Source organism: Methylomonas sp. Uni0011, assembly GCF_056850255.1.
On sequence record NZ_JBVVNO010000008.1, the window covers coordinates 57,672 to 147,625 of the forward strand.

Genomic DNA, 89,954 nt, shown 5'->3' on the forward strand with positions numbered 1-89,954 from the left:
TGTGGTTCGGCCGGAAAAACAATAATTTTTTGCAGTCGAGACTTGAAAAGGGAGCGTAAAGCTCCCTTTTTTGTAACCGCGATTTGACGCACGCCTGACTAGCGGCCCCGATTCCTGCGCAATCGGTAAAACGGAGGCTTGGAAGCACGAGCGATTTTGCAAATCGCCGGCCTGAAGGTAAAGTACAGCAGCTTTTGCGGCAGTTTCTGGAAATTGATACCGGTTGCCGTTGTGGTCAGCGTCAATATAAACTCCGCTTCCTTCGCCTCGAAACTTTCGGACAGATTTACCATGGAAAAACCATTCGCTTCTCGGGATTGGACGCTTAACGGCTTGGTTTGCTTGGCGCTCGTTTTGATCGTATTGACGATGTACCAGATAGACCGGCAATGGCTGAAGCTTAGCGAAATGCAGGCCGCATTGGCCGAACAAGCCCAGGCCATGCGCGAGTTGCGCACTCTAGCAGCTAGCGGTACCTTGACAGGGCAGACGCAAACCGCACAATCCGGCGGCATTGCCCCGGCCTTTCAACGAGCGTATGCCGCAACCAAACTGCCCGATTATGCCGCAGGCGACTGGAGCGTCGAAGCCTTCGGCACTAACCTGAAAACCATTACGCCGCTGGTATCGACCGATGCCTACGCCTCGAATGTACAAAGCTACGTCCAGGAAAGCCTGATTACCCGCAACCCGGATACGCTGGCCTGGGAAGGTTTGATCGCCAAAAGCTGGACGGTCAGCGAAGATGGTCTGACCATCGCTTTCGAGTTGCGCGACGACGTCACTTTCTCCGACGGCCAGCCGCTGACAGCCGACGATGTGGTATTCAGCTTCAATTTCATCATGACCGAGGCGATCCAGGCGCCGCGCGAGCGTGCCTATTTGCAGAAGATTCAGTCGGTCAAGGCCGAAGGCAAATACCGGGTGGTGTTCACCTATAAGGAACCGTATTTCGAAGCCCTGTCCCTGGCCGGCGGCATGAATATTCTGCCCAAGCATTTTTACGAACCCTACCTGAAAGAGCCGCAAAAATTCAACGAGTCCAAAGGCCTGCTGCTCGGTAGCGGCCCCTATAAACTGGCCGATCCGAAAAGCTGGACCCCGGACCAAGGCAATGTCGAGCTGGTCCGTAACGAGCGCTACTGGGGTGACGTGCAGCCGGCCTACAACCGCATCTTGTGGAAAATCATCCAAAACGACAGCGCCCGCCTGACCACCTACCGCAACGGCGATATCGACTCCTACTCGGCGCGAGCCTCGGAGTACAAGCAACTGCAAAACGACTCCCAGATTCAAGCCAAGAGCCAAAGCTTCGAATACATGCCGCCGGTAGTCGGATATAGCTACATCGGCTGGAACCAGATGCGCGGCGGCAAACCGACCCGCTTTGCCGACAAGCGCGTGCGCCAGGCCATGAGCTATCTGACCGACACCGGCCGCATCATCAAGGATGTGTTTCTGGGCTATGCCGAGCCGGCGGTCAGCCCGTTCGGCAACGCCAGCAAGCAGCACGACAGCGCCTTGCAGCCGTATCAAGCCAATCTCGATAAAGCCAAGGCCTTGCTGAAAGAAGCCGGCTACGAGGACCGCAACCAGGACGGCGTGTTGGAAGACAAAACAGGTCAGCCCTTCGAGTTCAAACTGACTTACTTTCAGGCCAACGAAGACACCAGCCGCATGGTGTTGCTATTGAAAGATCTGTATGCCAAAGCCGGCGTCAAACTGGTGCCGTTCCCGCAGGAATGGCCGGTGATGCTGGAGAACCTGGATAAAAAAGACTTCGACGCCATCACCCTGGGCTGGACCAGCAGCATCGAAACCGATCTGTACCAAGCCTTCCATAGCTCCCAGGCGATCAGCAAGGGCGACAATTTCATCGGCTACCAAAATCCGGAACTGGACAAATTGATCGACGCCGCCCGCCGTACCGTCGACGAAGGCAAACGCATGCCGCTGTGGCAGCAGGCCGAACGCATCCTCTACGAAGACCAGCCCTATACCTTCCTGATGCGCCGCAAAAGTCTGTTGTTCGTCGACAAGCGTATTCACAATCTACAAATGACCAAACTGGGCTTGAACCTGGGTTCGCTGCCGCTGGAAAACTACGTGCCGCTGGCCCAGCAAAAATACACCCAATAAGCCGGAGGACGCCGGATGCTGACTTATCTTATACGGCGCCTGTTGCTGATGGTGCCGACCTTACTCGGCATCACCGTCGTCGTGTTCACCGTGATGGCCGCGTCGCCGGGCGGCATCAGCGCCCAGACCCTGGTCGGCGGCATGGACATGAAACCGCAGGAAAAGCAGGCCCTGCTGGACTATTACAACAAGCGCTACGGCCTGGACCAGCCGGCGCCGCTGCAATACCTGCGCTGGCTGAACAATGTTTCGCCGATCGGTTTCGTCAGCGACGAACAAGGCCACCAGTCGTTCTCGCTGAGCAAAGGCATGGATCTTGGCACCAGCTTTCAATACGGCCGGCCGGTCGCCGACATTCTCGCCGAGCGCATCCCGATTACCTTGCTGCTCAATCTGGTGACGATACCGTTCACCTACGCGCTGGCGATCTGGATCGGCATGAAATCGGCGACCGAACGCGGCGGCGCCTTCGATGTCGGTTCCAGCTTGGCGATGCTGGGTTTGTGGTCGATCCCGACCATGCTGGCCGGCGTCCTGCTGCTGGGTTTCTTTGCCAACGTCCAATATTTTCAATGGTTTCCCACCGCCGGTCTTAGCGACCGTGAAGCCTTGGATATGCCGTTTCTGCCGCATTGGGACGACAGCGGCTTCGTGCGCGGCTTTTTGCTGGACCGCATCTGGCATCTGATATTGCCGGTGATTTGTCTGTCCTACGGCGGCTTTGCCGCGCTGGCCAAGCTGACCCGCACCTCGATCCTGGAAAACCTGCACGCCGACTACGCCCGCACCGCCCGCGCCAAGGGCCTGGCCGAAAACGACGTGCTGTGGAAGCACGTGTTCCGCAACAGCTTGCTGCCGTTGATTACCGTCTCGGCCGGCTTGCTGCCGAGTTTGCTGGCCGGCTCGTTGATCGTCGAGAATATTTTCAGCATCAACGGCATGGGCCAACTGGCGGTCGAAGCGGTGAAGGGCAGAGACCGCGAGCTGGTGTTGTCGATCACCTGGATCAGCGGCTTTTTGACCCTGATCGGCTATCTGATCGCCGACTTCTGCTACACGCTGGCCGACCCGCGGGTGAGTTATGACTAAGCCCATTATCAGCCGGCAATCCTTCGCCGCCCGCATCTGGCGGCGCACGCTGGACGGCGTCGGCGTCAAATTCGGCTTGGCCTGGGTTGGCGTGTTGGTGTTCTTTGCGGTGTTCGCGCCATTTTTGGCCAACTCGATGCCGTTATTGATGAGCAAAAACGGCGAGATTTCGGCGCCGGTGTTGCGCTATCTATCGATCGAGGACGCCTGGATTCTGGCGGGGTTTTTCATCGCGTTGGCGGTGTCGCGGTTGCCGTTGGCAGGCGGCACCAAGTTTTTCCTGTTTCTGGCCGGCACCGGGCTGGCTGCCTTGATTGCCAACCTGACCGTGCAACCGCCAGCCTTGGTGATTTACGACGATTTTCGCGGCCCGGAATACAGCCAGGTCGATTGGAAAATCATGCCGCCGATTCCCTATGCACCCGGCGATTACCTGCGCGACCTCGGTAGCAAGGGTCTGGAAGCGCCGTTCGCCAGCGCGGGCCACGTCCATTGGCTGGGCACCGAAGAAAACGGCGCCGACGTGTTGAGCCGGATGATCCACGCCAGCCGCATCGCTCTCAGCATCGGTTTCATCGCCACCGGCATCGCCTTGGCGATCGGCATCGTCGTCGGCGGGTTGATGGGCTATTTTTCCGGTGTGGTCGATATGCTCGGCATGCGCCTGGTGGAAATCTTCGAGGATATCCCCACGCTATTTCTACTGCTGACCTTCGTCGCCTTCTTCGGCCGCAGCCTGTACATGATGATGGTGATCATCGGCGTCACCGGCTGGTCTGGCTACGCCCGTTACGTGCGTACCGAATTTCTGAAACTGCGCAAGCAGGACTACGTGCAGGCGGCCATCGCCAGCGGCCTGCCGCTGCCGTCGATCCTGTTCCGCCACATGTTACCCAACGGTGTCGCGCCACTGCTGGTCGCGGTCAGCTTCGGCGTCGCCGGGGCGATTTTGTCGGAAGCCACCTTGAGTTTTCTCGGTCTCGGCGTGGTCGATGCGCCGTCGTGGGGAGCGATGTTGGACCAGGCGGTCAAGTCCTCGACCTTCAACTGGTGGATGGCGGTGTTTCCGGGCGGGGCGATTTTCATGACGGTGTTCGCCTACAACCTGATCGGTGAGGCGTTCAGGGACGCGATCGATCCGAAATTGTCGCGCCGCAACGGAGGCGAGTCGTGAGCGCGCCGTTATTGCAAGTCAAAAACCTGCGCACTTATCTGCACACCGGCGCCGAGCCGGTCAAAGCGGTCGAGGACGTCAGTTTTGAAATCCCGCAAGGCGAAACCTTTTGTCTGGTCGGCGAATCCGGCAGTGGCAAGTCGATCAGCGCCTTGTCGGTGATCCGCTTGTTGCCGGACGGTATCGCCAATCATCCCAGCGGCCAGATTCTGTTCGAGGGCCGCGACCTGCTGACCTTGCCCGATGCCGATGTCCGCCAAGTGCGCGGCGCGCAGATCGCGATGATCTTCCAGGAACCGATGACTTCACTGAACCCGGTGTTGACAGTCGGCGAGCAAATCATCGAAGCGCTGCAACTGCATTACCCGGACATGAATCCGGACGAGGCCGAGCAACGCGCGGTCGCAGCCCTGACTCAGGTACAGATACCCAATCCCGGCTCGCGCTTTCGCGATTACCCGCACCAACTGTCCGGCGGCCAGCGCCAGCGAGTGATGATCGCGATGGCCTTGGCTTGCCAACCCAAGCTACTGATCGCCGACGAACCCACCACCGCGCTGGACGTCACCGTGCAGGCCGAGATTCTAAGGCTGATGCGGCAGCTGCAAGACGACACCGGCATGAGCATGCTGTTCATCACTCACGACTTCGGCGTGGTCGCGCAAATGGCGCACTGGGTCGGCGTGATGCAATACGGCCGCTTGGTCGAAGCCGGCCGCTGCCGCGACGTGCTCGGGAATCCGCAGCATCCCTACACGCAAAAACTGTTGGCTTCGGTGCCGGAGAATCTGGTCAAGCCCGATGTCTCCGCATCCCCAAAAACCGTTCGCGCTGAGCCCGTCGAAGCGCCACCGCAGCTCGCAGAAGAAACACAACCACCTCTCTCCGCTCTCGCTGAGAAAGATCGAAAATCGCTTTCCGTTCTGGAACGGGCCGGTCTGAAGCTGCAAGCGGCATCGGCTACCGGAGTTGATGTTATTCCGGTCGAGGCACAGGCAGCCGCTACGCGCGTTGAACCCACTGCGAATCTGCAACCAGCCGAGCCTGCAATTGGAACAAAACCGCAAGCCGCTACCGAAAGCGACGCGCTAATCCAGATCCGCAACCTGAAAGTCTGGTTCCCGGTGCGCAAAGGCTTGTTGCGCCGCGTGGTCGATCACATCAAAGCCGTCGATGACGTGTCGCTGGACATTCCGCGCGGCGAAATCGTCGCCCTGGTCGGCGAATCCGGTTGCGGCAAAACCACGTTGGGCCGTGCCGTGCTGCAACTGGAGCCGCCGACCGAGGGCAGCATCAAGATAGCCGGCCGGGAGCTGGTCGGCTTGTCCGCCAAAGAACTGCGGCCGTTGCGTCGGCAGATGCAGATCGCCTTCCAAGACCCGCAATCGTCGTTGAATCCGCGATTATTGATCGAAACCACCTTGACCGAACCGATGCAGGTGCACGGCATTGGCGCCAGCCGCGACGAGCGCATCGCCTTGGCCGAACAACTGCTGGACGATATGCAACTCGGTCGCGAGGCGCTTTGGCGCTATCCGCACGAATTCTCCGGCGGCCAGCGCCAACGTATCGGCCTGGCCCGCGCCTTGGCGCTGAATCCGGAATTCATCGTCTGCGACGAAATCACCAGCGCGCTGGACGTGTCGGTGCAGGCGGAAATCCTGCAATTGTTGCTGGACATCCGCCGCCGGCGCAATCTGACTTTGCTGTTTATCACCCATAACATTGGCGTGGTCGAGTATTTGAGCGACAGGACGGTGGTGATGTATCGGGGGAAGGTGGTGGAGCAGGGGGCGACGGCGAAGGTTTGCGGGGCGCCGGAGCATCCGTATACTCAAAAGTTGTTGGGGGCGGTGCCGAAGTTGGTGGTTTAGGGAATTGTTGGGATGATATACCGAAACTTTTTTAATTCTTTGTTAGAACTCATGAGTTCATCTGATGCAGAACCGCTCAACATCCGAGCCTTTAACTGGCTCACGTTAACGATACTCTCTGATCTTTACGGAAGTTTTCCCGAGCCAAAGAATATCGAAAGCTTGCATTTCGTAGTCGAAACATTGGTTGATATTGGAGTCAAAGCCAAAGAGGCGGAATATTTAAGTTATTTCTCTGCAACAATGCGCTGGTTGAAAGAAGAGGGGTTTCTCCGCTATGAGTCAGATGACTCTGGAGATTTTCGGGAAGTAATTTTGACCCTTAGGGGGTTAACCGTACTGGGTTACTTGCCGACGTCGTTAAGCCTTACCGACAAAAAAGAACCCCTTATTGTAAAAGTACGTCGCATACTTGCAAAGGGAAGTGAAAGCGCTGCCTCAAAGGGTATAGGAACTCTGCTAGTCAAAGCGTTCGGGATGATGGTGTCGTAAATGTGCAAGCCTGGTTTAACACTTTTATCAACCGGACGCCGGACTCGGCATAAGTAGCCCGCGTAGGTACGATTAGCGGTAGCGTAATCGTACGCATGATGTGAATTTGCCACGACCTGTTTTTATGTCGGGTCTCGGCCCGACAGCCGAGATACTTTTCTTTGCTTGTCCAAAGAAAAGTATCCAAAAGAAACGACACCCCATGCCGCTTGTTTCCTGCGCTCCTCGGGTTTGAGCGGGGTTTTTCGAAGGGGCATCCCAGCCCCTGCGAAAAACGCGCGGCATCCCTGCCGCGCCCCTTCGGGCTGTTCCTCTCAAACCCTCCGGTGCTCGGCGCGGCATAAGGGGAGGAAAACCATCCCGGTTTTTTAGGGTGGGCGCGGCTTTTTGTGCCCACGCGGGAAATCGGGTTTCGTGTCTTGTGTTGCTGACGCGAGACTTGGTTATAGTGTCGGTTTGCGGGGAAGAAAGCCCTCGATTTTGCGGTAGGCCGGAATAAGCGTATGCGTTTCCGGCTTCGGCTTACAGTTCCAGCCTGACGCCGACAGCCCGCGTAGGTACGATTAGCGGTAGCGTAATCGTACGCATGGTGTGAATTTGCCACGACTTGTTTTAATGTCGGGTCTCGGCCCGACGGCCGAAATACTTTTCTTTGCTTGTCCAAAGAAAAGCATTCAAAAGAAACGACACCCCATGCCGCTTTAACCCTGCGCGTCTGCGGGTTTGAGCGGGGTTTTTGGAAGGGCTATCCATAGCCCTCCAAAAACGCGCGGCATTCCTGCCGCGCCCCTGTCGGGCAAATCCGCCCAAGCCCTCCGGTGCTCGGCGCGGCATAAGGGGAGGAAAACCATCCCGGTTTCGTAGGGTGGGCACGGCTTTTTGTGCCCACGCGGGAAATCGGGTTTCGTGTCTTGTGTTGCTGACGCGAGACTTGGTTATAGTGTCGGTTTGCGGGGAGGAAAGCCCTCGATTTTGCGGTAGGCCGGAATAAGCGTATGCGTTTCCGGCTTCAGCTTACAGTTCCAGCCTGACGCCGACAGTACCGACCAAATGATCGAAAAAGCGATTTCCCAGTAAGGTGTCGAAATTGACGAAGGGTTGGATGCCGTTGGGCAAGGTAAGGCCGATTCCTGCGCCCAGATGGTAGAAGTCGCGGTCGGGCCGGTCGTTGTTGAAGGTAAAAACCGTCGGGTTGGCGCGGCCGTCTTGGACGAAGCTGGCGCGGAGATCGCGCTGTTTGTTTTGAAACTCGTGGGTCCAATCGAAACTGATTTGCGGAGCGACCACGCCCACTGGAGTGCTCAGCGCCGTCGATAGCATCAGGCCCACCGAGCTTTGCAGCGAGCGAATCCGGTCGCGCAGGAAATTCAATTCCAAACCGGTCGTTCCGGTCTCGCGGTAGGCGTCGAGGCTCATTTCGCTGTAACGGAAACCCAGGCGCGGGCCGATGACAATGCCTCCGAACCAAAAATCGTAACCCGCCAGCGCATTGGCGGCGTAATGGTCCGCGCCGAAATCGGACGACACCACGCCGGACACCGGCCGCTTATTGGCGCCGAGCGACGGAAAACTGGTCAAGCGATCGCGTTCGCGCCATTGACGAGCATATTCGACCACGATATCGACAAAGACGTTATCGTTTGGTGTCAGCGTGGCGTAAAGCGCCGGGCCGAACGCGTCGACCCGAAATCCGCCAAGATTGGCGAACCGGCTGTCGGTGTTGCTGTAATTCAGCGCCGCGCCGGCCAGCAGCCAGTCGTTGGCGCGCCAATCGGCGCCGATTGCGCCGCCCTGGACATTACCGTTGTAGCCGGTTTCGAAGCGGGTGCTGCGCCGGTCGATGGCTTCGAATTGGCCGGAGAAGAACAGGTGCAAACCGTCAGTCAAAGCAAGCTCGGCTTCGTCGCCAGCGCCGCCGCCGTCCTTGCTTTGTTGCCGGCGGAGTTTTGCCAAGCGCTTGCCGGCGGCGACGAATTGGCTCTGAACCGAGCCGGCTCCGCCGCCAACGCTGCCGGCACCGCCTGCGCCGCCGCCCGGCGGGCCGCCGGGTGTCGGGAGGCAGAGTCTGTAAAGATTCGGACCGGCCTTTTCCAGGAACTCCACCCGGTCGCCCGCCAGTCGCTCGCAATCGTTGCGTAGCAACGCGAACTGCGCTTCGTCCAGCGAGCTGGCTTCGGCCCAAACTTTAGCCGTCGGGCAAAGCAGCGTGGCAACCGTAACAATCGCAACGATCGGCTTGGGCGGCTGTTGCGAGAGGAGACGGCCGGGGGCGTTCATGAAGTCTTTGCGGTCGAATAATCGCAAGTCAGACCGGCCCACGAAGCATCAGCTCTCGGTGCTTATTTTTTGGTCATGAAAAAATAGATCGACTGGCATTTCAAGACCATTTTACTGCCGTCTTTTGTGGTGGCGGCGCAGGTTTCCATTTTCGAGCGGCCTGGAGCAGCCTGTTTTTTCAATTTGCCGTCTTCGACGCTGTAGTTCAATACCGCTTTGAGTTGCTCAATGCGGGCGTGGGAGTCGTTTTCTTGGGAAATGCCTTCCATGGTGCCGTCGTTTCTGAAGGTCCATGTCGTGTTCAGGCCGCGGGCGCCGCTACCGTCGGCGTTGACCGATTCTTTTTCGATTTGCCAGGTGCCCAGCAGGTCGGCTTGGGTCAGCGGAATTTCCGCGGCGCCGGCGGCGAAAGAGGCGGAGAACAACAGCAAGCCGATGAGTTTGATGGAGGGCATAGAATTCCTGTGAGTTGATGTGGATAAGGTGCGGATTGTATCACGTACGAATACCAGGGTTTTTGCTGCATCTGTTGTCGCCGTCGGTAGCAGATGAAGTTTACTGGCCGAGACTGTCGGTGTTTTGCGCCGGTGCCGCTTCCGAAGGTGCTTTTTAACCCGGGCGGTGAGGAGGGAGTCGACTGGCTAGTTGTCGAGCGAAGCGGCCGGATCAACTCTGTTCGTATCCGGCCGCCCCGCGTCGAGGCATCAAGCCAGGCTGCCGGCGAATATTCGCGTCGAATATTCCTGTTCGCGGAGCAGGATGGTCTCGTTTTTGACGTCTTTGAGTTTTTTTACCAGAACTTTGCCGGATTCCGGAAAGAAATAGATCTTGCGCGGATAGATATCCAGCGTGTCGGCGGCAACGATCGGGATGTCGCGTTCGGCCAGGTAATTACGCAAGAATTGCGCACTACGGGCACCGACGTTGTCGCGGTGCAGGCCGTTCAGAATATTGCCGCCGCCGAAGACTTTAGCTTCCAGCTGGTGCGCCTCCGCACCGATGTCGAGCAGATGGTCGATGAACTTATCCATTGCCGCGACCGCCTGGTGTTCCAGGCGCGCATTCAGCGGTTGGCCTTCGTTGGTGTTGGCCACCATGATGTGGTTCATGCCGCCTATGCCTTTGTTGCGGTCGCGGATACAGGCCGTGACGCAAGAGCCCAGCACGGTGACGATCACCGAACCGGCCGTGGCGAGGCAGTATTCGCCGGGGATGATTTTCTGGGCGCGGGTGCGCCAGTAAGGGTCGAAATAGGTTTCGGAGCGCTTTTTCAGGTACATGGCTCGGTGAATTCGGTAGTCGAGAGTATGAAAAATAACAAACAAAAATCGGGCCAGTCTTGAATAATGCCCTAAGCTCAAAATCTTGGCACTGAGCGATGTTGGTCGGCGGCGAACTTTGTAAAGCGGATTGACAATCTGTCGTTTTGGTCTACGCGCTCCGCACTGTTTGAGAGCGGATCGGTACGGTATCGATTGCTGCCAAACCCAGACTGCTATTTGCGGGGTAAAGTTTCGTCCGCTGCGATTCGGCATTGCTCCGGTTTGCCGTCGGCAAATGCCGGCGAAATACTGACCGGGTCGGTCAAACTTTTCATCAACAGTAGATAGGCTTGGCCGTCGATGCAGACCTTGTTTAGGTTCCAAGTCTTGATCTGGCCTTGGAGGTCGATGCGTTCGATGCTGATTCGATCCAGCGGTAGCGAACGGTTGGCCGGCGGGATGGCGTTGGCATTGGTGCCAGTAGCGGCCAGAACGGCGGTAAATATCAGTTTTCTCATGGCTCGGGCCTCATCGATAGATTGTTGACCGACCCGCCAAGATGCCTGTCGGAGCGGATTCGGGCGCGGCGGATCAGTAGGGATTGACGGGCGACAGTTTCTCCTCGGTTTCGTCGAGATCTAAAATGTCGCTGTCAGTGACGTTGCCGTCGTTGACCAGGTAATCGCGCTGCGAAAAATAGGCGCCGCGAAAAAATCCGTAGCGGTCCACCGCCGCTTCGCTGGCGATTTTTTCGGTTTCGAGGTTGTCGGCACGCAAATCGGCAGCATTGACGCCGCCCAAGCCGCCGGATATCGCCGTCGACAATGCCGACGACTGGGTGAACAGGCCAGTGTAGCTGATCGGGTTGGCGGCGGTGTCGCCGATCAAGCCAATCACGCCGCGCGGTGAACTCGACCCCAATAGCGGCAGCACGATATAAGGGCCGGTCGGTATGCCCCAATAGCCCAGGGTCTGGTCGAAATCTTCATGGTGTTTGGGCAAGTCGATGGCGCTGGCCGGATCGAACCAGCCGGCGATGCCGACCGTGGTATTGACCAGGAAACGCGCCGTATCCATGCCGGCTTGCCGAAATTTTCCTTGCAGAACATCGTTGATCGAGACCCGGATGTCGGCGATATTACTGAAAAAATTGCTGATGCCGGCATCGACGAAATCCGGCGTAATCCAGCGGTAGCCGCGGGCCACCGGTTTCATCAGGTAATCGTCGACCCGGTCGTTGAAGGTTTGCATCGGCCGGTTCCAGCTTTCCCAAGGATCGCGCGGATCGGAAGCCGGAACGCTGGCGCAACCGGACAGCGTGGTTGCCGCGCTTAGCAACAGAGTCAGGGCAGGGATGGTTCCGTTTCGCATAAGGTGTGCTCCAGTAACTGACGACTGATGCGTAAAGGTTAGCGTATTGCCGGGGTGTTTGTCTTGCCAGCCGGCGCGGATTTTATCGCACGGCGGACGCGTCGGTTAGGCCGCTTGTGCGGGACAATAAACCGGTTTCCAACCGCTAACAATCTGGATTATGACTCTTGCCGATGCGTTACGTTTACTGCTCCTGGCTGCGATTTGGGGCGGATCTTTTCTGTTGATGCGGATATCCGCGCCGATTTTGGGGCTGGCCTATGTCGCGGAAGGCCGGGTGTTCTCGGCAGCGTTGTTTTTATGGGTACTGGCCGTGTTTGGCAAACGGCTGGGCGGCCTGTGGCGGAACTGGCGCTATTTACTGGTGATGGGTTTTTTCAATGTCGCGCTGCCGTTTAGTTTGTTCGCCTATGCGGCGGCGACATTGTCGACCTCGCAATTGTCGGTGTTGAACGCAACGGCGCCGATTTGGGCTTATGCGATCGGATTGACGCTGGGTATCGAGAAACTGGCGTGGAAACGGATTTGCGGCATGTTCATGGCGCTTTCCGGGGTGGCTTTGTTGTTCTGGGGCTTGCTGGCTGTCAGCCCCGGCCAATTTTTGCTGCCGGTCATCAGTTCGCTGGCCGCCGCATTCTCGTACGGGATTGCCACCAATTACGCCAAGGCCAGAGCCAGGCTGGCGCCGTTCGACACTGCTCATGGCAGCCTGTGGGCGGCGGCGTTGCTGCTGCTGCCGATGGTGTTTCTGTGGCCGTTAAAGCAACTGCCGACCGTGGAATCCATCACGGCTGTCGCCGGTTTGGGCATTGTCTGCACCGGCGTCGCCTTTCCGCTCTATTACCGGTTGATTCGGGATATCGGTGCTTCGTCCGCGTTGACCGTCACCTTTCTGAATCCGATGTTCGCGACCCTGTGGGGCGCGCTGTACTTGGCCGAAACGGTCACGCCGCGGCATATCCTCGGTATGGCGGTGATTCTGGTCGGAACCGCACTCTCTACCGGGTTTCAGGCCCGCAGTCTTCTCAAACGGCGGGTACCCGTCTAGCGTCGGCTGCCTGCGCGGCTAGATCAGGCGGCGCTTTGGCGGCTAGACTGAGCCCGACGCTGCCGCGGGCGGTACCATTCCTTGAAATCCACCGGCGGCTCGAGCAACGGGGCGCTGACGCAGAAGCGCAAACTGCCGTCGGTGGTCAGATACGGCGCGGTGCGGATGCGGGTAATTCCTTTCTGCGAGTCTTTCATATCGGCTCCTGGATGATTCGGCCACTAGTCTGGCAAGCGGCCGCTTAAGGCCGACTTAATCCGCGGTTAGCGGCGCGGGAGTTTGCCGGAACGCTGGCCGCAGCGTCCGGCTTATGATTTGTCGCACGGACGGCCGCCGAATTGGGTGGCGGTGGCGGATAATTCCGTCGTGCAATCAAGCTGGTATACTGAACCGTTAGGTTCAAGAGCAGGTGCCGGGTTCCTTGGGTGGGGCCCCGGGTCTTCATTATAAAAATTATATTTAGCCGGGATTTTCTATGGACGCATATTTACCGATGATTCAAAGCATATTGTTGGATTGGTACCAATTAACCCTTGCCAACCCAGAATATGCCGGAGCCGTGGCCGTTGCGGTTTGGTTGCTGACTTCGATTTTTTACAGTATCCGCATTTACTTTCTGAAAAAAGCCAACGCCACCCTGGTCAAACTGCGTCTCGGCTTACAGTCCGATCTGGAAACGGCGCAACAGCAATTGCAAAGCAGCCAGGCCGAATTGGCCGCCAGCGTTCAGCAATTGGCCGAGGTACAAACCGCCGCCGAAGAATCTGCCCAACGCGCTGCCGGCTTGGAGGAGAAAGTGGTCGCCGGTAACCGGCAATTGATCGACAGCATCAAGGCTTTGGCCAACAAATTCGAATTGACCGAGCCGAGTTTGCCCGCGGCGAACAACGCCGACAGCGGCGATCTGTGGAGCCGATACGCGGCGATCAGCGAGCAGGCGGTCGAACGTTTCCAAACCGAGCAAAAAGGCAAGACCGATCTGCAATTGTCGTTGTGGGCCGAAACTGCGAAGTTGGCGGAGAAAGACGCATTGCTGGAGCCGTTGCAGCGTAAGGTGGAAGAGCAAACCGCGCAGGTCGCCAAATTGGAGTTGGCGTTGGAAGAACAGAAAATTCGGTTCGAACGCCAACAGGCCAACGCCGAAAAAGCCCTGGCCGAAACCGTCAGCCGCTATCAAACCGAGGTGGGCCAACGGGATAATCCGGTGAATCAGTCTGCGCCTGCCGCGGTTGCGCCGCAGCCGATTGTCGCCCCGATTCCGGAATCGACCCCCGCTGTTATCCAGCCGCCGATTGCTGCCGTTTCGGCGCCTGAAGTGGCCGCCCCGGTCGAACCGATGCCTATGCCAGAGCCAACTTCGGCTCCGGTGGTTACGGCTGCGCCGGCACCGGTAAACCCGGCTGAAACTGCCGCAACCGTCGCCCCGAGCAAACAAGCGTCGGTCGATAAGGCGGTCGAGAAAAGCGGCGGCTTCGGTAAATTCAAGCAATTATTGAACAACACCATGCAGCAAATGGCCAAGCTGGATCAGAAGCTGGGTACTCAAACCACGGTGGAAGTGGTCGAACCCGTCGAGGAAGCCGCCGCTCAAGCTGCAGAGCCGGTCGCCGAGCCTGTGTCGGAGCAGCCGGTTGTCGTTGCCGAGCCGGTAGTCGAGGCGGCTGCGCCGGCACCGGCCAAAGCCAGCAAATTGAAAAGTCTGTTCGGTAAAAGCAAACCTGCCGAAGAACCGCAACCGGCGCCAGTAGCCGCTCCGGAGCCGCCTCCGGCACCTGCGCCTGCGCCAATCCCGGCCGCAGCCAAGCAAGACAAGCTGAAAGATTTGTTTTCGAAATGGAAATAAGCGTTTAAGCCATTCCTTCCCGCCGGGTCGTTACGGCCCGGCCCGCTCCGGTAGGATCAGACCTCCGGTACGAAAAAGAACGGGCTGCCTTCATGCCCGGCATGTTGCAACGGCGCATATTGCGGTTTTTGTTCGAAGCCGCCGCGCGCCGCCGACGCCTGTACCTGATTCGCCACATCCCGGAAAATATCGTAGTCCTCGATAATCCGTTTGTTGCCGCGCAACACCTTCAAAAATGCATTGGCAAACACCGAGTGCTCGCCACCACCCTGGTCCATAACCGGCTTGACGCCACCGGATGTCAGCACGGTACGAGCTTTGCGGCTGTTCATCGCCTTCAACCAGCGCTCGCGCTTGGCATCGTCCATACCCTCCGGCAGTTTGGCCACGGCGGAACCGGTCAAGGCGCCGGAATAACAGGAGTCGGCCACTACCATGATGTGTTTGGCCGGCATGATGCTCAGGAATTCGGTGATGCTTTGGCTGGAGATCCAGTTGGCGCTGTTGCCGGTCTCGGAATCGACCGGCAGCCAGTAGGCGGTCTGGCTGCGCTTGTCGATTTCGCCGTGGCCCGCGTAATAAATCAGCAGATTGTCCTGTTCGGTCAGTTTTTGGTTCAACTCGTTCAGCGCCGACATGATCGCGTGGCGGTTGGCGTTCAGCAGCAGTTTGGTTTTAAAGCCGTAGCGCTCGCGCAGCAGCAGTTCCAGACTTTTGGCGTCGGCCATTGGCGTCTTCAAAGACGGATAGGCGCCGTAGTCGTTGTTGCCGATGATGATGGCGTAAAACTTGCCGAACTGGATGTCGCCGCTGCGTTTCAAGTCGTTGCCGCTGCCGTTGCTGCTCGGAAACGGTTCGGCGCTAATCCCGCTGCTGGCGGCCAGCAGGCGCAAGCTCAAGTCGCTGCGTTGGTTGCGTTTGTCGGTCGCGCTGATCCGCACCACGGTTTCGTCACCTTGTAGACTGACGTCGGTTTCGAAGCGGCCGTTAGCGTCGACCTTGACCGGTTTGTCGTTCAGTAATAAGCGGTTGAGGCCGGTACTGGCGTCGATTTTGCCGATAATGCGTTTGCTGCTTTCGCCGACGGCGAATTGGATGCTGGGAATACCGCGGGTCACGGTCACGGCCGGTTCGATCAGCTCGATATTCGGGCCGGAGCCGGATGCCAACAAGGTACTGCGCGATTGTTCCAGTTTTTCTTTCAGCGCGGCGATTTCCTTGGCTTGCTGTTGCAGCGCCAGTTTGCGGCTGTCGATCTGGTTGCGGTCGAGCTTGTCCGGCGATGTCAGCCAGCCGGTCAGTTCGGCCGATTGTTTCTGGAAAGTTTCGATCTTCTCGTTCAGCCGGTTTTCCAATTCGTTGGCCTTGCTGTCAGCGGCTTTGGCCGCGGGATTTTCCTGCCGGGCCGCGTCCAGTTCGCGCTTCATGCGTTGCCGTTCCTGGCTTAGGGTTTGGGTCAACGAACCGAGTTTGGCCTGTTGGTCTTTGAGTTGCGACTCTTTCTCGCGCAGTTGTTTTTCCAGCAGTTCGATGTCGCTGGAATTGCCCGGCGCAGTCGATTTTTGTTGTTGCAGTTTGTTGCGTAGCGTTTCCAGCTCGCTTTGCGCCTTACGCAAACTTTCCTGCTGGTCCAGGGTTTGCTGGCGGGTGTCTTGCAATTGCTCGCGCAGTTGCTCGGCTTCGCGGCGCGACTCGGCGACTTCGCTGCGCAGCGTCTCCAGCTCCTGAGAGTTTACCGCCGGGGCGAATTGGATGCCGGCATCTTCCAGGCCGGCCGATTTGCGATACCAGCGTAACGCCGCCTCCTTGTCCGGCGCGACGCCGAGGCCTTTTTCGTAGAGATGGCCCAGGTTCAATTGCGCTTGCGAGTTGCCTTGCTGGGCGGCTTTTTCGTACCACTGCGCGGCCGCTTTATAGTCGGCTTGGCTGCCCAAGCCCTTTTCGAAAATTTCGCCGACCGCCAATTGCGCGGCGGCGTCGCCTTCCTGGGCTTTCGGCAGCCAGATGTTCAATGCGCTGGCGTAATTGGCGCGGTCGTAGGCCACGTATTCGCCGCCGCGGACTTCGCAATCCGCCGCGGTGGTGCGAATCGGCCGGCGCGCGCTGAGGTAGGTCATTTGCGAACCGAGTTTGCGGACTTGGCCGGGCAGCAGGCAATCCACCACAAACAGTTTATTGGTATCGGCCACGATGTAGCCTTCGGTGGCCCTGGCCATTTCTTCCTGGCTGACGTCGCGGGCGCAAGCCGCCATGAGTATGCTGCCGATCGCCAACGCGAGCGTACGATTTTGATACATCTTCTGAGCCATAACGAGCCGCCTTTTGCTGTGAAGGGTTAGGCCGGCAACGATAGCAGAAAACCGCCGGGCCGCAATAGCGCTTATCTCGCGCTGGGCAAGCGTCGCAACATTTCCGGCCAGATCGCTTGCCAGCCGCGGCTATGGTCGGCATCGACCCGGATTACATGGGCATGCGGGCGGGCAAGCAGGTCCGATTCGAATAGTGCCGGCGGGATGGTCGTATCGCGCTCGCCGAGCAGGTGCCACTCGCGAACGCGGCCCGCCGGCCGTGTGGCCGGATTCAGCGAGTTTTGTAAGCGCTGGTAGCCGTGGTAATCGGTCCAGCGGTCGATGTCGTAATTGCCGGCCAAAGTGATGACGGCCAAGGTTTGCGGCAAACGTTCCGCCAGTAGCAACGCCAGCGTGCCGCCGCCGCTGTGGCCGATCAATACCAGTTCGCGGTATCCGTTTTGCTCGGCGAAGTGCAGCAAGGCCTGCGCCATGCTGGCAACGACGGATTCGCCGTAACGGCCGCCGGTCCACAACTCCGAACCGCAGCCGGGGTCTTCGGTGTGGCCGTTATAGCAAGGCCGGCCCAGATACAGGCTGGGCGCCGGGTCGCCGGCCATCAGCGGCAGGACTACCGAATCGCGCGTGGTCGGTTCGGCGGCCGGAATCAGGCCGCGCTCCCACGGCCGGCCGTCGCCTTCCAGGTAAACGTGTAAACGTTCTGTGGCCTGTGCCGGCCGATTCCGGAATCCGCGCAGCGTAAATTTGCCGCCGTCGAGATCCAACGCGACCAGATCCAGGTCGCGTGCTTGTTGATGCAGTTTGGCGACCGGCGAGACGCAGCCCGCCAGCGATATCGCCAGCGTAAGGCTTGCCGCCAACAGATAATGTCCGGCGCGTAGTTTCAGCATATTTCAGCCGTAGCTGTGGCGGAATCGGGCGGTTGCCGATAGCGGCAGCGACACAAAACGAGGTCTTCGGCTAAAATCCTTGGACAATTTGGTTTTGGGTTGGTCATGGCAGCATTTGATAGCGCATTAAACGCGTTCCGGCAATCGCAAATTTCATTCGACGAGTTATTGGCGGCGGCCCGCGTTGCGGCAGGACAATCGGCCGCGGAAGTGGCGGCCGCGTTGCAACATGTGGAAGCGGCATACCGTGGTGGCGGCCTGGCGGCCGAGCGTTATTTCGCGTTGCAGTCGGCTTTGCAGGACGAGACCCGTTTGGCGGTTGCGCCGGTTGCGCCGCCGCCAGTCGCCGGCGACGACGAAACCTTACTGGCGCCGCGGCCCGCGCCGGCCGACGATGCAACATCGGTCGAGTCCGCGCCGTTGGCGGCGCCGATTGCTGCCGAGCCGACCCTGGTGCAAACTCAGGCGCCGACCTTGACCACCGAATCCCTGTTACAAGGCTTGGACCCGAACCAACCGCAAGCGGAGTTGACGGTGGGCTGCACCCTGAAAAACCGCTTCGTACTGGAAGAGTTGCTCGGCGTCGGTGGCATGGGTATGGTGTTTAAAGCTACCGACTTGCGTAAAGTCGAGGCGGCGGACAAAGACCCGTTCGTGGCGTTGAAAGTGTTGAACCAGGATTTTCAATTCAATCCGATGGCTTTGGTCGGGCTGCAGCGCGAAACCAAGCGGGCGCAAACCCTTTCCCATCCCAACATCATTAAAGTGTACGACTTCGACCGGGACGGCGCTTACGTCTTCATGTCGATGGAGTATCTGCAAGGTCGGCCTTTGAGCCATTTGATCCGCGACCACGTCGAAACCGGCCTGCCGTTCAAAAAAGCCTGGCCTATTATCAGCGCCATGGCCGAAGCCTTGGGCCATGCGCACAAAAAAAACATCGTCCATTCCGATTTCAAACCCGGCAACGTCTTCGTCAGCGACGAAGGCGAGATCCGGGTGTTGGATTTCGGTATCGCCTGCGCCATCGGTCGTAGCGAGAAAGACGGCCACGACGCGACCGTGTTCAACGCTCGCGATTTGGGTGCGATGACGCCGGCTTATGCCAGTCTGGAGCAATTGCAGCATAGCGCGCCGGATCCGCGCGACGATATCTATGCATTGGCCTGCATTACTTACGAGCTGTTGGCGGGCAAACACCCGTTCGGCCGCTTGTCCGCCGAAAAGGCCAGGGAACTGAATTTACAGCCCAAGCCGATTCCGCAGTTGTCGCGGCGGCAGTGGAAAGCCTTACAAAAAGGTCTGGCGTTCAAGCAGGAAAACCGTAGCGCCAGCATCGACGAGTTCATTTCCTCTATCGGCCCGCGTTCCTCGGTTTACTACGGCCTGTGGGCCAGCGCCTTGATTATCGTGTGTTCGATCGGCGTCAACGTCTATTGGACTTTGACCGAGAAGACGCCAGTGGCCGAGCCGCCGAAAGTAGTGCCGAGTCTGACTGCGGAGCAACTGCAAAAGATCAAGGATTTATTGGAGCTGGCCGAGATTCATTTCGACGTCGGCTACTTGACCGCTCCGACCGGCAGTAACGCCTTCTGGGCCTATCAGGAAGTGTTGAAGATCGATCCGTACAATAAGGCCGCGATCGCCGGCTTGAACAAGATCGCCGATACGCTGGAGCAACAGGCCTGGGAGTTTTACGAGAAAAGCGACCGTTCCGAAGCCCTGAAGAAAGTTCAGGAAGGTTTGGAAGTCAATCCGGGACACAAAGGTTTGCTGAGTCTGCAGGAAAAACTTCGATTCAATTAACAGGCAACGACCGGATTATGTTGACAATCCGGTTTTATAGGTTGGGCTATTTATATGATTTTGCAGAATAATTAAGCTTTTTCGATTTTGCGGAATGTGAGCCGGCGTGTAAGATATTAAAAACACATCTTTGAGGAGAGAATCATGTATTACCCCAATTTAAAGCCGGTGCGCTCGGTCGACGCCGAGACTTCGGTCCGGCCACCGGTCCACTTGCAGCTTTGTAGGGCGATAAGTTTGGCCGTGATGACATTATCGTCGGCATCCACCAGTGCCGTGCCGAGTTTTTCGCAGAATCTGAATCCGAATCAACAGTCGGTCGATACGGCCTTGTCCAATTGTTCGTCTTTTTATTCGGATTCGAACGATCCCACCCCAACCGTGTGTCAGGCGGGATTTTCCGACATCCAAAGCCTGACTCCGGACCAAGTCCTGGGTATGGGCAACTCGATTACCCGACTGGACGGCGGCCGTAATCCGGTGCCTTACGACTATTACAGTAACAATCAAACCTCGAGATTGGGCGGAGGCAGCGGCGACGCCGATTTTCCGCCGTTGAATTTTTGGACCAAGGTCGATAGCGGCTTCGGTGCCCACGACAATACCGCGCTGAACAATGGTGGTTTCAAGTACGACAACCATAATTTCATGGCTGGCGTCGATTACCGGATCAGCGACAGTTGGGTCAGCGGCGCCGTCTTCAACTACCGCCATAGTAATGCCGCATTCAACGCCGGCCGCGGCGAAACCCTGGGCGATAGTTACACCGGTATGCTCTATACCTCTTACTTCGTGACCGAGGCCTTGCATTTGGATGCCACGGCTTCTTACGGCGGCCATGAATTCGAAACCACCCGTAATATCACGTTGAATGGTGTGTCTTCGGTGGCCAAGGCCAAGCCCAACGCCGACCAATATTCGTTCAGTTGGGGCGGCGGATACGACTGGCACCACCAGGCTTTGAGCGTTTCGCCTTATGCGCGCGGCGAATACACGGCTCTGAACATCGACGGCTACGCCGAATCCGGCAGTGTGGCCGCGGTTCGATTCGGTAAGCAGAATATCGAATCGTTGATTTCTACCGTCGGTGTGCAAACTGCTTATACCTTCAGCTTTCCATGGGGTGTTTTGATTCCGCAATTGCGCGGCGAGTGGCATCACCAGTTTCTTGACGGCCGGCGTAGTGTGTCCGGCAGCTTCATTGCGGACGGCTCCGGCTCCACTTTTAGTTTGGTCAATGACGCACCTACCCGGGACTATTACACCTTCGGCGCCGAAGTGTCGACGGTGCTGCCCGGCGGTGTGTCTGCGTTCCTGGCTTACGAGACATTGCAAAGTTACCGCCATGTCGAAAGCAACCGCTTGATGCTGGGCGGTCGTTTAGAGTTTTAAGCTCTTGGCCAGTGGGACGGTCGGGCGTCTCTGGACGGCGCCCCGGTTGTCCGTTGGCGGTGGTTAGGCCGTGTTATAGAGTGTCGGCGGCCGGATAAACCCCAGATATCTCGCGGTTTGCGCGGCGATTTTTCGGCCGGCTCGGTTTCGGCCCGTGTTAAAATCCGACGGACTATGACTTCATGTTCGCCGAATCCTGTGGCCTCTCCATTATTCCCCGCTTCGATTGAATCCGCTCCCGCTCGAGTGCGGGAAATTCCCTACAACTACACCTCGTTTTCCGACCGCGAAATTGTGATTCGCCTGCTGGGGGAAGAGATGTGGTCGATTTTGGATTCCTTGCGCGAGGAGCGGATCACCGGCCGTTCCGCCCGGATGCTTTACGAAGTCTTGGGCGATATCTGGGCGGTGCGGCGCAACCCCTATTTGGAAGACGATCTGCTCGACAATGCCAAACGTCGGCGGGCTTTGTTGCAAGCCCTGCGTCATCGTTTACAGCAAATGCAAGCCAGACACGCCGAAGCCGAGAACCAAAATCCCGACCGGGCCGAGCGCGTCGCCAAATTAATCCGCGCCGCGCATCAGGCGGTAGACCAATTCGATGCCCACTTCGAACGCACCGCCCAACTGCGGCGCAGCGTGATGACTCTGTTGTCGCGATACACCCGTAAAGACAATATCAGTTTCGACGGCTTCGCCCGGGTCAGCCATGTCACCGACGCCACCGACTGGCGGGTGGAGTATCCGTTCGTTGTGTTGTATCCCTGTTCCGAAGACGAGGTCGGCCATCTGGTACGCGGCTGTATCGAGCTGGGTTTGACCATCATTCCGCGCGGCGGCGGTACCGGTTATACCGGCGGTGCGGTGCCGCTGAACGCCTATTCCGCGGTAATCAACACCGAAAAACTGCTGGCGATGGGCCAGGTGGAGCGCCAGACTTTATTGCCCGGCGTCGATAAATCCTACGCCACGATCCATACCGGCGCCGGCGTCGTCACCCGGCGGGTGATGGATGCTGCCGAGCAGGCCGGTTTGGTGTTCGCCTGCGATCCGACCTCGGCCGATGCTTCCTGCATCGGCGGCAATATCGCGATGAACGCCGGTGGCAAGAAAGCCGTGCTGTGGGGTACCGCGCTGGACAATCTGGCTTCCTGGCGCATGGTGACGCCGGACGGCAATTGGCTGGAAATCGAGCGGTTGAACCACAATCTGGGCAAGATTCACGAGCAGGAAACCGCTGCATTTCTGTTGAAGCGGTTCGACGCCAGCGGCAAGCAATTGCTAGGCGAAGAGAGCCTGGAAATCTCCGGCAGTTTTTTCCGCAAAACCGGGTTGGGCAAAGACGTTACCGACAAGTTTCTGGGCGGTTTGCCCGGCGTGCAGAAAGAAGGCTGCGACGGCATCATCACCTCGGCCCGCTGGATTCTGCATGAAATGCCACCGGTGACCCGAACCTTTTGCCTGGAGTTTTTCGGTCAGGTGCGGGAAGCGGTGCCGGCGATCGTCGAGATTCGCGACTATCTGGAAAGCCTGCCGAAAGACGGCGCGCAACGGGTCATGCTGGCCGGTCTGGAGCATCTGGACGAGCGTTACGTCAAAGCGGTGGGCTACGCCACTAAAGCCAAACGCCACGGCCGGCCGAAGATGGTATTGATCGGCGATATCGTCGGCGACGACGAGAACCAGGTGGCTCTGGCCGCTTCGGAAGTGGTGCGTCTGTGCAATGTCCGCGGCGCGGAGGGCTTTATCGCCGTGTCGGCCGAGACCCGCAAAAAATTCTGGCTGGACCGGGCCCGGACCGCGGCGATCGCCAAACATACCAACGCCTTTAAAATCAACGAAGACGTGGTGATTCCGTTGCCGCGGATGGGCGATTATTGCGATGGCATCGAGCGGATCAACATCGAATTGTCGCTGCACAATAAGCTGCGCTTGTGCGCGGCATTGAACGAATTTTTGGCCGGCGATTTGCCGATGCGCGCTTACGAAGAGGGCGTAGACTGGCGGGAATTGCTCGGCGAACGCCGGGCTCAGGCGCTGGAAGCGCTAGCCTTGGTGCGTCAGCGCTGGACTTGGCTATACGACAATTTGGATTTGCCGTTGCTCCAGGCGGAAGCCGAGTTCGGCAAATACGGGATTCAGGCTGGCGAGTTAAGCAATCGCGCCGCAGAGCCGACTTTGTTCCACCGCTTGCAGGATTACTCCATCAGGGTGTCATGGAAGCAGGAACTGCTGCCGCGCTTGCGCGAGATTTTCGAGGGCGACAATTTTCGGCCTATCGTCGAGCGCATCGAAGCCCTGCATAAGGAAATCCTGCGCGGCCGCGTGTTCGTGGCCTTGCATATGCATGCCGGCGACGGCAACGTGCACACCAATTTGCCGGTCAATTCCGACCATTACGAAATGTTGCAGGAAGCCAATGCGGCGGTGGCGCGGATTATGGAGCTGGCGCGGGCGTTGGGCGGGGCGATTTCCGGCGAGCACGGCATCGGCATCACCAAATACGAGTTCCTGACCGAGGCCGAACTGGCCGATTTTCATGCTTATAAAAACCGGATCGATCCGGAAGGGCGCTTCAATCGCGGTAAATTGATGCCGGGTGCCGATTTGCGCTCGGCTTATACCACCTCGTTCAGCCTGATGGGCTATGAGTCGCTGATCATGCAGCAGAGCGATATCGGTGCGATTTCGGAGTCGGTCAAGGACTGCCTGCGCTGCGGCAAATGCAAACCGGTCTGCGCGACTCATGTGCCGCCGGCGAATTTGCTGTATTCGCCGCGGAACAAGATTCTGGCCACTTCGTTGTTGATCGAGGCCTTCTTGTACGAGGAGCAGACCCGGCGCGGCATTTCGATCACCCACTGGAAGGAATTCGAAGACGTGGCCGATCATTGTACCGTCTGCCATAAGTGTTTCAATCCGTGTCCGGTTGACATCGACTTCGGCGACGTATCGATGAATATGCGCAATCTGCTGCGCAAAATGGGCAAGCAAAGTTTCAATCCGGCCAAGACCATGGCGCTGGCCTTTTTGACCGCGTCCAAGCCGGGCAACGTCAAAGCCATGCGCAAGGCGATGATCGATTGGACCTACAAAGCGCAGCGTATCGGCAATAGCTTTTTGCAGCATTGGGGCAGGGCGCAGATCGCGCAGCCGCCGGCCACGGTCGGCAAGCCGCCGGTGCGGGAGCAGGTGATTCATTTCATGAACCGGAAAATGCCGGGCGAATTGCCGAACAAAACGGCGCGGGCTTTGTTGGATATCGAGGACAACCAAATTGTGCCGATCATCCGCAACCACGAGAAAACCAAAGCCGACTCCGAGGCCGTGTTTTATTTCCCAGGTTGCGGTTCCGAGCGTTTGTTTTCCCAAGTCGGGCTGGCGACGCAGGCGATGCTGTACGAAATAGGGGTGCAAACGGTATTGCCGCCGGGTTATTTGTGTTGCGGTTATCCGCAACGGGCGGGCGGCCAATTCGACAAGGCGCAGAAGATAACCACCGATAACCGGGTGTTGTTTCACCGAGTGGCGAACACCCTGAATTATCTGGATATCAAGACTGTCGTGGTCAGTTGCGGTACCTGCCAGGATCAATTGCAGGATTACGAATTCGACAAGATTTTCCCCGGTTGCCGATTGATCGATATTCACGAATATCTGTTGGAAAAAGGCGTGAAATTGGATGGCGTGAATGGCGCGCGCTATCTGTACCACGATCCTTGCCACAGTCCGTTCAAGCAGCAAGACGGAGTCAAAGTGGTAAACCAGTTGTTGGGCGCGCCGGTCAGCAAGTCCGAGCGCTGCTGCGGCGAGTCCGGCACGCTGGCGGTGGCGCGGCCGGACATCTCGACGCAGATTCGGTTCCGCAAGGCCGAAGAACTGCAAAAGGATGCCAGCAAATTACGCGGCGACGGTTATGCCGGGCCGGTAAAAATGTTGACCTCGTGCCCATCCTGCATGCAGGGCTTGCAGCGTTTTCAAGATGAGGTGGAAACCTTGGAAGTCGATTACATCGTTGTCGAAATCGCCAAGCACGTGCTGGGCGACAACTGGATGCCGGAATATGTCGAACGGGTGACTCAGGGCGGCGTCGAGCGGGTGTTGGTCTGATGGCGATGCCTGTCGCCCGCTGAGCAAGTAGCACTCTCGGGGGTGGACCGGAGGAGGTTGGTTTACTTGAGCCACTTTCTCCCGGTCGGCTCCCAAGATGGAGCGTGAGCGGGCTTCTGACGGGCACAAAAAAAGCCGCGATATTCGCGGCTTTTTATGAATTTGGAGCGGGAAACGAGACTCGAACTCGCGACCCCGACCTTGGCAAGGTCGTGCTCTACCAACTGAGCTATTCCCGCATGTTTATATGGAGGCTGCGACCGGAATCGAACCGGTGTATACGGCTTTGCAGGCCGCTGCATAACCACTTTGCTACGCAGCCTTAATCGGTCAAACAAAAAAGCCGCGTTTTGCCGCGGCTTATCGAATTTGGAGCGGGAAACGAGACTCGAACTCGCGACCCCGACCTTGGCAAGGTCGTGCTCTACCAACTGAGCTATTCCCGCTTGGCTAACTATCCTGCCTATTATAAAAGCTAAATTTTTTGTGTCAACACTTATTGCAGGTTGATTGAAGACGTCCAAGCGCGCCGGCCTTGGCATTCTCCGCTGGCGGATATTTCGACTTCGGCCCACACCAGGTTTTTGTCGGACGGATCGTTTTGGATTTGGGTCAATTTGACCGGTGTGTTCATTGGCATATGTTTGCAGGCGCCATCGCGATCGTTTTCCTCGGTATCGTCGTAGGCAGCCAACGAACCCGGAACCGAAACCAATCTGACAGTTGCGTTTGGATCGTAGGTGTTGGGGCTTTTCAGCACATAATTTTGGCCTGAGACCAGCGGTTTTTGTTGATGGACCGGCAGTTTCGGGTCGGAGCCGCCGCTAAATACTAGGGCAAGCAGAACCACTGCGGCGCCGCCGATCGCGCCGTAAAATACTTTAGGATTGGATTCCTTCAAAGCTAAAAAACCGGCCAAGGCATTTCCGGCAGCGGCGGCAGGAGCAGCAGCAGGCGCGGCGGCGGCCTGATTCGGCTCCTCGGCTTGATTTGCGGTTTCGTTGGTGTTTTCGTCAAGGCTCATGCGCTGTATCCTCTCAAGCTAATTATTATTATGGAAGGTTATTGGGTGAGTGCCTAAAGTTACCATGATGACCAAACATTTCAAGCATTCATTTCTAAGGCTTAGAGACTATCTTAACTGGAATAGCGGCAATATCGGATTTGCACGAATAAAAAAGCCAGCAGAGAAAAGATTTGGCCTATAATATTAGGAAATACTTAATTACTAACATTTGGCAGTGCTATGCGAATGATTGTGAAACATGCCGTTTTACCGCTTGCGGTCACGCTAAGTCTAATCGGACCGGTTGCCTGGGCTGCCGGTACTTACACGCTGGAGCAAGCCGTGGAGCAGGCGTTGGCCAACAATCCGGAACTGCACATCATGCAGGAGCGGATCGAGCAAGCCGACGCCCAGTTGGGGCAGGCGCTTGCCAATTTTTATCCGCAAATCAAAACCAGCCTGTCCTACCAGCACAGCGATAATCCAGCGATGGCATTCTCGATGATTATTGCCCAGCGGCGTTTGAATCTGAACGGCGGCGATTTTAATCATCCGGGCGGTGTCGACAATTACCGGCCGCAAGTCACGGCGACTTATTCGCTGTTCCGCGGCGGCCAGGATTACTATTTGAGCCAGGCCGCACAACTTGGCGTGGAAAGTTCCGAACTGGAAAGGGCCGCCACCCGCAACCGGTTGGTGAACAACGTCACCGCGGCGTATTACGGCGGTTTGGCGGCGATCGAAGCGCACCAAGTCAATAACCGCGCAATTGAAGCGGTGCAGAGCGAATTGAATCAATCCAAGATTCAATACGACGCCGGCGTGGTGCTGAAATCCGATGTGCTGTCGTTGGAAACGCAACTTGCCGAGGCTAGAGACGCCGAAATCCAGTCGGCGCATGCCATCGAACTGGCGCAGAGTCTGTTAAAGACCCTGTTGGGCTTGAACGCCAACGAGGCATTCGATTTCGCCGGCAATGTGAAACCCGACCTGCCGGGCAGCCCTGCCGGTTTCGACGAGTTGCTGAACCAAGCGCTGGCGCAACACCCCGAGTTGAAAAACGCCGAGAAACGCGCCGCTATCGCCGAACAGCAATTGGCGGCCGCCAAAGCGGCGCATTTGCCGCGCGCCGATGCCTATGTCAGTTACGGTTCGGACAGCAAGGACTTGGCGTTCAGCAGCAACCGCGACAACGTCAGCGCCGGTGTCATGGTCGAAGTGGACGTGTTTTCCGGATTCGCTACCCAGGAAAAAGTCCGCAAGGCCGAGCACGAGCTGACCGCAGCGCAAGAAACCGTCAGGCAGACCCGGTTGCGTATCGAAAACCAGCTCAAGTCGGCCCAGCTCGGCTTGCAGCAGGCTTTGAACCGGGCTGTGGTCAGCGATGTCGCGGTGCGCGCCGCCGAGGAAGCGTTGCGTTTGGTCAACGAGCAACGCCGGGCCGGCGTTGTCACCGTCACCCGCTACCTGGAAGCTGAAGTCGCCCGAGATCGCGCGCGCAACCGGCAAATCGGCGCCCGCTACGATGCCTTGCGCGCCGAAGCGGACCTGAAACAAGCCCTCGGCTTTTGGCAATAAACCCTCGCAGGCATACCCACATGGCCCAACATCTTTCTCTTTCCGACAAACCGAAGTGGCTGATGCCGGTGGCGGCGATCGGCGGCTTGTTATTGGTCATTCTGCTGGCGCTTGGTGTTTTGGGTGGCGCAAGCAAGATTGAGCCCGGTGCTACCGCGGTAGCGGCCCGCAGCGTTCCCGCCGATGCGCCGACTGTGCGCGTGACCAGACAGGCGGCCGCCGGCACTTCGGTGTGGCAGGGTACCGTGCGTTCCCGGCTGGCGATAAAAATTGCGCCGAAGCTGAATGCCAGAATCCTGGAAATGCCGGCCCATCCCGGCGACCGCTTGAAAAAGGGCCAATTGCTCGCCAAGTTGGACGACCGCGACTTGCAGGCCGCCTACAATGCCGCCAATGCCGCCTACGTCGCGGCCCAAGCCCAGGCGGCGCAGGCCGGCGCCGACGAGAAGCGTATCGTCGATCTGTACCAAAAACAGGCTGCCACCCGGCAGAACTACGATGCGGTAATAGCCCAGGCCAAGACCGCGCGGGCCATGGCAAATCAGGCTGCAAGCGCCGCCCAGCAGAGCAAGGTCATGCTCGGCGAGAATATTTTGTATGCGCCTTTCGACGGTGTGGTCGGTGAACGCTTCCAGGAGCCCGGCGACATGGCCGCGCCGAACCAGCCTTTGCTCAGTTTTCACCAACCCGACGATTTGCGGCTGGAAGCGGCGATAGCCAGTCAATGCGCTGCCCAGCTTGAACTGGGCGCGACGGTGTCGGTCAGAATCGACGCCTTGCGGCAGACGCTGTCGGGCAAGTTAGACGAAATCGGCCCGGAGATCGATCCGCAAACCCTGACCCAACCAGTCAAAGTCAATTTGCCGAAAACGCCCGGCCTGCAACATGGCCAGTTCGCCTGGCTGGAAACCAATTGCCAGGGGCAGCAAACCGTGATGCTGGTGCCGGCCAGCGCCATCGTCCGATACGGCCAGTTGCAGGCGGTGCGCGTGGTCGAAGGCGGACAATGGCAGATGCGGCATATCCGTAGCGGCAAACGTTACGGCGATCAATTGGAAGTGCTGTCCGGTCTGCGGGACGGCGAAACCATTCTGTTGCAAGGCGAGCTCGGGCAATGAATTCCAACGAAACCAAAAAAGACAGCCTGACGGTTGCCATCGTCCGGTTGTTCACCACTTCGCACCTGTCGTTGCTGTTTTTGCTGATCTCGTTGTTGGCCGGCGCCGCGGCGCTGATGTTGACGCCGCGCGAGGAAGACCCGCAAATCGTGGTGCCGGTGATGGACGTGTTCGTGCAGGCGCCCGGCGCTTCGGCCGACGAAGTCGAAAAGCAGATCACGACGCCGCTGGAAGTGTTGCTGCGCCAGATCCAGGGTGTGGAATACGTCTATTCGGTATCGCGGCCCGGTCAGGCGGTGGTCACGGTACGCTATTACGTCGGCGAGAATCTGGAAAACAGTCTGATCAAGACCCGGGATAAATTGCTGGCCAATCAGGACATCATTCCGCCCGGCGTCAGCGACTGGCTGGTCAAGCCGGTGGAAATCGACGACGTACCCATTTTATTACTGAGCCTGTCGCCGCAAAATGCCAACCTCGATGAAATGGGCTTGCGCCGTATCGCCGACGAATTGATTGAGCGGTTGCGGGCAGTAGATAACGTCGGCAAAAGCTGGGTGGTTGGCGCTGCGCCGCGGCGGATTTCGGTTTATCCCGATCCGACCAAATTGCAGGCCGGCGGTATCGGCCTGGCCGATGTGCAACGCGCGTTGCAGCAGAACAACCTGAATCTGCAGGTTGGCCAAACCACCGCCAACGACCGCGAAATCGTCTTGGAAGCCGGACCCTACTACCAAAGCGCGGAGCAGGTCGGCAATACCGTGGTGGCCGGCGGCAACGGCCGCTTGCTGCATTTGCGCGACGTGGCTGAAGTGATCGACGGACCGGCCGACACTGATTTCTACACCCGCATCGGCTTCGGCCCGGCCGTGGCGCAGATGCACACGCTCGGCGAGCCCGGTCGCTTGCCGCAGGCCGGCGAGGAACGGCCGTTGGCGACCATCGCCATCGCCAAACGCCGCGGCGCCAACGCCGTCAGCGTGGCCGAACAGGTGCTGGCGCAGACCGAAGAACTGAAAGGCTCCTTGATTCCGGACGACGTGTTACTGACCGTGACCCGCAACTACGGCGAAACCGCCGACCATAAGGTTAACGAACTGGTCATGCACCTAGGCATCGCCATTTTGACCATCATCGTGTTGCTGGCCTTGTCGCTCGGTTTTAAGGAATCGCTGATCGTATCGCTGGCGGTGCCGATGACCTTTGCGATTACGCTGCTGTGCGATCTGATCTTCGGATACACGATCAACCGGGTCACCTTGTTTGCCTTGATCTTATCGTTGGGTTTGTTGGTGGATGATCCTATCGTCGACGTCGAAAACATTCACCGTCATTACAAGCTGCGCAAAGAACCGCCGTTGCAAGCCTTGCTCAGCGCGGTCGACGAGATCAGGCCGCCGACCATATTGGCGACGTTTGCGGTGATCATGTCCTTCGTGCCGATGTTTTTCATCACTGGCATGATGGGACCGTACATGGCGCCGATGGCGTTTAACGTGCCGATCGCGATGCTGCTGTCGCTGGTGATTGCCTTCAGCGTTACGCCCTGGGCCAGTTATCGGTTATTGAAGGGCGATTACGGCAAAGACCACGGCCCGGCATTCGATTTGAAGCAGAGCCGGGGATTCAGGATTTACCAAGCGATCCTGGCACCGCTGCTGGCGGACAAAGCCAAAGCTTGGTGGTTTTTGGCGGCGGTGATCGTGGCCTTCGTGTTGTCGGCCTTGATGGCGGTGACCCGGGTGGTGCCGCTCAAGCTGTTGCCGTTCGACAACAAAAACGAGTTGCAACTGGTCATCGACATGCCCAAGGGTTCGTCGCTGGAGGCCACCGACCGTGTCGCCGCGGAGCTGGGCCGCTATCTGGCGACGGTCAACGAAATCAGCAGCTACCAAAGCTATGTCGGTTTGTCGTCGCCGATGGATTTCAACGGCATGGTCCGCCATTATTATTTGCGGCAGGGCGCCAATGTCGGCGACATCCGCATCGTCCTGGCCGATAAAACCCGCCGCGAGCAAGGCTCGCATGAAATCGCGCTGCGGATGCGGCCCGAGGTCGACCGCATCGAAAAGCAATTCGGCGCCAACATCAAGATCGTGGAAATGCCGCCGGGGCCGCCGGTGCTGTCCACCGTCGTCGCCGAAGTCTACGGTCCGCCGCAAGCCGATTATGCCGATATCATCAATGTCGCCAACCGGGTGCGGGCGGACATGCAGCAAACCGGGGGTGTGGTCGACGTCGACGATTTCGTCGAAGCCGATTACGACAAATGGCAGTTTCTGGTCGAACACGACAAGGCGGCCGCGTTGGGCGTGACCACCGCGCAAATCGCCCAAACCTTGCAGTTGGCGCTGGCCGGCGCCGATGTCGGGTTACTACACATTGAGAACGAGCGGCAGCCGCTGGCAATCCGGCTGCAATTGCCACGCGCCGCGCGTTCGGCCGAAGCCGATCTACTGGCCTTGTCGGTCAAAACTGCTAACGGGGTATTGGTGCATCTGAGCGAGTTGGGCCGGTTCGACCGCCAGGCCGGGCAAAAGGCGATTTACCATAAGAATCTGCAACGCGTGGCTTACGTCACCGCGGAGATGGCCGGCCGCAGTCCGGTCGAGGCGATTCTGGATTTGTTCGACGTGTTCGAGGCCAAACCGCTGCCCGCCGGTTATAAAGCCGAAATGGCCGGCGAGGGCGAATGGAAAATTACCGTCGATGTGTTCCGCGACCTCGGTCTGGCCTTTGCCGCGGCGATGGTGATGATCTACATCCTGCTGGTCGGCCAGACCGGTTCGCTCGGAGTGCCGCTGATCATGATGATCGCGATTCCGCTGACCGTAATCGGCATCATGCCCGGCTTCTGGCTGATCAATCTGTTCGCCGGCGACGTCGGCGAATACGCCAGCCCGATCTATTTCACGGCCACGGCGATGATCGGCATGATCGCGCTGGCCGGCATCGTCGTGCGCAACTCGATCATCCTGATCGACTTCATCGAAAACATCTATCGTGGCAACCCGGAGATTTCGCTAGCCGACGCCATCGTCGAAGCCGGCGCCACCCGTTTGAACCCGATCTTTCTGACCGCCGCCTCGGCAGTACTGGGTTCGATGATGATCGTATTGGACCCGATCTTCTCCGGCCTGGCTTGGAGTTTTATCTTCGGCATCATCGCTTCCACCTTGTTTTCTTTGGTGGTGATTCCGCTGGTGTATTTCTTGATTAATCGGGATATGCCGAAACAAGTGCAGGTGGACGAGTAGTGGTTGGTAAAGGTAAAGGTTGTACAATCCCAGGCAAATATAAAATCGGGTTGGGCGATTGAAGCTGTCTCCAGTCGGCCTGTTAAATCGGATGAGGAGTTTTTATGTCGGTCCCGCTTGCAAAACCGCTGCGCATGACAGCCCAAGAGTATCTGGCAATGGAAATGTCCAGCCCGGCCAGGCACGAATACGTGGCCGGTGAAATCTTTGCGATGACGGGCGGCAGCGACAGCCATAACCTGATCGCCGGCAATCTGTACATTTTGTTTCGAGAGCACTTGCGCGGCACGTCTTGCCGGGTGTTCATGTCAGATCTGAAGCTAAAGGTCGAGGCCGCCGATGCATATCTTTATCCCGATTTGATGGTGACTTGCGAAACCGCTAAGGACAGCCATTTTCGGGAGCAGCCCAAATTGGTCGTCGAAGTGCTGTCCGATTCGACCGCCAAATACGACCGGGAGCACAAGCGCCGAATGTACCAAACCCTGGCAAGCCTGCAGGAATACGTGCTGGTGGCGCAAAGCTGCATGGACGTACGCATTTACCGGCGCAACGCCGAAGGCTGGGACATGACGATTTACACCGACGGCGCCCAAATCCCGCTGCAATCCATCGAACTGGACATCCCGATAGATCGGATTTACGAATCGGTTTGGAATTGAAGTCGGCCGATGGTGCAAGTCAAGGCAGAGCGGGGAGTCTCGGTTGGTGGTTGGTTTGGAATCATAGGTTAAATGCGAGCATCAATACCGCTAGTCGTTCGGGCTACCGATTCCACATATCTCCCCAATTCGGGATGGCATACATCCAGTTTTTCATTAGTCGAATTACTGGAGGTGTATGGAGTCCTTCCTGTATGGGCATGTCAACAGCTTGGGACCGGAAGGTTTCAACGGCTGAACCATCAATCAATTTGAAAGCGATAACCGTATTATTCCGTCAAAGTCTCACCGAAACACACTGGAACCCCTTCGTATCGCCATCGTCGCTCAACAATTCGACCCGATCCGTTTGTCCCGGAAAAAAGAACGCCGCTTCGACATTCAATTCGCCAAGGTCGGCGTCCAAACGCTTGGGCTTATGGGTTGGTTTGTTGCTATGCCACAGATACAGCCGATGCTTCTCGCTCCGGTCTTCGTTGGTATGGTAAGGCCCGGCGACGATCAGGTATTCGTCGTCTCGGCGCCAGGCGATGTCGCGAATGCCGTAGCCGCCTAGGTCCAGTTCGATCGGGTCGCCGAATTTTGCGGCTTGGTCTTGCAGAAGGTTTAGCGGATTCAGCAGCGGCACGATCAGGGCCTTGCCGTCTTGTAGTCGGCCGTTTTTCTCGGTGCCGCCGGCTAGCGGGTTGCGGAAACCGATCAGCAAACTTTGCTCCGGCGTCGCCGCCAAACCTTCGATACTGAGGCCGCCCAAGGCTTTCGGCGCGATGCCGACTGCCTTATCCAACCGATAGGGTTTAAACCGGCGGTCCAGGATCAGGTCGTCGATCAAGGTCCGGTAAATTTGCCCATAACGCTGTCCGCTGAATTCGCCGACGGCGTTGCGCTGGATTTGCAGTGCGAACAGCCGGTGGCGGCTGGGGCGGCGTTCGCCGTCTTTGTTGGTGCTGTGCGAGCCGATCCAGAAATAAACGTCGCCGATCGCGGCGGCGCCTTCCAAATCGATTTCGCAGCCTTTGCCGTCTTCGATTTCGCCGGCAAACAATTCAGACAACGCGATGCGGGGCGGCAAGACTTGTTCATGGCTGCTGTCGAACACGCCGAGCAGGTTGTCTTCATCGTCGGCGACGACGAAATGGTTGGCGTCGATTGCAACAGCGCCGGAAACGTTGGTACAGCCACGATAACGTTTTGGGTCCATAGCAAGTCTCCGAATGGGTGATGGTTAGGAAGCGGCTGCGGCAGGGCCGGGCGCGGTTACAGTTGTTTTATGACGTAGTCCGCCGCCAGCCGGCCGGTTTGGGCGCCGCCTTCCATGAAGCCGTAATAAGCATCGCTCAGATGTTCGCCGACGAACAGCAGCCGGTCGAACACCACTTGTTGCGCCGCAGCAGGATTGGCCTCGACCCAGAAATAGTCGGCAAATTCGCTGAGCTGACCAGGAGCGAAGTTGGCGTAGCCGCCGCCGGTGTAACGGCTGTTACCCCAGGCGCTGCGAATATTGGCGCCGTTGGCGGAAACGGTGGCGCCCGGTACGAATTGATCCAAGTCGGCGATGAAGCGGTCGGCTACGGCGTTGAAATTGGATGTGCGGTTGAATTGGCGGGCTTGGTCGCCGCCCAAAAAGAAATTCAAGGCGCCGTCCGCGCGCTGGGGTTGGCGCTGCGATTCGTCCCAAACTTCGGCGAAGCCGAGGTCGGTCCAGGCCGCCAGGCTAAAGCCGTTCGGCTGGTGCCAGAAGCGCCGGTCGAATCCGGCGATCAGCTTCTCGTTAACGCCCAGGCCGGTTTCGGCGATGAAGCGGCGGAACCGCGCCGGCAACGAAACGCGCAAATCGACGCGGCGCAAGGCCGGGAACGGCAGCGTGATAATGACGATGTCGGCTTCGGCTTGGCTTCGATCGGCAAACTGCAGCGCGTAGCGGCCGTTGTGCCGCTCGATACCGTGCAGGGCTGTGCCGAACCGGATTTGGCCGGCCAAGGTGGCTGCAAGGGCGTCCGTAATCGACGCCGAGCCGCCCTGCACGGCAAAGGCTTCGTCGCTGTAACTGAGCAGTTCGATCGCTTCACCGTTTACGACCGGTAACAGAAACAACAGCTGTAATGCCGAGGACTCGGCCGCTTCGACGCCGTATTCGGTCCGCATCGCGTTTTCCAGCAGGGCGCGGACATAGGGTTGGGGTATTTTATCGGCGTGGCGGTCGAGATAGTCGGCGACCGACAGCCGGTCGAATCCCGGGGCGTAAGTATCCCAATCGCTGTCCAACAGGCCGGCGTCGTCGCCGATCTGCCCGGCCAGGTCGGCCAGGTCCAACGCGAGCTGCGTTTCGCTGTAAGCCTCGCCGTCGAAGAAGTAGGTTTCTTTCGGATAGGGCAGGCGATTGGCGTCTTTCAGTTTGTTGAACAGCGGAATATTGAAGGCTTTGGCCAGGGCGCGCATGTCGTGGTGATCGGTATTGATCAATTCCGCGCCTAAATCGACGGTCAAACCGCTATTGATGCTGGTCGAAAGCATACGGCCGCCGGGGCGGTTGCGGGCTTCGTGAACCGTTGCGGTGATGCCGGCCCGTTGCAAGCGATAGGCGGCGTTTAAACCGGCGATGCCGGCGCCAATAATTGCGATGCTTTGTCGCGGGCGGTTATTGCCGGCGCTGGCCGGTAAAGGCAGCCATTGGCCGAGCAGGCCGGCGATACCGGCCGCGACCGAGGTTTTGACGAAGCGGCGTCGATTCCAGCCAAGTTCGCTGCCCGCAGCCGGTGCCGGGCGCTGCTGAGTCTGGAGGTGTTGGCGGCGGGCCGCTTGTAAGGCCAATATCAGCCGGCGAAATGACAAAGAATGCGCCATGGTCGAACTCCCGATTGCTGTGCAACGATGGGGCATTGTGCTACCGGGTTGGCCAATTCGCAAACCGGGGTTGGTTGCCGGCGTGGCGATTGAGGTGTGATCCATGCCGGTATGGCAAGCGCCGGGGATCGATGTCAGAATGCCGGTACCGCGAACCAACGCACCATTGTAAGACATGCCCGATATCAGCCGTTACGGCCACAGCACCAATTTAATCGGCGTAGCGACCGCCTGCATTGCCAGCCAATTGTTCAACGACCATCCCAAGTCTTTGCATATTGCCGGTACCCGGGAGTCGGCGCCGGGGTTATTCGACCAATTGGCGCAACAAGCGACTTTGGCTGCTTGCGGCAGGGTGTTTCAGGATTATATGTGTGTGGTGTTCGGCTTCGAAACCGAACAGCGCTTGCGCGACGATGCTCAGGGCCGGCGCCGTTACCGTAACAGTTACCTGCGTTTGATCCAGGATTGGGGGATGGATTCCAACAATGCCCAGGGTGCGGTAATGAAGGGCTGGGTGGAAAGCCGCTTCGGTTTGTTTCCCAACTTTCATAAAACCCGGATTCGCAATTTCATCAGCAACGACTGGCTGACTTACATCGAAGAAAAGATGAACAGCCGTTACCACAACAACTGTATCTATATGCAGTTGGATCTGGTTTACGAGTTTTGCCAGTGGGTGGTCGAGCGGTTTCAGGTGCCGGCCGCGACTCACAAAACCCTTTACCGGGGCGTGGACGCGTTGGAAGATTACGTCGTCAAGGAAGAGGGCCGGCACGATAAAATCGTCCGCTTCAACAGTATCGTCTCGTTTACCGACCGGCCCGGCATCGCCAGCGAATTCGGCGCCAATATCCTCGAAGTGCGGGTGCCGATGGTGAAGTTGGTGTTTTTTAACGAACTGCTGCCGCATCATGCCTTGCGTGGAGAAGCGGAATATCTGGCGATCGGCGGCGATTACCGGGTTAAGGTGTTGAGTTGATGAACGAACAGATTCTAGGGCGGGCGCTGGGGGCTTACCTGGGCTTTGCCTGCGGCGATGCCTTGGGAGCGACGGTGGAATTCATGTCGCCCAAACGGATTCAAAAACATTTCGGCGTGCACCGTGACATCGTCGGCGGCGGTTGGTTGGGTTTGGCGCCGGGCCAGGTGACCGATGACACCCAGATGTGTTTGGCCTTGGGCCAGGCGATCATCGACAACCAAGGCTGGAATTTGCGGGCCGTGGCGGAGAATTTTCTGGCCTGGCTGGAAAGCCGGCCGGTCGACGTCGGCAATACCTGCCGGCGCGGTATTCTCCGGTTTCGTGACCGGGGCGAACTGTCGGGCGAACCGCGCGACGACGAAGCCGGGAACGGCGCCTGCATGCGCAATCTGCCGGTGGTGTTGGCGACCTTGCAGCGGCCGGAACTGTTCGAGCAGTGGAGTTTGCAACAAAGCCGGATCACCCACCACCATGCCTTATCCGATGCGGCGACGTTGGCCTTGGGGAGGATGGCCGGGTTATTGATCGGCGGCCGTGACGAGGCCGCCTGCCGAGAGGTCGCCGCAGGCTTGATAGAACGTTACGCTGAATTCGGCTACAACCCTTATCCGGGACGAGCGTCGGGCTATATCGTCGATACCGCGCAGACCGTACTACACCATTTTTTCAACAGCGACAGTTTCGAATCCTGTCTGGTCGCCACCGTCAACCAAGGCGGCGACGCCGATACTACCGGGGCTTTGGCGGGGATGCTGGCCGGCGCCAAATACGGTGTCGATAATATTCCGCAGCGTTGGCTGTCGGCGCTGGATCCCGCCGTAACCGAACAGGTACGGCGACAGACCTTGGATTTACTGATGCTGGCTGACATCGTTTGACGGAAGCGTCGGTGGTCGCCAGAGCCTGTGCCGACCGTTTCCGCGGCAGTCTTCATTGCAGTTCGTTTGCCCGTTTTTCCTGTTCTTCCGCGTGGTTGCGGCCCCAGACTTCCATATACTCGGAACCGTGGATTTTCGATTCTTCCTCTAGCGCCCGATATTCTTCCGCGCGACGGCGGTGGAAATCCAACGCTTCTTGCCTCTGGCGCTGGTTTTCCAGGATTTGCATCTGGGTATTGATTTCCTGGGCGTTCCTGCGGTCCACGCCTTTCGCCATGTTGTCCAATTCCTGACGGCGGCGAGCGGCTTCTTGCGACTCCATTTGGCGATTGAGCTTTTTCTCTTCTGTATCGTTATCGATTTTGACCGCTTTGCCTTCTCCGGCACACGGCGATTGTTGGTAGACGACTTTGCCCGCCACGGTGCATTTGTAAGCGGCGGCATTTGCAGCGGGTGGAATTGCCATAACGCAGGCAGCGGCGACGATGTATAACAAAGGCTTCATAAGTTTTTCCCGGAAAGAGATGCGATGAAATGCTACGGCGAAGACGTTAGCGCGGTTTGATTAAGCGGTCATTAACGGTTTGGATCGGAGTGGCCGGACTTGTTCGGTGCGGCGGAGCCTTTCTGATCCGTCGCAATCGGCCTAGAATAACGGCCTGTCCCCAAACATCCAGCAGCTTGCAATGAAAGCACAGTCGTTTACTTTCGAACAAATCCACATCGAAGTCGCCCGCAACGCTTCGGACGATTTCAATCTGTTTCACGACAAGCATAAATGGTTGCAGATCACCCATAACCCGTTCAAGGGGCCGATCGTGTTGGGGTTTCAATTGAACACGCTAATCGAGCACCAAATGCGCCTGTATCGCGAGGTGCAGCACGAAGATCAGATCATCGCCGAGAAGCAGTTGCGGTTTAGTAACTACCAAATTACCTTCGTCAACGCGTTGCGTCCGCGCCAGGAAATGACGCTGGACATCAAGAAAACGCTGATCAACACCATACCGGAATTGACCTTGACCAACCGAGTGGCGATCAAATCGCTGGGTAAGACCATTCTGCTGGGCTACAAAAAGGAAACCAAATCGCCGCTATTTCTGGCGGATGTGGATTTGAGCGGTTTGCCCGATTTGAACGGCATCGCCGATAAAACCGTGGTGCCGGGCACGGATTTGTTCTTGAAACGGAAATGGATGAATAACGGCAACGTCAAAAACTTTTTGTCGGGATCGTTGGCCGAGCAATCGGATTATTTCGATGAATTGACCCATGTCGCGCATTATCCGGAAGTCTATCCGTGCAGTCTGACTTCCGGCGCTTTGCTGGAAAAAGCGCAGTTGGAGAACCATGATTTCAAACGCAATCCGATGGTGTACACCTCGCACGACATTTCGGTGGACCGTGTACACTTGGCCAGAGTCAAAAACAACGACAAACTGCATATTCTGGTCAAGCAATTGCCGGAATCGAAAGACAATACGCTGAACCAAACCAACATCATGCTGCGTACTTACGAGTGCTTTGGGGTGTTGGAAGACGGCGCGATTTTGTACCGGATCAAGCTGAATTTGGTGCCTTTGGAAGAAATTTTGAAAAATTTGCGCGGTAAGGCGGCATAGTGGCGCGGGCCGGCCTAATGTTGTGAAATTTTTGGAACATCAAGTATAATCCGCGAAGTCGTTAGGCTAGGCCAGTGACGAGATAGCAAATTCAATTAATACAACACTAAAGATAAGGTAAGTGCTTGCAGTCGGGCATTTGCATTGTTCGAGGAAAAACATATGAGTAATATCGAAGAACGAGTAAAAAAGATTGTCGCGGAACAATTAGGCGTGAAGGAAGAAATCGCAAACGATGCGTCTTTTGTCGACGATCTTGGTGCTGATTCTTTAGACACAGTTGAACTCGTCATGGCTCTGGAAGAAGAATTCGAATGCGAAATTCCGGACGAAGAAGCCGAAAAAATCACCACCGTCCAATTGGCTATCGATTACATCAACGCCAATCTGCAATAACAGCAAGTTGTTTCCAAACGCTAGTGGATGACGCCATCCACTAGCCGATACATCTCCCTTCTCTGGTTGTCTTCTTTATTTACCGGTAGTTTACTGTGAGCACACGTCGAGTTGTAATTACGGGCTTAGGCGCCGTTACGCCGTTAGCCAACAATGTTGCGGATACCTGGGACGGTATTGTCAATGGCAGAAGCGGCATTGGGCCGATCGATTCTTTTGATATTTCACCGTTTGCAACGACTTTCGGCGGCGTGATTCGAAATTTCAATATCGGCGACTACATTCCGGAGAAGGATGCCAAGCGGATGGACGGTTTCGTCCATTACGGTATTGCCGCCGGCTGCCAGGCGATTGAGGACTCCGGCATCGTCGTTACCGAAGAAAACGCCGAGCGCATCGGCATTGCGATCGGCGCCGGCATCGGCGGCATCACCGGAATCGAGGAATGCTATGCCACCTACGTGGCGGGCGGACCGCGCCGGATTTCGCCGTTTTTCGTCCCCGGCAATATCATCAACATGATCTCCGGCAACCTGTCGATCAAATACGGCATGAAAGGGCCGAATTTCGCGATCGTTACGGCTTGCTCAACCGGTACCCATAACATCGGCGATGCGGCGCGTCTGATCAAATACGGCGATGCCGACGTGATGGTCGCCGGCGGCGCCGAGCGTTGCACTACCTCGCCGACCGCGATGGGCGGCTTCGCTTCGGCGAAAGCCTTGTCCCGGCGCAACGACGATCCGCAACGCGCCAGCCGGCCCTGGGACCGCGACCGCGACGGTTTCGTCCTCAGCGACGGTGCCGGTGTGATCGTCCTGGAAGAGCTGGAACACGCCAAGGCTCGCGGCGCCAAGATTTATGCGGAACTGGTCGGTTACGGTATGAGCGGCGACGCTTACCATATCACCTCGCCGTCCGAGGGTGGCGAAGGCGCAGCGCGCTGTATGCGCAACGCGATGCGCGACGCCAAAATCAACCCGGAACAGGTCGATTACATCAACGCCCACGGCACTTCGACGCCGGCCGGCGACGTTGGCGAAACCCACGCCATGAAAAAGGCGCTGGGCGATCAAGCCTACAAACTGGCTGTCAGCTCGACCAAATCGATGATCGGCCATCTGTTGGGCGCTGCCGGCGGTATCGAAGCGGTACTGACGGCACTGGCGATCAAGCACCAAATCGCGCCGCCGACCATTAATCTGGAAAACCAGGATCCCGATTGCGATCTGGATTACGTGCCCAACACGGCCAGAAACATGAAAATCGATCTGGCCATTTCCAATTCGTTCGGCTTCGGCGGCACCAACGGTTCGTTGGTTTTCAAGCGTTTCGAATAAGCGGTCCCGAACTAACAGTGTCCGGCTATGTATCTGTTGAATGGCGAACCCGGACACTACGTCGACGTTGCCGATCGCGGCTTTCAGTACGGTGACGGCCTGTTCGAAACCATCGAGGTTGTTGAGGGCAGGCCGCTGTTTCTCGATCGGCATCTGCGTCGATTGGCTCTCGGTTGCCAGCGCCTGCTGATTCCGGCTCCGGCAGTCGATATGCTCGCGGCGGAGGCCGCCAAGCTGGCAAAGCCGGCCGAACGCGCGGTACTCAAAATCATCGTCACCCGCGGTTCCGGCGGGCGGGGTTATCGCCAACCTGAACCGATTCAGCCCACCCGATTACTTAGCCTGCATCCTTATCCCGATTACCCGGACACATTCCAAACCGACGGCATTCGCGTCCGTTTCTGTTGGCACCGCTTGTCGATCAATACTGCGCTCGCCGGCATCAAACACTTGAATCGATTGGAGCAAGTTCTGGCTCGAGCAGAATGGCGCGACGACGAGATTCAGGAAGGCTTGATGCTGGATAGCGAAGATCGCGTGGTTGAGGGTGTGATGAGCAATCTATTTGCCGTCAAGGCCAGCCAGTTGTATACGCCGAGCTTGGCCGGTTGCGGCGTGGCCGGGATCATCCGGGAGTTGGTGATCGGTTTTGCTCGCGATATCGGTGTCCAGCTGCATGAAATTCCGCTTGACCCAGTCGACGTATTGGCAGCGGACGAATTGTTCGTGACCAATTCGGTGATCGGCATTTGGCCGATCAAACGCTTGGAGCAACGCGTACTGGCGGCCGGACCGTTGACCCGGCGAATGCAGGACTTATTGAATCAGGCCAGAGCGGCGGAGGTGCAAGGGTGTTCCGTAGCATAGTCGCCTTCACCTTACTGATGGTTCTGGGCTTGGTATCGATCTGGGCCGGCATGCACTATCACATCATCGAGAAAAAGCCGATTGTGATCGGCGAGACGGTCATCGAAATCAAGAAGGGCGATACCCTGGAAACGGTGATCAAAACCTTGCGCAATCAGCGGGTGATGGTGAACCGGTTTTGGTTCAAACTGTTTGCCTACCGCAAGCAGCTGGACCGCACCTTGAAAGTCGGCGAATACGTGCTGGCCAAGGGCGCCACTGCTGCCGACGTATTGCAACAACTTACCGAAGGCCGCACCCGGCAATATTCGATTACGTTTCCGGAGGGCTGGACGTTCAAACAGATGTTCCAGGCCATCAAGGATAATCCGAATTTACAGCATACCTTGAGCGACAAGGAGCTGAAGGACTTGATGGCGAAAATCGGTTCCGACAAGAATCACCCGGAAGGCCTGTTTTTCCCCGACACCTATTTTTTCGAAAAAAATACCTCGGACGTGGATTTGCTGAAACGAGCGCATGACCGGATGCAGGCCGTGCTGCGCGAGGAATGGCGCAAGCGCGATCGAAACGTGCCGCTGGACGATCCTTACCAAGCGCTGATTCTGGCGTCGATTGTCGAGAAAGAAACCGGTGCCGGCGAAGAACGGCGCCAAATCGCCGGCGTATTCGCCCGCCGCTTGAAGAAGGGCATGTTGTTGCAAACCGACCCGACCGTGATTTACGGCATGGGCGACGATTACCACGGCGATATTCGCCATAAGGACTTGCGCGAGCCGACGCCTTACAACACTTACGTGATCGAAGGACTGCCGCCGACGCCGATCGCAATGCCCGGCAAACAGTCGATTGCCGCCGCTTTGCACCCGGACGACGGCGATGCTTTGTTTTTCGTCGCCCGTGGCAATGGCCGCCACGCCTTTTCGGCAACCCTGGCCGAGCACGAAAAATACGTGGACCGTTACCAGCGATGACGCCGGGCCGATTCATCACCTTGGAAGGCGGCGAAGGCGTCGGCAAATCCACCAATTTGCAATTCATCCGCCAATGTCTGGCCGAGCGCAATATTCCGCTGCTGGTTACCCGTGAGCCGGGCGGCACGCCGATTGCCGAGAAGATTCGTGCCATTCTGTTGGACCATAGCGAGGAAGCGTTGAGCGAACAGGCGGAACTGCTGTTGGTATTCGCGGCAAGGTCCCAGCACATCCGCCACGTGATCCAGCCGGCCTTGCAACGCGGAGAATGGGTGGTTTGCGATCGCTTTACCGATGCGACATACGCCTACCAAGGCGCCGGGCGCAATATGGACCCGGCTGCAATTGCCTGGTTGGAGCGAATGGTTCAGGGCGGACTGCGCCCGGACTTGACCTTCGTACTCGACGCGCCGGTCGAGACCGGTTTGCAGCGGGCCAAACGCCGCGGCGAACTGGACCGTTTCGAAACCGAGCAACTGGATTTTTTCGAACGTATTCGCCAAAGCTATTTGCAGCGTGCCGCCGGCGATCCAGCGCGATACAGAGTCGTCGATGCTGCGTTGCCGTTGCCGCAAGTTCAGGCCCGTCTGCTGGCCGAGCTGGAAATGTTATGGGTAAGCTGACGCTTTACCCGTGGCAGGAGCAACACTGGCATCGGCTGCGAAGTTATATTCAGCAGAATAGAATTCCGCAAGCCCTGCTGTTTTCCGGCCCGGCCGGACAGGGCCGTCGCCATCTGGCCGAATATTACGCCCGCGCCTTGCTATGTCATGCGACGCAAGACGAAGGTAACGCTTGTGGCGCTTGCGCCGCCTGCAAGTTATTCGACGGTGGTACTCATCCGGACTTCATCGCAGTCGAGCCCGACGAACCCGGCAAGGCCATCGGTATCGATAAAGTCAGGCAGTTAATCGGCAAACTGGCGTTGAAGCCGCAGTACCATGCATACCGGGTCGCGATGTTTCAGCCGGCCGATGCGCTGAACACGGCTTCGGCGAACGCGTTTCTGAAATGTCTGGAAGAGCCCGGCGAACGCACCTGTTTGTTGTTGATCAGCGAGCAGCCGGCCCGTCTGCCGGCGACGATACGCAGTCGCTGTCAGAAGATCGTCTGCGAAATACCGGAGCGCGATGCGGCCTTACGCTGGCTGCACGGTGCGGGAGTGCGGGAGCAGGCCGAGTTGCTGCTGGATTTGGCCGGCGGGGCGCCGCTACTGGCCAAGCAATATGCCAAAACCGGCATTGCGGCGCTACGGCAAGAATATTTTCAGGCTTGGCTGCAAATTGGCGAGGGCAAGGCCGATTGGCTGGCCGTCGCCGAGCGCTGGCACAAGCAGGAACAAATCGAGTTGAATGTGGTTTTGGCCTGGCTGGCCGGCTGGCTGGCCGATATCGTCAAATGCGCCTATCGGGCCGATTCGGCGCATTTGACCAATCCCGATCTGAAAAACAGCTTGCAAGGCGTTGCCGAGCGGCTAGAATTACAGCGAGTTTACCGATTCTACGACCGTGTGCTGACGGCGAAAGCGCAGTTGGCGACGCAATTGAATCAACAACTGATGCTAGAACAATTGTTAATCGACTGGTCTCAACTCAACCCACACTGACATTATGGCGGAAGCAGCTCCCCGGCAAGGTATCCTGTCGCTATCGATCAAGGATAAAAACGCGCTTTATGCAGCCTATATGCCGTTCGTCAAAAACGGCGGTCTGTTCATCCCGACCAAGCGTGAATACGAAATGGGCGAGGAAGTGTTTATGTTGTTGAATTTAATGGAAGAGACCGAGCGCTTGCCGATCGCCGGCAAAATTATCTGGAAGACGCCCAACGGTGCCGAAGGTTACCGCGCCGCGGGTATTGGCGTCCAATTCAGCGACCAGGACGGCGGCGCGGCGCGCAATAAAATCGAAACCTATCTGGCCGGTGCGCTGGAGTCGGACCGCTCCACCCATACCATGTAATCCTGACCGGGCGGTTACCGCTCGGCATTAACGTTTCCCAAGCTTCATGTTCATCGATTCCCACTGCCATCTCGATCGTATCGACTTGGCACCTTATGCTAACGATTTCGACGTTTTTGTCCGCGCGGCCCGGACGGCCGGCATCCAGCATATGCTGTGCATTGCCATCGATCTGGAATCCTATCCGGCGATGTTGGCGCAAACCGCGCCATATCCCGATATCTCACTGTCGGTGGGCGTGCATCCGAATGTCACCGATGGCCGCGAGCCTGACATCGACGAATTACTGGGATTGGCGGCAAATGACAAGGTGATTGCGATCGGCGAAACCGGCCTGGATTATTTTCATAGTAAGGGCGATCTGGAGTGGCAATTTCGGCGTTTTCGCAACCATATCGCGGTGGCCAAGCAGTTGCACAAGCCCTTGATCATTCATACTCGGGAGGCCGGGCAGGATGCTTTGGACGTGTTGCAGGCGGAAGGCGCCGATACGGTGGGGGGCGTGATTCATTGTTTTACCGAGGACTGGGCCTACGCCCAACGCGCTGTCGATTTGAACTTTTACGTGTCGTTCTCCGGCATCGTTACGTTCAAAAATGCCGCAGCGATCCAAGACGTGGCGCGTAGAATTCCGGCCGACCGCTTCCTGATCGAAACCGATTCGCCTTATCTGGCGCCGGTGCCTTATCGCGGCAAACCCAACTATCCAACCTACGTGCGCCACGTAGCCGAATATATTGCCGAATTGCGCGGCACCTCGGTCGAAGCGGTGGCGAAGCAATCCAGCGAAAATTTTTACCGGTTGTTCGGGCTTGAAGCCGGACGCTGCAATTTGGCCGCGTAAAAAAAATGCGGTAGCACCGGATACGGCGCTACCGCACAAAGAGGTGGGGTATAACTCTCATTTTCCCGAAGGACGCATACAAGAGTTGCTATCAGTGTACTGGAGCATTCTAACGTTGAAAATGTGGCAATTTGCCGCGTGACAATTTGTCGCTGACTTCGATCCAGGCTCTACGTCTCCCATTTTCCGGACTTGATCACCGATGGAACAGCAATTCAGCGTCCCGCAGGGCTGTTTTCGGCTAACGCGCCAACCCCACCGAAAAAACGAATTGTTGCAGGCCTGGGATGCGGCCGACGACTATTTGCTGCATCATCTGGCCGAAACCGAAGCGCTTGCCGGTCAGAGTGTTGTCATCCTGAACGATAACTTCGGGGCGCTGGCCGTGGCGTTGAGCGAATTTCGGCCGATGGCCATTTCCGACTCCTGGTTATCGCAGCAGGCGACGCGCGAAAATTTGGCCGCGAACGCGATAGCGGCCGACCGGGTGTTGCTGTTGGATAGTCTGTCCTTGCCGTCGCCACCGATCGATCTGTTGCTCATCAAGATTCCGAAGACTTTGGCTTTGCTGGAATACCAGTTGCATAGACTCAGGCCGTTGTTGCAGCCGGATAGCCGCATCGTTGCGGCGGGCATGGTCAAGGCTTTACCGGCCAATGCCTGGAAGCTGTTGGAACGGCTGGTCGGCCCGACCGTACCGTCGTTGGCCAGAAAAAAGGCCAGGCTGATTTTCAGCAGCCTCGATCCGAATATCCGCTTGCCGCAAAATCCCTACCCCAGTTACTACCGCCTGGCGGCCGACGAGCCGCCGCTTTGCAACCATGCCAATGTGTTTTCCCGGGAAAGTCTGGATATCGGGGCCCGCTTTCTGTTGCAACATCTGCCGGACCAGCCGGGCTATCGAGACTACATCGATCTGGGATGCGGCAACGGCGTGATCGGTTTGCGCCTTGCCGAATCGAATCCGGCAGCCAATATCATGTTTGTCGACGAATCGTTCATGGCTATCGCCTCGGCAACGGAAAATTTTCGCAGCCGGTTCGGCGATGCGCCGCGGGCGAAGTTCATCGTCGGCGATTGTCTGAGCGGTTTTGCACAGGCAAGCGCCGATTGCATCGTCTGCAATCCGCCGTTTCATCAACAACACGCGATCGGCGACCATATCGCCTGGCGCATGTTTCAACAGGCGCATGCGGTGTTACGGCCCGGCGGCGAGTTGCGGGTGATCGGAAACCGCCACCTCAACTACCATGTCGCGCTGAAAAAACTGTTCGGCCGCTGCCGGCAAGTGGCGGCGAATGCCAAGTTCGTCATTTTCAGTTGTGAAAAGGCTTGAGCCGGCTATTCGATGTTTTTGTAATGCAGAGACGAGATTTGCTCAGAGACGATGCCGATCAGGAAAGTGACGATGGCGGACAGGAATAGCACGGCGCTCATGTTGGTGAAACGAGCTTCAGTGATATAGGTGTAGGCGTAGTAACCCATGCCGACGCCGAAAATCGACATACTGATCGGTAGGAACAACCGCATCGGCGAGAACAGTACGCCGATGCGCAGAATGATGATAAAGAAACGTAAGCCGTCGTGTAGCAGGCGGATGTGGCTCTTGCCGCTACGTTTGCCGGCGTGGATCGGGACGTAGGCCACCGGAAATCCGGAGCGGAAAAACGCCATGGTACTGGTGGTCGGATAGGAGAATCCGTTCGGTAGCAGGTAAAGGAATTTACGGAATTTGTCGGCGCGCGCGGCGCGAAAGCCGGAGGTCAGGTCGTCGATCCGGTGGCCGGTCATCAATGACGCCAGCTTATTGTAGAACTTATTGGCGACGCGTCTGAACCACGAAGCATGGCTTCCGGCGTTTCTGGCCCCGACTGCCATGTCGTAGCCTTCATTTATTTTTGCCAATAACGCGGCAATATCGTGCGGGTCGTGTTGGCCGTCGGCGTCCATGAACACCAGAACTTCGCCCTTCGCTTGTCTGGCCCCGGTTTTGATCGACGCGCCGTTACCCATGCAATAGGGGTGGCGGATCACCTTTACTCCAGCGTTGTTCGCAATGGCTCCGGTGTCGTCGCTGGAACCGTCGTCGACCACTAAAATTTCGGCCTGCGGGTACAACTCCAGCAATTTCGGCAGAAAAGCCGGCAGATTTGCCGCTTCGTTCTTGGCGGGCAGGACAATACTCAGCGACTCAGGTGTTTTCATCGAGCGGTCAATTTACGGTGGAAACCACCGTGCAGTTTAGCAGACTTCGCCAGTACCGGCTGCCGCGGGCTTTAGCGAAACAGGTCCTTCTGCCGGCGTATCGCAGTAAAAATCGCCAATGCCGAAGCCGTCGGCAGGGCGAGGTTTTGCCGGATCTCCGAGCTGTGCTCGCGCAGAAACGGATTGGTCGCCAATTCCCGGCCGATAGTGGAGGGCAGGCTGGGAGCGTTGCTGCGACGGAGTTGGCAGACCTCGGCATAACGCTGTTGCAATAGCGGATTGCCGGGTTCCAGCGTCAAGGCGAAGCGGGCGTTGGCTTCGGTATATTCGTGCGCACAATAGATCTTGGTCTCGGCCGGGAGTGCCTTCAGTTTTTGCAGCGATTGCCACATTTGTTCGGGGCTGCCTTCGAACAGGCGGCCGCAACCCAATGAAAACAAAGTATCGCCGCAAAACAAGGCGTTACTGCCGGCGCTGTAGTAGACGACATGGCCGATGGTGTGGCCCGGCGTATCGATGGCTGCCAGTGTTTCGCCGCCGAGTGCTATCCGGTCGCCATCGCCTAGCGCGATGTCGATGCCCGGAATTCTGGAATGGTCGGGCTTGGCGCCGACGATCTTGCAACCGGTTGCGGCTTTCAGTTCCAGATTGGCGCCAATATGGTCGTTGTGGTGGTGGGTATTGAAAATGTAATTCAGTGCCAAACCGCGCCGTTGCAGTTCGGCCATGACCGGGGCCGATGTTGCCGGGTCCACCACTGCAGTTAGGCCGCTATCCGGTTCCTGCAGCAGGTAGATATAGTTGTCGGTCAGGGCCGGAATGATGCTGATATCTAACATAACGGACAGTGGCTTTAACTATTGCCGGTTATGATCGCGACTGCCTCCGCCATGGCGGGCTGGTACGAGGATTCAAGATACCCCGCCAGCACGTGTTGCCTAAGCGCAAAAAGCTTCGATCTGCTGGCGGATACCGTTGGCATCGAGCCGGCACAGGCTGAGCAATTCCTCGCGGGAACCCTGCTCGACGAAGCGGTCGGGCAGGCCGATGTTCAGTACCGGCATCAGAATCTTCTGCTGTTGCAGGAACTGCAGTACCGCACTACCGGCGCCGCCGGCAATGACGTTTTCCTCGACCGTGACGAACACGTCGTGGCTTTTGGCCAACTGCAGGATCAAGTCTTCGTCGATCGGTTTCACAAAGCGCATGTTCGCCACTGTGGCGCCCAGTTGCTTGCCGGCTTCGACGGCCGGCGTCACCATCGCCCCCCAGGCCAGAATCGCAATCCGCCCGCCCTGGTGTCTGATTTCACCCTTGCCGATTTCCAGCGTGCTGAGTTCCGGGTTGACCGCCGCACCGGGACCCTTGCCGCGCGGATAACGCACCGCGGCCGGGCCGTGGTGGTGGAAGCCGGTGGTCAGCATCTGCCGGCATTCGTTCTCGTCGGCCGGGGCCATCACCAGCAGATTGGGGATGCAGCGCATATAGCTGTAATCGAACGCGCCGGCATGGGTCGGGCCGTCCGGTCCCACCAGACCGGCTCTATCCAGCGCAAACAGTACATCCAGGTTCTGCAAAGCCACGTCGTGAATCAACTGATCGTAACCGCGTTGCAAAAAGGTCGAATAAATCGCCACCACCGGCTTTGCACCCTGGCAAGCCTGACCGGCGGCCAGGGTCACCGCATGTTGCTCGGCAATCGCCACGTCGAAATAACGCTTCGGAAATTTCTGCGAAAACTCGACCAAGCCCGAACCTTCGCGCATCGCCGGGGTGATACCCAACAGCCGCTCGTCTTGCGCCGCCATATCGCACAACCAACGGCCGAACACCTCGGTATAGGTCGGATGCGGCGACGGTGCCGCCTTCGGTAGAAAATCCTGGGTCGGGTCGAAGGCCGGTACGCCGTGATAGGCCAGCGGATCCTTCTCGGCCGGGGCATAACCCTTGCCCTTTTTGGTCACCACATGCAGGAACACCGGTCCGGTCAAATCCTTCAGATTCTCCAGGGTCGAGACCAGCATCTCCAGATCGTGACCGTCGATCGGCCCGAAATAATTGAAACCCAGCTCCTCGAACAAAGTACCCGGCACGATCATGCCTTTCACATGCTCTTCCGCTTTCCGCGCCAATTCCCAGACACTGGGCATACTGGACAAAGCCTTCTTGCTTTCCTTCTTGACCGACGAATAAAACTTGCTGGATAAAATCTTGGTCAGGTAATTATTCATCGCCCCGACCGGCGGCGAGATCGACATCTCGTTATCGTTCAGAATCACCAACAGATTGGCATTGACGTCGCCGGCATGATTCATCGCCTCGAAGGCCATGCCGCCGGTAATCGAACCGTCGCCGATGATCGCCACCATCTTCTTGTCCTCGCCGCGCAACTGCGAGGCGATCGCCATACCCAAGGCCGCGCTGATCGAGGTCGAGGAATGGCCGACGCCGAAGGCATCGTATTCACTCTCGTCGCGCGACGGAAACGCCGACACCCCGCCCAGGGTGCGAATCGTCGTCATCCGATCCTTGCGGCCGGTCAGAATCTTGTGCGGATAAGCCTGATGGCCCACATCCCACACCAACTGGTCCACCGGGGTATCGAACACATAATGCAAGGCCACGGTCAGTTCCACCGTACCCAGGCCCGCGGCGAAATGGCCGCCGGAAATGCTGACGGTATGCGTCAAATACGAACGCACCTCATCGGCCAACTGCGGCAGTTGCTCTTTCTTCAGGGCACGGATGTCGGTCGGGCCGGCGATGGTGTTCAGCAGAGGAAATTCTTGAGTCTGTTTCATATCAGTACAGGGGTTCGCGGTAGAACATCAAAATCACGCCGATTTGGAACAAGGCGAAAACCGAGATAAAGCCGGCAATGTTCTTGCCGGGGGCGTCCAGCTTGAGTTCCAGCCAGCGGCCGCAGGCCAGAATCAGCGCAAACACGCCCATCAAGGTATGGCCGACTTGGATCAGGAACGCGGTTTTGGCCTCGAAGCCGACGTGCGAGTGTGCCAACAGCATCATGCCGCCGAAGGCCGACATCAGCGGGAACAAATAGGGCAGAATGCCGGGATCAACTTTGACCCGGGCGCGGGTCTCGTACAAGCCCAGCATGAATACCAGGAAAGTGGCGATTCGGTGTTGCAGAATTTCGCCGTTGTTGAAGGTACTGTCCCAAAAACCGATCGGGCCCAATGGCCAGCTCTCGGCGTCGGAACGGAAGAACAGGAATATGCCGAGGCCCATGAAGCCGATCGGCCAATAACGCGTCCAACGGTGAAAACGCTCCGAATACGACAACATCGCGAAGAAACTCATCACGGTCAGGAAGATGCCCGAGATATTGTGGTTGTAATCCGACCAGGCGGTGGCGGCTTCCGACGGAATCTGGCCGACGATGGCGGTTCGGCCGGCTTCGCCGGCGATCAGCGCTTCGTGGGTCGGCGATTCCCAACGCGGGATGCGCGGATGGAACATGTTCAACACTTCTTCCCAGGTCGCGGTCAGGTGCGGAATGTCGACCGACGGCGGCTGCGAAGCCAAACTGGCCGCCGTGAACAGAATGGTCAGCAGAATCAGGGTTTCCGCTTCAATGTAGTATGGGACGCGCACGGTCAGGGCGTAGAGGCTGCGGCTGGCAAAATACTCTTCCACCGCTTGGCGGTTGATCCAGGCAAAACCCAAGGCCAGGCCCATCATCATGATTTTGACCATCAACAGGTTGCCGTAACCGGCGCCGATGAAGCCTTGGAAGGTACGGATGTAGTACCACGCAAGCGGCGTACCGGTTACCAGTAATAGAGCAACGGCGATGAAGCCGACGGTCGAGAAGCGTTTGAGCAGCAAAGGCCACAGTTCTTCGGCGATCGCATTTTGCTTTTTCAGGCCCCACAGCGCCAAGATTTGGAAAATGCCGCCAACCCAAGCTGCGGCGGCAATCTGATGGCTGACGGTCAGCGTCATCAGCAGACCGCGGTCTTCCAGGCGACTGGCGCCGTGCACCAGCCAGGCCGCGGCCATCACCAACGGGATCACGATCGCCGTGGCCACCAGCCAATGGGTTTTTGAGCGCAGATTGGCTTTTAACGCTTGCTTGATGAACAGGTACAAGGCGAACGCAAAGGTGGCGCGTGCCAGGCCGGCGTTGAATTGCACGGTATGGAAAAAAGCCGGAAACGGCGATTTGCCCAATGTCACGGCCATTAACCAGATTTTCAGGCCGATTTTCGACAGCTGGGTGATAACCAATGCCTTGCTGCCGAAATGAATCAGGTTGATAGTTTTCTGCAGCAAGGCGCTGTTGTAGTTGGCATTTTCATCCCACGGCCGCAGGACGAATAGACCCCACAGCAAACCGCCGATGGCGATCGAGTAAAACGTCAGATCGACGCCGCCGATCAGCGAGTCGAGATAATTAGCTATACCTTCCATATCCGGTTATTTGGGTTCTTTGACGAAAAAGCGCAGCAAGTCCTCGCTCAGATGACCGTCCGCGGCAAAAATTTTTAATTTGATGGCGTATTCGCCCGGGGCCAGGGCCGGTAAATCCAGCAGTACCTGGCCGGGTTTGGCGCCGGGAGACGCGCTGATGGAGGTCATCACGTCGCCGGCGCTGACCAGAAACACTTCGGACAAATCCAGTTCGACTTTGGAGTTGAACGACAACTCGACCTGGCTGGCCTGATTGACCGGCACCGGTTTCAGTTTCAGCGAATTGTGGGTGACTACGGCATGGCCGAAGGCGCCTTGGCTGGCGGCCAGAGTCAAAGCCAATAAAATCCTGATTACAAAACGCATGCTGATCTCCTTATTTTTTGTTTTTCAAAGCGTGGCCGGCCAGGTTTTTGCCCAGAGTCCAGATCGAACCGGTGACGTTGTGAGTATCGGCGATGGTTTTTTCCACCGAGTTAACAATCCAGTCGCGGTCTTTCTCGGTCAGGATTAGCGGCGGCAGGAATTTGACCACGTTCATGCCGTGGCCGGCGACTTGCGCCAATACCCGGTGTTCCTTGAACAACGGAATCAGGATCATCTGGCAAAACAGGCCTTTGTTGGCGGCTTCCAGCATCGCCCAGGCGGCTTTCAGGCCTAAGCTTTTAGGGGCATGGAATTCGATGGCTATCATCGAGCCCTTGCCGCGAGCTTCTTTCAGGAACTCGTATTTCGGCACCATCGCGTTGACGGCGGCGATGATCTCGTTTCCGATTTTGGCGCTGTTTTCGACCAGTTTTTCCTGATGGACCACATGCAGTGCGGCCAAACCAGCCGCCATCGCCATGTTGTTTTTGGAGAAGGTGGAGCCGTGCACCACCGCGCGGTCCATCCGGTTGAACACGGTGTCCATGATTTTGCTGGTCATCGCCACCCCGCCGACCGGGACGAAGCCGCCGGACAGGGCTTTGGCCATCAATATCATGTCGGGTTTGACGCCCCAGTGTTCGATGGCCCAGAACTTGCCGGTACGGCCGATGCCGGTCTGGATTTCGTCGGCGACGAACAGCGTGCCGTATTTTTTACACAGACGCTCGACTTCCGGCAGGTAATTATCATCAGGGACGTTGACGCCCTTGCCTTGAATCGGTTCGACGATGAACGCGGCCACGTCCTTGCTGCTCAGCGCATTTTCCAGGGCTTCGAGATCGTTGAACGGCACCGAACCGGTGTCCGGTAGCAGCGGGCCGAAGCCTTCGCGGAAAATGTGCTCGCCGGTCAGCGACAGCGAGCCCATCGTCAGGCCGTGGTAACTGTGTTCGCAATGCAGGATCCGAGAGCGTTTGGTGGTGTAGCGGGCGAATTTGATCGCCGCTTCCACGGCTTCGGTACCGGAATTGCAGAAGAACATTTTTTCCAGATTATCCGGGCAGGTAGCCAGGATTTCCTTGGCCAGCAAGCCGCTCAACAGCGACACATCCATTTGCACCAGATTCGGCAATTCCATGGTCAGGGTTTCCTGCAAGGCGCTGACGATGGTGGGATGGTTGCGGCCCATCGCGAACACGCCGAAACCGCTCAGCAAATCCAGGTATTCGTTGCCGTCTTCGTCGTAGAGGTATTGGCCGATCGCCCGCTTGTAGTTGCGGTCGTAACCGATAGTGCGCAGCACCCGTACCATCTGGTTGTTGAGATATTGCTCGTGCAGTTCGAATTTTTCCCCGAAGTGCTGAGTAAAAAGATCGGCAATGCTAAAGGACATGTAATACCTCTTGGTGGTGCGTCGGCTGGCGCTTGATCTCGGCGCCGGCAACGCTGATTTTGCTAATAAATGGCGATTTCGTTTAAATGCGTGGCGATGGTTTTCAGGGTTTTTTGTGCGGCGTGAAAATGCAGGCCAAGCTTGACCAGTGCCGGCACTTCCCAGGGGTGTAGCGCCAGATGGCGCAGCAGCTTGCCCAGCTCGACCTGCCCCTGTTCGTTCATGGCCCGGGACACGGCTGGCGGTAAGTCCAGCGTCACCGGGTCGGCGATGGCGCGCAACACCAAACACGGCAGATTGGACTGGCTGGCGACCTTGGCAATCGCGCCGCTCTCCATGTCCAGCGCCACGGCGCCGGTGTTGCGGTGGATGGCTTGCTTGTCTTCGCTTAGCGCCACGATGCGGGTTTCGGTGACCAGTTTGCCGTGGCCGACAGCGAGTTTTTCGCCGAGCCGGCTACTCACCTTATCCGACCAGAATTTGTCGGCTTCGTAAATCTGCTGGTCGAAAAAGATCCGGTCGGCGATCACCAATTGCCCCGGCCGCAGTTGCGGCGCCAGCGCAGCGGCGCAACCCCAACTGATCAAACGATTGGCGCCCTTGGCAATCAACAGATTTGCCGCGTTGGCGGCGTTGTGCGGCCCGGCGCCGGCGTAGGCGACCAGCGTGTCGTCGCAAAGCCTCAAGCATTCGCCCTGCGCTAATTTGCGGCTGGTCAGGGTCGCAAGTTCTTCCGGCAGCGCAACGACGATTCCGCAACTCACGTTAGTGTTTGTGCAATTCGTTACGGTATCTGGCCAGGGCCCACAACGGGAAGAATTTGTCGTAGCCGTGGTACTTCAAATAAAACACGCGCGGGAAACCCGGTGCGGTAAAGCAGGGATCGTTCCAAACGCCGTCGGCTTGCTGGCTGCGCAACAAAAACTCGATGCCGGCCTTGACTTCTTTGCTGTGTACTTCGCCGGCGGCAATCAGGCCTAGTACTGCCCAAGCGGTTTGGAAAGCGGTACTGAAGTGATATCGGCCGCGATATTTGATGTCGTCGTGGTAGCTCAGATTGTCTTCGCCCCAGCCGCCGTCCTCGCGCTGCACGCTTTTCAGCCATGCGGCGGCTTTGACGTACATCGGGTCGGTTTTCGGTACGTCGGTTTGCTCCAGACCCAACAAAGCGGACCAGGTGCCGTAAATGTAGTTGGTGCCCCAGCGGCCGAACCAGGAGCCGTCGGCTTCCTGTTCGCTACGGATATATTCGATGGTGCGTTGCAACGCCGGGCGGTATTCGTCGTGGCCTTTGGCGACGCGGGCCATCAGCATCGCGCAGCGGGCGCTGACGTCGACGGTTGGCGGGTCGAGCAGGGCGCCGTGGTCGGCGAACGGAATTTCGTTCAGATAGTAATAGGTGTTGTCGACATCGAACGCGCCGTAACCGCCGTTTTTGGATTGCATGCCAACGATCCAGCGGGTGGCGCGGTGGATGGATTCGTCCAAACCGTCTTGCTCGGATTCGGCCATCGCGAAACCGACGATTGCGGTATCGTCGACATCGGGATAATGCGGGTTGGCGAATTGGAATGCCCAGCCGCCACCGGCCAAATCAGGTTTGCTGACGCGCCAGTCGCCCGGTTCGTCGGATAGTTGCACGCTTTTCAGCCAGTCGTTGGCTTTTGCCAGTTGCGGTGCGTTACCGCGCTTGTCGGCTTCGATCAGCGCCATGCTGGCCAGGGCAGTATCCCAGACCGGGGACAGGCAAGGCTGGCAATACGCTTCGTCTTCCTTAATCACCAACAGTTTGTCGATGGATTTGCGGGCGATTGCGACATTTGGATGGTCGTGCGGCATACCGAGCAGCAGCATGGCCTCGTAGGCGTTGACCATGGCCGGAAAGATGCCGCCCAAGCCGTCTTCGCCGTTCAAACGCTCGGTAAACCAAGTCAAGGCCTTGTCTATCGCGCGCTTACGCATGCTCTGCGGAATCAACGGTTCGGTCACGCGGCCCAGTTGGTCCAGCGCCAGAAAGCATTTATTCAGCAGCGTACGCTCGGGAAAATAATGCTTTTCTTCGTCCGGATGCACCACGAACAATTCCAGGATGTCTACCTTATGCGGATTCTTGGCTTTGGCCTTCAGCGTGCACAGGATGAACAGCGGTACCATCACGGTGCGCGACCAATAAGACACTTTGTCCAAGTGGAACGGAAACCACTTGGGCAGCAGCATGATTTCGACCGGAATGTAGGGTACGCCGCGCCAAGGCAGTTGCTCGAATATTGCCAGTGCGATTCGGGTGAAGACGTTGGCGCGCGCCGCGCCGCCTTGGCTCAGGATCCAGTTGCGCAGTTGCACCATATGCGGCGCGTCGATCGGATCGCCGGCCATTTTCAAGGCGTAATACACCTTGACGCTGCAGCTGATGTCGCCCTGGCCGCCGGTGAATAGCGGATAGCTGCCATCCGGATTTTGCCGGCTACGCAGATAAACTGCGATCTTGGCTTGGAGTTCTTCGTTAATGTCGTCCAGGTAATGCATCATCATGATGTATTCGGACGGAATGGTGCAGTCGGCTTCGAGTTCGAATACCCAATAGCCGGCCGGATTTTGCAAGCCGAGCAGTTTCGCCTGCGCTCGGTCGATCGCGGCTTGAATTTTGCCCGGGCTGATGGCAGCCGCCGAGCTGTGTTGGGAAAAGTCGTGATTGCTGGTCTCTACAGGGGCTTCAGTAAACATGGCGATTCCTTATGGTCCAGTGTGAGATACGGGTGAATACTGCCAGTCAGGGGTTTTTAAGCCGCTGCTGGTGAGATTGAAAAGCAGTGACAGCAGCCAGTTGCTGCGTGCCGATAATTTGCTGGCGATAATCGTGGCCTTGACGCTGTTGCGACTGATCTTGACCTGGTTGGATTCGTTGAAGTCCAGGTGCTGTTTGATCTTCTTTAAGGTCAACACCGCCATGCCCAGTGCCCACAGGCAGAAGTTGCGGATGCCGGTTTCGTGGCTGGGCAACAGTTGGGTGTAGGTCAATGCGTTTTGCAAATGGCCGTGGGCGATACCGATCAGGCGCTCCAGGCCCTTGCGGAAGCGTTCGTCGTTGGTGGTCGGCGTCAGATCGGCCAAATCGAAGCCGGTTTCATCGAATATGTCCTGCGGCAGCCAGCATACTCCGCGTTTGGCGTCGTCCCAGATGTCTTTCAGAATGTTGGTCATTTGCAAGCCTTGGCCGAACGAGACCGATAGCTTCAGCAGTTCCGGCCGATGCTGATCGATTTCCGGCGAGTAGTGGCAGAACAGTTTTGCCAGCATTTCGCCAACACAGCCGGCCACGTAGTAGCAATAGTCATCCATGTCTTTCATGGTTTTCAGACCGGCGTGCAGGTCGAGGGCCTGGTAAACCGGCATGCCGCCGGCCATGGTTTCCACACAGCATGCCAACGCGTCTATTTGCGGGGTCGAGAGGCTGTGGGTGATGGCGATGACGCGGGGGATCAGCCGGATCAGGCTGTGTTCGGCCGGAATGGTTTGTGCGGACAGCAGCGGAGCCAATTCGGCGGCAAACGCCTCAGCACCGCGGCCGGTCTTAACGATGTCAATAAAACGGTCGCAGAAGCCCTTTTTTTGTGCTGGGCTAAGGGAAACTTCGTCTTCGATAGTGTCGACGATTCTACAGAGTAGATAAGCATTGGCCACGGCCGGATAGAGCGTTTTCGGCAACTGCGGAATGGTCAGCGCAAACGTACGCGACACGCCTTCAAGCAGCACGGCTTGAAGTTCTTGGTCGGATAGCTGTTTCAGCAATTCCGGGTTATCGATGGGGGGGTGAAATCCGTTCATTTACTTTTTAGTCTAACTATCGGTAGCGGCAATGATAGACTGTTTGTTGGGGTTTTGCAAAGCGATGTTGCTTTAAGGCAAATTTGCTGGGATTGATGTTGCTGTTTTGGGTTTTGGTTCTTGTTTGGTGTGCTTTCGTTATGATTTATAAGGCATATTTTGTAGGGCTGGGTTTGCAGGCGGCGGGGTTTGGATCTGTGATGGTTGTGGTTTTGCAAAGTACTTCCCAAGTAGGTTGTTGTTTTTTGCGTATTTCGACTGGAGCAAGGTATAAAAAAGTAGTATTCTTACCACATCTAGTTGTGCGTCCGCTCGTTTCTCTGGCTTGGTGGTCGTTGGTTTGGGCGCGCTCCCGATAGTAATGGCTCGAATGCTGTTGTTTTTTTGTAACAGCGTCGCAGCTGAAAGTCTTGAAAGTTTTTGGAGAATAATGCCGTGAGTGTTCCTTTACGTCAGCAATTGGCTGTGGGTAGTTATCTGATCAAGCAAAAAATTAAAGGAGTCAAAAAGTACCCTTTGGTTTTAATGCTGGAGCCTTTGTTCAGATGTAATCTGGCTTGTGCCGGTTGCGGTAAGATCGACTATCCGGACGACATTTTGGATAAGCGCTTGTCTGTGCAAGAGTGTCTGGATGCAGTGGATGAATGCGGTGCGCCGATGGTTTCTATTCCGGGCGGGGAACCATTGATTCACAAGGAAATGCCGCAAATCGTCGAAGGCATCGTCGCCAGAAAGAAATTCGTCTATTTGTGCACCAACGCATTGTTGTTGAGAAAGCGCATCAACGATTACAAGCCGTCGCCTTACCTGACATTCTCTGTGCATCTGGATGGCTTGAAAAACCGTCACGATGCATCGGTCTGTCAGGACGGTGTATTCGATATCGCGGTAGAGGCGATCAAATTGGCTCTCAGCAAGGGGTTTCGGGTTACGATCAACTGCACACTGTTCCAGGGCGAAACCCCGGAAGAAGTCGCCGAGTTTCTGGATTATGCGATGGAACTTGGCGTGGAAGGTGTAACGATTGCGCCTGGCTTCAGTTACGAGAGGGCGCCACGTCAAGACGTCTTTATTAAAGGCTTGGAAGTTAAAAACTTATTCCGCGGCATTTTCAAAATCGGCAAGACCAGAAAGTGGAAGCTGAACCACTCCTCGCTTTATCTGGATTTTCTGGCCGGCAATCAGAACTACGATTGCACACCGTGGGGTAATCCAACCCGCAATGTGTTCGGGTGGCAAAAACCTTGCTATTTGTTAGCGGACGAGGGCAATGCTTCCTCGTTTCAGGAACTGTTGGACTCTACGCCGTGGGAGAAATACGGTACCGTGAAGAATCCCAAATGCGCTAACTGCATGGCGCATTGCGGTTATGAAGCTACTGCGGTTGAAGATACCTTGGCTAATCCGTTGAAAGCCCTGCTTGCAAAGATTCGCGGGCCGAAAACTGCGGGGGACATGTTGCCGGAGAAACAGCCCGAGTTCGTGATGAATTACAAAAAAAGTTCGATTTCGGAAATTCCGGTCAAAGTCGAATCTTAAAATAGTCGCTCTAAATATGAGGTTTCGATAAGCGTTATGTTCAACAGAATGTATTCCGTACTGGGCTTGCTTTTGTTTCTAATGTTCTCTCCGTTGGCGACGGCGGAAGAGCAGACTGCGAGACAGGTGGTCGACGAGTTTCAAAACGAATTGCTGGGCATAATGAAGCAAGGCAAAACCTTGGGCTTCAACGGCCGTTATGACAAATTGGACGTACTGGTTAAGAAAAGTCACGATTTGCCAAAAATCGCTCGTATTGTGGTCGGTAAGCAGTGGGAGGAGTTGACTCCAGAGCAACAGGAAAAATTGGAAACAGTGTTCAGCCGGCTCAGCGTTTCCGCGTATGCGCATAATTTCAAAGATTTTTCCGGGGAATCGTTTAATTTCGTTTCTGAGGAAGAGACTGGCCGCGGCGGCGTGGTAATCCATACCAATTTATTGATTCCCGGCGAGAAAGACGTCAAATTCGACTACATGATGAAGAAAAAGGACGATGGTTGGCGAATTATCAATATAATAGCGGATGGTGTCAGCGATTTGGCATTGAAAAGGTCGGAATATACCAGTGTTTTGAGTCGGGAAGGTTTCGATGCTTTGATTGCCAAAATCAACGAAAAAATTGAAAGTTACGCGAAACAATAGTTTGCCAGGAATTGTGAGTGATGTTTTTTAACCCCTGTTATCAAGGTAAAAGCCAAGCCGGCTTGATGTGGGCCGCGCTGTTTTCCGGTGCTTTATCGGTCGGCGGTTGCGCGAGTACGGAACCAAAAGATCTAGGAGCCACCAATATTGCCGAGTCCAAAACCAATTCGGTCGATCCTTACGAGGGTTTCAACCGATCGATGTATGGTTTCAACATGGGCCTGGATAAGTATTTGCTTAAACCGGTAGCCGACGGTTACAAATTCATTACTCCGGATTTCATGGAAACCGGCGTGACTAATTTTTTCACCAATTTGAAGGGTATCAACGTCGTTTTGAATGACTTCCTACAAGGTAAGGTTAGTCAGGGGGCATCCGATACTGGCCGGTTTTTGACCAACTCGACTATCGGTTTGTTGGGGCTGTTCGATGTTGCCAGTGATTTGGGCATGCAAAGCAATGTCGAGGATTTCGGTCAGACGCTGGCGGTATGGGGAGTCGATCAGGGAGCTTATTTGGTGCTGCCGATTTTAGGCCCGACCACAATTCGCGACGGTTCGGCCAGCATTCTCGATCGGGCGGCAAACCCGAGTACTTACCTGCCGGGCACTGGTATTGTCGAGGGGATTAACGACAGGGCCAATGCCGAAGGTGCATTAAATTTCATCGACGAGGCGGCGTTGGATCCTTACGTGTTTACCCGCGAATCGTTTTTGCAATACCGGCAGAATCTGGTTAACGACGGTAAGCACTCCGCCGAAACTTACGATATCGATGTCGATTCGGCGATAGAGGACGAAACGAGTTCGGCAAAGCCGGCAAAGGCGGTCGACAAGCCGAAGCGACCGGCCGGAAGCGGTTCGTTAGGTCCTCAATCCAGTTTGAATCCTGCTATCGATGGCAACGCGGCAAAATCTGACGCTTTCGAGAATATGTCGCAGTCTTTCGAAAAGGCCGAGGCTCAGTTCGAACAGGCCGCTGCGAAGATGGATGAATTCAGCAGTAAAAAAAAAATGCGGCGTAAACGCCGTTGATTTAGTTTAGAGACGCACGGAGGCGTCTTTTAGTCTAAATCAGTAGTGCAACAGGGAATGCACTTCGTAGCCCGCCAGTTTTTCCCGTCCCGCCAAAAAATCTAATTCCACGACGAAAGCGCAGGCAACGACTTCGGCCCCCAGCTTTTCTATCAATTCGCAACTGGCTTTGGCCGTGCCGCCGGTAGCCAGCAAGTCGTCGATCAATAGCACTTTGTCGTCGCTGTCGACGGCGTCGATATGGACTTCCAGTTCGGCCGAGCCGTATTCCAGGTCGTAAGACACGCTCTGTACGTCGTAAGGCAGTTTGCCGGGTTTGCGCAGCGGTACGAACGGAATGCCCAGCTCCCAGGCGACTAAGGCGCCAAAAATGAAGCCTCTGGCCTCCATGCCGGCCACCGCAGTGATGTCGCGGCCTAAGAACGGATGCAGTAACTGGTGGACCGACAAACGCAACGTGGCCGGGTCTTTGACCAGCGGCGTAATGTCTTTAAAGATAATGCCGGGCTTGGGAAAATCAGGAATATCGCGGATTTTTTTGCGTAAACGGTCCATTTTTCACCTCGTGATTATGCGCAAAAAGCTTCAATCTGCAGGCGGATGCCGTTGACATCGAGCCGGCACAGGCTGAGCAATTCCTCGCGGGAACCCTGCTCGACGAAGCGGTCGGGCAGGCCGATGTTCAGTACCGGCATCAGAATCTTCTGCTGTTGCAGGAACTGCAGTACCGCACTACCGGCGCCGCCGGCAATGACGTTTTCCTCGACCGTGACGAACACGTCGTGGCTTTTGGCCAACTGCAGGATCAAGTCTTCGTCGATCGGTTTCACAAAGCGCATGTTCGCCACTGTGGCGCCCAGTTGCTTGCCGGCTTCGACGGCCGGCGTCACCATCGCCCCCCAGGCCAGAATCGCAATCCGCCCGCCCTGGTGTCTGATTTCACCCTTGCCGATTTCCAGCGTGCTGAGTTCCGGGTTGACCGCCGCACCGGGACCCTTGCCGCGCGGATAACGCACCGCGGCCGGGCCGTGGTGGTGGAAGCCGGTGGTCAGCATCTGCCGGCATTCGTTCTCGTCGGCCGGGGCCATCACCAGCAGATTGGGGATGCAGCGCATATAGCTGTAATCGAACGCGCCGGCATGGGTCGGGCCGTCCGGTCCCACCAGACCGGCTCTATCCAGCGCAAACAGTACATCCAGGTTCTGCAAAGCCACGTCGTGAATCAACTGATCGTAACCGCGTTGCAAAAAGGTCGAATAAATCGCCACCACCGGCTTTGCACCCTGGCAAGCCTGACCGGCGGCCAGGGTCACCGCATGTTGCTCGGCAATCGCCACGTCGAAATAACGCTTCGGAAATTTCTGCGAAAACTCGACCAAGCCCGAACCTTCGCGCATCGCCGGGGTGATACCCAACAGCCGCTCGTCTTGCGCCGCCATATCGCACAACCAACGGCCGAACACCTCGGTATAGGTCGGATGCGGCGACGGTGCCGCCTTCGGTAGAAAATCCTGGGTCGGGTCGAAGGCCGGTACGCCGTGATAGGCCAGCGGATCCTTCTCGGCCGGGGCATAACCCTTGCCCTTTTTGGTCACCACATGCAGGAACACCGGTCCGGTCAAATCCTTCAGATTCTCCAGGGTCGAGACCAGCATCTCCAGATCGTGACCGTCGATCGGCCCGAAATAATTGAAACCCAGCTCCTCGAACAAAGTACCCGGCACGATCATGCCTTTCACATGCTCTTCCGCTTTCCGCGCCAATTCCCAGACACTGGGCATACTGGACAAAGCCTTCTTGCTTTCCTTCTTGACCGACGAATAAAACTTGCTGGATAAAATCTTGGTCAGGTAATTATTCATCGCCCCGACCGGCGGCGAGATCGACATCTCGTTATCGTTCAGAATCACCAACAGATTGGCATTGACGTCGCCGGCATGATTCATCGCCTCGAAGGCCATGCCGCCGGTAATCGAACCGTCGCCGATGATCGCCACCATCTTCTTGTCCTCGCCGCGCAACTGCGAGGCGATCGCCATACCCAGCGCTGCGCTGATCGAGGTCGAGGAATGGCCGACGCCGAAGGCATCGTATTCACTCTCGTCGCGCGACGGAAACGCCGACACCCCGCCGAGGGTGCGAATCGTCGTCATCCGATCCTTGCGCCCGGTCAGAATCTTATGTGGATAAGCCTGATGGCCCACATCCCACACCAACTGGTCCACCGGCGTATCGAACACATAATGCAAAGCCACGGTCAGTTCCACCGTACCCAGGCCCGCGGCGAAATGGCCGCCGGAAATGCTGACCGTGTGCGTCAAATAAGAACGCACCTCATCGGCCAACTGCGGCAGTTGCTCTTTCTTCAGGGCACGGATGTCGGTCGGGCCGGCGATGGTGTCGAGTAGCGGGAAGTTTCCGGAAGATGTCATGTTGTTATTATTTCCTTGGGGCCGCAGGGCGGTGAGAAAAGCAGGGGTCTAGTGGGTGCGCTCGATGATGTACAGGGATAGTGCCCTTAACAGGTCGGCTTCCGGACCGAAATCGGCCAAACTGGCCACCGCTTGCTCGTGCAGTGCCTGGGCTTTTTCTTTTGCTCCGGCCAGACCCAATAAAGCCGGGTAGGTCGGCTTGTCGTTATCCACGTCCTTGCCCTGCGTTTTACCCAGCGTTGCCGTGTCGGCTTCAATGTCGAGAATGTCGTCTTTGACTTGAAACGATAAGCCGATGCATTTGGCGTAATGGTCCAGTTTTTTGGCGGCGTCGGCATCCAGGCCCGGTTTGGACAGGGCCGCTAAGTTGACGCTGGCCCGGATCAAGGCACCGGTTTTGTGAATATGCATGTTTTCCAGTTCTGGCAAAGTCAGTTTGCGTCCGACCGAGCCCAGATCGATGGCTTGGCCGCCGACCATGCCTTGCGAACCGCTGGCGCGGGTCAATGCCGCGATCATCTTGACTCTGGCTTCCGCGCCGACCTTGATGGCGGCGTCGTTGGCCAACACGTCGAAAGCCAGGGCCTGCAGGGCGTCGCCGGCCAGGATCGCCGTGGCTTCGTCGAATGCCTTATGGCAGGTCGGCTTGCCGCGGCGCAGGTCGTCGTTGTCCATCGCCGGCAAGTCGTCGTGGATCAGGGAGTAAACGTGGATGAATTCCACCGCACAGGCCTGGGCGTCCAATTCTTCTTCGCTCAAACCCACGGCCACGCCGGTGGCGTAGGTCAGCAACGGCCGGGTGCGCTTGCCGCCGTCTAAAACGCTGTAGCGCATCGCGGCATGCAGCGTCTGCGGCAAAATGTTGTCGCCGGGCAAGCGGGCGTCCAACGCGCGTTCGACGCGGTTCTGGCAGGCGACTAAATATTCTTTCAACTTACTCATCGGTGAATGGCTCCAAAGTTTGCTGGCCGTTTTTCTCTAATAAAATCTGTACTTTCTGTTCGGCTTCCTGCAAAGCTTGCTGGCAGGTCCGGGTTAAACCGACGCCGCGTTCGAAGAATTTCAACGATTCTTCCAGCGTGATATCGCCGCGCTCCATCTGTTCGACCAACTTTTCCAGTTCGGCCATGGCCTCTTCAAATTGGGCAGCGTTTTTGCGTCTCGACATGGTTTGCGCGGCTATGCTCGAAAAAATGACCGAGCATTATAGTATGTTTTGCCGAGCGGTTGAGTCCGGATTGAGATTGCCGCGTTCCGCCATCGGCAGCCGAGATTGAGGACCCGCTCTCGACAGAGTCCGCCAGTTGCCAATTGGCAGCGGGCCTGCTTGTCCACTGCCTTAGGTGATCTATCTAACGCAACAGTGCAATCACGAACGCATTGGTTTCGTTGCTCTGTCGAAATAGTCCGGGGCGATGCCGAAAAGATACCCGCGATTGGAACCGGGGTAATTGAGCGTTCGAATTTCGTACGATATTTCGTGTAAAAGCGATATGTCGTGGTCAGCAGGCGTTAGGGGAGCTGATGTTTCCTGGGCGGTTTTTGTAAATAATTGCGTGTATTCAATGGGTTGGTTTTTGTTGGTCTCGGTTTGCCAAACATGGCATCGCCCTTGCCAATACAAATTGAAGTCCATCGATTGTGACGACAGATTTTTTAACTGTCGTATTGGCGGCTCTCTTCCAAACCAAATTATCTAACCTTTTGAGGATATGTCATGAAAACAGCTAGCCGTTTTATAAGTGTTGTCTTAGGTGCCTTGATGGCCTCGTCAGCCAGCGCCGCTGCCACTGAGGATGTTGTCAACAATTCGGGCCTGTCGGTCTATTACGAATTTAGCGCCGGCGGTATTTCCACCTATTTCACTGATTGCAAAGGCATGGGGTCGCAGAACGAGGTGGAGCAAACCAGGGTTAATCCGCGCGAAGAGAGCACTACTAAGCTTCCTGGGCGTCTGCAGGTCAAAAATCTTACCTGTAGCAGAGGCTTAACCAAGTCGATGGATTTGTGGAACTGGCGGCAACAAGTTGCCAGTGGGCGGTCGGCCCGGTCGCGGGTCGATGCGACTTTGATTGCCTATGACCAGACGATGACGCCCATCGCGGAATGGAGCTTTAGCCGAGTTTGGCCGGCATCGATCGATTTCAACGACACGACCCCCGGCAGAGAAACCATCGTATTCGCCGCCGACCAAGTGCAACGCCTGCGCTGATCTAAAACCGTGGTGGTCGCCAAGATGGTTGGCTGGCATCCGAAACAGCAAACGGGCCCTGCGAAATGTCGTTCGTCCGGCTTTTCGTCGGGCCTTTCCTTCCCCCCTTCAAAGACCGGCAATTTGATCCGGAACTAGCGGGACTTGGTTCGGCATGAGTCCCGGCAGTCCCGAACCCGCGGTTACGGGCCCGGACATTTGCCCTTGGCCGAGTTTGCGCGGGTAGGTTGACATATAATGGTCCGCCGACACTGGCTGACTACCTTCAAAAACATATCATGACCCAAGAATACAATGCCGCCGCGATCGAGGTGCTGAGCGGCCTGGACCCGGTGCGTAAGCGCCCCGGCATGTATACCGATACCACCCGGCCCAACCATTTGGTGCAGGAAGTGGTCGATAACAGCGTCGACGAAGCGCTGGCCGGATACGCAAAAAACATTGAAGTAACCTTGTTTAAAGACGGCTCGGTCAAGGTCGTCGACGACGGCCGCGGCATGCCGGTCGATATGCATCCGGAACAAGGCATTCCCGGCGTCGAAGTGATCCTGACTCAGCTCCACGCCGGCGGTAAATTTTCCAACAAGAACTACCAGTTCTCCGGCGGTTTGCACGGCGTTGGCGTGTCGGTGGTCAATGCCCTGTCCGAAAAGCTATTGGTCGAGATCAAGCGCGGCGGCGGCGTTTACCAAATGGAATTTGCCGGCGGCGACAAGGTCGGTGAATTGCAGCAAACCGGCAATGTCGGCAAAAACAACACCGGTACCAGCGTGCATTTTTGGCCGGACGCCAAATATTTCGATTCCAACCGGGTTTCCGTCAGCAAACTCAAGCACGTATTGCGCGCCAAGGCCGTTTTGTGTCCGGGCCTGAAAATCGTGCTGCTGTCCGAACTCAGCGACGAGCGGCTGGAATGGTGTTACCAGAACGGCTTACAAGAATATCTGCTGGACCGGGTCGGCGACGCCGAAATTTTTCCGCAGCCGCCGTTCATGGCCAATATGGCCGCCAGCAACGAGGCGGTGGAATGGGGCATCGTCTGGACTCCCGACAGTCTGTCGGAGGCGGTGGCGGAAAGTTACGTCAATCTGGTGCCGACCGCGCAGGGCGGTACCCACGTCAACGGCCTGCGCGCCGGTTTGACCGAAGCGATCCGCGAGTTTCTGGATTTTCGCAATCTGCTGCCGCGCGGCGTCAAGATCGCGCCGGAAGACGTCTGGGAAAACTGCCATTTCGTGCTGTCGGTGAAACTGGAAGATCCGCAATTCTCGGGGCAGACCAAGGAGCGTTTGAGTTCGCGCGAATGCGTGACTTTCGTTTCCGGTGTGGCCAAGGATACGTTCAGCCTGTGGCTGAACCAGCATCCGCAGGAAGGCGAGAAAATCGCCGAGATCATCCTCGCCAGCGCCCAAAAGCGCTTGCGTTCGGCTAAGAAAATCGTGCGTAAGAAAATCACGGCCGGGCCGGCTTTACCCGGCAAACTGGCCGATTGCTCAGGACAGGATCTCAGCCGTACCGAACTGTTCCTGGTCGAGGGCGATTCGGCCGGCGGTTCCGCCAAACAGGCCCGAGACCGCGAGTTCCAGGCCATCATGCCGCTTAGAGGCAAAATTTTGAACACCTGGGAGGTCGATTCCGGCGAGGTCATGGCCTCGCAAGAGGTGCACGACATCGCCGTGGCGCTGGGCATTGAGCCCGATAGCGACGATTTGCAAAACCTGCGTTACGGCAAGGTCTGCATCCTGGCCGATGCCGATTCCGACGGCAACCACATCGCCACCTTGATTTGCGCCTTGTTTTATAAACACTTCAAGGCCTTGGTCGAAGCCGGCCACGTGTTCGTGGCGATGCCGCCGCTGTACCGGATTGACGTCGGCAAAAAGGTGTTTTACGCCTTGGACGAATCCGAACGTTTGGGTGTGCTGGCGCGGATCGAAGCCGAAAAACTCAGCGGCAAGGTCAATATTCAACGCTTCAAAGGCTTGGGCGAAATGAATCCGTCGCAACTGCGCGAAACCACGATGAATCCGGATACGCGCCGGCTGGTGCAGTTGACGGTGCCGGACCACGCCGAGGCGTTTCAGCAGATGGATTTGTTGCTGGCGAAGAAACGCGCCGGCGACCGCAAAAGTTGGCTGGAAGATAAGGGAAATCTGGCCGAGATTTTGTAGTGCAGGGCGGGTACCGAGTTGGTGCCCGCCCGGAGACCGGTCAAATATCCATCAACAGCATTGGAATGCCGTAAGTCAGGATGAAGTAACTGAATGCGTAAATCAGGCTGACACTCATGGTGTATTTGAAAAAACCGCGGAAGATGTAACTGACGATACTGATATACCAAACCACCAGAAATACCGCGATGCCAATGCCGATTTCCTCGCGGTAGGGATGGTGTTTCAACACCAGCCAGTAGTCCAGGCCTTCGGCGGCGATGGCCAGGGTCATGATGAAGTTTTCGCAGACGAAAATCGACGTGTACAACTGGCTGAACAGACTCCATTTTCTTTCGGTCAGCAGCAATACCGCCACGGAACTGAAAGCCATAATAGTGCGGCCCAATACTTCCAGAGTGCCGTCGGCCGGATCGGCAATCAAACTTTCGACGATGATGCCGGACATTAAATAGAACGCCACGTTTTTCCACATAAAGGAATTGGGCGGGACCAAGTCGGCCGGATTATTCAGAAACCAGCAGGAGGACAGGTATTTGAGTAATAAAGTCATGGTGTGTGCTTGCGCTCGGTTTCGAGCGCCGTAACGTGCTGAAAAAACCGGCCATTATAGTCGGTCGTAGCGCTAAATCGATTGAGCTGCGTCAATTGTTGCCGATTTATCGCAGCGTAAGTCGCGGTCAGCCCCAGCGCGATTGCTTGTATAATGCGGCTTCGCTAGTTTTCCAACGCCGGTGCCATGCGGCCGGTCTCGTCTCAATCTCCCGGAATCCCATGATCGAATTAGGTAAAGTCAATGCGTTAACCGTGCTTAGCCGGCGCGATAACCAATATTATTTGGACGGCGGCGAATTGGGAGAGATCGCGTTGGACGATAAACCGCCCGTCACGGAATTGGCGGTCGGTGCAAAAGTCGATGCGTTTGTTTATGTCGACGGCAAAGGCCAAACTTTGGCGACCTTGCAAATGCCGCTGGCGCAAGCCGGCGAGGTGGCTTGGTTAAAGTGCGTCTCGCTGAGCCATGCCGGGGCATTTTTGGATTGGGGCTTGCCTAAGGACTTGTTGTTGCCGTTCAGCGAACAAAAAGGCAAGGTCATCGAAGGCCGCTCCTATCTGGTCCGCTTGTTTCTGGACGAGGACAACCGTATCGCTGCGTCGATGGTGTTGGACGATTTCATTCAGGATCAGGCTTTTTACTACAAGGAAGGCCAGGCCGTGCAATTGGTAATCGCCGAGCATACCGAACTGGGTTTCAAAGCGGTGGTAGACCACCAATACTGGGGCGTGTTGTATAAAAACGAAGTGTTCCAGCCGCTGAAAAAAGGCCAGAAATTGACCGGCTACATCAAGAAGATCCGCCCGGACCACAAACTGGATTTAATCCTCAGCCAGGAAAAGTACGGGCAGAAAGTGGACGCCACCTCGGCGAAGATACTGGATATCCTGGCCCGACGCGGCGGCTATGTGGCGTTGACCGACAAAAGCGATCCGGAGCTGATCTACGACACCTTTGCGGTCAGTAAGAAGGTGTTCAAACAGGCTATTGGCGGTTTGTACAAACAGCGGCGGATATTGATCGAGGCGGACGGTATTCGTTTGCTGGATCGAGCCACGGCCAAATAAGTCGAGCGATAGAGGCGCCGGCAATCGGCGCCTGCCCGGCGGCCGGAAAATCCGGATCAGGGCCGGTATTGAGAAAACACGTAGTCGGTTTTTTGCTCGGAGGCGTGGCAGGCAAAGCAACTCGCTCCGCCATCCTTGACCAAGCGTTCGGTCTTGCTGTTGCCGGCAAAGCCCTCGAAGCCCCAGCCGCCGGTCGCGGCATATTTTTTCGAATCTTTCTGCATCACACCCAGTAGTTTGCGCTCGCCTTCCTGAATGGTTTTATCCTGTTCCTGGTATTGCAACAGATCGAATACCAGCACCGAACCGTCTTGATATTTGCCGGATTTCAATCCGCTTTCGGCTTTTTTATTGGCATAGACGTGGTGCAGGCCTTGAAACGGGTTTTCCAAGGCATGGCCGGGCTGGATCAGCATGGTTTTGGCATGCAGCCAGGTGCGATAGCCTTCCGGATAAGCCACGCTGTGTTCGGCGGCTTGGGCGGAAGCGAAAAGAGTCAGGAACAGTCCGGCGGCGGACAGTGAAAGGCGCGTTTTCATAGCAAAATCTCCCCTGTAGACAAGACAAACTGATTTCGAATCGAAATCAGTTTGTCTTTTTAGGCGGATTTTGCCGGTCTGTCAAATTAATATTGATCCGCTATTAGTGCGTAGCGGGGCGGCGCGCGCTTAAATCTTGCCGTCCAGACCCATTTGAAAGTACTTGTGGACGATTTTTTCCTGGTTTTCCAGCAGCCAATCGATGTCCGGGGTGTTGGTCATGGCTTTATGGATGGCTTTGGCCATGGCTTGACGGTGGATGTCGAACAGAATGCGGTGGTCGAGTTTGTCGTCCTTGATCACGCTCGGATTCAGCCATACCGAGCAAATGATGCCGAGGTCGTTGGCTTTTTCTTTCGGGATGTCGCCGGCGCGCACCGCGTCCAACACGCCGTTGGCGATTGCCGCCTGCACCGTACCCATCAAAATATTGGTATAGCGGCTGTTCTTGACCGTGACCTTGCTGACCATCAACGTCACCGGCCGCACTTGGATATCGGTATTCAAAATCGCGAACACCCGGCTATGGCCCTGGACCTGGTCGCCAGTCAAGGTGGCGATTGCGGTGCCGACCGGCCCGTCCAGCTCGCCGATGATGATTTCCGGCTCGGCAGCGGTGCCGGCCGGGCCGCCGGCGACCAAGGCTTCGCCGGTACGCATAACGATTCTTTCGCTCATGTGGTTCTCCAATTTGAAGTGAGTCAGTTAAGGTTTTTAGCAGTTACTCTGTTCGAAAACGCGGCTTGGCGCGGGATCAAAGCTTACCCTTCGCCGCGGTGCACCATCTCCCCGTAATGTTCCGGCGTAATAGTGCCGCCCAGGTTCTCGGCGATTTGTTTATCGCAGGCCGGCAACACGTCCTGCACGGCGTCGATCCGTTTCCACTGCGGTAGCGGCGTATCTTTTCCGGCTTCCGGCACGTATTGGGAACTGGCGACGCGGCTCATTTTGTGAATGTAACGCGGACAGTTGATAAAAATCTCGCTGATCGCCACCCGTACGATCGATTCCGCGCCGGCATAGTCGGCCAGCAGCGGATCGTCGGCCTGAATACGGGCGTCGCCATGGACCCGAAGCCGATGCGGCGTTTCGAAATCGATGAACAGCAGGCCGATTTTCGGGTTGCCGTTGATATTGCCCAGCGATAAAAACATGCCGTTACCGTCGTAGTTCGGAAACGCCAATTCCTGCGGACCGATCACTCTGACCAAGCCGGGATGGCCGCCTTTATAGGAACAGGTCGGATAACCGCGGTGGTCGATCGTGGTCAGAAAGAAAAAGTCGCGGCTTTCGATGAAAGCCTGGTGCTGCTCGTTGATGTGTTGTTCGACGATGATTTGCTGTAAGCGGTCCGCCAAGCGGACGGTATCGTGTTGCGTTTGCAGTTCCCGTTGTTGCGGGCTATAGAATTCGTCCATCACCGCTGACTCCCGAATCGAAAAGCCGCCATTCTAACCGAGATTGCCTGGAACGCCCTTTTAGCTAGCGGCAATGGCGAGCCGCAGTGTTGTGTCAGACAAGTAGCAGGAAAGATCGAACGTGAGTTAAGCGCGGTGCTTGCCGTATCTGCAGCCGCCCAAACTGTAAATGTCCACGCAGCCGAACCGGAATCGAGTTTTTAGGTATGGGCCTAAACGACGCGGCCGAGGCTAAAACTCCCAGGTAATTTTGCCGTAAACTCCGCGTTGAACTTCGGTAGCCTGGGTGAAAGTTTCCTGGATGTACTCCAGATGGCGGTTGTCCAGCAGGTTTTGTCCAACTAGTGCGAGTTCGACGCCGCGGCTCAACTTCCAGCCCAGCCGCAGATCCAGTGTGGTGTAGGAGCGGATATGGGCGGGGCCTGTCAGCGTGAAGGCGCTGGCGTTGTCGACGTAACGCAGCCAGGCGTCCAGCGTAACATTGGATGTCGGATTCACACTCGCCCGCAACGAGATTTTATGTTGCGGCGAGACCGCTTCCTGGTAGTAGGCGTTGCTGCTGAGTTCGGTTTGCAGTGCGCTGTAGCTGATGTCCCAGCGCCACCAGTCCAGCATTTTCATGACCGCCGAGGTTTCGATGCCGTAGGTGCGACCGGCGTTGCCATTGTTAATGTAAAACGGCTGGCTTAGAGCAGCCGGCAATTGCGAAGTATTGATTGCGCCGGGTTGGAATGAGCGCAGGGTGCTGTAGTTGTTGTAAAAGCCGGCGACGTCTATCGAGAAGGCCGGATTCGGGCTGAAGCGGTAACCGATTTCGTAAGCCAGCACTTGTTCGGCCTTGTAAGTCTCCGAGCCCATCACCGCAAGCTCCAGCGGAAACGGCGTGACGTTCTGGCCGCTAAACGGCGGCAGGATTTGACCGACCAGACTCATATCGGCGTCGACCCGCGACGGAATCCGCACCCCGCGGGAGATAGCTCCCCACAAGCGGTGGTGCGGGTGGGGAGCCCACATCAAGCGTGCTGTGGGCTGAACTTCGAAGCCGGTAAAATCGTTATGTTCCAGTTTGGACCCCAGGGTCAACCATAGGGTGTCGTCGATTAGCGTCAGTTGGTCTTGCAAAAAACCACTGTAATAGCTGTTATCGCGGTCGGTAGGTCTGAAGGAGATCAGATCTGGACGGATATCCGTTACGTCGGAAGACGAGTAACGGAATCCTAAGCCCCAGATAATGTCATTCCACGCGTTCAGCGCGAAATGGTGTTGAAAATCCAGATCGGTGGTGTGGCGTTCCTCGTCGATGAACCCTTCACGCCGGTTGTAGGAATCGAGATACAGCTGTAGTGTCGTGCTTGAGGTATCCGAGAAATTATGTTGCCAACGGCTGACGATATTACCGCCGCTGGCCATGGCCCGGTCGCCGACCACTTGTCGATAGGGCGCGGTTAGCGTAGCGAGCGAGAGTTGTTGGTTTAAGTCGGCGGAGTACATGTCGCCTTGTATCGTTAGCGAATCCGCGTCCGATACCTCGGAATCGAGGCGGAAGCCGCCCTGCATCTTGCTCCAATAATCTCCGGCACTGCTGCCGTTGGCCCGCGCCAATGCGTCGCGCTCAAACCCCTTCAGATAGGCACGGGCGGTAGTCGTATCGTTTACGCGGGTACCGTAGCGAAATGCGCCGAATGCTCTTTCTTCTGTGCCGCCGCCGGCGCTGACGAGTCCGCCCTGGGTGTCGGCACTGTGTTTGGTGATGATATTGATTACCCCATTGACTGCGTTGGCGCCCCACAACGCGGCGCCGGAACCGCGGACCACTTCGATGCGCTCGACGTCTTCCAACATCACATCTTGAAGTTCCCAATACACGCCGGCAAATGCTGGCGTATACAGGTTCCTGCCGTCGATCAGCACCAGCAGTTTATTGGCAAAGCGGCCGTTGAAGCCGCGCGAACTGACCGCCCATTTGTTGGAGTCGATCCGGCCGACGTCGATGCCGGGCGCCAAGCGCAACGCGTCCGGAATGCTGGTGGCGCCCGAGCGCTTGATGTCTTCGTTGCTGATCACGAATACCGCGGCGGCGGAATCCTGCAAGGACTGGACTTTTTTTGCCACCGAAGTAATTTTTACCGCCATCAGTTCTTCCAAGTTCAGATCGGTCAGGTCGGCATCCGCATGCGGGCTACCCGGTAGCCAAACCAAAATCGCAGTCGCGATCCGAAATAAAGACGGAAGAGTTTTGTTCATGAAGTGCGGGGAAAACGAATATGTCTTGCTAAGCAGTGGTGGTGAAGAAATAAGGATAACTTTAGTGAAAGATCGGAGATCTGCAAGATTCTATTTTTTGTGCGGAACTGCTTGAGTTTTATTGGAGAATCGAGAACGGCAGCTGCAAGCCGACCCGATCGAGCGATGCGAAGCGGCCTGGCCGGATCGGCGCCCGTGAAACTGGCGCCGGGTCAACAGTCAATTGTGTCGGATTTGTTGACCGCGAACGAAAGTCGTTCTGTCCCCATTTCGCCAAGGCCATGGCTGGGGCCGCACCAGCACAAGCTGCGGTTTAGAGGCAGATTAGGCGGAGGGCTCCGAGATATTGGAGCCCGTGCTCAAAGGACCTAGTCGGCGGCAGGCTCGGCAACGGCTTCCCAACCGCCGCCCAGCGCCTTGTAGACTGCGGCCAGCGCCGTCGCCGCGGCGGTTTCACTTTGCGCCAACTGGCTTTGGTCTTGCAGCAGCCGCTGCTCGGCATCCAGTACCGTCAGAAAATCGCTGATGCCTTCCTGATAGCGCAATTGCGCCAGCTCGCGGGCCTTGGCGCTGGCGGCCGCGGCTTTGCTTAAATCCGCTCGCCGGCTCAATTCCTGGCGATAAGCCACCAGGCTGTTTTCGGTTTCTTCCAACGCGTTCAGCACGGTTTGCTCGTATTGGGCCAGACTCGCTTCGGCGCGGGCGTCGGCGGCTCTGATCCGGGCGTAAACCCGGCCCAAGTCGAACGCCGCCCAAGTAATGCGCGGACCGATCGAATAGGCATCGCCGCCCGGCGCGACCAAATGGGTCAAGGTGTTGCCTTCCAGAGCAATGCTGCCGACGAAGGTCACCCGCGGAAACAGGTCGGCCGTGGCGACGCCGATTTGCGCGGTCGTTGCGGCCAGTTGGCGCTCGGCCATGCGAATGTCCGGCCGCCGCCGCAGCAGTTGCGCCGGATCGCCGATCCGGATCGTTTCCGGCGCTTTAGGTAATGCTTGTTCGGTGCTTAAGGTAGTAACCAAGGCATCCGGCATCTGCCCGCTCAACACGCTCAAGCGGTGGATGGCCTGGGCGATGGCATTTTCCAGCGGCGGGATGCCGGCGCGGGTGCTTTGCAATTGCGCCTCGGCCCGCGACGTGTCCAGTTCGGTGCCGCGGCCGTTGTCGAATTTAACCTGAGTGATTTCGAGGGTTTGCGCTTGATTGTCGGCATTACGTTTCGCCACGGCCAACTGGTGTTGCAGGCCGCGCAACGCAAAGTAATTGCGGGCGACTTCGCCGATCAGGCTGACCTCGACGTCGCGTAAACTGGCCTCCTCGGCGGCGACCTGGTCGTCGGCGGCTTCGACGCCGCGCCGGACCCGGCCGAAGAAATCCAATTCCCACGAGGCGTCGAAGCCCATGCTGTACAGTTTCAACTCGCGCGGCACGAAAGCCCGGTTATTCAACGAGCCGGCGCTACGTTTCTGTTCGTTGTAGCTGGCGCGCGAGGTAACGGTCGGCAGCAGGCTCAGGCCGGATTCCAGATACAAGGCTCTGGCCTCGGCCAGATTGGCTTTGGCGGCTTGCAAATCGCGGTTGTGTTGCAGGCTTTGCTCGACCAGATGTTCCAACAAGCCGTCATCGAACAATTTCCACCAGGCCACCTCGCTGCTGTCCGCCGCAAACAGCGGGGCAGGGGCGTTGACGAATTGGCCGGGCAAATCGACGGTGGCCGGCGTTTGGTAATCCGGGCCGACCGCGCAGCCGGCCAGCAGACCGGTTGCAACCATGGCCTGAGCCAACGGGCGAAGCTTCAAATTAAGATTCATGGCATTGACTCCGCGCCGGCCTGTTGCACCTTGGCATTGCGACGCAGTTTGCTGGCCAGCCCTTGAACCGCGACGAAAAACACCGGCGTCAGCAGCAAACCGAAAATCGTCACGCCGATCATGCCGCTGAATACCGCTGTGCCCAGCAAGTGCCGGGATTCGGCGCCGGCGCCCTTGGCGATCACCAACGGAAACACGCCCATCACAAACGCGAACGAGGTCATCAAAATCGGTCGCAACCGAATCCGCGCCGCCTCGACTGCGGCATCGAAGCGGCTCAAGCCCGATTCCTGGCGGTGTTTGGCAAATTCGACGATTAGAATCGCGTTCTTGCTGGCCAGGCCGACCAAGACGATGAAGCCGATCTGGGTGAAGATGTTGTTGTCCATGCCGCCGATCCAGACCCCGGTCATCGACGACAAAATACACATCGGCACGATCAGAATTACCGCGAACGGCAGGGCCCAGCTTTCGTATTGCGCTGCCAGGGCCAGGAACACGAAGATCACGCTGAGCGGGAACACCAGCAACGCCACGTTGCCGGCCAGCACTTGCTGCAAGCTGAGCTCGGTCCATTCGAAGTCGAAACCGGGCGGCAGGTTGTCGCGCAATACCCGGCCCATTTTCTCGATGGCATCGCCGGAGCTGACGCCGGGCAGGGTGCTGCCGTTGATTTCGGCGGCGGTGTACATGTTGTAGCGGGTGATTTTATCCGGACCGCTGATTTCCTTGACGTCGGCGACCGCGCCCAACGGCACCATGCCGCCGCTCAGGTTTTTGGTTTTGAGCTGGGTGATGTCGCTGGGCAGCATCCGAAAATCGGCATCGGCCTGGGCCGTGACCTGATAGGTGCGGCCGAAGATGTTGAAATCGTTGACGTACAACGAGCCCAGATAAATCTGCAAGGTGTCGAACACGTCTTTCAATGGCAGGTTCATCGACTTGACCTGAGTGCGGTCGACGTCGACGAACAACTGCGGCACGCCGGCGCGGAAGGTAGTGAACAAGCCGACCAAACCCGGTTGCTGGTTGCCTTTTTCGATCATTTCGCCGGTGACTTTTTGCAACTCGTCGATGCCGGCGTTATTGCGATCCTGCACTTGCAATTTGAAACCGCCGACCGAACTCATACCGCGGATCGGCGGTGGCGTGAACACGGCGATGCGGGCGTTGGGGATGGCGGCCAATCGCTGGTTCAGGGTTTTGACGACTTGCGAGGCATGCAGATCGGGGCGGTGAGCGCGGCTGTCAAACGAGTCCAGCCGGGCAAACATGGTCGCGACATTCGATTGGTTGGCACCGCTCAGAATCGACCAGCCGGCGTAGGCGTTGATATGGCTGACGCCTTCGGTGTCCAGCACGATTTTACTGGCTTGTTGCACCACATCCTTGGTGCGGGCCAGCGATGCCGCGTCGGGCAATTGCGCGTACAGGATCAGATAGCCCTGATCCTGATCCGGAATGAAGCCGGTCGGCACTTTTTCGAAGGCCAGAAAATTCAGGCCGTTCAAACCTACGTACAAAACCAGAACCACGGCGACCATCCGGATCAGTCGCGCGACCAGTCTGGAATAGCCGAGGCTGAAACGTTCGAAGAAGCGGTTGAAGCGGACGAAAAACCAGCCGAATAGCTTGTCGAACAGTTTGGTGAAAGCGTCCTTGTTTTCGTGGGCGCGGTCCAGCAATAGCGCGCACAGGGCCGGGCTCAGGGTCAGCGAGTTGAAGGCCGAGATCACCGTCGATACGGCAATGGTCAAGGCAAACTGTTTGTAAAACGCGCCGGAGACGCCGGTGATGAAGGCGGTGGGTACGAACACGGCGACCAACACCAGGGCCGTGGCGACGACCGGCCCGACCACTTCGCTCATCGCCAGCCGGGTGGCTTCGCGGGCGTGCATGCCTTCGGCAATATGGCGTTCGACGTTTTCGACCACGACGATGGCGTCGTCAACCACGATACCGATCGCCAAAACCAGACCGAACAATGACAAGGTATTTAAAGACAAACCCAAGCCGGCCATCACCGCAAAGGCGCCGATCAGCGACACCGGGACCGCCAGTAACGGAATCACCGCCGCCCGCCAGTTTTGCAGGAAGACGATCACCACCAACACCACCAAACCCAGCGCTTCGAACAGGGTCTTGACCACGGCGTCGATCGATTGCTGAACGAACACCACGGTGTCGTAGACCAGCACGTAATCCAGACCTTCCGGGAAGCGGGTTTTCAGTTTCTCCATCGCTTCGACCACGGCCTTTTTGGTGTCGATGGCGTTGGAGCCGGGCAATTGGAAGATCGCCAGGCCGACGGTATCTTCACCGTCCAGGAACAGGCCGGAGTTGTAGTCCTTGGCGCCGAGTTCGATCCGCGCCACGTCCTTGAGTTTGGTGACCTGGCCGTTGGCGCCGGGTTTAATCACGATTTCGCCGAACTGTTCCGGATCGCTCAAGCGACCCAGCGTGCTAACCGTATATTGGTATTCGGCTGCGGTCGGCGACGGTTGCTGACCGACCACGCCGGCCGCGACTTGCACGTTTTGTTCGCGCACGGCATTGACCACCTCGGCGGCGGTCAGATTGCGGGCGGCGACTTTTTCCGGGTTCAGCCACAGACGCATGCTGTAGTCGCGGGCGCCGAACAACAGAATATCGCCGACGCCGGGCAGCCGGGCCAGCGTATCGCGGATTTGCAATAGCGCGTAGTTGCTCATGTAAACGCTGTCGTAGCGTTTATCCGGCGATACCAGATTTACAACCAGGCTTAAGTCGGGGCTGCGTTTTTTTACGCTCAAGCCTTGGCGGCGTACTTCTTCCGGCAGTTTGGGTTCGGCCAGTGCCACCCGGTTTTGTACCAACACCTGGGCTTTGTCCAGATTGGTGCCGGGTTTGAAGGTGATGGTCAAGGCCATGACGCCGCTATTGGTCGATTGCGACGACATGTACAGCATGTCCTCGACGCCGTTGACTTCCTGTTCGACCGGCGTTGCCACCGTTTCGGCGACGACTTTGGCGTTGGCGCCGGGGTAGGTGGCGGTGACAACGACGGTGGGCGGAGCGATTTCCGGATATTGGGCAATCGGCAGGCCGATCAGCGCCAGGCCGCCGACCAGCACGATCACAATCGACAGTACCGAGGCGAAGATCGGCCGGTCGATAAAAAAGTGGCTGAATTTATCCATGGTTTATTGGCCTCCCTGGCCGTCGAGCGCGGTTTTTTCCGGAACGACGGTGGCGCCGGGTCGCAATTTTTGCAGGCCTTCGACCACGACCCAGTCATCGGCTTTCAAACCTTCGCGTACGACACGCAACTGACCGATGCGGGCGCCGGGCTTGACCGGCCGGTATTCGGCCTGGTTATTGGCGTTGACCACCCAAACGAAGCGCTGGGCCTGGTCGGCACCGATGGCGCGATCCGGCACCAACAGGGCCGGATAAGCCGCCGAACCTTTCAGGCGTAGGCGGGCGAAGAAGCCGGGGCTGAGCAGTTCGTCGGGATTGGCAAACACGCCGCGCAGGGTCAAGGTGCCGGTGGCGGCGTCGGCGCGCGGGGCGATGTAGTCCAGTTTGCCCTGGTGGGGAAAGCCGTCTTCGTCGGCCACTGCCGCTTCGACCGCCGCGCCGTGCAGATCGGCGGTGGCGTTGCCTGCCTGCTTGGCCTGGCGCCGGTATTTCAACACCGATTGTTCGTCGGCATCGACGTAGACGTAAACCGGATCGGTCGATACCAATTGTGTTAATAGGGTGTCGTCGGCTTTGACCAGATTGCCGACCGTCAACAATTCGCGGCCGACCCGGCCGCCGATCGGGGCGCGGATTTCGGTGTATTCCAGATTGAGTTTGGCGGTGTAGGCGCTGGCTTCGGCCGAAACCACGGCGGCGGCGGCTTCGCGCAGGCCTTTGCTGCGGGCGTCGTATTCTTCGGCGGAAATGGCTTTGGCTTTGAGCAGGTTCTCGGCGCGGGCCAGATCGTTTTTCGCCAGTTCGCGTTTGGTTTTGGCCCGTTCCAGTTCGGCGTTGGCGAAATTCAATTGCGCCTGCAACGGTTTGGGGTCGATCAGAAACAGCAGGTCGCCTTTTTTGACTTTATCGCCGGCATGGAAATTAACCTTTTCCAGGTAACCGCCGACCCGGGCGCGGACATCGACGGCATTGACGGCTTCGATGCGGCCGGTGTACTCGTCCCAGTCGCTGGTTTCCCGGCTCAGGGGTTGGGCAATTTTGACGTTGGCCGGCGGCATGGCGGCTGCGGTATTGCCCGGCGCGCCGGAATCGCCGCAACCGGATACGGCCAATTGCAGAGTGAATGCGAAGATGCTGAGACCAAGTCCTCGTCTGGCAAAGCGGGTCGGGCCTACTTGTGTTGCGGGGATGCGCGGATAAGCCCCCACTACCGATTCCAAAATAAATGCCATGCCCTCTCCCCTGAAATGCCTCAACTAAAAATGGTAATACCTATTACCGTTTAGTCTAGGGTATCATCGTTTGGCAAGTCAATTTATTTCATGAGTACGACAGCATGGTTAAATGTGGCCGCCCGTGTAAGGGCGACGAGCAACAAAGCCGGGATAGATTACTCGACGCGGCGCTGCAGCTTTTTTTGGAACACGGCTACGGCAATTTGAGTATGGAAACCATCGCCCGCGACGCGCGGGTCTCGCTACGGACCGTTTACAGCCAATTCGGCGGCAAAGCCGGCTTGTTCGGCGCGTTGATCCGCCGCTGCAGCGACCAGTTCATCGGGAGTCTGTGCGGCGAGTCGCCGCCGGAACAGGCTTTGCAAAGCTTTGCCTGCCAGTTTTTGTTTCGCATCACCCGTCCCGACGTATTGCGGATGCGGGCGATTCTGATCGGCGAGTCGCCGCGATTTCCGGAATTGGCGACCCAATTTTACGAACAGGGGCCGCGGCGGACGTTGGCGGCGCTGGCGCAGTTTTTCCGCCGCCACCAGCAAGCCGGTGCGATTGCCGATATCGACCCCGATTTTCTCGCCGACCAGTTCGTCAGTGCCGTGCGCGGCGAGCGGTTGCAGCGCCTGCAATTGGGCCTGGAGCCAACGCCGGATGCCGCCGAAATCGAACGCTGGGTGACGCCCGCTGTACGCCTGTTTCTGGCGGGTTGTCTGCTCAAGTAGGGTTTGGACCAGAGAGTCAAGCGTTCTCGTCGGGGGAGCCGGTCGGGTTGGCCCCGTGAATGTCCGACTCGCTGGAAACGCTGCCACAATCGCCGACCAGGCTGGAGATCGCGATGCGGCCGCGGTCCAGGGCGCGTTGCAAAACTTGCGGCAAGTCTCCGATGGCGAGTTGCCGGTGAAATGCGAGTTCCAGACGTTCGGCGGCTTCCCAAATCGCTACCAGAGCCAGATTGGCGGCCGACCCTTTCAGTTTGTGAACCAGCGCGCGGGCTTGTTCGCCGTCACCGGCGGCGATTGCTTCGGCTATCGCATCGCCGTCGCGGCCGTGGTTGGCGATAAACTTTTCCAGATAGGTTTTATAGACGTCCAGTTCCCTCCAGGCCCGCAAACCTTTTTGCAGATCGATAACCGGCGCTGCATCGGCCGCCGGGACATCAGGCCCAGTCTCAGTCGTTGAAGATTGCGCCGGTCGTGAGGCATATTGTCGAAGGTAGGCGATCAACTTGTCGACGTCGAACGGTTTGGCGATAAAACCGTTCATCCCGGCAGCCAGCGAGGCCTCGATTTGAGATTGAAAGGCCCCGGCCGTCAGGGCGATCACCGGCAACGCGGTTAATCCCAGCTGCTCGCGGATGCGGCGGGTGGCTTCGTGGCCGTCCATCTCCGGCATCTGCACGTCCATCAGCACCACATCGGCGCAACCGGGGTTGGCTTTCAGCCAGGCCAGTGCCGCGACACCGTCGTCGGCCAAAAACACTTCGGCCGCTTCCGATTCCAGAATCCGCTTCGCCATATCGCGGTTGATTTCGCTGTCGTCGACCACCAGTACCCGCAACTCCCGGAGTTGGCCCTGGCTGGCCGTATCGCTCGGCCGCTGGCCGCGGTTACCTTGCGCATGACGCCTGGCTTCGCTGATTGCGTTGTACAGGGCCGATGCGGTGACCGGTTTGTTCAAAATCGCATCCGCCAATTCCGAGCCCGGTTCGTGGCTCAAGACTTCGCGGTCGTGCGCGGTGGCCATTACGATCAACGGCGCCTCCGGCGCGCCACCGAGTATCTGCTTGATTTCTTTGCCGGCCTGTAAGCCGTCCAGGCCAGGCATCCGCCAGTCCAGCAAAAGAATGTCCGGCAGTTTGCCGTGGCCGGCAGCCCGGCTGCGGATGCGCTCGACCGCTTCTGCGCCGGATGCGACCACCTCCGGGTTCCAGCCCAGGCTGCGTACCGTTGCCGCCAGCATTTCCCGGGCCAGTGGATGATCGTCGGCAATCAGCACGTTTTGGAAGGTCAGTGCCGGATGGGCGTAATCCCGCGCATCTACCGGTGTCGTTGGAATTTCGAACCAGAACTCGCTGCCTTTGCCTAACTCGCTGCTGACGCCGATCTCGCCGCCCATCATTTGCACCAGGCAACGGCAGATCGACAAGCCCAGGCCGGTACCGCCGAACCGGCGGGTGGTGGAGGTGTCTTCTTGCGAAAAAGCGTTAAATATTTCGGCTTGTTTATCGGCGGCGATGCCCTTGCCGGTGTCGGTGACACTGAAGCGCAAGCCCGGCTTGCCGCCGACGCTGCAGCGGGCGACGGCCAGCGCGACGCTGCCGTGGGCGGTGAATTTCAGTGCGTTGCCGGTCAGGTTGACCAGTACTTGCTCCAGCCGCAAGGCATCGCCGAGCAGGTATTCGATGCCCTCCGGGGCCGGCCCCATGATGAATTCGACGTCGTCGTTGGCCGCGACCGAAGACATCAAGGTCGCGACATTATCCAGCACATCGTTGAGCCGGAACGGCGTGCGCTCGATTTCCAGCCGGCCGGATTCGATTTTGGAAAAATCGAGTATGTCGTTGATGATCCCCATCAGCGACCGTCCCGCCATGCGGATTTTTCTGACCAGTGCCAATTCCTCGGCGCCGAGCGGGGCTTTTTCCAATAAATAAGCGATGCCGAGAATCGCGTTCATCGGCGTGCGGATTTCGTGGCTCATATTGGCCAGGAAATTGCCTTTGACGTGGGCCAGACGTTCCGCTTCCCGCCGCGCGGTCTGCAATTCGGCGGTGCGTTCGGCGACACGTTGTTCCAGTGTTTCGTTCATTCGCAGGATTTCGTCCTGGGTCCGCTTGCGTTCAGAAATATCGACGATGGTCGCCAGCACGAAGAACTGTTTATTGTCCCAGAACGGGCTTAGGCCGATTTCCAGGGCGAATTGGCTGCCGTCTTTGCGGGTGCCGTACAAATCGCGGCCGGCTCCCATCGTCCGGCTGGACGGCTCCCGCATATATTGCGCGCGTTTTAACGCGTGGCCGGCACGGTCGGCGTTGGCCAGCAGCACTTCCACCGGCTGTCCCAGCAGCTCGGCCAGGCGGTAGCCGAACATGGCCTCGAAGGCGGGATTGCCCATGGCGATCCGGCCCTCGGCATCGACTACCAATAGACCGTTGGTATTGGCTTCGAACAGCATCTGAAAACCGGCTTGCGCTTGGTGCAGCCGCAAGGCCGAATCGGCCTCGCTCCGCGCCAGGGCGGCGGCTTTTTCGGCACGGGCTTGCGCGGATTTGGCCTGAACCAGCCGGTGGATGCCGAGCCCGAATAGCGCGAGTAACACCAGCGCCCCGCTGATTTTGGCCGGCCATACCCGAAGTGCCAATTCGGTCAGCGTCCGTTCCGGCAAATGCGTAACGATTGTCCAGCGGACGTTGTGAGCCAAGGGTGCGTCGCCGTTCGGTACCGGTGAGGCCGTGCTCCAGGTCCACAGGCCGTCGCCGAGCCGGACTTGGCCGCGGCTTTGTTGCGACATTGCGGCCCAGGCGGCCGGATTTTTGGCAGCCAGCGTCAATTCGCGCTGGAACATGAAGCCCCACTCGTCGGCCGGATTGGGACTTTTCAACCAGTAACCGTCGGCGTTGAGCAGCATTAACCGATCAGCGGCAGGGCCGGCGCTGGCAACGAAATCCTGTAGCATCGAGCGCGCGGCGACGTTGATCATCAAAATCCCCGCGGGGCTGCCGTTGGCCTGAAACACATGGGTGGCGACCCGCAATGTCGGTTTATACGGGATTTCAATCTGATCGCGGTCCATATTGAGGTCCAACGGTGAGATGTAGACTGCGCCGCGGCTGAGCCGAATCGACTCCTGGAAGAAATAGCGTTGTTGTTTATTCTGAAGCTCGTGTTGCGGCACCAGATAGGGACGGCTGTCGACATTGTTGATCCGGACTTTTTCCCATCCTGATTCGTCGATCCAGCGGATTTTGTCGTAGCTGGGATTCCGGGCCATCAATGTCAGAAAGGCTTCCACCATGGGTTGAAAATCGCTATTTTTTTCGGCCTCGTAGACTTGGCGTACCGGCCTTTCGCCGGCCAGACTCAGCAAATGCCGAATCGGCACTGCTAATTCCTGGTCCAGTCGGCCCTGGCTTAAGTCGACATAGGTACGCTCCTCGGCCATCAACATGGTCAACTCGCTGTGCACCCGCGCTTCGCCCAGGGTCCAGGCTCCGACCGCAATCAGAGCGGCGATCGGCAGAAACAACAGTAGAAAGTCTTTTAAGCTGCCGCGCTGCCTGTAACCTCCCGGTAAATCGGACGATTTGCTTGCAGTCGGTGACACTCGCTCCATATTCTGCTCACTTGGTGGTCGGTTCGGTAAGCGGTGGCTCTAGCATTGATGCTGCGTTAGCCGATGCCTGAAACTCTTGCTGAAACCCGGCCGCCCGGCATGCCGGAATCAATCCGGAACCGGTCTTGGGCTCTGCACTTTATACACTAGACTCGGTGGCAATGAAAACAGCGGAATCTTGAACAAACTAAGTCTTTGGGCCTAGTGCTGTGCGCGACCGCGGCCGGCGTTCAATTCGGCTTGCAATCTTTCCCGGTCCAGCTCGCGCTCGGAGTGGGAGATGACAATCGCCGCCACGGCGTTGCCGATCAAATTGGTCAGGGCCCGGGCTTCGGACATGAAACGGTCGATGCCGAGTATCAACGACAAGGCCGCCACCGGCACCGCCGGCACCACGCTCAGCGTCGCCGCCAGCGTGATGAAGCCGGCGCCGCTGACGCCGGACGCACCCTTGCTGGTCAGCATTGCTACCAGCAACAGGCTCAGTTGCTGGCCGAGCGGCAGCTCGATATTCAGGGCCTGGGCCATGAATAGCGCCGCCATCGTCAGATAAATGTTGGTGCCGTCCAGATTGAACGAATAACCCGCCGGAACCACCAGACCGACCACAGAACGCGAGCAGCCCAGCCGCTCCAGTTTCTGCATTAGCGGCGGCAAAGCCGACTCCGACGACGAGGTGCCGAGGACGATTAGCAGTTCCGCCCGGAGATAGCTTAAAAGTTTGAACAGATTGAAACCGGTGAGTGCGGCAATACTGCCCAATCCCAAACCGATAAATAGCACGCAGCTCAGGTAAAAACACCCCATCAACGCTGCCAGCGGTTTCAGCGCGGCAATCCCGTATTTGCCGACCGTAAACGCCATGGCGGCACCGGCACCGAGCGGTGCCAGTTTCATCACCAGATTCAGCATCGCGAAAAACAACTGTGCGCTTTCCTCGACGAAGCGGTGCACCGAGCGGCCGGCTGCGCCCATCCGCTGCAAGGCGAAGCCGAACAGGGTCGATACCAACAATACTTGCAGCAAATCGCCGGAACCGGTGAAAGCGTCGGTGAAGGTTTTCGGAATGATGTGCAACAGAAAATCGGCAAGCCGTTGCTCGGTGGCCTGCTTGACGAAGCCGGCTACCGCTTGCGGATCTAAGGTGGCCGGGTCGGCGTTAAACCCGGCGCCCGGTTTCAGCAGGGTGGCGAGCAACAGGCCCACGCCGAGGGCGAAGGTGGAGACGATTTCAAAATACAGCAAGGCTTTGATCCCGATGCGGCCGGCTTTTTTCATGTCCTCGGCCCCGGCGATGCCAAGCACGATGGTGCAGAAAATCACCGGCCCGATCAGCATTTTTACTAACCCAATAAAAGCGTCGCCGATGGGTTTGAGCAGCACGGCATGGCCGGCATCCAGTGCGCCGAACAAGGCTCCGCAGACGATGGCGGCCAACACGGCAAGATAAAGGCGCGGCGAAGTCGGGGCAGGGTGCGGTAAGTGAGTCATGGGGCGAATGAATGGCGGCGGATCCGGTTGATCAGGTTATTATGGTACGGGATTGCAGGCAAAGCGTCTGCGCGGAAATGGCTGCCAGCGGCCACGGGAGACTGAACACATGGGCGGATTGGGCCGGACCCGGCTTATCGGTATTTTCTTAATTGGTTTGGCCGGTTGCGCCGAGTTGGCCGTGATCGACGGCACCTTGGTCTTTACATCGGCCGATACCGGCTGTATCGGCAAGGTCGCAACCCCGGCCGCGGGGTTGGAGCCGGTCGCCGACGACAGGCTGGTCGAAATAGCGTACGGCGTTCCCGGTCAGGGTAAATTGTGTACCGGCGGGGCCTTTATGGTGTCGGCGCCGTTGACCGTTTACCGGGTCTGGGACAGCGGCCGGCCCTACAGCGAATACGGCAATTGGTGGACGTTTGCGGCGCCCGCCGCCGATCTGGAACAATACCGCGAATTGGAAGCCATCTGTCCGGAATGGAGCGCGCCGGACCGGCTCAGCGTCTGCCAGATCAAGGTCGGAACCCGGATTGCGGTCGGGCCGGGCCAAAGCGTGCAATGTGCCGACGGTTCGAATTACCCGCCCGCCGCCGCGAACCAGATTTATATTCCGAACGACGCCGCCAAGGGGAAAATGTATCTCGAGCATTGTGCGCCGGCTGTCCCCTGGCCGCAGTAGCAGCGCAATAAATCGAAAGACGGATGCCCCAGGCTGATCAGGCGGTCGTACTCGATTTTGCGGCCGTCTTCGGCGGTGACGCTCAGCAACTGGTGGCCGTAGTCCCAGACGTAAGTCAGGGTGTGGCCGCCCGCGCCGGGCGTTTGTTGGGTAAGGACATTGTTGTTGAGGTCGTAGGTATAGGTGGTGGTTTGATTGTTGGCGTCGGTCTCGCTGAGTTTGCGGCCGAAGTCATCGTAGCCAAAGCTGGCCTGGGTAGTCACCGTGTCGCTGGCTGATACGCCGCTGTCGGCGTTGATGGCCGTGCCGCCGTCGGCTGTGGTCTGGCCGGCCTTGATTTCCGTCAAATGGCCCAGGTTGTTGTAGACGTAGCGGGTGACGGGGCGGATGGTTTGGTTGAAGGTGGCGCTGCTCGGGTTTTGATCGACATAAGCCGGCCCGGCCACGCGAACCAAGCGGCCCAACGCATCATAACGCTTCAGGGTATCGCGGACGGACTCGGTGGAGCCGGCGGCGGGCGTGTCGGTGGTTTTAACCACTTGGCCCAGCGCGTAGTAGTCGAACTGGCGGATTTGTCCCAGGGTGTATCTGGCGATCTTGGGTTGGGTGACGCTTTTCAGGCGGCCATCCTGGCTGGCGTTCCAGTAACTGTAGAGCGTGCTATTGCCGTTGGGATCGGTGACCGATTTGACTCTCCCTGCGGCATCCAGTTTGCGGCTGACGTGGTGGCCGGCCTTGTCGTAGGCCTTGGTCCAGCGGTTGACGGCGTCGTAATCGAAACCCAGCGTGTAGTTGTCCGGGTCGGTGATTTGAGTCAGGTTGCCGGCCGGGGCGTAGCGGTATTGCGCGACGTGGCCGCCGGCCTCCCACCACCGAGATTGGTTGTTTGAATTGTTAAAGAGCTATAGCGTTTAATCTCGCGTGGGCACAAAAACCGTGCCCACCGGGCTCATGCTGCGGAACCGCGATGCGTTCCGCCTTACGAGGTGGCGGAAAGCAGATGATTGTGCTTGGTCAACACATGCTCCAGCGGAGTCAGCCAATTGACCAGATCGGCGCAAACCGCCACCACGCCGTGGTAGTAGATGACATTGGCAAACAGGTCGACCGGAATCTTGAAGTAGGCGTAGTCGAGCAGCGCGTAGCAGACTACGAATAGCGTGAAAGTGAGCCATTCACGACTTTTTCCAATGAAATTCGTGTTGTTACTCACTTACAAAGAAATCCTTGCCTCTACCTTGCAGCCTGGGTGCACGTTATCGGGTTAAGTCCTATTTTTATGTGTATGCCGCCTGTACCCGAATTACTGCAGCAAACCGTGTAGACGTCGCTTGATTGATAGCACAGTTTCATGCCATGCAGGATAGTCTTGCTCATTCTCTTCCCAAAGCTGCTTCAGTTCGCTGTTATCGCCAAGAATGCGATCAATCGCCTGTAACGCAACAGGAATTAACTTCGACGTATCCAGCGCCTCGTGGTTCTTCACCCACTGACGCACGTCGTCAGGTAAATTCGTTGATGGATTACCGCTAAAGGCTACGATAACCTCACAGGTACACAAAAAGCGCGATCCTTCAGGTGCCTCTATGTAATCGGCAGCATTTAGAACAGCATAAATCGCGTTACTTAGAATCTCTAAACCATGAGCGGCTGCCAATTCGTTCATCCAATCTGCCGCATCATCATTATCAAAAACTCCGCTATCCCATGCACCCATGTATTTTTCTATTGTGAAAAAATTAAAAGTCTGAAAACTTACATCCAAGCTTATTCTCAAATTCTGGAATGAGCCTTCCGCTTTGTTCCCGCATTTCGCGAGCGATCAATTCGGGTATCTCTCTAAGCCCTTGCCTAAGACCTTTTACGATTTCTCTGCCTAATTTTGAATCGACGCCGTCAGCCAGCATTTGCTTAAGTTGAGTAACTGATTCATCGTAACTATTTGCGTAAGCAATAAGCTGCTTATTTTCAGTTTCTTTAAAAAGTACTATCAATTGCTCACAAGCTGCCATCATAGTATTAATTTTCGAAAGTGTTTTTTCTGTCATGGAAATGTACCGGGAGTTGTTACTGGCCCAAACCTTGGTCTCGATGGCGAATTATCCGGTAATGGGCCAAATTGATCGATTGATCGGTTGATATAGCTTGGGCGGTTAATGTTGAAATCTGCAACACCGTTGATTTTGTTTCTTGCATCACCACCTACGCTTTGCGCACCTCCATTGTAGTCAATCAATTGCTGCTCACGCCCGCGGATTGCCCCATAATCTGTGGAAACCTGATCAAGTACAGGTGCGGAAAAGCCTTCTGCATTCAACAATGGCTGACCAGCGGCACGTCTATTTAGAATCTGCTGAACCGTTTCGTCAGCAAACCCACTCGTTCTGCCGGAATAGACATCATTAGTAACTGGATTTGTCCGTGTGTATGTTACATAAACTTCCGTTCGATCTTGGCGAGTATCACCAGAAAGCGATAATGGCAGCAATAATGCACCTATCGTCGGACTAACAGCTGCGCGGCTAGCCATGCCCATTATACTGTCAGCCAAACTCCCTGCGGTAACTTCAGCCCCAATTGCACTGGCTGTCGCCCCAAAAGCTAGTGAATTACCAGTAGAGATGCCACCAATGCCTGCTCCACCCTGATTCGAAGCATAATAACTGCCGTTCTGCGAGGCGAACTGGACACTCAGCGGATTCAGAGCATTCAATCCTGTCGGGTCGGTCAAGTTGACTGGGCTATTGTGGACGTACGCGTAGCGGTTGAGCCCATCGACGTAGCCCAAGGGGTCGCGCTGGGTAAACCGTGTTTGGTTTGGATCGTAATACCGCGCCCGATAGTAAATCAGCCCGCTGGCGTCGGGCTCTCTGCCGGTATAGCCGTAAAGCGGAACGGTTCCGGTGCCGCCGATCTTGGCGCCGTAGGCGTCGAAACGTTGCGTGGCTGTTATTGCTTTTGCAGCATTGGTGGTAGCGAGGACTGAGCCCAGGCCGTCCTGGTGGTAGTACTGGGCCGTGGCGGTCGGCAGGTTGATGTTGCCTGTCAGCCGGGCCAAGGGGTGGTCGGTACCGGCCTGCACGTAGACGGCATTGGCGGTGGTCCAGTTGCCGCTCGGGTATTCGGCGTAGATCGAGTTTCCGTCGTAGTGGTAGTTGGTGACGGTGGCGCCTTCGCTTTTCCAGATTCTTCTGCCCTGGTCGTCGTATTGGTAACCGGCGATGGTGGCGCCGTTGACCTGGATTTGATTTAGCCCGCGTAGGGCGTATTAGCGATAGCGTAATACGCCGGATGATTAAAAACCAACATGCGACGCAATATGGCTTCGACTATTGACGCCCTAAGTGGCACGCAGTCAGCGTACACCTAGTTTAAGGGTTTTCTGCACGGCAAGCGCACACTGATTGAGTGACCAAGGGGTTTTGTAATCAATGCCGTTAAGTTAAGCGATAAACCGGCCTGTTGACGTTGTGTTGGAGCAGGCCATGCCTGCGACCGAAGGCGATGATCGCGGGCATGGCCTGCTCCTAGTGCGCTCGTGACGGCGCACACATAGCATGGTGAAAGTCCATGTCAGGGTATGCCAAGGCCCTGTAGCTGAAGATAACTGCGTCGTTGCGAAACGGGGTGGAGAGCAATCGGAGGCGAACTGGCGGTCCGCAGGAGACGAACTCGATTCGGCGGGACACGGCGGCGAGCCTGCTAGGAGATGGCGAAGCCTGAAACGCATCGAACACGTTGGTT

75 protein-coding genes and 3 tRNA genes (1 of these 78 only partly in view) are annotated in these 89,954 nt (G+C 57.3%); 35 read left to right on the forward strand and 43 right to left on the reverse strand.

Features of this window, described 5'->3' with window-relative positions; translation table 11 throughout:
- The 6 genes from AC0IM9_RS11645 to AC0IM9_RS11670 form a co-directional block, all read left to right on the forward strand.
- Window positions 1-25, forward strand: partial view of a SurA N-terminal domain-containing protein gene (locus tag AC0IM9_RS11645; protein WP_482804096.1) — the final stretch only. The gene continues 1,844 nt to the left of window position 1, outside the view; only the last 25 of its 1,869 coding nucleotides appear in the window; its start codon lies beyond the left edge, outside the window; its stop codon occupies window positions 23-25.
- A 266-nt stretch (window positions 26-291) separates the two neighbouring features.
- Complete coding sequence (locus AC0IM9_RS11650) at window positions 292-2,139, forward strand: peptide-binding protein (protein WP_482804097.1); 1,848 nt, start codon at window positions 292-294, stop codon at window positions 2,137-2,139.
- Between the two features lie 15 nt (window positions 2,140-2,154).
- Window positions 2,155-3,228, forward strand: a complete 1,074-nt coding sequence (locus tag AC0IM9_RS11655) for an ABC transporter permease (protein ID WP_482804098.1) — start codon at window positions 2,155-2,157, stop codon at window positions 3,226-3,228.
- Window positions 3,221-4,402 carry an ABC transporter permease gene (locus tag AC0IM9_RS11660; RefSeq protein WP_482804099.1) on the forward strand — a complete coding sequence of 394 codons (1,182 nt, stop codon included), beginning with the start codon at window positions 3,221-3,223 and terminating at the stop codon, window positions 4,400-4,402. The genes AC0IM9_RS11655 and AC0IM9_RS11660 overlap by 8 nt, the downstream gene beginning before the upstream one ends.
- The gene (locus AC0IM9_RS11665; protein ID WP_482804100.1) at window positions 4,399-6,276 is read left to right on the forward strand and encodes an ABC transporter ATP-binding protein; all 1,878 of its coding nucleotides are present in this window, start codon (window positions 4,399-4,401) and stop codon (window positions 6,274-6,276) included. The genes AC0IM9_RS11660 and AC0IM9_RS11665 overlap by 4 nt, the downstream gene beginning before the upstream one ends.
- Window positions 6,277-6,327: 51 nt before the next feature.
- Complete coding sequence (locus tag AC0IM9_RS11670) at window positions 6,328-6,768, forward strand: hypothetical protein (RefSeq protein ID WP_482804101.1); 441 nt, start codon at window positions 6,328-6,330, stop codon at window positions 6,766-6,768.
- A 1,014-nt stretch (window positions 6,769-7,782) separates the two neighbouring features.
- Here the strand turns inward: AC0IM9_RS11670 and AC0IM9_RS11675 are convergent.
- The 5 genes from AC0IM9_RS11675 to AC0IM9_RS11695 all read right to left on the reverse strand — a co-directional run bounded on the left by AC0IM9_RS11675 (window position 7,783) and on the right by AC0IM9_RS11695 (window position 11,678).
- Window positions 7,783-9,045, reverse strand: coding sequence for an autotransporter outer membrane beta-barrel domain-containing protein (locus AC0IM9_RS11675; protein ID WP_482804102.1), 1,263 nt, complete (start codon window positions 9,043-9,045; stop codon window positions 7,783-7,785).
- A gap of 62 nt (window positions 9,046-9,107) precedes the next feature.
- The gene (locus AC0IM9_RS11680; RefSeq protein ID WP_140912822.1) at window positions 9,108-9,500 is read right to left on the reverse strand and encodes a lipocalin-like domain-containing protein; all 393 of its coding nucleotides are present in this window, start codon (window positions 9,498-9,500) and stop codon (window positions 9,108-9,110) included.
- A gap of 249 nt (window positions 9,501-9,749) precedes the next feature.
- Entirely contained in the window at window positions 9,750-10,325 is a 576-nt protein-coding gene (locus tag AC0IM9_RS11685; RefSeq protein ID WP_140912821.1) for a chemoreceptor glutamine deamidase CheD, read from the reverse strand.
- A 215-nt stretch (window positions 10,326-10,540) separates the two neighbouring features.
- Window positions 10,541-10,825 carry a hypothetical protein gene (locus AC0IM9_RS11690; RefSeq protein ID WP_482804103.1) on the reverse strand — a complete coding sequence of 95 codons (285 nt, stop codon included), beginning with the start codon at window positions 10,823-10,825 and terminating at the stop codon, window positions 10,541-10,543.
- 73 nt (window positions 10,826-10,898) lie between these two features.
- Window positions 10,899-11,678 carry an MlaA family lipoprotein gene (locus AC0IM9_RS11695; protein WP_482804104.1) on the reverse strand — a complete coding sequence of 260 codons (780 nt, stop codon included), beginning with the start codon at window positions 11,676-11,678 and terminating at the stop codon, window positions 10,899-10,901.
- 160 nt (window positions 11,679-11,838) lie between these two features.
- Here AC0IM9_RS11695 and AC0IM9_RS11700 point away from each other — a divergent pair, with 160 nt between their 5' ends.
- Entirely contained in the window at window positions 11,839-12,726 is an 888-nt protein-coding gene (locus AC0IM9_RS11700; protein WP_482804105.1) for a DMT family transporter, read from the forward strand.
- Window positions 12,727-12,749: 23 nt separating this feature from the next.
- On the opposite strand, the gene AC0IM9_RS11705 is transcribed toward AC0IM9_RS11700, so the two are convergent.
- Window positions 12,750-12,923 (reverse strand): hypothetical protein, encoded by a 174-nt coding sequence (locus AC0IM9_RS11705; RefSeq protein WP_186289599.1) that lies wholly within the window; start codon window positions 12,921-12,923, stop codon window positions 12,750-12,752.
- Between the two features lie 278 nt (window positions 12,924-13,201).
- Between AC0IM9_RS11705 and AC0IM9_RS11710 the strand changes: the two genes are divergently transcribed.
- Window positions 13,202-14,569 (forward strand): hypothetical protein, encoded by a 1,368-nt coding sequence (locus tag AC0IM9_RS11710; RefSeq protein ID WP_482804106.1) that lies wholly within the window; start codon window positions 13,202-13,204, stop codon window positions 14,567-14,569.
- 56 nt (window positions 14,570-14,625) lie between these two features.
- Here the strand turns inward: AC0IM9_RS11710 and AC0IM9_RS11715 are convergent, their stop codons facing one another.
- Together AC0IM9_RS11715 and AC0IM9_RS11720 are read right to left on the reverse strand one after the other, a co-directional pair.
- Window positions 14,626-16,878 carry a caspase family protein gene (locus tag AC0IM9_RS11715; RefSeq protein ID WP_482804107.1) on the reverse strand — a complete coding sequence of 751 codons (2,253 nt, stop codon included), beginning with the start codon at window positions 16,876-16,878 and terminating at the stop codon, window positions 14,626-14,628.
- 71 nt (window positions 16,879-16,949) lie between these two features.
- A complete protein-coding gene (locus AC0IM9_RS11720) occupies window positions 16,950-17,768 on the reverse strand; it encodes an alpha/beta fold hydrolase (protein WP_482804108.1) in 819 nt (272 codons plus the stop codon).
- 105 nt (window positions 17,769-17,873) lie between these two features.
- On the opposite strand from AC0IM9_RS11720, the gene AC0IM9_RS11725 reads away from it, so the two are divergent.
- The 3 genes from AC0IM9_RS11725 (at window position 17,874) to AC0IM9_RS11735 (ending at window position 25,076) form a co-directional block, all read left to right on the forward strand.
- Complete coding sequence (locus AC0IM9_RS11725; RefSeq protein ID WP_482804109.1) at window positions 17,874-19,574, forward strand: serine/threonine-protein kinase; 1,701 nt, start codon at window positions 17,874-17,876, stop codon at window positions 19,572-19,574.
- A gap of 144 nt (window positions 19,575-19,718) precedes the next feature.
- Window positions 19,719-20,966 carry an autotransporter outer membrane beta-barrel domain-containing protein gene (locus tag AC0IM9_RS11730; protein WP_482804110.1) on the forward strand — a complete coding sequence of 416 codons (1,248 nt, stop codon included), beginning with the start codon at window positions 19,719-19,721 and terminating at the stop codon, window positions 20,964-20,966.
- Between the two features lie 198 nt (window positions 20,967-21,164).
- Complete coding sequence (locus tag AC0IM9_RS11735; RefSeq protein WP_482804111.1) at window positions 21,165-25,076, forward strand: DUF3683 domain-containing protein; 3,912 nt, start codon at window positions 21,165-21,167, stop codon at window positions 25,074-25,076.
- A gap of 163 nt (window positions 25,077-25,239) precedes the next feature.
- Here AC0IM9_RS11735 and AC0IM9_RS11740 read toward each other — a convergent pair.
- The 4 genes from AC0IM9_RS11740 to AC0IM9_RS11755 all read right to left on the reverse strand — a co-directional run bounded on the left by AC0IM9_RS11740 (window position 25,240) and on the right by AC0IM9_RS11755 (window position 26,100).
- Window positions 25,240-25,315 (reverse strand) — tRNA-Gly (locus AC0IM9_RS11740).
- A 9-nt stretch (window positions 25,316-25,324) separates the two neighbouring features.
- A tRNA-Cys gene (locus tag AC0IM9_RS11745) sits at window positions 25,325-25,398 on the reverse strand.
- A gap of 48 nt (window positions 25,399-25,446) precedes the next feature.
- A tRNA-Gly gene (locus AC0IM9_RS11750) sits at window positions 25,447-25,522 on the reverse strand.
- Window positions 25,523-25,572: 50 nt separating this feature from the next.
- The gene (locus AC0IM9_RS11755; protein WP_278212728.1) at window positions 25,573-26,100 is read right to left on the reverse strand and encodes a hypothetical protein; all 528 of its coding nucleotides are present in this window, start codon (window positions 26,098-26,100) and stop codon (window positions 25,573-25,575) included.
- 228 nt (window positions 26,101-26,328) lie between these two features.
- Here AC0IM9_RS11755 and AC0IM9_RS11760 point away from each other — a divergent pair, with 228 nt between their 5' ends.
- The 4 genes from AC0IM9_RS11760 (at window position 26,329) to AC0IM9_RS11775 (ending at window position 32,697) form a co-directional block, all read left to right on the forward strand.
- The gene (locus AC0IM9_RS11760) at window positions 26,329-27,660 is read left to right on the forward strand and encodes a TolC family protein (protein ID WP_482804112.1); all 1,332 of its coding nucleotides are present in this window, start codon (window positions 26,329-26,331) and stop codon (window positions 27,658-27,660) included.
- A 20-nt stretch (window positions 27,661-27,680) separates the two neighbouring features.
- The gene (locus tag AC0IM9_RS11765; RefSeq protein ID WP_482804113.1) at window positions 27,681-28,778 is read left to right on the forward strand and encodes an efflux RND transporter periplasmic adaptor subunit; all 1,098 of its coding nucleotides are present in this window, start codon (window positions 27,681-27,683) and stop codon (window positions 28,776-28,778) included.
- Window positions 28,775-32,035 carry an efflux RND transporter permease subunit gene (locus AC0IM9_RS11770; RefSeq protein ID WP_482804114.1) on the forward strand — a complete coding sequence of 1,087 codons (3,261 nt, stop codon included), beginning with the start codon at window positions 28,775-28,777 and terminating at the stop codon, window positions 32,033-32,035. The genes AC0IM9_RS11765 and AC0IM9_RS11770 overlap by 4 nt, the downstream gene beginning before the upstream one ends.
- A gap of 104 nt (window positions 32,036-32,139) precedes the next feature.
- The gene (locus AC0IM9_RS11775; protein ID WP_482804115.1) at window positions 32,140-32,697 is read left to right on the forward strand and encodes a Uma2 family endonuclease; all 558 of its coding nucleotides are present in this window, start codon (window positions 32,140-32,142) and stop codon (window positions 32,695-32,697) included.
- A 277-nt stretch (window positions 32,698-32,974) separates the two neighbouring features.
- Here the strand turns inward: AC0IM9_RS11775 and AC0IM9_RS11780 are convergent, their stop codons facing one another.
- Complete coding sequence (locus AC0IM9_RS11780) at window positions 32,975-33,898, reverse strand: DUF3616 domain-containing protein (RefSeq protein ID WP_482804116.1); 924 nt, start codon at window positions 33,896-33,898, stop codon at window positions 32,975-32,977.
- 56 nt (window positions 33,899-33,954) lie between these two features.
- Entirely contained in the window at window positions 33,955-35,541 is a 1,587-nt protein-coding gene (locus AC0IM9_RS11785; RefSeq protein WP_482804117.1) for a flavin monoamine oxidase family protein, read from the reverse strand.
- Window positions 35,542-35,716: 175 nt separating this feature from the next.
- Here AC0IM9_RS11785 and AC0IM9_RS11790 point away from each other — a divergent pair, with 175 nt between their 5' ends.
- Together AC0IM9_RS11790 and draG are read left to right on the forward strand one after the other, a co-directional pair.
- On the forward strand, window positions 35,717-36,523 hold the full coding sequence (locus AC0IM9_RS11790; RefSeq protein WP_140912804.1) for an NAD(+)--dinitrogen-reductase ADP-D-ribosyltransferase: 807 nt from the start codon (window positions 35,717-35,719) through the stop codon (window positions 36,521-36,523).
- Entirely contained in the window at window positions 36,523-37,404 is an 882-nt protein-coding gene (gene draG, locus AC0IM9_RS11795; RefSeq protein WP_482804118.1) for an ADP-ribosyl-[dinitrogen reductase] hydrolase, read from the forward strand. Before AC0IM9_RS11790 ends, draG begins: the two co-directional genes overlap by 1 nt.
- Before the next feature lie 52 nt (window positions 37,405-37,456).
- Here draG and AC0IM9_RS11800 read toward each other — a convergent pair whose 3' ends face one another.
- A complete protein-coding gene (locus AC0IM9_RS11800) occupies window positions 37,457-37,909 on the reverse strand; it encodes a DUF4124 domain-containing protein (RefSeq protein ID WP_482804119.1) in 453 nt (150 codons plus the stop codon).
- A 181-nt stretch (window positions 37,910-38,090) separates the two neighbouring features.
- Here AC0IM9_RS11800 and AC0IM9_RS11805 point away from each other — a divergent pair, with 181 nt between their 5' ends.
- The 10 genes from AC0IM9_RS11805 (at window position 38,091) to AC0IM9_RS11850 (ending at window position 46,744) form a co-directional block, all read left to right on the forward strand.
- Window positions 38,091-39,026 carry a hypothetical protein gene (locus tag AC0IM9_RS11805; protein ID WP_140912801.1) on the forward strand — a complete coding sequence of 312 codons (936 nt, stop codon included), beginning with the start codon at window positions 38,091-38,093 and terminating at the stop codon, window positions 39,024-39,026.
- 162 nt (window positions 39,027-39,188) lie between these two features.
- Window positions 39,189-39,422: an acyl carrier protein gene (gene acpP, locus AC0IM9_RS11810; protein ID WP_013820083.1), complete on the forward strand. Its 234-nt coding sequence runs from the start codon at window positions 39,189-39,191 to the stop codon at window positions 39,420-39,422.
- A 95-nt stretch (window positions 39,423-39,517) separates the two neighbouring features.
- A complete protein-coding gene (fabF, locus tag AC0IM9_RS11815) occupies window positions 39,518-40,762 on the forward strand; it encodes a beta-ketoacyl-ACP synthase II (RefSeq protein WP_482804120.1) in 1,245 nt (414 codons plus the stop codon).
- 27 nt (window positions 40,763-40,789) lie between these two features.
- Window positions 40,790-41,629 carry an aminodeoxychorismate lyase gene (pabC, locus tag AC0IM9_RS11820; RefSeq protein ID WP_482804121.1) on the forward strand — a complete coding sequence of 280 codons (840 nt, stop codon included), beginning with the start codon at window positions 40,790-40,792 and terminating at the stop codon, window positions 41,627-41,629.
- Window positions 41,614-42,603 (forward strand): endolytic transglycosylase MltG, encoded by a 990-nt coding sequence (gene mltG / locus AC0IM9_RS11825; RefSeq protein ID WP_445372819.1) that lies wholly within the window; start codon window positions 41,614-41,616, stop codon window positions 42,601-42,603. Before pabC ends, mltG begins: the two co-directional genes overlap by 16 nt.
- Window positions 42,600-43,226, forward strand: coding sequence for a dTMP kinase (tmk, locus tag AC0IM9_RS11830; protein WP_482804122.1), 627 nt, complete (start codon window positions 42,600-42,602; stop codon window positions 43,224-43,226). Before mltG ends, tmk begins: the two co-directional genes overlap by 4 nt.
- Window positions 43,214-44,209, forward strand: coding sequence for a DNA polymerase III subunit delta' (locus tag AC0IM9_RS11835; RefSeq protein ID WP_482804123.1), 996 nt, complete (start codon window positions 43,214-43,216; stop codon window positions 44,207-44,209). Before tmk ends, AC0IM9_RS11835 begins: the two co-directional genes overlap by 13 nt.
- Before the next feature lie 4 nt (window positions 44,210-44,213).
- Complete coding sequence (locus AC0IM9_RS11840; protein ID WP_140912796.1) at window positions 44,214-44,564, forward strand: PilZ domain-containing protein; 351 nt, start codon at window positions 44,214-44,216, stop codon at window positions 44,562-44,564.
- A gap of 46 nt (window positions 44,565-44,610) precedes the next feature.
- The gene (locus AC0IM9_RS11845; protein ID WP_482804124.1) at window positions 44,611-45,408 is read left to right on the forward strand and encodes a TatD family hydrolase; all 798 of its coding nucleotides are present in this window, start codon (window positions 44,611-44,613) and stop codon (window positions 45,406-45,408) included.
- 202 nt (window positions 45,409-45,610) lie between these two features.
- Entirely contained in the window at window positions 45,611-46,744 is a 1,134-nt protein-coding gene (locus AC0IM9_RS11850; RefSeq protein WP_482804125.1) for a methyltransferase, read from the forward strand.
- Between the two features lie 5 nt (window positions 46,745-46,749).
- Here the strand turns inward: AC0IM9_RS11850 and AC0IM9_RS11855 are convergent, their stop codons facing one another.
- The 9 genes from AC0IM9_RS11855 to AC0IM9_RS11895 all read right to left on the reverse strand — a co-directional run bounded on the left by AC0IM9_RS11855 (window position 46,750) and on the right by AC0IM9_RS11895 (window position 57,634).
- The gene (locus AC0IM9_RS11855; protein ID WP_482804126.1) at window positions 46,750-47,613 is read right to left on the reverse strand and encodes a glycosyltransferase family 2 protein; all 864 of its coding nucleotides are present in this window, start codon (window positions 47,611-47,613) and stop codon (window positions 46,750-46,752) included.
- A gap of 71 nt (window positions 47,614-47,684) precedes the next feature.
- Window positions 47,685-48,452, reverse strand: a complete 768-nt coding sequence (gene gloB / locus AC0IM9_RS11860; RefSeq protein ID WP_482804127.1) for a hydroxyacylglutathione hydrolase — start codon at window positions 48,450-48,452, stop codon at window positions 47,685-47,687.
- Window positions 48,453-48,551: 99 nt separating this feature from the next.
- Window positions 48,552-50,414 carry a 1-deoxy-D-xylulose-5-phosphate synthase gene (gene dxs / locus AC0IM9_RS11865; RefSeq protein ID WP_482804128.1) on the reverse strand — a complete coding sequence of 621 codons (1,863 nt, stop codon included), beginning with the start codon at window positions 50,412-50,414 and terminating at the stop codon, window positions 48,552-48,554.
- Window position 50,415: 1 nt separating this feature from the next.
- Window positions 50,416-52,047 (reverse strand): CopD family protein, encoded by a 1,632-nt coding sequence (locus AC0IM9_RS11870; protein WP_482804129.1) that lies wholly within the window; start codon window positions 52,045-52,047, stop codon window positions 50,416-50,418.
- Between the two features lie 6 nt (window positions 52,048-52,053).
- Entirely contained in the window at window positions 52,054-52,413 is a 360-nt protein-coding gene (locus AC0IM9_RS11875) for a copper resistance CopC family protein (protein WP_278212707.1), read from the reverse strand.
- Between the two features lie 10 nt (window positions 52,414-52,423).
- Window positions 52,424-53,809, reverse strand: coding sequence for an aspartate aminotransferase family protein (locus tag AC0IM9_RS11880; RefSeq protein ID WP_482804130.1), 1,386 nt, complete (start codon window positions 53,807-53,809; stop codon window positions 52,424-52,426).
- Between the two features lie 62 nt (window positions 53,810-53,871).
- Window positions 53,872-54,573 (reverse strand): phosphorylase family protein, encoded by a 702-nt coding sequence (locus tag AC0IM9_RS11885; RefSeq protein WP_482804131.1) that lies wholly within the window; start codon window positions 54,571-54,573, stop codon window positions 53,872-53,874.
- 1 nt (window position 54,574) lies between these two features.
- Entirely contained in the window at window positions 54,575-56,533 is a 1,959-nt protein-coding gene (gene shc, locus AC0IM9_RS11890; RefSeq protein WP_482804132.1) for a squalene--hopene cyclase, read from the reverse strand.
- Between the two features lie 9 nt (window positions 56,534-56,542).
- Window positions 56,543-57,634, reverse strand: coding sequence for a phytoene/squalene synthase family protein (locus AC0IM9_RS11895; protein WP_482804133.1), 1,092 nt, complete (start codon window positions 57,632-57,634; stop codon window positions 56,543-56,545).
- Window positions 57,635-58,069: 435 nt separating this feature from the next.
- Here AC0IM9_RS11895 and hpnH point away from each other — a divergent pair, with 435 nt between their 5' ends.
- The 3 genes from hpnH to AC0IM9_RS11910 are packed head-to-tail and all read left to right on the forward strand — an operon-like array spanning window position 58,070 to window position 60,849.
- Window positions 58,070-59,173 (forward strand): adenosyl-hopene transferase HpnH, encoded by a 1,104-nt coding sequence (hpnH, locus tag AC0IM9_RS11900; RefSeq protein ID WP_278212702.1) that lies wholly within the window; start codon window positions 58,070-58,072, stop codon window positions 59,171-59,173.
- A gap of 36 nt (window positions 59,174-59,209) precedes the next feature.
- Window positions 59,210-59,815 (forward strand): ABC transporter substrate-binding protein, encoded by a 606-nt coding sequence (locus tag AC0IM9_RS11905; protein WP_482804134.1) that lies wholly within the window; start codon window positions 59,210-59,212, stop codon window positions 59,813-59,815.
- 20 nt (window positions 59,816-59,835) lie between these two features.
- Entirely contained in the window at window positions 59,836-60,849 is a 1,014-nt protein-coding gene (locus AC0IM9_RS11910) for an MlaA family lipoprotein (RefSeq protein WP_482804153.1), read from the forward strand.
- 39 nt (window positions 60,850-60,888) lie between these two features.
- On the opposite strand, the gene AC0IM9_RS11915 is transcribed toward AC0IM9_RS11910, so the two are convergent.
- Genes AC0IM9_RS11915 through AC0IM9_RS11930 form a run of 4 tightly spaced genes read right to left on the reverse strand, consistent with a single transcriptional unit; the run spans window position 60,889 to window position 64,449 of the window.
- Window positions 60,889-61,404 (reverse strand): adenine phosphoribosyltransferase, encoded by a 516-nt coding sequence (locus AC0IM9_RS11915; protein ID WP_482804135.1) that lies wholly within the window; start codon window positions 61,402-61,404, stop codon window positions 60,889-60,891.
- Window positions 61,405-61,418: 14 nt separating this feature from the next.
- Window positions 61,419-63,281, reverse strand: coding sequence for a 1-deoxy-D-xylulose-5-phosphate synthase (dxs, locus tag AC0IM9_RS11920; RefSeq protein ID WP_482804136.1), 1,863 nt, complete (start codon window positions 63,279-63,281; stop codon window positions 61,419-61,421).
- Between the two features lie 48 nt (window positions 63,282-63,329).
- A complete protein-coding gene (gene ispA, locus AC0IM9_RS11925) occupies window positions 63,330-64,223 on the reverse strand; it encodes a (2E,6E)-farnesyl diphosphate synthase (RefSeq protein WP_482804137.1) in 894 nt (297 codons plus the stop codon).
- A complete protein-coding gene (locus AC0IM9_RS11930) occupies window positions 64,216-64,449 on the reverse strand; it encodes an exodeoxyribonuclease VII small subunit (protein WP_140913834.1) in 234 nt (77 codons plus the stop codon). The genes ispA and AC0IM9_RS11930 overlap by 8 nt, the downstream gene beginning before the upstream one ends.
- Window positions 64,450-64,998: 549 nt before the next feature.
- Between AC0IM9_RS11930 and AC0IM9_RS11935 the strand changes: the two genes are divergently transcribed.
- Window positions 64,999-65,493: a phage tail protein gene (locus AC0IM9_RS11935; protein WP_278212699.1), complete on the forward strand. Its 495-nt coding sequence runs from the start codon at window positions 64,999-65,001 to the stop codon at window positions 65,491-65,493.
- 278 nt (window positions 65,494-65,771) lie between these two features.
- Entirely contained in the window at window positions 65,772-67,664 is a 1,893-nt protein-coding gene (gene parE, locus AC0IM9_RS11940; protein ID WP_482804138.1) for a DNA topoisomerase IV subunit B, read from the forward strand.
- 40 nt (window positions 67,665-67,704) lie between these two features.
- Here parE and AC0IM9_RS11945 read toward each other — a convergent pair whose 3' ends face one another.
- Complete coding sequence (locus tag AC0IM9_RS11945; RefSeq protein ID WP_278212697.1) at window positions 67,705-68,217, reverse strand: hypothetical protein; 513 nt, start codon at window positions 68,215-68,217, stop codon at window positions 67,705-67,707.
- A 221-nt stretch (window positions 68,218-68,438) separates the two neighbouring features.
- Here AC0IM9_RS11945 and AC0IM9_RS11950 point away from each other — a divergent pair, with 221 nt between their 5' ends.
- Window positions 68,439-69,287, forward strand: a complete 849-nt coding sequence (locus AC0IM9_RS11950; protein ID WP_482804139.1) for a CvfB family protein — start codon at window positions 68,439-68,441, stop codon at window positions 69,285-69,287.
- 56 nt (window positions 69,288-69,343) lie between these two features.
- Here AC0IM9_RS11950 and AC0IM9_RS11955 read toward each other — a convergent pair whose 3' ends face one another.
- The 7 genes from AC0IM9_RS11955 to AC0IM9_RS11985 form a co-directional block, all read right to left on the reverse strand.
- A complete protein-coding gene (locus AC0IM9_RS11955; RefSeq protein WP_482804140.1) occupies window positions 69,344-69,826 on the reverse strand; it encodes a cytochrome P460 family protein in 483 nt (160 codons plus the stop codon).
- Window positions 69,827-69,955: 129 nt separating this feature from the next.
- Window positions 69,956-70,504 (reverse strand): formaldehyde-activating enzyme, encoded by a 549-nt coding sequence (gene fae, locus AC0IM9_RS11960; protein ID WP_140913840.1) that lies wholly within the window; start codon window positions 70,502-70,504, stop codon window positions 69,956-69,958.
- Between the two features lie 83 nt (window positions 70,505-70,587).
- Window positions 70,588-71,244 carry a pyridoxamine 5'-phosphate oxidase family protein gene (locus tag AC0IM9_RS11965; RefSeq protein WP_482804141.1) on the reverse strand — a complete coding sequence of 219 codons (657 nt, stop codon included), beginning with the start codon at window positions 71,242-71,244 and terminating at the stop codon, window positions 70,588-70,590.
- Window positions 71,245-71,475: 231 nt separating this feature from the next.
- Window positions 71,476-73,488 (reverse strand): TOL_0244 family TonB-dependent receptor, encoded by a 2,013-nt coding sequence (locus AC0IM9_RS11970; RefSeq protein ID WP_482804142.1) that lies wholly within the window; start codon window positions 73,486-73,488, stop codon window positions 71,476-71,478.
- Window positions 73,489-73,856: 368 nt separating this feature from the next.
- Entirely contained in the window at window positions 73,857-75,299 is a 1,443-nt protein-coding gene (locus AC0IM9_RS11975; RefSeq protein ID WP_482804143.1) for an efflux transporter outer membrane subunit, read from the reverse strand.
- The gene (locus AC0IM9_RS11980) at window positions 75,296-78,478 is read right to left on the reverse strand and encodes an efflux RND transporter permease subunit (RefSeq protein ID WP_482804144.1); all 3,183 of its coding nucleotides are present in this window, start codon (window positions 78,476-78,478) and stop codon (window positions 75,296-75,298) included. The genes AC0IM9_RS11975 and AC0IM9_RS11980 overlap by 4 nt, the downstream gene beginning before the upstream one ends.
- Window positions 78,479-78,481: 3 nt before the next feature.
- On the reverse strand, window positions 78,482-79,711 hold the full coding sequence (locus tag AC0IM9_RS11985; RefSeq protein ID WP_482804145.1) for an efflux RND transporter periplasmic adaptor subunit: 1,230 nt from the start codon (window positions 79,709-79,711) through the stop codon (window positions 78,482-78,484).
- Window positions 79,712-79,815: 104 nt separating this feature from the next.
- On the opposite strand from AC0IM9_RS11985, the gene AC0IM9_RS11990 reads away from it, so the two are divergent.
- On the forward strand, window positions 79,816-80,430 hold the full coding sequence (locus tag AC0IM9_RS11990; RefSeq protein WP_278212688.1) for a TetR/AcrR family transcriptional regulator: 615 nt from the start codon (window positions 79,816-79,818) through the stop codon (window positions 80,428-80,430).
- 16 nt (window positions 80,431-80,446) lie between these two features.
- Here AC0IM9_RS11990 and AC0IM9_RS11995 read toward each other — a convergent pair whose 3' ends face one another.
- Together AC0IM9_RS11995 and dctA are read right to left on the reverse strand one after the other, a co-directional pair.
- Complete coding sequence (locus tag AC0IM9_RS11995) at window positions 80,447-84,031, reverse strand: response regulator (RefSeq protein WP_482804146.1); 3,585 nt, start codon at window positions 84,029-84,031, stop codon at window positions 80,447-80,449.
- A gap of 210 nt (window positions 84,032-84,241) precedes the next feature.
- Complete coding sequence (gene dctA / locus AC0IM9_RS12000; RefSeq protein WP_482804147.1) at window positions 84,242-85,531, reverse strand: C4-dicarboxylate transporter DctA; 1,290 nt, start codon at window positions 85,529-85,531, stop codon at window positions 84,242-84,244.
- A gap of 109 nt (window positions 85,532-85,640) precedes the next feature.
- On the opposite strand from dctA, the gene AC0IM9_RS12005 reads away from it, so the two are divergent.
- Entirely contained in the window at window positions 85,641-86,210 is a 570-nt protein-coding gene (locus AC0IM9_RS12005; RefSeq protein ID WP_482804148.1) for a hypothetical protein, read from the forward strand.
- Here AC0IM9_RS12005 and AC0IM9_RS12010 read toward each other — a convergent pair.
- The 5 genes from AC0IM9_RS12010 to AC0IM9_RS12030 all read right to left on the reverse strand — a co-directional run bounded on the left by AC0IM9_RS12010 (window position 86,135) and on the right by AC0IM9_RS12030 (window position 89,292).
- Window positions 86,135-86,749: a hypothetical protein gene (locus tag AC0IM9_RS12010; RefSeq protein ID WP_482804149.1), complete on the reverse strand. Its 615-nt coding sequence runs from the start codon at window positions 86,747-86,749 to the stop codon at window positions 86,135-86,137. The two genes, AC0IM9_RS12005 and AC0IM9_RS12010, sit on opposite strands and share 76 nt — an antisense overlap.
- A 440-nt stretch (window positions 86,750-87,189) precedes the next feature.
- Entirely contained in the window at window positions 87,190-87,423 is a 234-nt protein-coding gene (locus tag AC0IM9_RS12015; protein ID WP_445370034.1) for a hypothetical protein, read from the reverse strand.
- Between the two features lie 90 nt (window positions 87,424-87,513).
- The gene (locus tag AC0IM9_RS12020; RefSeq protein WP_482804150.1) at window positions 87,514-87,927 is read right to left on the reverse strand and encodes a DUF4259 domain-containing protein; all 414 of its coding nucleotides are present in this window, start codon (window positions 87,925-87,927) and stop codon (window positions 87,514-87,516) included.
- Between the two features lie 22 nt (window positions 87,928-87,949).
- Window positions 87,950-88,258 (reverse strand): hypothetical protein, encoded by a 309-nt coding sequence (locus AC0IM9_RS12025; protein ID WP_445370032.1) that lies wholly within the window; start codon window positions 88,256-88,258, stop codon window positions 87,950-87,952.
- On the reverse strand, window positions 88,255-89,292 hold the full coding sequence (locus tag AC0IM9_RS12030) for an RHS repeat-associated core domain-containing protein (RefSeq protein ID WP_482804151.1): 1,038 nt from the start codon (window positions 89,290-89,292) through the stop codon (window positions 88,255-88,257). The genes AC0IM9_RS12025 and AC0IM9_RS12030 overlap by 4 nt, the downstream gene beginning before the upstream one ends.
- Window positions 89,293-89,954 lie beyond the last annotated feature (662 nt).

Coding starts and splice junctions, on each gene's coding strand:
- AC0IM9_RS11910 (WP_482804153.1), top strand. CDS start 59,836: ATGTTTTTTAACCCCTGTTATCAAGGTAAAAGCCAAGCCGGCTTGATG.
- AC0IM9_RS11680 (WP_140912822.1), bottom strand. CDS start 9,500: ATGCCCTCCATCAAACTCATCGGCTTGCTGTTGTTCTCCGCCTCTTTC.
- AC0IM9_RS11930 (WP_140913834.1), bottom strand. CDS start 64,449: ATGTCGAGACGCAAAAACGCTGCCCAATTTGAAGAGGCCATGGCCGAA.
- AC0IM9_RS11985 (WP_482804145.1), bottom strand. CDS start 79,711: ATGGCATTTATTTTGGAATCGGTAGTGGGGGCTTATCCGCGCATCCCC.
- pabC (WP_482804121.1), top strand. CDS start 40,790: ATGTATCTGTTGAATGGCGAACCCGGACACTACGTCGACGTTGCCGAT.
- AC0IM9_RS11705 (WP_186289599.1), bottom strand. CDS start 12,923: ATGAAAGACTCGCAGAAAGGAATTACCCGCATCCGCACCGCGCCGTAT.
- AC0IM9_RS11800 (WP_482804119.1), bottom strand. CDS start 37,909: ATGAAGCCTTTGTTATACATCGTCGCCGCTGCCTGCGTTATGGCAATT.
- AC0IM9_RS11715 (WP_482804107.1), bottom strand. CDS start 16,878: ATGGCTCAGAAGATGTATCAAAATCGTACGCTCGCGTTGGCGATCGGC.
- AC0IM9_RS11780 (WP_482804116.1), bottom strand. CDS start 33,898: ATGGACCCAAAACGTTATCGTGGCTGTACCAACGTTTCCGGCGCTGTT.
- AC0IM9_RS11670 (WP_482804101.1), top strand. CDS start 6,328: ATGAGTTCATCTGATGCAGAACCGCTCAACATCCGAGCCTTTAACTGG.
- AC0IM9_RS11965 (WP_482804141.1), bottom strand. CDS start 71,244: ATGGACGAATTCTATAGCCCGCAACAACGGGAACTGCAAACGCAACAC.
- AC0IM9_RS11850 (WP_482804125.1), top strand. CDS start 45,611: ATGGAACAGCAATTCAGCGTCCCGCAGGGCTGTTTTCGGCTAACGCGC.
- AC0IM9_RS11880 (WP_482804130.1), bottom strand. CDS start 53,809: ATGTCCTTTAGCATTGCCGATCTTTTTACTCAGCACTTCGGGGAAAAA.
- dxs (WP_482804136.1), bottom strand. CDS start 63,281: ATGACATCTTCCGGAAACTTCCCGCTACTCGACACCATCGCCGGCCCG.
- AC0IM9_RS11790 (WP_140912804.1), top strand. CDS start 35,717: ATGCCCGATATCAGCCGTTACGGCCACAGCACCAATTTAATCGGCGTA.
- AC0IM9_RS11765 (WP_482804113.1), top strand. CDS start 27,681: ATGGCCCAACATCTTTCTCTTTCCGACAAACCGAAGTGGCTGATGCCG.
- AC0IM9_RS11730 (WP_482804110.1), top strand. CDS start 19,719: ATGTATTACCCCAATTTAAAGCCGGTGCGCTCGGTCGACGCCGAGACT.
- AC0IM9_RS12020 (WP_482804150.1), bottom strand. CDS start 87,927: ATGGGTGCATGGGATAGCGGAGTTTTTGATAATGATGATGCGGCAGAT.
- AC0IM9_RS11835 (WP_482804123.1), top strand. CDS start 43,214: ATGGGTAAGCTGACGCTTTACCCGTGGCAGGAGCAACACTGGCATCGG.
- AC0IM9_RS11845 (WP_482804124.1), top strand. CDS start 44,611: ATGTTCATCGATTCCCACTGCCATCTCGATCGTATCGACTTGGCACCT.
- AC0IM9_RS11970 (WP_482804142.1), bottom strand. CDS start 73,488: ATGAACAAAACTCTTCCGTCTTTATTTCGGATCGCGACTGCGATTTTG.
- AC0IM9_RS11690 (WP_482804103.1), bottom strand. CDS start 10,825: ATGAGAAAACTGATATTTACCGCCGTTCTGGCCGCTACTGGCACCAAT.
- AC0IM9_RS11755 (WP_278212728.1), bottom strand. CDS start 26,100: ATGAGCCTTGACGAAAACACCAACGAAACCGCAAATCAAGCCGAGGAG.
- AC0IM9_RS11905 (WP_482804134.1), top strand. CDS start 59,210: ATGTTCAACAGAATGTATTCCGTACTGGGCTTGCTTTTGTTTCTAATG.
- AC0IM9_RS11655 (WP_482804098.1), top strand. CDS start 2,155: ATGCTGACTTATCTTATACGGCGCCTGTTGCTGATGGTGCCGACCTTA.
- AC0IM9_RS11720 (WP_482804108.1), bottom strand. CDS start 17,768: ATGCTGAAACTACGCGCCGGACATTATCTGTTGGCGGCAAGCCTTACG.
- parE (WP_482804138.1), top strand. CDS start 65,772: ATGACCCAAGAATACAATGCCGCCGCGATCGAGGTGCTGAGCGGCCTG.
- AC0IM9_RS11870 (WP_482804129.1), bottom strand. CDS start 52,047: ATGGAAGGTATAGCTAATTATCTCGACTCGCTGATCGGCGGCGTCGAT.
- AC0IM9_RS11875 (WP_278212707.1), bottom strand. CDS start 52,413: ATGCGTTTTGTAATCAGGATTTTATTGGCTTTGACTCTGGCCGCCAGC.
- AC0IM9_RS11935 (WP_278212699.1), top strand. CDS start 64,999: ATGAAAACAGCTAGCCGTTTTATAAGTGTTGTCTTAGGTGCCTTGATG.
- AC0IM9_RS12025 (WP_445370032.1), bottom strand. CDS start 88,258: ATGACAGAAAAAACACTTTCGAAAATTAATACTATGATGGCAGCTTGT.
- tmk (WP_482804122.1), top strand. CDS start 42,600: ATGACGCCGGGCCGATTCATCACCTTGGAAGGCGGCGAAGGCGTCGGC.
- AC0IM9_RS11675 (WP_482804102.1), bottom strand. CDS start 9,045: ATGAACGCCCCCGGCCGTCTCCTCTCGCAACAGCCGCCCAAGCCGATC.
- acpP (WP_013820083.1), top strand. CDS start 39,189: ATGAGTAATATCGAAGAACGAGTAAAAAAGATTGTCGCGGAACAATTA.
- AC0IM9_RS11775 (WP_482804115.1), top strand. CDS start 32,140: ATGTCGGTCCCGCTTGCAAAACCGCTGCGCATGACAGCCCAAGAGTAT.
- AC0IM9_RS11695 (WP_482804104.1), bottom strand. CDS start 11,678: ATGCGAAACGGAACCATCCCTGCCCTGACTCTGTTGCTAAGCGCGGCA.
- draG (WP_482804118.1), top strand. CDS start 36,523: ATGAACGAACAGATTCTAGGGCGGGCGCTGGGGGCTTACCTGGGCTTT.
- AC0IM9_RS11950 (WP_482804139.1), top strand. CDS start 68,439: ATGATCGAATTAGGTAAAGTCAATGCGTTAACCGTGCTTAGCCGGCGC.
- fae (WP_140913840.1), bottom strand. CDS start 70,504: ATGAGCGAAAGAATCGTTATGCGTACCGGCGAAGCCTTGGTCGCCGGC.
- AC0IM9_RS11725 (WP_482804109.1), top strand. CDS start 17,874: ATGGCAGCATTTGATAGCGCATTAAACGCGTTCCGGCAATCGCAAATT.
- AC0IM9_RS11760 (WP_482804112.1), top strand. CDS start 26,329: ATGATTGTGAAACATGCCGTTTTACCGCTTGCGGTCACGCTAAGTCTA.
- gloB (WP_482804127.1), bottom strand. CDS start 48,452: ATGTTAGATATCAGCATCATTCCGGCCCTGACCGACAACTATATCTAC.
- AC0IM9_RS11785 (WP_482804117.1), bottom strand. CDS start 35,541: ATGGCGCATTCTTTGTCATTTCGCCGGCTGATATTGGCCTTACAAGCG.
- ispA (WP_482804137.1), bottom strand. CDS start 64,223: ATGAGTAAGTTGAAAGAATATTTAGTCGCCTGCCAGAACCGCGTCGAA.
- AC0IM9_RS11710 (WP_482804106.1), top strand. CDS start 13,202: ATGGACGCATATTTACCGATGATTCAAAGCATATTGTTGGATTGGTAC.
- shc (WP_482804132.1), bottom strand. CDS start 56,533: ATGTTTACTGAAGCCCCTGTAGAGACCAGCAATCACGACTTTTCCCAA.
- dxs (WP_482804128.1), bottom strand. CDS start 50,414: ATGAAACAGACTCAAGAATTTCCTCTGCTGAACACCATCGCCGGCCCG.
- AC0IM9_RS11805 (WP_140912801.1), top strand. CDS start 38,091: ATGAAAGCACAGTCGTTTACTTTCGAACAAATCCACATCGAAGTCGCC.
- AC0IM9_RS11945 (WP_278212697.1), bottom strand. CDS start 68,217: ATGACTTTATTACTCAAATACCTGTCCTCCTGCTGGTTTCTGAATAAT.
- AC0IM9_RS12005 (WP_482804148.1), top strand. CDS start 85,641: ATGGGCGGATTGGGCCGGACCCGGCTTATCGGTATTTTCTTAATTGGT.
- AC0IM9_RS11685 (WP_140912821.1), bottom strand. CDS start 10,325: ATGTACCTGAAAAAGCGCTCCGAAACCTATTTCGACCCTTACTGGCGC.
- AC0IM9_RS11915 (WP_482804135.1), bottom strand. CDS start 61,404: ATGGACCGTTTACGCAAAAAAATCCGCGATATTCCTGATTTTCCCAAG.
- AC0IM9_RS11840 (WP_140912796.1), top strand. CDS start 44,214: ATGGCGGAAGCAGCTCCCCGGCAAGGTATCCTGTCGCTATCGATCAAG.
- AC0IM9_RS11855 (WP_482804126.1), bottom strand. CDS start 47,613: ATGAAAACACCTGAGTCGCTGAGTATTGTCCTGCCCGCCAAGAACGAA.
- AC0IM9_RS11975 (WP_482804143.1), bottom strand. CDS start 75,299: ATGAATCTTAATTTGAAGCTTCGCCCGTTGGCTCAGGCCATGGTTGCA.
- AC0IM9_RS11990 (WP_278212688.1), top strand. CDS start 79,816: ATGGTTAAATGTGGCCGCCCGTGTAAGGGCGACGAGCAACAAAGCCGG.
- AC0IM9_RS11895 (WP_482804133.1), bottom strand. CDS start 57,634: ATGAACGGATTTCACCCCCCCATCGATAACCCGGAATTGCTGAAACAG.
- AC0IM9_RS11770 (WP_482804114.1), top strand. CDS start 28,775: ATGAATTCCAACGAAACCAAAAAAGACAGCCTGACGGTTGCCATCGTC.
- dctA (WP_482804147.1), bottom strand. CDS start 85,531: ATGACTCACTTACCGCACCCTGCCCCGACTTCGCCGCGCCTTTATCTT.
- AC0IM9_RS11700 (WP_482804105.1), top strand. CDS start 11,839: ATGACTCTTGCCGATGCGTTACGTTTACTGCTCCTGGCTGCGATTTGG.
- AC0IM9_RS11955 (WP_482804140.1), bottom strand. CDS start 69,826: ATGAAAACGCGCCTTTCACTGTCCGCCGCCGGACTGTTCCTGACTCTT.
- AC0IM9_RS11650 (WP_482804097.1), top strand. CDS start 292: ATGGAAAAACCATTCGCTTCTCGGGATTGGACGCTTAACGGCTTGGTT.
- AC0IM9_RS11660 (WP_482804099.1), top strand. CDS start 3,221: ATGACTAAGCCCATTATCAGCCGGCAATCCTTCGCCGCCCGCATCTGG.
- AC0IM9_RS11980 (WP_482804144.1), bottom strand. CDS start 78,478: ATGGATAAATTCAGCCACTTTTTTATCGACCGGCCGATCTTCGCCTCG.